The 115343-nt window shown below is 72.0% G+C and carries 89 protein-coding genes, 1 tRNA gene and 3 pseudogenes (2 of these 93 cut by a window edge); 40 read left to right on the top strand and 53 right to left on the bottom strand.

Annotated features, from left to right (window positions below):
• Together EDD30_RS35755 and EDD30_RS35750 are read left to right on the top strand one after the other, a co-directional pair.
• On the top strand, nt 1-587 hold the 3' portion of the coding sequence (locus tag EDD30_RS35755) for a helix-turn-helix domain-containing protein (RefSeq protein ID WP_170047702.1). It extends 376 nt beyond the left edge of the window; 587 of the gene's 963 nt are visible here — the last part of the coding sequence; its start codon lies beyond the left edge, outside the window; the stop codon is at nt 585-587.
• 64 nt (nt 588-651) lie between these two features.
• Complete coding sequence (locus EDD30_RS35750) at nt 652-3216, top strand: Tex family protein (protein WP_071809710.1); 2565 nt, start codon at nt 652-654, stop codon at nt 3214-3216.
• Nucleotides 3217-3683: 467 nt separating this feature from the next.
• Here EDD30_RS35750 and EDD30_RS35745 read toward each other — a convergent pair whose 3' ends face one another.
• Nucleotides 3684-5348, bottom strand: coding sequence for a phytoene desaturase family protein (locus tag EDD30_RS35745; RefSeq protein ID WP_071810225.1), 1665 nt, complete (start codon nt 5346-5348; stop codon nt 3684-3686).
• 66 nt (nt 5349-5414) lie between these two features.
• On the opposite strand from EDD30_RS35745, the gene EDD30_RS35740 reads away from it, so the two are divergent.
• On the top strand, nt 5415-6074 hold the full coding sequence (locus EDD30_RS35740) for a TetR/AcrR family transcriptional regulator (RefSeq protein ID WP_071810223.1): 660 nt from the start codon (nt 5415-5417) through the stop codon (nt 6072-6074).
• 42 nt (nt 6075-6116) lie between these two features.
• Here the strand turns inward: EDD30_RS35740 and EDD30_RS35735 are convergent, their stop codons facing one another.
• The 6 genes from EDD30_RS35735 to EDD30_RS35710 all read right to left on the bottom strand — a co-directional run bounded on the left by EDD30_RS35735 (nt 6117) and on the right by EDD30_RS35710 (nt 14708).
• Nucleotides 6117-7886: a serine/threonine-protein kinase gene (locus EDD30_RS35735; protein WP_071810222.1), complete on the bottom strand. Its 1770-nt coding sequence runs from the start codon at nt 7884-7886 to the stop codon at nt 6117-6119.
• Nucleotides 7887-8039: 153 nt separating this feature from the next.
• Nucleotides 8040-9818 (bottom strand): serine/threonine-protein kinase, encoded by a 1779-nt coding sequence (locus EDD30_RS35730; RefSeq protein ID WP_244945519.1) that lies wholly within the window; start codon nt 9816-9818, stop codon nt 8040-8042.
• A 6-nt stretch (nt 9819-9824) separates the two neighbouring features.
• On the bottom strand, nt 9825-10688 hold the full coding sequence (locus tag EDD30_RS35725) for a cytochrome c biogenesis CcdA family protein (RefSeq protein WP_084558024.1): 864 nt from the start codon (nt 10686-10688) through the stop codon (nt 9825-9827).
• Nucleotides 10689-10691: 3 nt separating this feature from the next.
• Nucleotides 10692-11294, bottom strand: coding sequence for a TlpA family protein disulfide reductase (locus EDD30_RS35720; RefSeq protein ID WP_071810220.1), 603 nt, complete (start codon nt 11292-11294; stop codon nt 10692-10694).
• Complete coding sequence (locus EDD30_RS35715) at nt 11291-12763, bottom strand: NADH-quinone oxidoreductase subunit NuoF family protein (protein WP_123678908.1); 1473 nt, start codon at nt 12761-12763, stop codon at nt 11291-11293. The genes EDD30_RS35720 and EDD30_RS35715 overlap by 4 nt, the downstream gene beginning before the upstream one ends.
• A gap of 61 nt (nt 12764-12824) precedes the next feature.
• Nucleotides 12825-14708, bottom strand: a complete 1884-nt coding sequence (locus EDD30_RS35710) for a ferric reductase-like transmembrane domain-containing protein (protein ID WP_244945518.1) — start codon at nt 14706-14708, stop codon at nt 12825-12827.
• Between the two features lie 458 nt (nt 14709-15166).
• On the opposite strand from EDD30_RS35710, the gene EDD30_RS35705 reads away from it, so the two are divergent.
• Nucleotides 15167-15931: a hypothetical protein gene (locus tag EDD30_RS35705; RefSeq protein WP_084556940.1), complete on the top strand. Its 765-nt coding sequence runs from the start codon at nt 15167-15169 to the stop codon at nt 15929-15931.
• Between the two features lie 71 nt (nt 15932-16002).
• Here the strand turns inward: EDD30_RS35705 and EDD30_RS35700 are convergent, their stop codons facing one another.
• Genes EDD30_RS35700 through EDD30_RS35690 form a run of 3 tightly spaced genes read right to left on the bottom strand, consistent with a single transcriptional unit; the run spans nt 16003 to nt 17957 of the window.
• Nucleotides 16003-16761, bottom strand: a complete 759-nt coding sequence (locus EDD30_RS35700; RefSeq protein WP_123678703.1) for an arginase family protein — start codon at nt 16759-16761, stop codon at nt 16003-16005.
• 16 nt (nt 16762-16777) lie between these two features.
• Complete coding sequence (locus EDD30_RS35695) at nt 16778-17266, bottom strand: GNAT family N-acetyltransferase (protein ID WP_071809417.1); 489 nt, start codon at nt 17264-17266, stop codon at nt 16778-16780.
• 55 nt (nt 17267-17321) lie between these two features.
• On the bottom strand, nt 17322-17957 hold the full coding sequence (locus tag EDD30_RS35690) for a hypothetical protein (RefSeq protein WP_071809419.1): 636 nt from the start codon (nt 17955-17957) through the stop codon (nt 17322-17324).
• A gap of 165 nt (nt 17958-18122) precedes the next feature.
• Here EDD30_RS35690 and EDD30_RS35685 point away from each other — a divergent pair, with 165 nt between their 5' ends.
• Both EDD30_RS35685 and EDD30_RS35680 read left to right on the top strand, forming a co-directional pair.
• Nucleotides 18123-19820, top strand: coding sequence for a glycoside hydrolase family 6 protein (locus EDD30_RS35685; RefSeq protein WP_071809418.1), 1698 nt, complete (start codon nt 18123-18125; stop codon nt 19818-19820).
• A gap of 76 nt (nt 19821-19896) precedes the next feature.
• On the top strand, nt 19897-20613 hold the full coding sequence (locus EDD30_RS35680; RefSeq protein WP_244945517.1) for a copper homeostasis protein CutC: 717 nt from the start codon (nt 19897-19899) through the stop codon (nt 20611-20613).
• A 76-nt stretch (nt 20614-20689) separates the two neighbouring features.
• Here the strand turns inward: EDD30_RS35680 and EDD30_RS35675 are convergent, their stop codons facing one another.
• Complete coding sequence (locus EDD30_RS35675; protein WP_071805863.1) at nt 20690-22057, bottom strand: UDP-glucose dehydrogenase family protein; 1368 nt, start codon at nt 22055-22057, stop codon at nt 20690-20692.
• A gap of 131 nt (nt 22058-22188) precedes the next feature.
• Here EDD30_RS35675 and EDD30_RS35670 point away from each other — a divergent pair, with 131 nt between their 5' ends.
• Entirely contained in the window at nt 22189-23706 is a 1518-nt protein-coding gene (locus EDD30_RS35670; RefSeq protein WP_071805865.1) for a sensor domain-containing diguanylate cyclase, read from the top strand.
• 131 nt (nt 23707-23837) lie between these two features.
• Here EDD30_RS35670 and EDD30_RS35665 read toward each other — a convergent pair whose 3' ends face one another.
• The gene (locus EDD30_RS35665; RefSeq protein WP_071805866.1) at nt 23838-24956 is read right to left on the bottom strand and encodes a glycerophosphodiester phosphodiesterase; all 1119 of its coding nucleotides are present in this window, start codon (nt 24954-24956) and stop codon (nt 23838-23840) included.
• Nucleotides 24957-25172: 216 nt separating this feature from the next.
• Here EDD30_RS35665 and EDD30_RS35660 point away from each other — a divergent pair, with 216 nt between their 5' ends.
• Complete coding sequence (locus tag EDD30_RS35660; RefSeq protein ID WP_123678701.1) at nt 25173-25787, top strand: hypothetical protein; 615 nt, start codon at nt 25173-25175, stop codon at nt 25785-25787.
• A gap of 96 nt (nt 25788-25883) precedes the next feature.
• On the top strand, nt 25884-27362 hold the full coding sequence (mptB, locus tag EDD30_RS35655; protein ID WP_123678700.1) for a polyprenol phosphomannose-dependent alpha 1,6 mannosyltransferase MptB: 1479 nt from the start codon (nt 25884-25886) through the stop codon (nt 27360-27362).
• A 209-nt stretch (nt 27363-27571) separates the two neighbouring features.
• Here mptB and EDD30_RS35650 read toward each other — a convergent pair whose 3' ends face one another.
• On the bottom strand, nt 27572-30517 hold the full coding sequence (locus EDD30_RS35650) for a glycine--tRNA ligase (protein ID WP_123678699.1): 2946 nt from the start codon (nt 30515-30517) through the stop codon (nt 27572-27574).
• Nucleotides 30518-30595: 78 nt separating this feature from the next.
• Between EDD30_RS35650 and EDD30_RS41225 the strand changes: the two are divergent.
• The 6 genes and pseudogenes from EDD30_RS41225 to EDD30_RS35615 form a co-directional block, all read left to right on the top strand.
• Nucleotides 30596-30805, top strand: a pseudogene (locus EDD30_RS41225) (GGDEF domain-containing protein); the annotation flags it as partial.
• Nucleotides 30806-30945: 140 nt separating this feature from the next.
• A complete protein-coding gene (locus EDD30_RS35640) occupies nt 30946-32316 on the top strand; it encodes a pyridoxal phosphate-dependent decarboxylase family protein (protein ID WP_123678698.1) in 1371 nt (456 codons plus the stop codon).
• Between the two features lie 201 nt (nt 32317-32517).
• Complete coding sequence (locus tag EDD30_RS35635) at nt 32518-32988, top strand: hypothetical protein (protein ID WP_071805522.1); 471 nt, start codon at nt 32518-32520, stop codon at nt 32986-32988.
• Nucleotides 32989-33455: 467 nt separating this feature from the next.
• Nucleotides 33456-35936: a tetratricopeptide repeat protein gene (locus EDD30_RS35630; protein WP_244945516.1), complete on the top strand. Its 2481-nt coding sequence runs from the start codon at nt 33456-33458 to the stop codon at nt 35934-35936.
• A gap of 325 nt (nt 35937-36261) precedes the next feature.
• Complete coding sequence (locus tag EDD30_RS35620; RefSeq protein ID WP_071805518.1) at nt 36262-37905, top strand: fatty acid--CoA ligase; 1644 nt, start codon at nt 36262-36264, stop codon at nt 37903-37905.
• Nucleotides 37906-37920: 15 nt separating this feature from the next.
• Nucleotides 37921-38322: a hypothetical protein gene (locus EDD30_RS35615; RefSeq protein ID WP_143162683.1), complete on the top strand. Its 402-nt coding sequence runs from the start codon at nt 37921-37923 to the stop codon at nt 38320-38322.
• Nucleotides 38323-38338: 16 nt separating this feature from the next.
• Here the strand turns inward: EDD30_RS35615 and EDD30_RS35610 are convergent, their stop codons facing one another.
• Nucleotides 38339-38527, bottom strand: coding sequence for a hypothetical protein (locus EDD30_RS35610; RefSeq protein ID WP_071805514.1), 189 nt, complete (start codon nt 38525-38527; stop codon nt 38339-38341).
• A 130-nt stretch (nt 38528-38657) separates the two neighbouring features.
• On the opposite strand from EDD30_RS35610, the gene EDD30_RS35605 reads away from it, so the two are divergent.
• A complete protein-coding gene (locus EDD30_RS35605) occupies nt 38658-40367 on the top strand; it encodes a DEAD/DEAH box helicase (RefSeq protein ID WP_071805512.1) in 1710 nt (569 codons plus the stop codon).
• Between the two features lie 57 nt (nt 40368-40424).
• A complete protein-coding gene (locus tag EDD30_RS35600; RefSeq protein WP_071805510.1) occupies nt 40425-41576 on the top strand; it encodes an acyl-CoA dehydrogenase family protein in 1152 nt (383 codons plus the stop codon).
• 12 nt (nt 41577-41588) lie between these two features.
• Here the strand turns inward: EDD30_RS35600 and EDD30_RS35595 are convergent.
• From EDD30_RS35595 to EDD30_RS35585, 3 genes are all read right to left on the bottom strand, one after another.
• Nucleotides 41589-41661 (bottom strand) — tRNA-Gly (locus tag EDD30_RS35595).
• Between the two features lie 32 nt (nt 41662-41693).
• Entirely contained in the window at nt 41694-43193 is a 1500-nt protein-coding gene (glpK, locus tag EDD30_RS35590) for a glycerol kinase GlpK (protein ID WP_071805508.1), read from the bottom strand.
• 19 nt (nt 43194-43212) lie between these two features.
• Nucleotides 43213-43968: an IclR family transcriptional regulator gene (locus tag EDD30_RS35585; RefSeq protein ID WP_071805528.1), complete on the bottom strand. Its 756-nt coding sequence runs from the start codon at nt 43966-43968 to the stop codon at nt 43213-43215.
• A 105-nt stretch (nt 43969-44073) separates the two neighbouring features.
• Between EDD30_RS35585 and EDD30_RS35580 the strand changes: the two genes are divergently transcribed.
• The 3 genes from EDD30_RS35580 to EDD30_RS35570 are packed head-to-tail and all read left to right on the top strand — an operon-like array spanning nt 44074 to nt 48119.
• Nucleotides 44074-44910 carry an MIP/aquaporin family protein gene (locus EDD30_RS35580; protein ID WP_071805506.1) on the top strand — a complete coding sequence of 279 codons (837 nt, stop codon included), beginning with the start codon at nt 44074-44076 and terminating at the stop codon, nt 44908-44910.
• Nucleotides 44903-46420, top strand: a complete 1518-nt coding sequence (gene glpK / locus EDD30_RS35575) for a glycerol kinase GlpK (protein WP_071805504.1) — start codon at nt 44903-44905, stop codon at nt 46418-46420. Before EDD30_RS35580 ends, glpK (EDD30_RS35575) begins: the two co-directional genes overlap by 8 nt.
• Nucleotides 46413-48119 carry a glycerol-3-phosphate dehydrogenase/oxidase gene (locus EDD30_RS35570; protein WP_394328250.1) on the top strand — a complete coding sequence of 569 codons (1707 nt, stop codon included), beginning with the start codon at nt 46413-46415 and terminating at the stop codon, nt 48117-48119. The genes glpK (EDD30_RS35575) and EDD30_RS35570 overlap by 8 nt, the downstream gene beginning before the upstream one ends.
• 48 nt (nt 48120-48167) lie before the next feature.
• On the opposite strand, the gene EDD30_RS35565 is transcribed toward EDD30_RS35570, so the two are convergent.
• Nucleotides 48168-48665 carry a DUF4429 domain-containing protein gene (locus tag EDD30_RS35565; RefSeq protein ID WP_342353768.1) on the bottom strand — a complete coding sequence of 166 codons (498 nt, stop codon included), beginning with the start codon at nt 48663-48665 and terminating at the stop codon, nt 48168-48170.
• Between the two features lie 159 nt (nt 48666-48824).
• Nucleotides 48825-49748, bottom strand: a complete 924-nt coding sequence (locus EDD30_RS35555; RefSeq protein ID WP_071805496.1) for a metallophosphoesterase family protein — start codon at nt 49746-49748, stop codon at nt 48825-48827.
• 168 nt (nt 49749-49916) lie between these two features.
• Between EDD30_RS35555 and EDD30_RS35550 the strand changes: the two are divergent.
• Nucleotides 49917-51278, top strand: a pseudogene (locus EDD30_RS35550) (NF041680 family putative transposase); the annotation flags it as partial.
• Nucleotides 51279-51396: 118 nt separating this feature from the next.
• A complete protein-coding gene (locus tag EDD30_RS35545; RefSeq protein WP_244945515.1) occupies nt 51397-52167 on the top strand; it encodes a hypothetical protein in 771 nt (256 codons plus the stop codon).
• Between the two features lie 11 nt (nt 52168-52178).
• On the opposite strand, the gene EDD30_RS35540 is transcribed toward EDD30_RS35545, so the two are convergent.
• The 4 genes from EDD30_RS35540 to EDD30_RS35525 are packed head-to-tail and all read right to left on the bottom strand — an operon-like array spanning nt 52179 to nt 56957.
• Nucleotides 52179-53174 carry a TIGR03842 family LLM class F420-dependent oxidoreductase gene (locus EDD30_RS35540; RefSeq protein WP_071805495.1) on the bottom strand — a complete coding sequence of 332 codons (996 nt, stop codon included), beginning with the start codon at nt 53172-53174 and terminating at the stop codon, nt 52179-52181.
• 5 nt (nt 53175-53179) lie between these two features.
• Nucleotides 53180-54664 carry a CoA-acylating methylmalonate-semialdehyde dehydrogenase gene (locus EDD30_RS35535; RefSeq protein WP_123678697.1) on the bottom strand — a complete coding sequence of 495 codons (1485 nt, stop codon included), beginning with the start codon at nt 54662-54664 and terminating at the stop codon, nt 53180-53182.
• A 53-nt stretch (nt 54665-54717) separates the two neighbouring features.
• The gene (hydA, locus tag EDD30_RS35530; protein ID WP_071804835.1) at nt 54718-56121 is read right to left on the bottom strand and encodes a dihydropyrimidinase; all 1404 of its coding nucleotides are present in this window, start codon (nt 56119-56121) and stop codon (nt 54718-54720) included.
• Nucleotides 56118-56957, bottom strand: a complete 840-nt coding sequence (locus tag EDD30_RS35525; RefSeq protein WP_071804834.1) for a nitrilase-related carbon-nitrogen hydrolase — start codon at nt 56955-56957, stop codon at nt 56118-56120. Before EDD30_RS35525 ends, hydA begins: the two co-directional genes overlap by 4 nt.
• Nucleotides 56958-57144: 187 nt before the next feature.
• Between EDD30_RS35525 and EDD30_RS35520 the strand changes: the two genes are divergently transcribed.
• The 3 genes from EDD30_RS35520 to EDD30_RS35510 all read left to right on the top strand — a co-directional run bounded on the left by EDD30_RS35520 (nt 57145) and on the right by EDD30_RS35510 (nt 60465).
• On the top strand, nt 57145-58518 hold the full coding sequence (locus tag EDD30_RS35520; RefSeq protein WP_071804833.1) for an aminotransferase-like domain-containing protein: 1374 nt from the start codon (nt 57145-57147) through the stop codon (nt 58516-58518).
• A 43-nt stretch (nt 58519-58561) separates the two neighbouring features.
• Entirely contained in the window at nt 58562-59863 is a 1302-nt protein-coding gene (locus EDD30_RS35515; RefSeq protein WP_071804832.1) for an aspartate aminotransferase family protein, read from the top strand.
• A gap of 182 nt (nt 59864-60045) precedes the next feature.
• Nucleotides 60046-60465 carry a DUF1801 domain-containing protein gene (locus EDD30_RS35510; protein WP_244945514.1) on the top strand — a complete coding sequence of 140 codons (420 nt, stop codon included), beginning with the start codon at nt 60046-60048 and terminating at the stop codon, nt 60463-60465.
• A gap of 454 nt (nt 60466-60919) precedes the next feature.
• Here the strand turns inward: EDD30_RS35510 and EDD30_RS35500 are convergent, their stop codons facing one another.
• Nucleotides 60920-61096 carry a hypothetical protein gene (locus EDD30_RS35500; protein WP_211353768.1) on the bottom strand — a complete coding sequence of 59 codons (177 nt, stop codon included), beginning with the start codon at nt 61094-61096 and terminating at the stop codon, nt 60920-60922.
• Nucleotides 61097-61305: 209 nt separating this feature from the next.
• Between EDD30_RS35500 and EDD30_RS35495 the strand changes: the two genes are divergently transcribed.
• Together EDD30_RS35495 and EDD30_RS35490 are read left to right on the top strand one after the other, a co-directional pair.
• A complete protein-coding gene (locus EDD30_RS35495; protein WP_071804828.1) occupies nt 61306-62097 on the top strand; it encodes a hypothetical protein in 792 nt (263 codons plus the stop codon).
• An 83-nt stretch (nt 62098-62180) separates the two neighbouring features.
• Nucleotides 62181-62921, top strand: a complete 741-nt coding sequence (locus EDD30_RS35490) for an SIR2 family NAD-dependent protein deacylase (protein ID WP_071804827.1) — start codon at nt 62181-62183, stop codon at nt 62919-62921.
• Between the two features lie 82 nt (nt 62922-63003).
• Here the strand turns inward: EDD30_RS35490 and EDD30_RS35485 are convergent, their stop codons facing one another.
• From EDD30_RS35485 to EDD30_RS35475, 3 genes are all read right to left on the bottom strand, one after another.
• Nucleotides 63004-65085 carry a PQQ-dependent sugar dehydrogenase gene (locus EDD30_RS35485; protein WP_071804826.1) on the bottom strand — a complete coding sequence of 694 codons (2082 nt, stop codon included), beginning with the start codon at nt 65083-65085 and terminating at the stop codon, nt 63004-63006.
• An 11-nt stretch (nt 65086-65096) separates the two neighbouring features.
• A complete protein-coding gene (locus EDD30_RS35480) occupies nt 65097-66017 on the bottom strand; it encodes a sugar phosphate isomerase/epimerase family protein (RefSeq protein ID WP_071804825.1) in 921 nt (306 codons plus the stop codon).
• A gap of 237 nt (nt 66018-66254) precedes the next feature.
• The gene (locus EDD30_RS35475; RefSeq protein WP_071804824.1) at nt 66255-68564 is read right to left on the bottom strand and encodes a putative bifunctional diguanylate cyclase/phosphodiesterase; all 2310 of its coding nucleotides are present in this window, start codon (nt 68562-68564) and stop codon (nt 66255-66257) included.
• Nucleotides 68565-68874: 310 nt separating this feature from the next.
• Here EDD30_RS35475 and EDD30_RS35470 point away from each other — a divergent pair, with 310 nt between their 5' ends.
• Nucleotides 68875-69510, top strand: a complete 636-nt coding sequence (locus EDD30_RS35470; protein ID WP_123678696.1) for an HAAS signaling domain-containing protein — start codon at nt 68875-68877, stop codon at nt 69508-69510.
• Here the strand turns inward: EDD30_RS35470 and EDD30_RS35465 are convergent.
• The 9 genes from EDD30_RS35465 to EDD30_RS35425 all read right to left on the bottom strand — a co-directional run bounded on the left by EDD30_RS35465 (nt 69504) and on the right by EDD30_RS35425 (nt 81283).
• Nucleotides 69504-70763 carry an ROK family protein gene (locus EDD30_RS35465; protein WP_394328295.1) on the bottom strand — a complete coding sequence of 420 codons (1260 nt, stop codon included), beginning with the start codon at nt 70761-70763 and terminating at the stop codon, nt 69504-69506. The two genes, EDD30_RS35470 and EDD30_RS35465, sit on opposite strands and share 7 nt — an antisense overlap.
• A gap of 104 nt (nt 70764-70867) precedes the next feature.
• Nucleotides 70868-71974, bottom strand: a complete 1107-nt coding sequence (locus EDD30_RS35460) for a substrate-binding domain-containing protein (RefSeq protein WP_071807910.1) — start codon at nt 71972-71974, stop codon at nt 70868-70870.
• 58 nt (nt 71975-72032) lie between these two features.
• Nucleotides 72033-73352: a multiple monosaccharide ABC transporter permease gene (gene mmsB / locus EDD30_RS35455; protein ID WP_071807911.1), complete on the bottom strand. Its 1320-nt coding sequence runs from the start codon at nt 73350-73352 to the stop codon at nt 72033-72035.
• On the bottom strand, nt 73349-74896 hold the full coding sequence (gene mmsA / locus EDD30_RS35450; protein ID WP_071807920.1) for a multiple monosaccharide ABC transporter ATP-binding protein: 1548 nt from the start codon (nt 74894-74896) through the stop codon (nt 73349-73351). The genes mmsB and mmsA overlap by 4 nt, the downstream gene beginning before the upstream one ends.
• Before the next feature lie 602 nt (nt 74897-75498).
• Complete coding sequence (locus EDD30_RS35445) at nt 75499-75900, bottom strand: hypothetical protein (protein ID WP_071807912.1); 402 nt, start codon at nt 75898-75900, stop codon at nt 75499-75501.
• A gap of 307 nt (nt 75901-76207) precedes the next feature.
• A complete protein-coding gene (locus EDD30_RS35440) occupies nt 76208-78382 on the bottom strand; it encodes an MMPL family transporter (RefSeq protein WP_071807913.1) in 2175 nt (724 codons plus the stop codon).
• Between the two features lies 1 nt (nt 78383).
• Entirely contained in the window at nt 78384-78929 is a 546-nt protein-coding gene (locus EDD30_RS35435; RefSeq protein ID WP_071807914.1) for a TetR/AcrR family transcriptional regulator, read from the bottom strand.
• A 62-nt stretch (nt 78930-78991) separates the two neighbouring features.
• The gene (locus tag EDD30_RS35430; protein WP_084556928.1) at nt 78992-79798 is read right to left on the bottom strand and encodes a phosphatase PAP2 family protein; all 807 of its coding nucleotides are present in this window, start codon (nt 79796-79798) and stop codon (nt 78992-78994) included.
• A 123-nt stretch (nt 79799-79921) separates the two neighbouring features.
• Entirely contained in the window at nt 79922-81283 is a 1362-nt protein-coding gene (locus tag EDD30_RS35425) for an NAD(P)/FAD-dependent oxidoreductase (protein ID WP_071807916.1), read from the bottom strand.
• Nucleotides 81284-81428: 145 nt separating this feature from the next.
• On the opposite strand from EDD30_RS35425, the gene EDD30_RS35420 reads away from it, so the two are divergent.
• Nucleotides 81429-82730 carry a ferredoxin reductase family protein gene (locus EDD30_RS35420; RefSeq protein WP_071807917.1) on the top strand — a complete coding sequence of 434 codons (1302 nt, stop codon included), beginning with the start codon at nt 81429-81431 and terminating at the stop codon, nt 82728-82730.
• Between the two features lie 10 nt (nt 82731-82740).
• Here the strand turns inward: EDD30_RS35420 and EDD30_RS35415 are convergent, their stop codons facing one another.
• Nucleotides 82741-83334, bottom strand: a complete 594-nt coding sequence (locus EDD30_RS35415; protein WP_148088181.1) for a hypothetical protein — start codon at nt 83332-83334, stop codon at nt 82741-82743.
• Between the two features lie 100 nt (nt 83335-83434).
• On the opposite strand from EDD30_RS35415, the gene EDD30_RS35410 reads away from it, so the two are divergent.
• On the top strand, nt 83435-84442 hold the full coding sequence (locus tag EDD30_RS35410; protein WP_123678694.1) for an LLM class flavin-dependent oxidoreductase: 1008 nt from the start codon (nt 83435-83437) through the stop codon (nt 84440-84442).
• 2 nt (nt 84443-84444) lie between these two features.
• Here EDD30_RS35410 and pulA read toward each other — a convergent pair whose 3' ends face one another.
• The 3 genes from pulA to EDD30_RS35395 all read right to left on the bottom strand — a co-directional run bounded on the left by pulA (nt 84445) and on the right by EDD30_RS35395 (nt 92073).
• Nucleotides 84445-89793, bottom strand: a complete 5349-nt coding sequence (pulA, locus tag EDD30_RS35405; RefSeq protein ID WP_425321285.1) for a pullulanase-type alpha-1,6-glucosidase — start codon at nt 89791-89793, stop codon at nt 84445-84447.
• Between the two features lie 140 nt (nt 89794-89933).
• Nucleotides 89934-90758, bottom strand: coding sequence for a siderophore-interacting protein (locus tag EDD30_RS35400; RefSeq protein ID WP_071807566.1), 825 nt, complete (start codon nt 90756-90758; stop codon nt 89934-89936).
• A 112-nt stretch (nt 90759-90870) separates the two neighbouring features.
• Entirely contained in the window at nt 90871-92073 is a 1203-nt protein-coding gene (locus EDD30_RS35395; protein WP_071807568.1) for a PucR family transcriptional regulator, read from the bottom strand.
• 109 nt (nt 92074-92182) lie between these two features.
• Here EDD30_RS35395 and EDD30_RS35390 point away from each other — a divergent pair, with 109 nt between their 5' ends.
• On the top strand, nt 92183-93253 hold the full coding sequence (locus EDD30_RS35390) for a ferredoxin reductase (RefSeq protein ID WP_071807565.1): 1071 nt from the start codon (nt 92183-92185) through the stop codon (nt 93251-93253).
• Between the two features lie 12 nt (nt 93254-93265).
• Nucleotides 93266-94450: a fatty acid desaturase family protein gene (locus tag EDD30_RS35385; protein WP_071807564.1), complete on the top strand. Its 1185-nt coding sequence runs from the start codon at nt 93266-93268 to the stop codon at nt 94448-94450.
• Between the two features lie 3 nt (nt 94451-94453).
• Here EDD30_RS35385 and EDD30_RS35380 read toward each other — a convergent pair whose 3' ends face one another.
• Both EDD30_RS35380 and EDD30_RS35375 read right to left on the bottom strand, forming a co-directional pair.
• Nucleotides 94454-95704, bottom strand: a complete 1251-nt coding sequence (locus EDD30_RS35380) for a D-arabinono-1,4-lactone oxidase (RefSeq protein ID WP_071807567.1) — start codon at nt 95702-95704, stop codon at nt 94454-94456.
• A gap of 13 nt (nt 95705-95717) precedes the next feature.
• Complete coding sequence (locus tag EDD30_RS35375; protein ID WP_071807563.1) at nt 95718-96971, bottom strand: YncE family protein; 1254 nt, start codon at nt 96969-96971, stop codon at nt 95718-95720.
• 121 nt (nt 96972-97092) lie between these two features.
• Here EDD30_RS35375 and EDD30_RS35370 point away from each other — a divergent pair, with 121 nt between their 5' ends.
• The 3 genes from EDD30_RS35370 (at nt 97093) to EDD30_RS35360 (ending at nt 99711) form a co-directional block, all read left to right on the top strand.
• Nucleotides 97093-98259 carry a PucR family transcriptional regulator gene (locus EDD30_RS35370; RefSeq protein WP_123678692.1) on the top strand — a complete coding sequence of 389 codons (1167 nt, stop codon included), beginning with the start codon at nt 97093-97095 and terminating at the stop codon, nt 98257-98259.
• An 81-nt stretch (nt 98260-98340) separates the two neighbouring features.
• Nucleotides 98341-98994 carry a DUF6230 family protein gene (locus EDD30_RS35365; protein ID WP_123678905.1) on the top strand — a complete coding sequence of 218 codons (654 nt, stop codon included), beginning with the start codon at nt 98341-98343 and terminating at the stop codon, nt 98992-98994.
• A 9-nt stretch (nt 98995-99003) separates the two neighbouring features.
• Nucleotides 99004-99711: a hypothetical protein gene (locus EDD30_RS35360; protein ID WP_123678691.1), complete on the top strand. Its 708-nt coding sequence runs from the start codon at nt 99004-99006 to the stop codon at nt 99709-99711.
• On the opposite strand, the gene EDD30_RS35355 is transcribed toward EDD30_RS35360, so the two are convergent.
• Nucleotides 99660-100409 (bottom strand): TetR/AcrR family transcriptional regulator, encoded by a 750-nt coding sequence (locus EDD30_RS35355; RefSeq protein ID WP_071807713.1) that lies wholly within the window; start codon nt 100407-100409, stop codon nt 99660-99662. The genes EDD30_RS35360 and EDD30_RS35355 overlap by 52 nt on opposite strands.
• A 41-nt stretch (nt 100410-100450) precedes the next feature.
• A complete protein-coding gene (locus EDD30_RS35350) occupies nt 100451-101419 on the bottom strand; it encodes a lamin tail domain-containing protein (RefSeq protein WP_071807711.1) in 969 nt (322 codons plus the stop codon).
• 298 nt (nt 101420-101717) lie between these two features.
• Here EDD30_RS35350 and EDD30_RS35345 point away from each other — a divergent pair, with 298 nt between their 5' ends.
• Nucleotides 101718-102590 (top strand): lipid II:glycine glycyltransferase FemX, encoded by an 873-nt coding sequence (locus tag EDD30_RS35345; RefSeq protein ID WP_071807709.1) that lies wholly within the window; start codon nt 101718-101720, stop codon nt 102588-102590.
• On the top strand, nt 102484-104250 hold the full coding sequence (locus EDD30_RS35340; RefSeq protein ID WP_280526194.1) for a UDP-N-acetylmuramoyl-L-alanyl-D-glutamate--2,6-diaminopimelate ligase: 1767 nt from the start codon (nt 102484-102486) through the stop codon (nt 104248-104250). The genes EDD30_RS35345 and EDD30_RS35340 overlap by 107 nt, the downstream gene beginning before the upstream one ends.
• On the opposite strand, the gene EDD30_RS35335 is transcribed toward EDD30_RS35340, so the two are convergent.
• The 3 genes from EDD30_RS35335 to EDD30_RS35325 form a co-directional block, all read right to left on the bottom strand.
• Nucleotides 104207-104977, bottom strand: coding sequence for a hypothetical protein (locus EDD30_RS35335; protein ID WP_071807705.1), 771 nt, complete (start codon nt 104975-104977; stop codon nt 104207-104209). The genes EDD30_RS35340 and EDD30_RS35335 overlap by 44 nt on opposite strands.
• A 197-nt stretch (nt 104978-105174) precedes the next feature.
• Nucleotides 105175-105768, bottom strand: coding sequence for an FHA domain-containing protein (locus EDD30_RS35330; RefSeq protein ID WP_211277903.1), 594 nt, complete (start codon nt 105766-105768; stop codon nt 105175-105177).
• A complete protein-coding gene (locus tag EDD30_RS35325; protein ID WP_170208304.1) occupies nt 105765-107501 on the bottom strand; it encodes a serine/threonine-protein kinase in 1737 nt (578 codons plus the stop codon). The genes EDD30_RS35330 and EDD30_RS35325 overlap by 4 nt, the downstream gene beginning before the upstream one ends.
• 166 nt (nt 107502-107667) lie before the next feature.
• On the opposite strand from EDD30_RS35325, the gene EDD30_RS39610 reads away from it, so the two are divergent.
• Nucleotides 107668-108096, top strand: a complete 429-nt coding sequence (locus EDD30_RS39610) for a hypothetical protein (protein ID WP_071806396.1) — start codon at nt 107668-107670, stop codon at nt 108094-108096.
• A 22-nt stretch (nt 108097-108118) separates the two neighbouring features.
• Nucleotides 108119-108532 (top strand): hypothetical protein, encoded by a 414-nt coding sequence (locus EDD30_RS35315; protein ID WP_071806395.1) that lies wholly within the window; start codon nt 108119-108121, stop codon nt 108530-108532.
• A 196-nt stretch (nt 108533-108728) separates the two neighbouring features.
• Here the strand turns inward: EDD30_RS35315 and EDD30_RS35310 are convergent, their stop codons facing one another.
• The 3 genes and pseudogenes from EDD30_RS35310 to EDD30_RS35300 all read right to left on the bottom strand — a co-directional run bounded on the left by EDD30_RS35310 (nt 108729) and on the right by EDD30_RS35300 (nt 110611).
• Nucleotides 108729-109256, bottom strand: coding sequence for a GNAT family N-acetyltransferase (locus tag EDD30_RS35310; RefSeq protein ID WP_071806394.1), 528 nt, complete (start codon nt 109254-109256; stop codon nt 108729-108731).
• 159 nt (nt 109257-109415) lie between these two features.
• A pseudogene (locus EDD30_RS35305) lies at nt 109416-109895 on the bottom strand (transposase); the annotation flags it as partial.
• An 86-nt stretch (nt 109896-109981) separates the two neighbouring features.
• Nucleotides 109982-110611, bottom strand: a complete 630-nt coding sequence (locus tag EDD30_RS35300) for a hypothetical protein (RefSeq protein WP_143162744.1) — start codon at nt 110609-110611, stop codon at nt 109982-109984.
• Nucleotides 110612-110938: 327 nt separating this feature from the next.
• Here EDD30_RS35300 and EDD30_RS35295 point away from each other — a divergent pair, with 327 nt between their 5' ends.
• Nucleotides 110939-112822, top strand: a complete 1884-nt coding sequence (locus tag EDD30_RS35295; RefSeq protein WP_170047356.1) for a WD40 repeat domain-containing protein — start codon at nt 110939-110941, stop codon at nt 112820-112822.
• 93 nt (nt 112823-112915) lie between these two features.
• Here the strand turns inward: EDD30_RS35295 and EDD30_RS35290 are convergent, their stop codons facing one another.
• The 3 genes from EDD30_RS35290 to EDD30_RS35280 all read right to left on the bottom strand — a co-directional run.
• Entirely contained in the window at nt 112916-113647 is a 732-nt protein-coding gene (locus tag EDD30_RS35290; RefSeq protein ID WP_143162743.1) for a hypothetical protein, read from the bottom strand.
• Nucleotides 113622-114083 carry a DUF4247 domain-containing protein gene (locus EDD30_RS35285; protein WP_170047354.1) on the bottom strand — a complete coding sequence of 154 codons (462 nt, stop codon included), beginning with the start codon at nt 114081-114083 and terminating at the stop codon, nt 113622-113624. Before EDD30_RS35285 ends, EDD30_RS35290 begins: the two co-directional genes overlap by 26 nt.
• Before the next feature lie 341 nt (nt 114084-114424).
• A protein-coding gene (locus EDD30_RS35280; RefSeq protein ID WP_143162742.1) for a hypothetical protein crosses the window boundary here: on the bottom strand, nt 114425-115343 show its 3' portion. Its footprint extends 68 nt past the window's final position; the window shows 919 of its 987 coding nt (coding positions 69-987); its start codon lies off the right edge, out of view; it ends in the stop codon at nt 114425-114427.

The following is a 115343-nucleotide window of genomic DNA, read 5'->3' as shown; positions in this document are numbered from 1 at the left end:
GCCGATCGGCCGTCCTGCTGGTCGAGGACCTCCACGCCCTGGACCCGGCGAGCCTGAGCCTGATCACGGAGCTGGCCGGCGCGGACCTGCCCGCCCTGCTCGTGGTGACCTCCCGGCCGCCGGACGCGGCGGCCGAACCGGCGCTGGCCGTCCGCGCCCTGGAGCGTCTGGCCGGCGCCCCGGGGGCCGTGCGCCGGCACCTCGGACCCCTCACCGCCGCTCACGTCGCCCAGATCCTCGGTCACGCGTACGGCGAAGGCCCGCCGTCGCGCGACCTCTGCGACGCGGTGTGGCGCCGCACGGGCGGAAACCCGTACCGGCTCACCGAGCTGCTGGCCGTGGCCGGCGGGCCGCAGCACCTCGCCGAGCAGCTCCGGGGGCCGGTGGAGTTGACCGCGCGCGAGCGGGAGGTGCTCGGCTGCCTGGCCGAGGGCATGAGCAACAAACAGATCGCCGGCGCGCTCGGCATCTCGATACGTACGGTCACCGTGCACGTCTCCAACCTGCTGCGCAAGACCGGCGCGGCGTCGCGGACGGAGGCGGCGCTCTGGGCCGTGCAGCGCGACGCGGGCGCCCGGACCGGGTGATCATCGACGCGGGTCTCGCGGGGCGCCGCGACAACTGTCGTACCCCTCGGTCACAATCGACCGCGTGACGACAGCCATCCATCAGCGCATCGCCCAGGAGCTCGGGGTCCGCGAGGGCCAGGTCGCCGCGGCCGTCGAGCTGCTCGACGGCGGCGCCACCGTGCCGTTCATCGCCCGGTACCGCAAAGAGGTCACCGGCACCCTCGACGACCAGCAGTTGCGCGTGCTGGAGGAGCGGCTCGGCTACCTGCGCGAGCTCGAGGAGCGCCGCACCGCCGTGCTCGAGTCGATCCGGTCGCAGGGCAAGCTCGACGACGCGCTCGAGGCGCAGATCATGGGCGCCGAGTCCAAGGCCCGGCTCGAGGACATCTACCTGCCTTTCAAGCCCAAGCGCCGCACCCGCGCCCAGATCGCCCGCGAGGCGGGCCTGGAGCCGCTGGCCGACCTGCTGCTCGGCGACCCCGCGCGCGACCCCCGCGCCGAGGCCGAGGCCTTCGCCGACCCGGAGAAGGGCGTCGCCGACGCGGCCGTCGCCCTCGACGGCGCCCGGGCGATCCTGGTCGAGCGCTTCGCCGAGGACGCCGATCTCATCGGCGCGCTGCGCGAGCGGATGTGGACCCGGGGCCGGCTGGTGGCGAAGGTTCGTGAGGGCAAGGAGACCGAGGGCGCGAAGTTCGCCGACTACTTCGACTTCGCCGAGCCGTACACGAAGCTGCCCTCGCACCGGATCCTCGCCATGTTCCGCGGCGAGAAGGAGGAGGTCCTCGACCTCACGATGGAGCCGTGCGCCGACGAGGCCGACCTGCCGTCGTTCGAGGCGGCCGTCGCCGGCCGCTTCGGCGTCGCCGATCAGGGCCGCCCCGGCGACCGGTGGCTGCTCGACACGGTCCGCTGGGCCTGGCGCACCCGCATCCTCATCCACCTCGGCGCCGACCTGCGGGTGCGGCTGTGGCAGGCGGCCGAGGACGAGGCCGTGCGGGTCTTCGCGGCCAACCTGCGCGACCTGCTCCTCGCCGCGCCCGCCGGCACGCGCACGACCATGGGCCTCGACCCCGGATTCCGTACGGGTGTGAAGGTGGCCGTCGTCGACTCCACGGGCAAGTGCGTCGCCACGTCGACGATCTACCCGCACGTCCCGCAGAACAAGTGGGACGCGTCGATCCACACGCTGGCCGAGCTGGCGCAGCGGCACGGGGTGGAGCTCGTCGCCATCGGCAACGGCACGGCGTCGCGCGAGACGGACAAGCTGGCGGCCGATCTCATCAAGCGGCACCCGGAGCTGACGCTCACCAAGGTGATGGTCTCCGAGGCCGGTGCGTCGGTGTACTCGGCGTCGGCGTACGCATCGCAGGAACTGCCCGGGATGGACGTCTCGCTGCGCGGTGCGGTCTCCATCGCGCGGCGCCTGCAGGATCCGCTCGCCGAGCTGGTCAAGATCGACCCTCGCTCCATCGGCGTCGGGCAGTACCAGCACGACCTGTCCGAGGTGAAGCTGTCGCGCTCGCTCGACGCGGTGGTCGAGGACTGCGTCAACGCGGTCGGCGTCGACGTGAACACCGCGTCCGCTCCCCTGCTGACCCGGGTCTCCGGCATCGGCGCGGGCCTGGCCGAGAACATCGTGCTGCACCGCGACGCCAACGGCCCGTTCCGCAGCCGCAAGGACATCAAGAAGGTCGCCCGACTCGGCCCGAAGGCGTTCGAGCAGTGCGCCGGCTTCCTGCGCATCCCGGACGGCGACGACCCGCTCGACGCCTCCAGCGTGCACCCGGAGTCCTATCCGGTGGTCCGCACGATCCTCGCCGAGGCGGGCACCGATCTGCGCAGCGCCATGGGCAACAGTCCCATCCTGCGCGCCCTGAAGCCGGAGCGGTTCGTCACCGACACCGTCGGCCTCCCCACGATCACCGACATCCTCCGCGAGTTGGAGAAGCCGGGCCGCGACCCCCGCCCGGCCTTCACCACCGCCACCTTCGCCGAGGGCGTCGAGAAGATCGCCGACCTGCAGCCGGGCATGGTCCTGGAGGGCGTGGTGACCAACGTGGCGGCGTTCGGCGCATTCGTCGACGTCGGCGTCCACCAGGACGGCCTGGTCCACGTGTCGGCGCTGTCGAACACCTTCGTGAAGGATCCGCGCGAGATCGTGAAGTCCGGCGACGTGGTCAAGGTCCGCGTGGTCGACGTGGACGAGGCCCGCAAGCGCATCTCGCTGACGATGCGCCTGACCGACGAGCCCCGCCAGGGTGGCGGCGACCGCCGCGGCCCCGGAGGCGGCCGCGACGGACGACCGGCCGGACCGCGCGAGGCCGGCGACGCCCGGTCCGGGGCCCGTGACACCCGGCAGGGCGGAGGCTCCCGGCAGGGCGGAGGCTCCCGGCAGAGCGGCGACGCCCGGCAGGGCGACCGGGACGGTCAGCAGGGCGGCCGGAATGGTCAGCAGGGCGGCCGTGACGGTCAGCGAGCCGGCGGCCGGGACGGGGGCCAGCCCCGCCAGGGCGGCGCCCAGCGCCAGGGCGCAGGCCAACAGCGCCGCGGCGGCCAGGCCTCGGGAGGCCAGGGCGCCGGCGGCACCAGCTTCAACGGCGGCGCGATGGCCGACGCCCTGCGCCGCGCCGGTCTCGCCAAGGACTGACCCGCGGCGAACCGGCACCGGCCCGCGAAAGGCGAGTATCGATCCGCGGGCAAGAACCCTGTCGGGCAGCGGGTGGGCACGTCACGTGTCCGCCCGCACCCGCGGCGCCCCGGCGCCCGGCACACCCAGCGGCCCGGCACCCCAGCGGCCCGGCACCCCAGCGGCCCGGCACCCCAGCGGCCCGGCACCCCAGCGGCCCGGCACCCCAGCGGCCCGGCACCCCAGCGGCCCGGCACCCCAGCGGCCCGGCACCCCAGCGGCCCGGCACCCCAGCGGCCCGGCGCGCCGACGGCGCGCCGACGGCGCGGCGGCCGGTCTGCCTCATCTGCTTCAGATATGCCCCGCGAGCAGTAGTCCGCGACCTCCCCACGACGGATGACCCGAGGGGTTGCGACGCGGCGGCCCTGCGGTGAACCCCGCCATCGGGCCCGCGAGATCATCGTGCGCCGTGGCAGGCGGCGCGGCGGCTACTCGGCCGGGACGCGGGGGCGGCGGCGGAGCGGGGAGCTGGGTTTGGAGACCGCGAGCGGGTCCCAGCCGGGGCCGATCGGGGTGAGCCTGGCCGGGTCGGCGATCACCGCGCCCGCCTTGACCTCGGCGCTGAGCGGGCGGCGCAGGATCGCGCCCGCCGTGCCGAGGCCGCTGCTGACGGCGCCGACGATGCCGTTGCCCCAGGTGGTGCTGGCGCCGGTGAGCCACAGGCCGGGGATCTCGGTGCGCGGGCCCGGCCGGCGGGGGCCGATCTGGTCGGCGGCCATCTCGATGCCGTAGCAGGAGCCGAGGCTGGACAGCGTGAACCGCTCGTGGGTGGGCGGGCTGGACGCCTCCTGCCAGACGATGTGCCGGCGCAGCTCGGGGATCACCGTGGCGGCGCGGTCGATCAGCCGCTCGGTGAGGGTGTCCTTGAGCGTCGCGTACGCCGGGTCCTGGCGGTAACCGTCGCCGCCGGGCCAGAACGTGCCCTGCGGGGCGAGGCACATCACCTCGAGTGTGCTGTGGCCGGGCGGTGCGGCGTGCGGGTTGCCCGGGTCCTTGGTGGTGGCCGAGGTGAGGAAGATGGGCATCTCGTCCGGGATGCGGCCTTCGTAGGCGTCGCGGTAGACCTTTTCCACGTCGGTGTGCGGGTAGCACCAGTACGTGCTGTTGGGCAGGTGCTCGGTGAGGTCGATGTCGAGTCCGAGATAGACGCTGAACAGGGGCAGCGCCATACGGTAGCGCGCGACGCGGGCGACGGTGGCCGGCGCGAGGTGGTCGCGGCCGACGAGGTCGAGGTACGTGCGTTTGAGGTCGGCGCCCGATACCACGATCGGGGCGTGGATCGTCTCGCCGCCGTCGAGCTCGACCCCGGCCGCGGCGCCGTTCTCGACCAGGATGCGGGTGACGCGCGCCTTGGTGCGTACCCGTCCGCCGTGGGTCTGGATGACGTCGATGAGGTGGGCCGGGACGACCTGGCCGCCGCCGCGGGGATACCAGGCACCGCCGGTGAGGTAGTGGTCGAGGAAGCCGCCGTGCAGGGCGACCGAGGCCCGCGAGGGGGGCGTCCCGTAGTCTCCGCACTCGCCGACGATCACCGCCCGGGCGAGCGGGCTGAGCCGGCAGACATTGAACAGCCAGGTCAGCGGCAGTTGCCCGACGGCGGCGACGGTCGGCGCCGTGCGCGCGAACCGCAGCAGGCTACGCACGGTACGCCGGGGCAACACGGCGGTGCGCAACTCGGCGCCGATGCGCCGCAGGATGCCGATGCAGACCCGCAGGCCACGCCGCTGGTCGGGGAACGCCTCGATCAGCCGGGCCAGGTAGGTGTCCCAGTCACTGGGCACCCGGAATGTCAGCCCGGGGAACACCAGGGTGGAGTGGGCGTCGGGGTCGAGCCGGCGGAACTGGACCCGGTCCTCGAGGCCGAGGCCGCGCAGTGCCGTCGTCATGCGCCCGCCAGGGTGACATTCGCCGATGTAGTGCATGCCGACGTCGAACTCGTACCGGTTGCCCTTGCGTCGGAAGACCTGGCTGCAGCCGCCGGCAACCTGGTTCTGCTCGAGCACCAGCGTGCGCTTCCCGGCCGCCGTGAGATAGGCGGCGCAGGTGAGCCCGCCGAGGCCCGAGCCGATGACGATCGCGTCCCACTCAGTCATGAAGGACACCTCCGCCCGACACGTTAGCACCCGCTATATCAATTGCTATAGCACTACGATCAGCGGGTGACCGAACGCCGTGCGAACCCCGCGGTGCGCGTACGCCTGCTCGAAGGCGCCGCCCGCCTGCTCGCCGAGGAGGGCCCCTCCGCGCTCACGCTGCGCCGGGTCGCCACCGAGGCCGACACCTCGACGATGGCGGTCTACACGCACTTCGGTTCCATGCCCGACCTCGCCGACGCCGTGGTCGCGGAGGGCTTCTCCCGGCTGGCCGCGCTGCTCGTCGAGGTCCCGGCCACGGACGACGCGATCACCGACCTGGCCAGCCTGGGCCGTGCCTACCTGGTCCACGCCCGGCAGAATCCCCATCTGTACGCCGTCATGTTCGGCACCGCCTCGCTGGGCACGTACCGCCCGCGGACCGCCGGCGAGCGCGAGCGCGGCCGGTACACGTTCGACGAGATCGTGGCGGCCGCCCGCCGCGCCGTGGAGCAGGGCCGGCTCCGTAGCGCCGATCCCCTGGCGATCGCCGGCCAGCTCTGGACGGCGATGCACGGGTACGTGATGCTCGACGTCGGCGGCTACTTCGGCGACGACGGCGTCGAGCGCGTCCTGGTGCCCATGTTCGTGAGCCTGCTCAGCGGCCTCGGCGCCGACCGCGACGCCGCCCTCGCCTCGATCGGAACCCTCGCCACGGCCGGCGCCGTCACCCGCCGCCCCACCTGACCCGCCGCCCCGCCTGAGCAGCCAGCCGACCGAGCGGCCGGCCTACCAGATCGTGATGTCCGAGAACGCCACCTCGTACGGGCCGTCCTCGCGGGCCCACTGCTCCGTGTAGATGCCCAGCACGACCCGCCCGCTCGTGAGGTCCCGGTCGGTGAGCCGTACGCTGCCGACCGGTTTGCCGTCGCGGAGAATCTCGAGCATGCCCCCGACCACGTTCAGCGTGATCTTCGTCGGTGCGCCGCCGACGCTCAGCGGGGCGTCGTCGAGCGGGAAGGTCCGGAGCACCTGGATGTCGGCCGACTTGTGCGTACCGATGTAGACGTTGCGTTCGCAGACGCGGACCTGGTATCCCTGAACGCCGCGGAAGCGCAGCCAGATGGTGGCACAGCTGTCCGGGGTCAGAATCCGGACGCCGACCTCGGCCCGCATGTCGTCCGGCACGGCGTCGAGCGGGCCCCGGCAACGGTAGACGCCGCTCTTCTCCCGGCGCACGACCAGGCCGTCGCGGAAGGAGCAGGTGGCCTTCTCCTTGCGGTCGTTGGAGGCCTGCCAGAGCCGCGGCCGCCGCAGCTCGTCCGTCAGCAGCGGCGGGTTTCCGGCTCCGCCGCGAACCACCTGCCCGCTTTCGGTCGCCGGGGTCGTGGTCGCCGCCACCCCGCCCGCCGCGCCGCCACCGCCCCGCGGCCAGAACTTCGCGGTGAGACCGCCCGCGGCCAGGAGCGCCACCAGCAGCAGGGCCACCGCCGCCGGCAGCACCCAGCGCCGCCGCGGATGCGGATCGTGACCGAACGGGGTCGGGGGAGCCACCGGCGAGGGCGGCACCGGCTGGGTGACGATCGCGTCCTCGGTGTATCCGACCAGCTCACTCTGCGGCGCGAGCGCGGTCAACTGGCGGGCGCTGTGATACCCGGTGGCCGCCTGGGCCTCCTCCGCCGCGACGCGCAGGCCCGGCTGGTGTGCCAGCGCCGCCGCGGCGGGTGCCGGCTGTCGCGGGCCCGCGACGAGCAGGTCGAGCAGTTCCCGGGCGGTGGGCCGGTTGGCCGGATCCTTCTCCAGGGCGTGCGCGACCAGGTCGCGCAACGGCCCGCTCAGGCCGGCCAGGTCCGGCGGGCGAGTCAGGATCCGGGCCGCGGTCGCGGCCGGCGAGTCGGCGCCGAAGGGCGTACGACCGGTGCCCGCGTACGCGACCACCCCGCCCCACGCGAAGACGTCGGCGGCCGGGGTGATCAGCGTCGTGTCGTCGCCGAAGCGCTCGGGCGCCATGTACGCGACGGTCCCGACGACCTCGCCCGTCTGGGTGTGCCCACTGGTGGCCTCCATCGGCCGGGCGATGCCGAAGTCGATGACCTTCGGGCTGCCCGGGGCGAGCAGGACGTTGCGCGGCTTGAGGTCGCGGTGGATGACGCCGGCGCCGTGGATCGCGGTGAGCGCCGTGGCCACCCCGATCGCGACGCCGTGCAGGTTGGCGGCGGTCAGCGGGCCGCGCTCCGCGACCACGTCGGCGAGGTTGGGCCCGTCGACGTACTCGACGACCAGGTAGGGCTGCTCGTAGTCCGGGTCGGCGTCGAGGATCTCGGCGGTGCAGAACGGCGGCACCTGGCGGATCCGGTTGACCTCGCTGCGGAAGCGGCGCCGGAACGCGTCGTCGGACGCGAGGTCGGCGCGGACCATCTTCACCGCCACCAGAGTGCCGTCGGCCCGCGCCAGATAGACGGTGCCCATGCCGCCCTCGCCGAGCCGGCCGATCAGCTCGTACCGCCCGAGCCGGCTCGGGTCTCCCGGGCGCAGCGGGGTCGTCCGCTCGTCCGTCATGATCGCTGCTCCTACGCCCCCGGCGGCTCGATCGCCACCCTCTCCGCGCCGCATGGACGCGGAGGATCACCCCCGTCAGGATGGCACCCTATCGGGCGCTGTCACTGCGCGCGAAGACCCGTGCTCCGGTTGCTGCGCAACCGACACTTGCGCTCAGCCTGCGGCCGGGAGGGAGCGGATGTCGACGTCGGCGAAGCTGACCGCGTACGGCGGACCGGCGCCCTCCTCCTCGGCGCTCAGACCCAGCCTGACCTGGCCCGTGTCCGGACCGCCGCCGGGCAGGGCGAGCTTGCCCACGAACTCGCCTGCCAGGAAGACCTGGGCCGCTCCCTCGCGCACGACGAGGTGGATCCGGGTCGGCTCCCGCAGCGGGACACGGTCCTCGAGCCGCACGCGGCCCAGGACGCTACGGCCGGACGGCGTGTCGGTGGCCACAGCGATCTCGTCCTGGCAGACGTCCAGGGCCTGACCGCCGGCCTCGTCGTCCCAGTGGAACCAGATGACGGCGCAGCTCCCGGCCGTCAGCAGGGTGGTGCTCACCTCGATCCCGGCGTCGTCCGGAACGTCGTCGGTGGGCCCGAGGCACTGGAAGGCGCCGCTGCCGGCCAGCTCGGCGCGCAGACCACCGCGGGTGACGCACCGGGCGTCCCCCGCGCGGGTCTGGCTGTCGAACCACTGCCCGGGCCGGTCCAGGGAGTCCTGGATGAGCGGCTCGCCGCCGGTGGGTTCCTCCGGCTCCCGCTCCTCGGAGGGGTCCGGGGACGTCTGCGCTCCGGCCCCCACGCCGCCGCCCGGGGAAGGCGACGTCGCGATCGGCGTACGGCTCCTCGCGCCTGCGTTCAGCACGAAGCCGACGGTGCCGATGCCGGCGAGGACGAGCAGCACGGCCAGGGTGGCCAGCAGGGTGTGGCCGCGGGCGCGCCCACCGCGGGCCGGCGCCGGTGCGCCACCGCCCGGCGCCGCGACCAGCGTCCGGCGGTCGAGAGCGACGAGCGTCCGGTGGTCGTGAGGTGCCGACCGAGGCGGTGCGGCGGCCGGGGGTTGCGGCCGCGGCGGTGCGGCGGCCGGGGCCTGCGGCCGTGCCGGCGGGCGTACGGCGGGACGGTCGCCCAGCAGCAGGTCCACCAGTTCCCGGGCGCTCGGGCGGTCCCGGGGGTCCTTGGCCAGGGCGAGCTCGACCAGGTCCCGCAGCGGCTGCGGCAGGCCGTCCAGATGCGGCGGCTGGGTGAGGATCCGGGCGGCGGTCGAGGTCGGCGAGTCGCCCTGGAACGGCGTCCGTCCGGTGCCGGCGTACGCCACCACGCAGCCCCACCCGAACACGTCCGCCGCCGCGGTCAGCGCCGTGCCCGGGTCGGACGAGAACCGCTCCGGCGCCATGTACGCCACCGTGCCCACCATCTGGTCGGTGCGCGTGAGCTGGCTGGTCGCCTCGAAGGCCCGGGCGATGCCGAAGTCGATCACCTTCGGGCTGCCCGGCGCGAGCAGCACGTTGTCCGGTTTGAGGTCGCGGTGGATGACGCCGGCGCCGTGGATGCCGGACAACGCGGTGGCCACCCCGACGGCCAGCGAGTGCAGCGCGGCGGACCGCAGCGGGCCCCGCTCCTCCACCACGTCGGCCAGGCTCGGCCCGTCCACGTACTCGACGACCAGGTACGGCGGATCGTGGTCGAGGTCGGCGTCGAGCACCTCGGCCGTGCAGAACGAGGGCACCTGACGGGCGCGCTCGACCTCACTGCGGAACCGGTGCCGGAACTCCGGGTCGTGCGACAGCGAGGAGTGGATCAGTTTGATCGCGACGAGCGCGTCGTCGCGGTCCTCGGCCAGGTAGACCACGCCCATGCCGCCCGAGCCGAGCCGGCCGAGCAGCCGGTACTCGCCCAGCCACCCGGGGTCGCCCCGGCGCAGCGGGTCCGCGCGGTCCGCGATGTCCACGATCGATCAGCCTCCCGCCGGGGTGCGGCGGCGCGACAGCAGGAGCGCGGCCAGCACGAGGACGGCCAGCGCGAGCACGAACCAGCCCGCGCCTACCCGAGCGACCAGGTCGCTCAGCTCCCGCTGGAGGTCCGAGGCGACGTTGACCACGGGATCGCGCCCGGAGGCGCGCCGGTCGCCGACGAGGCGCAGCTCGTACCAGCCGTAGTAGGCCACGTACGCGCCGGCGGCCACGAGCACGGCGCCGCCGGCCCGGGGGACGTACGCCGCGAGCCGTCGCAGCCGGGCCAGCGCCGAGACCCGGACCAGCGCGACCGCGACCGCGGTGACGCCGATGACCAGCCCCATGCCCGCCGCGTAGCTGACGAACAGTGCCAGGCCCGCGCCGACGGATCCCGCGCGCAGGCTCGAGGCGACGAGCGCGAGGAACGGCCCGATCGCGCAGCCGAGCGACGCCACCGCGTACGCCATGCCGAAGAGCACCATCGACGCCGCCGTGCCGGTCAACCGCGGCGCCCGCATCCCCCGGCCCGGCACGGGCAGCGACCGGCCCGCGAGCAGCCAGCCGCCGAGCAGCGCCAGGCCCACCCCGAGGACCACGGTCAGCCACGGCAGGCGCGGCTGCAGCCACCCCGCCAGCGGCGTGAGGACCAGGCCGAAGCCCGCGAAGACCGTGACGTAGCCCAGCGTCAGCGCGGCCGTGCAGCCCAGGGCCCGGCGCAGGGCGGCGAGACCCGCGCGCGGCCGGTTCGGCCCGCCGTCGTCCGAGGCCATCAGGACGGACAGGTACGCCGGCAGCAGCGCGAAGCCGCACGGGTTGACGGCACCGAGCATCCCGGCCGTGAGCGCGAGCAGCAGCGGCGCCTCCACAGCTCAGGCCACCAGAGCCTTGACCTTCGACGTCAGCTGCAGATCGTCGAGGTAGCCGGAGACGACGGTTCGGCCGGTTCGGTCGATGATCACGTACGTGCTCTGCTCGGTGATGCCGAACTTCTTCCAGAGTTCGCCGGGCTCGTCGTCGAGGTGGGGCACGGAGCCCACCTCGAGGTCGGAGACGAACTCGTGCATCTCTTTGTTGCCGCCCATGCCGGCGATGCCCAGGATGTTGAGGCGGTCGCCGTACTCCTCGCGGACGTCGGCGATGGACATGGCCTGGCTGGCGCAGGTCGCGCACCACGGCGCCCAGAACCACAGGATCGTGGGCTTGCCCGCCAGGGTGGCGGCGTCGAACGGCTTGCCGTCGAGGGTCCGGCCCGTGAACGTCAGTGACGCGGGCACCGTGACGGCCGCTGCCCCGCCCGCCGGCCCCGGAGCGGACGGCGCGGCGGCAGAGGGCGGAGCGGTAGACGGCACGGCGGTAGACGGCACGGCGGTAGACGGCACGGCCGCGGGCGGCGGGGCCGCGGGAGCCGCGGTGGTGCCGCAGCCGGCCGCCGCGAGCACGGCGGCCGTCGCGAGCAGGACCCTGACTCTCACTTCTTGCCCGCCTCCGTGAGCCGCAGCGCCAGGGCCGGGCAGACGTTGACGGCCTTGCGCGCGCCGTTCTCCAGCCACGGCGGCAGCGGGGTCTGCGGGAACGCGGGGAAGCCGTTCGCGTCCAGCCGGATGATCTCGGGCGCGACCGCCGAGCAGAGCCCGTGCCCGTCGCACCGCGACCAGTCCAGCGCCAGCTTCCGCGCGCCCTGCTGCTGGTGGTACGGCAGCGGCAGGATGCCCCGTACCTGCTTGCCGCAGCCCTCGCCGTTGGCGTGCAGTTCGACGTCGCGGGCGAAGACCTCGAGCGCGGAGAGGGCGAAGCGCGAGGTGCCGTCCGGGTGGCTGCACGCACCGCGGCCCTTGACCACGCCGGCGGCCTGGCGCACGTTCTCCAGGGCGCTGCCGCCGAGCGCCACCAGGGTCACCGCCCGGGCCAGGTCGGGCAGGCCGAGCCGGCACGGGCCGCACTGTCCGGCGGATTCGCCGGCGAGATACTGCACGACCTGGGCGACCTCGCCCAGCGGGCAGGTCTGCGAGCCGATCGGGATCAGCATGCCGGCGCCGAGCGTGCCGCCGACCTTGGCGAACCCCTTGCGCGAGATGGTGACCGTCTTGGCCGCCTCGGCGCTGATCCACTTGCCGTGGTAGCCGCCGACCAGCAGGCCGGGGCCGATGTCCGCGCCGCACATCTCCAGCACCTCCATGAGCGGGGTACCGGTGGGTGCCTCGACCACGGCGGGGGCGGTCGACGAGCCGCCGACGGTCAGCATGACCGTGCCCGGCTCCTCGGGGATGCCGACCGCGTTGTACTCCCACGGCCCCAGCCGGGCCGCGATGGCGAGCTGCGAGTAGGTCTCCGCGTTGGAGAGCAGCGTGGGCAGGCCCGCGACGCCGTTGTCGCTGGAGCGCACCTTGCGCCCGGGCGGGATGTGCGCTTCGCCGTTGATGCCGCGGACCAGGGCGCCGCCCTCACCGGAGATGAACCGGTGCGGCACGGTGACGATCCGGGTGGGCACCGGCATCCGGCGCTCGGCGAGGGCCGCGGCGAGCGAGTCCTGGCCGATGCCGTCGTCGGCGACGCCGATCACGATCTCCTCGGCGTCGAGCGCGGCCGCGGCCAGCGCGGCGCCGTCGAGGATCAGATGCGGCGCCCGGGTGAGGATCGCCTTGTCCTTCCACGAGGGCGGCTCGCCCTCGGTGGCGTTGACGACGATGATCGGCGGCAGGTCCTGGCGCCGGCACGAGTCGAGCACCGCGCGCACCTTGCGGGCGAACGGGAATCCCGCGCCGCCGCGCCCGCGCAGCTCGATCCGGTCGGCGAGGCCGATCAGTTCCCCGCTGGAGAGGGCGGCGAATCCGCCGTGCACCTCCTGGTGCGCCAGGAGGTCGAGCCGCCCGTACTCGTCGAACCCCGCCGTGAGCCGCGGCGTGCCGATCGAGGTGACGGGCGGAACCTTGCTGCCGCTCACGCCGACGCCCCGCTCCACGCGGCCAGGCCGCGGCGTCCCCTGATGAATCCCCTGCGCTGCATCACTGTGCTTCCCCTCGCAACTGCGCCCAGTACCGGTCGTCAGCCGCCTCATCGGTCGTACGTGACCGGGATCCCCGGCGGGCCCCCCGGCCCGACCCGGTACGCACGGGTTCCTGCTGTGTCGCCTTGCGGGCCCGCCGCTGCGCCATGTCCACGAGGGTCGGCGTCTCGTCGGGCTCCATGTAGTTCGGGTCGTCGTAGTCGCCGGCCGGCTCCCCACCGGCCAGGTCCACGAACTCGCTGCGGCTGTGCCGCCCCGAGTCGGCGCGATCGATGTCGGCGCCCCGGTCGCGCCGGGCCCGGGGCGCATCGTCGTCCTCCTCGGTGTAGCGGGGGGAACGCGTCTCGCGGACGGGACGCTCCTCGCTGTAGCGGGAGGAACGCGCCGGGCGGGGCGGCTCGTCCTCGGCGTACCGGGCGGCGCGGCGGCGCGGGGCGTCGGCGTGCCGGTCGTCGTCGGCGTACCGGTCGTCGTCGGCATACCGGCGGGGCCGCGCCGGCTCGTCGTCGGCGTACCGCGACCGCGGCATGTCGTCCGGCGCCCGGCGGCCCCGCGGGACCGTCGCGGCGTCGTCGTCGCCCGCGTGGCGGCGGCCCCGGGAGCGCGGGGCCGGCTCGTCGTCGAGCTCGGCGTCGGCGTGGCGGCGCGAGCGGGGACGGGGAGTCTCCTCGTAGGCGTCGCCGGCCCGGCGGCGGCCGGTCGGGGCCGGCATCTCGTCGTCGTCGGCGTAGCGGCGCGGACTCTCCTCGAGGGCGCGGCGCGAGATCGGCCGGGTCGGCTCGTCGAACCGCTCGGCCGCGGCGGCGCGGCGCTGGCGCGGGGCCGGGGCGTCGTCGGCGTAGCGGGAGCGCCTCGCCGGCATCTCGTCCTCGTCCTCGAACTCCCAGCGCTGCGTGGGCGCGTCGTCGAAGTCGCGGCGGCGCCGGGCGCGCTCGTCCTCGTCGACGCGGCGGCGCGGGCGGCGCTCGGCGGGCGGCGCGTCGACCGGGGCGGCGCTGACCGGGGCGGGCTCCGACGGTTTGGCCGGCCGGGCGGCGGGCTCGGCGGGACGGGCCGGGGCGGCGGGCACCCATGCCTCTACGGCGTTGCCACGGTCGGAGACCATCGGGTCCTCACGCCGCGTACGCGCACCGCGGCCCTTGGCGATGGGCGCGGTGGACGCCATCGCGCCGACCGGCTTCATACCGCCGGTGCCGCCGCCCGCCGTGCCCGCCTGCGACGCGAAGTCCTTGCGGCGGTTGAGGCTGACCGCGATGCGGACCGCGAGGCCGATGAGTACGCCGAGCACGCAGACGACGTAGCTGACGTTGACCCAGGCGGCGGCGGGCCGGCCCGCGTTGAGCCCGTGCAGCAGGGCGATCGGCCACATCAGGTAGGAGACGCTGTGCACGGCGCGCCACATCCACGGCTTGCCGCGACCGATGAACCGGGCCCGGGCGATGCCGGTCCACATCACCATCACCATGATCCAGCCGGAAACCGTGCCGAACCCGACGAAGACCCTGTTGAAGCCCTGGTACATGAACGGGATGAAGATGTCGATCAGCCCGATGTGTTCCTCGGCGAACTTGGTCCAGACGTGCACGCCGAGGGCGGCGATGGCCATGACGCCGGTGGTCCGGTGGGCGGACTGCAGCAGCAGGCGCTGGCGGATCGAGAGCACCAGGCGGTCGGTGGAGACCAGTCCGACCATGATCGTGATCGAGAGCGACACGAGCGACACGACGCCCATGTAGAACTCGAGGTAGTAGAAGATGTAGACCCATGCGACGCGGCCGGCCGGGATGAGCATCATCACGGACCACAGCGCCGCGAGGATCGACGTGCCGAACAGGGCGACGGTGAGCTTGGAGGGTGGTGTCCGGCCACCCGTGGATCCCATCTCGACGTCCACCCGACTGGTGGATCGTTCTTGCGTCTTCGTCCGGGCCATGGCTCCTCGTTCTCCGCAGCGGTCAAGGCGTCCGTCGTGGGCGTTCGCAGACGCCGGCATCCGTGGGGGATGCCCCGCGCTCGTTACTGTCGGGCGGTCCGGTAGGTGTCCTTCCTTTCCTCACGGTGCGTCGTCGCCGGTCCCTGCCCTCCCCCATCTACGTGTGGCGGGCCGGTTCGGATGAACGTTCCGGAACTTAATTACCGGCGAGTGTGCACGGGCCTGGTAACCCACCCACGCCAAACGGCTTTGACCAGGGAGGATGCCCACCAGAGCACCTTAAGAGCGGCGAAAGAGAATGTCTCGGCGGCAGTGATCCTGCGCTCGCGGTGAACCTTTCGCGCCGCTGCGCCGAACTACCTCGTGATGCGGGTCCATCGACGACGTTCCGTGAGGAGATGATTGCTGTGCGGCATCGCGCTGCGCTGGCGGCGACCGCCCTGGCCGTGGCCGTGGCGACCCTCGCCGTTCCCGGCCGGGCCACCGCGGTGGAACCCGGCTTCGAGGTACGCATCACCGAGCTGCCGCCGACCTTCGGGGCCGGAGCCGAGAGCCGGACCCTCACCGTCGTGGCGTCGAGCGACCGCCGCCGCTGCCAGAAGGTGCGGTGGTCGCTCGTACTGCAGGTCGAGGGCCCCGACCTCGACGAGGTCGAGGTGGAGCGGGTGGAGGACGACGACGACTTCCCCGTCCAGGTCGAGCGCGACGACGACATCGCGCGGATCACCGACCAGCAGCTCGACCCGGGCGAGCTGTGCCGTGGCCGTACGGTCACCGCCCGCTACCGGGTCAGCATCGACGACGACGCCGAGAGCGGCCGGGTCGTCTTCGCGTCCCAGGCGTTCACCGCGGGCGGCACCCTGCTACAGGAGACGTCGGGGCAGAGTCCCGTCGTCGGGCAGGAGCGCTCCACGACACCCACCGAGTCGCCGTCGCCGGAGCCGGAGGAGTCCGCCGCCGAGGACGAGGAGGCCACGCCGCAGCCCGATCGGACGGGCGACACCATCGCCGGGGTCCCGGCCTCGTCCAGCGGCGGCACGCCGTCGCTGCTGGGACCGGGCCTGATCGTCGGTGCGGTGCTCGTGTTCCTCGGCGTCGGCCTGCTGCTGCGCCTGCGCCTGCGCAACCGGACCGCCCGGCAGGCGGCCATGCCCGCCCGCTTCTATTCCTGAGCGGGCGCGCCAGAGACCTTCACGAGGGGTAGATGCCGGTGCTCCGCCGTCGCGGCGGGGCACCGGCGTCGTCATTGCCCGGCGGCCCGGTCCCGGGGGATCAGCGCGTCCAGCAGCGCGGTGCGACCGGACGGATCCGCGACGCGCTGCCACGGGCACGCGATGTCGAGGACCGCGACCCGGCCGGTGGCTCGCAACCGCCGCACCGCCGCGACCACCTCGGACGCCGGCGGGCCGCCCGGCGCCGGAAAGAGCAGGCCCGGCAGCTCCGCCGGGTCGACCACGTCCAGGTCGACGTGCACGATCAGCGGGCCCGGCGGGGCGTCGGCGGCGCAGAGGCCGGTGACGGTCGTCCGGCGGACCCGGCTGGCCGCGAGGAAGGACACCTCCGCCGGGTCCAGGTCGCGCGCGCCGACCAGCAGGACCCGCTCCTCGACCACCGGGCGCAGGCCGAGGCGGTCCGCCAGGAGCGCCGGATCGCCGCCCATGGCCAGCCGCAGGGAGAGCCCGCCGGGGTAGCCGGACGTGGAGGACGCCAGGGTGTGCACGTCGCCGTGCGCGTCGAACCACACGAGGGCCGGGTCCAGGCCGGCACGCTGGGCGCCGGCGAGCGCGGCGACCGCCATCAGGCAGTCGCCGGAGACGACCGTGACCGGGCCCGGCGCATCGGCCACCGCGGCGGCCACCGCCTCGTCGAGGGCCGCCAGGCGGGTCCACAGATCACCGGGCGGCAGCTCCGGGTCGACGACCAGCACCGGCTCCCGGCCGGGCAGCGGCAGCAGGTCGCCGGGGAGCCGCTCGTCCTGGTGGTAGGGGACGACGATCACCATCCGGCGATCCTAAGGCCTAATCCGCCTGAGGCCCGTCCAGGCGCAGTACGGTCTCCTCGATCTCCCGGCCGCGCGCCGTGGCGTACGCGACCTCCTTGCCGACCACCCGGAAGCCCGCCTTGCGCAGCACCGCGAGCGAGCCGGCGTTGTCGCTGGCGGCCCGGGCCGTGATGGGACGCACGGGAACGGTGTCCAGGAACATCCGGACCGCGGTGGTGGCGACGCCCCGGCCCCACCAGTCCCGGCCCAGCCAGTACGTGATCTCGGTGTCGCTGCCGACGGCGAAACTCGCGATCGTCCCGGCGAGCTCCCCGCCGACCGTGATCGCCCGCAGCTTGATCTCCGGCGAGGTCCGCAGCCGGACGAGATGCTCGTCGAAGGCGACCCGGTCGTCGGGGTCCTCGGCGGTGAACGCCGCCATCCGGACCGCCTCGGGGTCGCGCATCTGCTGATAGATGGCGTCGAGGTCGTCGTCGGCCACCACGCGCAGACCGATCTCCATCATGGTCGGCTCCCGTCGTCGCGTCCGCAGTGGCGGCAGCCTACCGAATGCCCGGTCCTCACGGGGCGGTGGATGGCAGCCGTTCCCGCGCCGCCGCGACCAGGGCCTCCGGGTCGTCGGCGTGCAGGCGGATCTGCGTGACCGGATCGGTGCCGGCCTTCTTCACGTCGACGGTCAGCGGCCGGGCCAGCAGCACGTCGACACTGGTCTGACTGGCCACGGCGAGCGAGAGGATCCGCTGGTCGCCGGCCTCCTCGACCTGGATGCTGCCGCCGGGCGGCATCGAGCGCCGGCGCACCTCGACCTGGGCGACGGCATCCCAGGGGATCTCCACCCGCAGCGTGAGGCTGTTGCGCACGACCAGCGCCGACGGCGTCAGCAGATGCGGATACACGCGCAACGTGGCCAGCAGCCCGATCATCCACACGAGGCCGTACGCCCCGATGATCAGCGAGATGGTCCGGGCGGTCTGCCAGGGCAGGATGAGGTGGAGAATCGGGATCTCGACGGCGGAGAGCCCGATGAAGACGCCGAAGAGCCCGGTGGCCGCGCCGGCGTACGGGAACACGGCGACGCCGGGACCACTGCCGTACGGGGGCTTGCGGGCGATCCACCGATAAAGTGCGCTCCAGAGCCGCATCTCGTAGCGGACGGCGAAGAGCAGTCCACGGCGGACGGCGGCAGCGCGGCTCATGATCTCCACTATGGCGTACCGGTTTCGTGCCCGTGACTCATTGCCGACATGGGAGCGCTCCCATACGCTGAAGCGGCCACCGGTCAGTGACGTTCGTCGATCGCCCCGGTGGCCTCCCCGGCAGCGCCTGCCCCGGGCGCCGCCCCGTCCCCAGGAGCGCTCGCCATGAGACCACGTCGCCCCGGCGCGGCCCGCGGCCTGACCGCCGCGGCCGCCGTCCTCGTACTCACCGGTGCCGGCGTCGCCGTCGCCTCCCCCCAGGCCGCCGCCGCGGCCGGCTGCCGGGTCGCCTACTCGGTCCAGCAGTGGGACACCGGGTTCACCGCCGCCCTGGCGGTGACCAACCTCGGTGACCCCATCACCGGCGGCTGGACCCTGGCCTGGGACTTCGCCGGCGACCAGCGGATCACCCAGGGCTGGAACGGCACCTTCACCCAGACCGGGCGGCACGTCGACGTCACCGCCCCGTCCTCCGCGTCCTCCCTGGCGACCGGCGCCACGGCCACGCTGGGCTTCAACGCGGGCCACTCCGGCACCAACGCCGCCCCGGCCTCGTTCACCCTCGACGGCACGCGCTGCACCGGCGCCGCGCCGCCGCCCTCCGATCCGCCGCCGCCCTCCGATCCGCCGCCCGGCGACCGGGTCGGCAATCCGTACGCGGACGCCCGCGGATACGTCGACCCCGAATGGAAGGCCCAGGCCGAGGCGGAGCCCGGCGGCCACCGCGTCTCCGGCAACCCGACCGCGGTGTGGCTGGACCGGATCGCCGCGATCGACGGCACCGCGACGAAGAGGGGCCTGCGGGCGCATCTGGACGCCGCCCTCGCCCAGGGCGCCGGCTACGCCCAGTTCGTCATCTACAACCTGCCCGGCCGCGACTGCTCGGCGCTGGCCTCCAACGGCGAACTCGGCGTCGACGACCTGCCGCGCTACCAGACCGAGTACATCGACCCGATCGCCGCGATCCAGGGCGACCCGAAGTACCGCGACCTGCGCATCGTCAACATCGTCGAGATCGACTCTCTGCCGAACCTGGTCACCAACACCAACGTCGCCACCTGCGCCACGATGAAGCAGAACGGCGGCTACGTGCAGGGCATCGGGTACGCCCTGCGCAAGCTCGGCGCCATCCCGAACGCCTACAACTACCTCGACGCCGCCCACCACGGCTGGATCGGCTGGGACTCGAACTTCGGCCCGTCCGCGGACGCCATGCTCGAGGCGGCGCGGGCGTCCGGCGACGTCCGTACCGTGCACGGCTTCATCACCAACACGGCGAACTACTCGGCGCTGACCGAGCCGTACTTCACCGTCACCACGACGGTGAACGGCACCTCGGTGCGCCAGTCCCGGTGGATCGACTGGAACAACTACGTCGACGAGCTGTCGTTCGCCCAGGCGTTCCGCCGCAAGCTGGTCTCCATCGGCTTCGACCCCGGTATCGGCATGCTGATCGACACGTCCCGCAACGGCTGGGGCGGACCCGCCCGGCCCACCGCGGCGAGCACCTCCACCGACGTCGGCACCTTCGTCGACCAGTCCCGCGTCGACCGCCGGATCCACGCCGGCAACTGGTGCAACCAGGACGGCGCGGGCCTCGGCGAGCGCCCGAGGGCGGCCCCGGCGCCGGACATCGACGCCTACGTCTGGGTCAAGCCGCCCGGCGAGTCGGACGGCTCCAGCACCCTGATCCCGAACGACGAGGGCAAGGGCTTCGACCGCATGTGCGACCCCACGTACCAGGGCAACGAACGCAACGGCCACAACCCGACGGGCGCGCTGAGCGGCGCGCCGATCTCGGGAGCCTGGTTCCCCGCCCAGTTCCGCCAGCTCATGGCGAACGCTTACCCGCCGCTCTCCTGACCCGCCCCTTGACGGCCCGGCCTCCACGGCCGGGCCGGCCGGCCGTCCGTTCACGTTGATGTGCGACGATGCCGCCGTGGCGGCACCGGTCCTGGAAGTCATCGCGTTGAACGCCGCCGACGCGGTGGCGGCCCGCGAGGGCGGCGCCGACCGGGTCGAACTGGTCGCGGACATGGGCCGGCAGGGCCTCAGCCCGGCGGTCCGCACCTTCGCCGAGGTCCGCGACGCCGCCGGCCTGCCGGTCCGGACCATGCTGCGCCTGCAGGACGGGTACGCGCCCGGCGACGCCGCCGGCCTCACCCGCGCCGCGGCCGAGCTGCGCGACGCCGGCGCCGACGAGTTCGTGCTGGGTTTCCTGGACGATGCCGGCGCGGTCGACCGGGACGCCGTCGAGGATGTGCTCACCGTGATCGAGGGCTGCCGGTGGACATTCCACCGGGCGCTCGACCACGCCGCCGACCGCGCCGCCGCGTGGCGGGCCCTCGACGGCCTGCCCGGTCTCGACTTCGTGCTGACGGCGGGCGGTCCGGCCGGGGTGGACGCCGGGCTCGACACCCTGCGCGCAGAGGCCGGCCGCACGCCGCGGGTCCTGGCCGGCGGCGGGCTGCGCCGACACCACCTGGCATGCCTGCTGGCCGCCGGCGTCGACGCGTTCCACACCGGCGGCGCGGTACGCCCGGGCGGCCGTTGGGACGCCCCGGTCGACCCCGCCCTGGTCCGCACCTGGCGCGAGCTCCTGGCGCCTCACCGCCCTGCCAACGCCTCAGCGCATCACCGCCCTGCCACCGACTAGCGCCTCAGCGCAACACCACCCGGCAGCCGGCCGGGGCCTCACCGCCGCCGACGAGCGCCCGGTGGCGACCAGCGCTTCATCGCCCGGTCGCCGAGAGGTAGCGGTAGCCGAGCTTGGTGAGCCGGGCCGGGTCCAGCACGTGCCGGCCGTCCAGCAGGACCGGCGTCCGCATCAGCGACGCCAGCTTGCCCCAGTCGAGATCCAGATACTGCGACCACTCGGTGATCAGGACCACCGCGTCGCTGTCGTCGAACACCTCCGCCACGTCGCCGGCCAGGTACGGGGCGAGGTCCGGCTGCTCCCGCCGGAACCGGTCCCCCGCGACCGGGTCGTGCACCCGGATGCGGGCACCCCGGTCGAGCAGCATGCGGGCGATGTCCAGGGCCGGGGCGTCGCGCATGTCGTCGGTGTTGGGCTTGAAGGCCAGGCCGAGCAGGCCGATGCGCCGGCCCTTGAGGATGCGCAGCTCGTCCAGGAGCCGGTCCACCACCAGGCGGCGCTGGTGCTGGTTGACCTCCCGGGCCGCCGACACGATCGGCATCTCGTGGTGGTACTCGGCGCCGGTCGCGATCAGCGCGGCGGTGTCCTTGCCGAAGCACGAGCCGCCCCAGCCGATGCCCGGCTGCAGGAACCGGGGCCCGATCCGGGTGTCGAGGCCGATGCCGCGGGTGACCTGGGTGATATCGGCGCCGACCCGGCCGGCGAGCTGCCCGATCTCGTTGGCGAAGCTGATCTTGAGGGCCAGGAAGGCGTTGGCCGCGTACTTGATCAGCTCGGCGGAGGCCAGGTCGGTGGAGACCATCGGCACGGCGCCGAGGTCGCCGGGGCGCGGCAGGTAGGTGGGCGGGGTGAACGTCTGATTCAGGATGGTGCGGTAGAGACGGTTGAGCACGTCGAGGCTGCGGGGGTTGTCGGAGCCGACAACCACCCGATCGGGGTACAAGGTGTCCTGGATCGCGGCACCCTGGCGCAGGAACTCCGGGTTCGAGGCCACCGAGAACTCCCCGTCGCTGCGCCGCTCCCGGGTGCGCTCGAACGACTCCCGCAGGATCGAGTCGACCCAGTTGCTGCTGCCGATCGGCACGGTCGACTTGTTCACCACCACGGTGAACTTCCCGCCGATGTGCTCGCCCACACTCTCCGCCGCCGACCGCAGATACCGCAGGTCAGGGTTGCCGTCCGGCAGCGAGGGGGTCTGCACGGCGATGAACACCACCTCGGCGTCCGGCACCGCCTCGCGGTAGTCGGTCGTGAACGTCAGCCGCTCGGCCGCGTCGGACAGCAGCGCGTCCATGTGCGGCTCGTAGATCGGGGAGCGGCCCCCTCTGAGCAGGTCGACCTTGACCTGGTCAAGATCGACGCAGGTGACGTCGTGGCCGAGAAACGCCAGGCTGACGCCGGTGGTGAGCCCGACGTAGCCGGTCCCGACGACGCACACCCTCATGTCCGTACTTCCTCTCGTCTCACGTCCGGCGCGCAATGAGCCCCGACGGTGAAAACGGTAATCCTTGGTGTCGCGTACCACGTCATCGCGGGATGCTCAGGCGCGTCCTCCCGCTGCCGATTCATGGGTCCGTGACCCTCAGCAGCGCGATGCGATCCTCCGGTGGCGGCCTCGCCACCGGAACGCTGCTGCCTGAGCTCGAAGGCCAGACCCAGCTCCTTGCCGACCTCGTGGAGGTCATGACCCGGGACATCCCGTCCCTGGACCACATTCTCGCGCTCGTCGACCGCCGGCTGAGCGGGCCGTGCGGGATGACCGCGGCGACCGTGTTCACCCTCGACCCCGACGACGGCAGCCTGCGGTCCGCCGCCACGATCGGCCCCGCCGCCGCCGACGACCTGCGGGTCGCCGGCCGGGTGTTCCGCGTGTCGGCCGGGGCACCACCGGTGCGCGTCGGCGACCGTACGGCGATCCGCCTGCGCATCGGCGGCCAGACCGTCGGCGTCCTCGTGCTGACCGGCACCGACCTGGACCAGCTCCGCCCGGACGTGGCCGCGGGGACCGCCCTGCAGGTCGCCGCCACGCTGCAGGTGCTCGCCGCCGAGGTGCACCGGCAGTACACCGAGCACGCCACCAGCACCATCCGCAAGCTCTTCGAGGAGGGCGCCACGGCGACCTCCGTCGAGGCGGCCGGGCAGTTGCTCGCCAAGGCCACCGGCGAGGCGTTCCGCACCGAACGGGCGGCCGTGCATCTCGTCGGCCCGGACGGCATGATCCGCTACGCCGTCGGCGTCGGCCTCACCCAGGAGATGAGCGACGACCTGCGCCGCAACCTGGTCGGCAAGCGCGCGGCCGACTCGCCGGTGTGGCACCTGATGCAGAAGATCAACGGCCCGGTTCTGGTCTCCGACACCGAGCGCACCGACATCAGCACGGGCGGCTTCGTGCACACCATGAAGCTGCGCTCCTTCCTCGCCATGCCGCTGATGTCGGCGTCCGGCCCGGTCGGCGTCGTGCTGTGCGGCGACACCACGGTCCGCGACTGGTCCGGGCGCGACCACAGCCTCGCCCGCCAGGTCGCCATGGAGGGCGCGCTCATCGTCGACGGCGCCCGGATGCGCCAGGCCGAGCAGCAGCACGTGGCCGAGCTCACCCGCCAGGCGTACCACGACGCGCTGACCGGCCTGCCGAACCGCTCGCACCTGATGGACCGCGCGGAACGCGAGGTCGAGCTGGCGACGGCGAACGGTGGGCGGCTCGCGCTGCTCCTGCTCGACCTCGACGGCTTCAAGCGGGTCAACGACACGGTCGGCCACCACGCCGGCGACGCGCTGCTGCAGGCGGTGGGCCAGCGCCTGCAGGCGGCGGTCCGCGACCACGACGTCGTCGCCCGCCTCGGCGGCGACGAGTTCGCGATCCTGTTGACCCGCAACCCCGACGCCGCCTCGGCCGCCGCGATCGCCGGCCGCATCCACGACCGGCTCAGCGAGCCGTTCGACATCGAGGGCAGGGATGTGACGGTCGGCGCCAGCATCGGCATCGCCCTGTTCCCCTCCGACGCCGGCGACATGACCACGCTGATGCGCGGCGCCGACGCCGCGATGTACCGCGCCAAGCGCAACGGCGGCGGCGTCCGCTCCGCGGCCTGACGGCCCGCTGTCCGGGTCAGCCCGGCCCACCCCTCGGCGGGTGCTCCGCACGCGGGAAAGCCGCGACCTCCCCGACGGCCCGTTCCCGGCGGCGTCCACCGGCCGCGTGACGGCGGGTTCGCCCGGCCGCGTCAGGCCGGGGCGAGGGCCAGGTCCCGGGCCAGGACGCCGATGTCCGGCTGGTCGGTGAAGAGCCCGTCGATTCCCGTACGCAAGAACGTGACCTGCTCGTCGAGCGCCCGTCCGTACGCGATCGGATCCGTGCCGGACCGCAGCTCCGCGGGCAGGAACTGGTTCTCCGCGCGGAACGTGTACGGCATGACCCGCAGCCCCGCGGCGTGCGCGTCGGCGACCAGCCGGGTCGGCGTGCCCAGGGTGCCGTCGGCCTCGCGCGGAATGATCTGGCTCTTCTCCGGGCCGATGCCGTCGGTGTAGCGGGCGAGCTCGCGCAGCCCGCCCGGGGTCAGGTACTCGGCGTAGCTCTTCGGGTCGCCGAACGGCCCGCCGGTCGCGCTGGTCAGGAAGACCAGCGGCGCGCGGAGCCGGTGGTCGTCGTGCAGGCTCCGGAGGTTCGCCGCCTCGAACGACTGCACGAAGACGGGGGCGTCACGCCGGTTCAGCCCGCGCCGCCGCAACGCCTGGACCAGCGGGGTCTCCAGGTCCAGCCCGAGCCCCCGGAAGTAGGTGGGGTGCTTGGTCTCGGGGTAGACGCCGATCTCGCGGCCGAGCTCCCGGCAGAGCCGCTCGCGCAGCTCCAGCACCTCCTCGAAGGTCGGCACCGGGAACAGCCCGTCGTACAGGGTGTTGTGCTGGCGTACCTGAGGGATCCGCTCGGTCGCACGCAGCGTCTTCAGCTCGGCGAGAGTGAAGTCGTGCGTGAACCAACCGGTGACGGAGACCCCGTCGAGCACGACCGTACGCCGGCGCGACGCGAACCCGGGCCGCGAGGCGACGTCGGTGGTGCCGCCGATCTCCGGCTCGTGCCGCGCCACCAGCACGTGATCCTTGGTCACGACGAGATCCGGCTCGATGAAGTCGGCACCCATCCGGGCGGCCAGCTCGTACGACGCGAGGGTGTGCTCGGGCCGGTAGCCGGACGCCCCTCGATGCCCGATGACCAGCGAGCGCCGCCGGCGTGGCGCCGGCGCGGCCGCCGGGGCCGCCTGGGCCGGTGAGCCAGCCACCGCGAGCAACGCAGGCGCCCCGGAAGCGAGCGCACCCAGACACAGCACCTGTCGGCGGTCTGCCATGACATCCTCCACGAACTCACCGCCGGCGACGTTCGCCGACGTCCGGGTCGCCAGCAGTTCAGGCGATCGGTACGACATTCCGGCGACATCGTCATGACCGGCAAGGGAACTCGGCCGGAAGCCCGCCAGCCGGCCATCCCGGCCGCCTGATTGAGGTAGGCGTGTAACGGGAATGAGACAATAGAGACGACATCGACGGTTCGTCGTGAGGTGCCCATGGGATTTCTCGAGCGTCGCACCAGGGCGGACGACCGGTACGGGACCAAACCCGGGCCCGCTTCGTCCGGCTCGAACGAACCCCTGTACGCGCCCCGCCTGCACCCCGACCCGCGTCCCTCCACGCCACCTCCGGTGCCGCCCGTCTCCGAGCCGCGCGAGGAGGTCCGCAGCGACCTCACCCTGGTGCTGGGCCACTCCGTCCTCGAGGACCGCGTCCAGCAGATCTGCCGGGAGTACGGCCTCGTCTCCCCCTCCGGAGTAACGATGGGCGCCGCCCTGTCCCGCTCCTACCTGGCCCGGGAGTCCGGGGTGGAGCTAGCCGCCGACGCGCACGGCATGGTGACGACGGTCTTCCTGCACTTCCACGGCGACGACGGGTTCATCGCCTACCGCGGCGAGATTCCCGGCGGCGCCGGCACCATCCCCCAGCGCACCGCCCTGTGGGAGCGGCTCGGCCGCCCGGACGAGATGGGCGAGCCGTATCACGACCGCTTCCTCGGCGACTACGGACCGTGGGACCGGTGGATGCTGCCGGGCTTCCACCTGCACGCCCAGTTCACCCCGGACGGCGAAACCCTGGCCCGCATCACCCTGACCCCGCCCGGCCGCTGACCCCAACAGCCTCGCCCAAAGTGACGGTCGTCACCACCACCCGAAAACCGCCGGCACCCGATGATCGTCTAGCCGGGTGTGAGACACAGTGCCGCTGTGCTGGACTTTCGTCCCGGCACCTCCCCCGAAGCCGTCCCGTCTCCGCCGCCCGCTCCCCCGCGGCGGTCACCGGTATCCCACGCCGTCATCACCGGCTGTATCGGCAGCATCGTCATGGTGGCCGCCGCCTCCGGCCGTGTCCTGCCCATGCCGGCGGCCGTGGCACTGAGCGTGACCGGCATGGCTCTGGTCGTCGCCGCCTGGCTGCTCCTGGGACGTCAGCACCGCCGGCTCCCGGCCCGGGTCCTGTTCGCCGTCGCGGCCGCCTGGGGCCTCCCCCTCCTGGCCGCCCCTCCCCTGTTCAGCGGCGACGTCTGGAGCTACCTCGCCCAGGGAGTGATCGCGGCGACCGGGCAGGACCCGTACACCCTGGGCCCGCTGCAGGCGCTCGGGCCCGCCTCCCCGGTGACGCAGCAGGTGAGCCCCTACTGGATCGAGACGCCGGCGCCGTACGGTCCGGCATGGATGGTCCTCTCCCGAACTGTCGCGATGCTGACCGGCGAGCATCTTGTGGCCGGCGTGTTGCTGTACCGCCTGATCGCCCTCATCGGCGTCGCCCTGATCGCCTGGGCCCTGCCACGCCTCGCCCGGCGCTCAGGCGCCGAGCCGTCGTCCGCCCTGTGGCTGGGCCTGCTCAACCCGCTGGTGCTCTGGCACCTCGTGGCGGGCGCGCACAACGACGGCATCATGCTCGGACTGCTGCTGTGCGGGACGGAGATCGCCCTCCAAGGAGCGGACCGCACCCGGACCGCCGCCACACTGCGGATCGCCGCCGGACTGACGATGCTCACGGTCGCCGCCAACATCAAGGTCGTCGGCTTCGCCGCGGTGTGCTGCCTGACCGCGGAACTGGCCCGGCGCCGAGGCAACCCTCTCGCGACGGCACTGACCACGCTGTCCGCCGCCGCCACCGTCACTGCGGCCATCTCCCTCGGCTCCGGCCTCGGCTTCGGCTGGATCGGCGCGATCCATTCCAGCACCGCCGTGCATAGCTGGCTGGCACCGACCAACATGGCCGGTTTCCTCGCCGGCGGCCTGGGCAAGCTGACCGGCGCGGAGATCACCGACACCGCCATCACGGTCGCCGTGACCATCGGCGCCGCCGTCTGCGCCGTCGTGGTCACCCGCCTGCTGTGGGCGACGTACCAAGGCCGCCTCGGCCCGGTCCGCGGCCTCGGCCTGGTCTTCGCCGCCGTCGTCCTGTGCGGACCGGTGGTCCAGCCGTGGTATCTCCTGTGGGCCCTGCTACCCCTCGCCGCCGCGGCCCGGAAACGTCACGACCGCACGATCGTCGCCAGGGCCGGCGCCCTGATCGCCGTAGCCCTGCCCCCGAACGGACACGGCGCGGCACTGCTCATCGGCGGCTACCTTGCCGCGGCCCTGCTGCTCGGCGCAACGGCCCTGCTGCTACGTCGATCCGGCGCCGACATGGACATCCGCCGCTGTGCGGAACACCGCCCCACCGGCCGGCCGTGACGCGCCTCTCCGTCAGCGCGGAAGGTCCTCGATCATCGGCAGTCGAACAGATAGGTGCCGAAAAAGCCCACTGTCGCCTCCTGCCGGGCTCTGCCGCGAACGCTGCTCGCCACCAAGCAGGATCATGCCAGCAGAGGATCACCTCACGCTTGTCGCGCCAGAGCCGAGTTCCGGACCCGCCTGTGCTGCGTCCGAACTGACCCGCCGCCCTACAGGCGCAACTGCTGCCAGTCCAGCAGGCTCTCGCCCAGGTCCCGGACCGCGGCCAGCAGACCCAGCCGGGCCGCGCGGACCTCCGCGTCGTCGGCCATCACGAACACCTCGGCGAAGAACCGTTCCACCGGCCCGGTGAGCGGCGCCGCCACCGCGGTGAAGCGACCCAGGTCCGTCGTGCCGTCCAGGGTGTCGCGCACCGCGGTCACCGTCGAGTGCAGAGCCTGCTCGACGGGTTCGGTGAGCCGGGCCGGGTCGTAGCCGGCCGGGGTGCCGTCCGGGACGATGCGGCGGGCTCGCTGGATCGCCTCGGCCAGCTTGCGGAAGTCCGGCTCCGCGGCGAGCCGGCCGAGCTGTGCGAGCAGCCGGTCCGCGACCGACGGGCGGCCGGCGTGCGGCAGCACGGCGCGGACCCGGTCGACCGGGTGGCCCTCCTCGGTGAGGACCTGCTCGAGGCGTCGGGTGAGGAATTCCCGGACGTCGGCGAGCACGGCCGGGCCGACGTCGACGGGCTGCCGCGCCCCCGCCCAGGCCAACGCGTCGACCAGGTCTAGTGCGGACAGGTCCGGGTGGGCGCGGTGCACCGCGATCAGGCCGAGCACGGCGCGGCGGACCGCGAATGGGTCACTGCTGCCGGTGGGCAGGCCCACCGTGGCGGCGAGGCCCGTGATCAGGTCCAGGCGGTCGGCCATGGACAACAGCGCTCCCGGTACGGAGCCAGGCAGGTCGTCGCCGGCGTGACGGGGCAGCTCGGCCTCGTACAGTGCTTGCGCCACCGCCGGGGACTCGCCCGCGTGGATTGCGTAGTCGCGGGCCATCACGCCGGCGAGGCTGGTCATCTCGGTGACGAGCTGGGCGCCGAGGTCGAACTTGACCAGTTCGCCCGCGCGGTCGGCGGTCGAGTCGTCGGCCTCGCTCACTCCGGCCGCCGAGGCGAGCACGGCGGTGAGCCCGTCGATGCGCGCCGCCCGGTCGGCCATCGAACCGAGCTTGTCGGTGAAGGTCAGGCGCCGCAGCCGCTCGCGCATCGCCGCGAGGGGTGTGGCCCGGTCGGCGCGGTAGAAGAACGCCGCGTCCTCGTAGCGGGCGCGCAGGACCGCCTCGTTGCCGGCCCGGACCAGGTCGGCGTCGACCGGGCCATTGGCCACGGTGACGAACATGGGCAACAGGGCGCCGCCGTCACCGCGTACGGGAAGGTAACGCTGGTGTTTGCGCATGACCGTGGTGAGCACGGCATCGGGCAGGTCGAGGTGGCGTTCGGAGAAACGGCCCAGCAGCGGGGTGGGCTGTTCCACCAGGTAGGTGATCTGGTCGATCAGCTCGCTCTCGGCGGCGACGTCCACGTTGCCCTCGTCGTACACGAGTTCCTGCGCGCCGGAGACGATCAGCTCGCGGCGGTCGTCGGGGTCGGCGACGATGCCGTGCACGGAGATGGTCTCCATGAAGGTCTCGGCCGACGCGATCCGCAGCACCGGCGTCACGGCCGTCCGCAGGATCCGGGTCTCGCGGCCCGAGCGCAGCGCGCCCACCGCGACCGGGACGACGTCGTCGCCCCAGAGGGCGACCAGCCAGCGGACCGGCCGGGTGAAGGTCAGCCTCGGGTCGTTCCAGCGCATGTTGCGCGCCGAGCGCAGTCCCGCGACGACCTTTGCGAGCACGCCGGCGAGGACGCCGGGTGCGGCGCCGCCGGGCACGTGCCGCCGCACGACCATCTGGCCGTCGACGGTCTCCAGCGATTCCACGGGTACGCCCTGAGCACGCGCGAAGCCCTCGCGGGCCTGCGCCGGTGCCGTGGTCCGCGGCCCCTTCACGGTGTGCGTGTGGTCGTCCTCGCGGGCCGCGACCCCGCCGACGACCGCGATGAGCCGGCGCGGGGTGGCGTACACCCTGACCTCGCCGTGGCCGAGCCGGGTCGCGGCGAGCTGACCGGTGAGCTCGCGCCGCACCTGTTCGCGCGCGGCGCGGGCCTCGGCGGGCGGCATCTCCTCGGTGCCGATCTCCAGCACCAGCATCCGCGGGCGCTGCGCACCGCCGGCGACGGCCACCGGTTCGGCCTGCTCGGGCAGCGGTCCGGCGACGCCCAGCGGGTGGCCGAGCTCCACCCGGCGCGCCACCCAGAGGCGGGCGACGTCGCCGGCGAGCCGGCGCATCCGGGCGAACTCGGCGGCCCGGTCGGCGGTGGACACCGCGCCGCGCGCGTCGAGCACGTTGAACGCCTGCGAGCACTTGAGAACGTACGTGTGCGCGGGCACCGGCAGGCCCGCGTCGATCATCCGTTGCGCCTCGGTCGCGGACAGCTCCAGGAGGTGCCGCTGGGCCGTCACGTCCGCGTCGTCGAGGTAGTAGCGCGACATCTCGTACTCGGACTGGCCGAAGAGCTCGCCGTAGCTGACACCGGGCCCGTACTCGATGTCCTTGACGTGGGTGGCGCCCTGCAGGGCCATGAGGATGCGCTCGACGCCGTACGTGATCTCGACCGAGACCGGCGCCAGATCGATCCCGCCGGCCTGCTGGAAGTAGGTGAACTGGGTGATCTCCAGCCCGTCGAGCCACACCTCCCAGCCCAGCCCCCACGCGCCCAGGGCGGGCGACGCCCAGTTGTCCTCGACGAACCGCACGTCGTGAGCGGCGACGTCGATGCCGAGCGCGGTGAGGCTGCCCAGGTAGAGCTCCTGCGGGTTGCCGGGATCCGGCTTGAGGACCACCTGGAGCTGGGTGTGGGTCTGCAACCGGTTCGGATTCTCGCCGTAGCGGGAGTCGTCCGGCCGCACGGACGGCTCGGGATACACGACACGCCACGGCTCCGGCCCCAGCACGCGCAGGAACGTCGCGGGGTTGAGCGTGCCTGCACCCACCTCGGTGTTCATCGGCGGGACGACCAGACACCCTTGATCACGCCAGTACGCCGTGAGCCGCGCGAGCGCATCCTGCATGGTGAGCATGGGGCCTCAGTCTAGTGCTGGGGCCGGCCCGGGATCCGAATCCGCCGGGATGTCGCGGGACCCGCGCCCCCCGGCGAGGTGCGGGCGATCCGTGCCAGCGCAGTGCAGGGAGCGGTGGGACCGGCCCTGGCGCTGACCGGTTGCCTCGACCGGCGTGGCTTCGACGAGCGCCTCCACGCGGAACCGGCCGCGAGCGAGCGCGGCGGCCGACCGCTGACCCTCGTCCTGATCGACCTGGACCGGTTCAAGGAGATCAACGACCGCTACGGTCACCAGGCCGGGGATGAGCTGCTGACCTGGACCGGCACGGCCACGACTTCGACCGCCTTCACGCCCACGCCGACGCGGCCCTCTACCGCCGGAAGGCACGGTCCAGGAGCCCGGAATTGGCCACGATCGGATTCCGGGCGGCCGCCTAGCGTAGGAGCATGCATCCTCGACTCGCCGACGACCTCGCGACGTTCCCCGCACTGCTGGAGTCCATCCGCCGATTGGCCGTCGACGTGCTCGACGGACTGGACGACCGTCCCGCGGCCCACTCGCCCGCACAGCAGCCGGCGATGCCGCTGCCGGCGGACGGGGCCGGGCTGGCCGGGGCCCTGGCGAGCTTCGCCGACCGGTGGGCGCCCGGGTTCTCCGGCAGCGCCGGACCCCGGTACCTGGGTTTCGTCACCGGCGGTGCCACCCCGGCCGGACTGGCCGGCGACTGGCTGACCGGCGTCTTCGACCAGAACGCGGGGCCGGAGATCGGCTCGTCGGCCGGCGATCTGGAGCGGGAGACACTCGGCTGGCTGCGCGAGCTGTTCGGCCTGCCGGACGGGCACGGCGGCGCCTTCGTCAGCGGCGCCACCATGTCCAACATGGTGGGTCTGGCGATCGGCCGGGAGTGGCTGGGCGAACGGCTCGGCGTGGACGTCGCCCAGCAGGGCGTCGCGGCACTCGGCGAGACGGCGGTGTTCTCCGGCGCACCGCACTCCAGCATCTTCAAGGCACTGTCCATGCTGGGTCTGGGCCGCGGTGCGCTGCGGCAGGTGCCGGTCCGGCCGGACCGCGAAGCGGTCGACGTGGCGGCGCTGCGCGCCGCGCTGGCGGCCCGCGCCGGCCGCCCGGCGATCGTGGTCGCCAACGCCGGCACCGTGAACACCGTCGACTACGACGATCTGCGGGCGATCGTCGAGCTGCGCCGGGAGTACCCGTTCTGGCTGCACGTCGACGCGGCGTTCGGCGCCTTCGCCGCGCTGAGCCCCGCGCACGCGCCGCTGCTCGACGGGCTGGCCGAGGCCGACTCGATCTGCGTCGACCTGCACAAGTGGCTGAACGTCCCGTACGACTCGGCGGTGCAGTTCACGCGCCGGACGGACCTGCAGCTGAAGGTGTTCAGCAACGCCGCCGCGTACCTCGGCCCGCTGACCGAGCGGCCCGACTTCCTGCACCACACCCCGGAGAACTCGCGCCGCCTGCGGGCGCTGGCCGCCTGGTTCTCGCTCGCGGCCTACGGCCGTGACGGGCACCGCGACATCGTGACCCGCAACATCGCGTCCGCCCAGCGGGTCGGTGCGCGCCTCGCGGAGCTGCCCGGGGTCCGGCTGCTGGCCCCGGTACGACTGAACGTCGTCTGCCTGGCCCTCCCGGGCGACCAGGCCGCGGCGGCCCGGACCATCGCGGAGACCGGCGAAGCGTTCGTGACACCCACGGTGTACGCCGGCACACCGGCGCTGCGGCTCGCCTTCTCCAACTGGCGTACCGGCGAGGCGGACGAGGACCGCATCGTCGCCGCGGTGCGCCGCGCGCTGCCGTGACCTCCGCCCTCGGCCGCGGTGGGAGGTGGGCGAGGACCGGTACCTCGCGCTGACCGGTGAGAAAAGGCTGGGGCCTGATCCAGGAGGGCGGGACCGGGTGGTTCGGCGTTTCTGTCCGTCGAGGCGGCAATCAGGCGACTCATCTCCGGTAGCCGAGACGAGGATCCCTCGCGCCCGCAGGCCGGGGCAGAATACTGCGCCATGGACTCGTCATTGACGGCTGTCGGGCTGCCGATCGCGCTCGGCATCATCATGCTCGGCCTCGGGCTGGGCCTGGCCGTGGCGGATTTCCGCCGCGTGGTGCGGTATCCCAGACCGGCGCTGATCGCGCTCGGCTGCCAGGCACTGCTGCTGCCCGCGCTCTGCTTCGGTCTGGTCCTCGCGCTGGACCTGCCGCCCGCACCGGCGGTCGGCATGATGCTGCTCGCCGCGTCGCCCGGCGGCGCGCCGAGGCTGGCCGGGGTCGGCAGACGCGAATCGATCGCCGCCGGCATGGAGATCGGCATCCACAACAGCACCCTGGCGATCACCATCGCGATCAGCCCCACCTTGCTGAACAGCACCGAGATGGCGATTCCCGCCGCGGTGTACGGCCTCGTCATGTTCTTCACCGCCACCGCCTTCGGATACCTCGTCACCGGGCGGCAGGACCGAGCGAGCCTCCCCGCGTGATCCTGCCGGCGCGAAGAGTGCGCGCACTGACCTGCCCAGGTGGCGACCGGCGGGAAACCGGTCGCCACCCGCATTCACATCAGTAGAGCCATTGCTGGTTGACGGCTCCGGAGCAGGTCCACATCAGCACCGGATCGGGTCGCCGAATTGTCGGGACGAAAGTCAGACGCCTTCTCGAATCCCTGTGTACGTCCTTCAGATGTGTGGGGTTCCTGCGTCGTCGCGCGTCAGCGCAGCGGTGACGGCCGCTCGAATCGATGCTTCACTTTTCTCTCCCGTCGATGGTCGTGTGCTCCCCTTTCTCGATCGGCCCGGTGAGGTGCCGACGTCGGAGGGGGTTCCGTCATGGGTCCGACGGCGTGAAGTGTCTTTGGAGGACTGTCGTCGGTGGTGCGGTCGCTAGCCTCGAACCCTGGAACATCGGATTCGGTCGATGGGGGTGGGTGATGCCGCGGTCAGGGGAGCCGGTGACCACCACGCCGGTGGACGCCTTCACCACGCTGCCTGATCCGGCGCAGGCGAGTAGCCTCGCCGATCTCGTCAAGCGGTTGCGGTTGTTGAAGGTCTGGGCCGGTAACCCCTCCTACGGGACGATCAAGGATCGGATCAACGCGGCCTGGACCGCGGCGGGCCGGCCGGCCGGTGAGCTGGTGTGCAAATCGACCGTCGCGTACTGCTTCCGGCCCGGTCGTCGCCGGTGGGACACCGACCTGGTGATCGCGGTGATCCAGGCGCTGCATCCCGACACCGGGTACGTGGCCCTGTGGCGCCAGGCGTTGCGGGTGATCGGCGGGGAGATCGAAGCGGTGTCTCGGGTCCGGGTTCAGGACAGCCTGCCGCAGGACCTCGACGGGTTCACCGGCCGCACCGGCGAACTCGACCGACTCCGCTGCGCGGTACAGGGCGGGAAGGCGGTGGTTGTCTCCGCGATCGAGGGGATGGCCGGGGTCGGCAAGACCCGGCTCGCCGTCCACGCCGGACACCTCCTTCACCGGGAGCAGCCGTTCGAGCGGGTGCTGTTCGTCGACCTGCGCGGGTTCGATCCCGACCCGGCCCAGCCGCCGGCCGACCCGGCCGCGGTCCTGGACGGGTTTCTGCGCCTGCTCGGGGTGCCCGGCCAGCAGATACCGCACGGTCTGGAAGCGCGCGCCGCCGCCTACCGCGGCCGCCTCGCCGGCACCCGCGCCCTGGTGGTGCTGGACAACGCCGCCACCACCGAGCAGGTCCGCCCGCTGCTGCCGGCCACACCGGGGTGTCTCACCCTGGTCACCAGCCGGCGCCGCCTGGCCGACCTGCACCCCGCGACCCACCTGTCCGTGGACGCCTTCAACCCCGACGAGGCACTGGCATTCCTGGCCCGGACGGTACCCGGGGTTCCCGCCGGCTCCGATCCGCGCGCCGCGGACCGCATCGCCCGGCGCTGCGGCTACCTGCCGCTGGCTCTGGGCCTGGTCGCCGGGCACATCCGCAACACGCCGGGCTGGACGCTGACCGATCACGCCGACCGGCTCGACGAACGCCACCACGACCGGCGTCTGGACACCGGCATCGAACTCGCCCTCACCCTGTCCTACCAGCACCTACCCGCCGACCAGCGGCGACTGCTGCGCCTGCTCGCCCTGCACCCCGGACAGGACCTGGACGCGTACGCCGCCGCAGCTTTGGCCGACACCGACCTGGACACCGCCCGGGCTCGCCTGCACCACCTGCGCGACGATCACCTGCTCGAGCAGGCCGCCCCCGGCCGGTACACCTTCCACGACCTCACCCGTGCCTACGCCACGATCCGCGCCACCGACGAAGAACCTCCGCCCGCCCGCCGCGCCGCGCTGACCCGCCTCTTCGACCACTACCTCGCCACATCTGCGGCCGCCATGAACACCCTGCACCCGGCCGAAGCACTCATTCGGCCCCGGATCCTCCCAGCCGGTACCCCCACCCCGGAGCTGCCCGACCCCGACAGCGCGCGAGAGTGGTTGGACACCGAACGGCCCGCCCTGGTAGCGGTCGCTGTCCACACCGCCACGCGCGGCTGGCCGGCCCACACCACCCTGCTCTCGCGCGTACTGCAACGCTATCTAGCCGCCGGCGGCCACAATGCCGACGCAGTGATGGTGCACGGTCACGGCCACCATGCCGCTCGTCAGAGCGGCGACCCGATCGGACAGGCCCATGGCCTGATCGACATCGGCTTCACTTACGGGCGGCTCGGCCGGTACGGGTGGGCCGCCGAGTCCCTGCAGGAGGCCGTGAATCTGTTCCGGCACGCCGACCACCTGGCCGGCCAGGGCCGCGCCTCCGACAACCTCGGCGACGGTGACGAGCCACCGGGCCGTCATCAGATGGCCATCGACCGCAGTGCGCAGGCCCTGACCGTGTTCCGGCAGGTGGACGACCGCGTCGGCGAAGCCTACGCGCTGGAAGGTCTCGGCCTGATACATCTGGAGTTGGGCCGGCCCGGGTCGGCCGCCGGCCATCTCCAGAGGGCCCTGGCCCTGTTTCTGCAGGTGGGCGATCATGCCGGCGAAACGTGGACGCATGAAGGCCTCGGCCTCCTCCACACCCGCCTCGGCCACCCGGTCGAAGCCGCCGAGCACTACCACCAGGCCCTGGCCATCTGCCGCGCCGCCGGCGACCGGTACGGCGAGGCCCGAGTGCTCAACAGCCTCGGTGAAGCCGCCCACACAGCCGGCCGTCCCTGCGACGCCCTGAACCACCACACCGCTGCCCACGCCGTCGTCGCCGACACCGGTGATCGTCCGCAACAGGCTCGCGCCCTCACCGGCATCGGCCACGCCCACCGCGCCCTCGGCAACCGGGTCCTCGCCCGCGAGCACTACCGGTACGCATTGGCCCTCTACACCGGCCTCGGCCGGCCCGAGGCCTACCAGACCCGCGCTCACCTGGCCGATGTGGACCCCACCGCAACCAGCTCCGAACGGCAATAGCGGTCCTCGGGCGTCGGCGTCCCGGGGCGTCGTCCGAACTCGTCCGAACTCCGCCTGCGCCGGGAATCGACGCCCGACACTCGACGACGATGCTTGGACAATCACGTAACGGCGGCCGGTCGACGATCGCGGCGCAGAGCCGCGGGGCGGTGACGGTCCCGGTCCCTCCGGAGAAGGCTTCGGGGGACGCGATGGCGACGCAGGCCTTCCCCCTCGCGGTCGGTCAGAACTCGGAAGGGAAGTTCGGCGCCGCGTCGATCAAATTCCATGTGGCCGAGCTCGTCAGTAGCGACGTAGACCCATTCCCGACGACCCGAGGTGACGCATGCGAAGCACGATGATGGACACCCCGTTGCAGGTATCCCGCCTGTTGGAGCACGGCAGTACGGTCCACGCCACCGCCGAGGTGGTCACCTGGACCGGCACGGACAGCGGTCCCTCGCGCATCACGTTCGCCGAGGTGGGCCGCCAGGCCGCCAGGCTGGCACATGCCCTTCGCGACGACCTCGGCATCACCGGCGACCAGCGGGTCGCCACGCTGATGTGGAACAACGCCGAGCACCTGGTGGCGTACCTGGCCGTGCCCAGCATGGGCGCGGTGCTGCACACCCTCAATATCCGGCTCTTCCCCGAGCAGCTCGTCTACATCGCCCACCACGCCATGGACCGCGTGGTGATCGTCGACTCCGCGTTGATCCCGCTGCTGGTCGGCATCCTGCCGCACCTGAGCACCGTCGAGCACGTCATCGTCTGCGGCGACGCAGACCTCTCGGCACTGCGCAAGGAGGACGTGGGGGTGCACCGCTGGAACGACCTGCTCGCCGGCAGACCCGACGGCTACGACTGGCCGGTCGTGGACGAGGACGACGCCGCCGCGCTGTGCTACACCTCCGGCACGACCGGCAACCCCAAGGGCATCGCGTACTCGCATCGCTCCGTCTACCTGCACTCGATGGAAGTGTGCATGGCCGAGACGTTCGGGCTGAGCCCGGCGACGCGCGCGCTGTGCATGGTGCCGATGTTCCACGCGATGGCCTGGGGCCTGCCCTACGCCGCGCTGATGAGCGGCAGTTCCCTGATCATGCCGGACCGGTTCCTGCAGGCCGCACCGCTGGCCGCGATGATCGCCGGCGAGCGGCCCACCCTCGCCGGCGCGGTGCCGACCATCTTCGCCGACCTGCTGGCCCACCTCGACGCCGCGCCGGTCGACACCTCCTCGCTGCGGGAGGTCATCGTCGGCGGCTCCGCCTGCCCGCCTGCGTTGATGCACGCGTTCTCCGAACGGCACGACATCGAGGTGATCCATGCCTGGGGCATGACCGAGACCTCACCCCTGGGCTCGGTAGCGCGCCCTCCCGCGGGCGTCAACAGAGCCGAGGCGTGGGCCTACCGCTACACGCAGGGACGGGTGCCGGCAGGCGTCCAGGCACGCATCGTGGACCCGGCCGGCGAGGTGATGCCCGTCGACGGCAGGGCCGTGGGCGAGTTGGAGGTCCGCGGCCCGTGGATCACCGCCGGCTACCTGGCCGAAGGCGAGTCCGACCCGGAGAAGTTCCGCGACGGCTGGCTGCGCACCGGCGACGTCGGCACGCTGTCCGCTGACGGGTACGTCACCCTGACCGATCGGGCCAAGGACGTCATCAAGTCCGGTGGGGAGTGGATCAGCTCGGTGGAGCTGGAGAACGCGATCATGGCGCATCCGGCGGTTCTCGAAGCGTGCGTGGTCGGCGTCCCGGATGACAAGTGGGGTGAACGTCCACTCGCCGCGGTCGTGATCAACGAGGATGCGCAGGTCGACGGCGACGCGCTGCGCGGCTTCCTCGCCGACAAGCTGGCCCGCTGGCAACTGCCGGAGCGGTGGGCATTCATCGAGGCGGTGCCCAAGACCAGCGTCGGCAAGTTCGACAAGCGGCGGATACGCGCCGACTACGCCGCCGGCGACCTCCCGGTGACACGGACCGACGGGTAAGGCACCACGGAGGTGGTGCCGGACGCTCCGGCGACAAGCGAACCGGCCGTCCAGGGCGCCCAGGCATCGCCCCCGCCGAACCAGCAATACCAGCACGGCCGGCTCATCCGCGACGTGCGCAGCGCGGCCGCGTGCGACCCGGCCGCGCTGCTGCGCACCGTGCAGATGGCCTACGGCCGGACCCGGTTCTCCACCGAGACGATGACCGTCCTGGCCCGCCGCTGCAGGCCCGGCACCGCCTGCTCGCCGACCTGGATGCGGACCTGCTGTCCCGGATCCGCGACGCGCTCGGCGCCCACTGCGTCGGCGACCACCGCCATCGAGGTCGGCTGCGGCGTACATCTGCAGGCGATCGTGGCCCGCGCCGGCGCCGAAGGGCGTGCCCGTCGGCCCGACGAGCCACCGCGTCCGCTCTGATCGTGCCCGGACGGGGTCAGCCGCTTCGGCGGTTGCCGTACTGGCGGGGGTTCTGCACGGTGCCGGTGCGGATCGGCCGCCGTCCCTCGTTGCTCACCGGGGCGCTCCCGGTCTTCTTGCCCTTGGCCCGGCGTGCGGCACGGTTGGCGAACGGCTCGGGCAGGTCCTCGGATCCGGGTTCTGCCTCGGGGGCGGTGTCGGACATCGGTGACTCCTCGGGTGTCGGGATCGGCAGGCTGCTGACACGCGGTGTCCGCGATGTGCTGAAGGTAGCGCAGGCCGTGCCTGCCGAGGCGGCCGGATGACGAAGACGGCCTCGGCATATCCTTGCCGGCATGGACGAGAACCCGATCGGTTCCGAGGCGGGTTTCGCCGGACTGGGGTTGCGGGCGGAGCTGCTCCGTGCCCTGACCAATCTGGGCTACGAGGAACCGACACCGATCCAGCAGGAGTCGATTCCCCCGCTGGTGGCAGGCAACGACCTGGTCGGGCAGGCGGCGACCGGCACCGGCAAGACGGCTGCCTTCGCCCTGCCCCTGCTGCAGCGGCTGGAGGAGGGCGCCCGGGATGCCGGGCCGGCGGCGCTCGTTCTCGTGCCCACCCGCGAACTGGCCGAGCAGGTGTCGCAGGCGGTCCACCGGTACGGCCGCGACCTGGGCGTGCGCGTCCTGCCCGTGTACGGCGGGCAGCCGATCGGCCGGCAGCTCCAGGCGCTGCGCCGCGGGGTGGACGTCGTCGTCGGGACGCCGGGGCGGGTGCTCGATCACATCGAACGGGCGACGCTGCGGCTCGGGGACGTGCGTACCGTCGTCCTCGACGAGGCGGATGAGATGCTCGACATGGGCTTCGCCGACGACATCGAGGCGATTCTCGACGAGACTCCCGAGGACCGACAGACGGTGCTCTTCTCCGCGACGATGCCGCCCCGCATCGACAGCATCGCGCGCCGCCATCTGCGTGATCCGGTCCGGATCACGATGGGTCGGGAGGTCGTCACACCGGGTGACATGCCTCTGGTGCGACAGAGCGCCTACATCGTGGCCCGCGCGCACAAGGCGGCCGCTCTGGGGCGGATCCTGGACGTGGAGGCGCCCTCGTCGGCGATCGTCTTCTGCCGCACCCGGCAGGAGGTGGACGAGGTCACCGAGACCTTGAACGGGCGCGGGTACCGCGCGGAGGCTTTGCACGGCGGGATGAGCCAGGATCAACGCGACCGTGTCATGGGGCGGCTGCGCTCCGGCAGCACCGAGCTGCTCGTCGCGACGGACGTGGCGGCCCGGGGCCTCGATGTCGAGCAGTTGACCCACGTCATCAACGTCAACGTGCCGGTGGCGCCCGAGGCGTACGTGCACCGCATCGGCCGGGTGGGCCGGGCCGGGCGCGAGGGTTCCGCGATCACTCTGGCGGAACCCCGGGAACAGCGGATGCTCAAGTCCATCGAACGGCTGACCGGACGGCGCATCACCCTGGAGCGGCTTCCCACCGTGACGGATCTGCGGGCCCGGCGTCTGGAACTGACCCGCGCGGCCCTGCAGGCCAGCCTGGAAGCCGACGATCTGGAACGGTTCCGCGTCGTGATCGACTCGCTCGCGGACGAGTTCGACGTCGAGAACATCGCGCTCGCCGCGGTCAAGCTCCTGCACGAGGCGGCCGGCGGTGACGCCGCCGAGGAGGAGATCCCGGAAGCGACGCCACCGCGGCGCAGCCACGATCGTGACGCCCGGGGAGAAAGGACGGACCGTGACAGCCGGGGAGGCGGGACGGATCGTGACACCCGAAGAGGCGGGAGCGGACGCGATTCCGGCGTGACCCGGCTGTTCTTCGGCATCGGCCGGCGGGCGGGGTTGCGCCCCCAGGATCTCGTCGGTGCGATAGCCGGCGAGTCCGGCCTCGGAGCCCGCGAGATCGGAGCCATCCAGATCACCGATCGCTTCGCACTGGTGGAGGTTCCCGAGTCGGAAGCCGACTCGGTCATCGCGGCCATGCAGAACGCCACCATCCGGGGCCGCCGGCCCACGGTTCGCCGGGAACGCTTCGTCCGGTAGCCCGGGCAGGCATCGGCCGATGTCTAACGGGTCGATCATCTGGGTATCAGGGCGCGCATGTTCGAGCTGCTGACCGGTGACCTCTACCGCTTCCAGGACCTGTTGACCCCCGAGGACGCCGAGGTGGTGACGCGCGTCCGGACCTTCCTCGAGGCCGAGGTGGTCCCGGTCGCCAACGACCACTGGGCGCGGGCCGAGTTTCCCTTCCCGCTCGTCAAGGGCTTCGCCGATCTGGGCATCGCCGGGGCGAGGCACTCGAATCTGCTCTCCGGGTGGATCGCGCTGGAGATGGCTCGCGCGGACGCCTCGATGGCCACGTTCTTCGGGGTGCACTCGGGGCTGGCGATGGGCAGCATCGAGACCTGCGGCTCGGCGGAACAGCAGGAACGCTGGCTCCCGCGGATGCGGACGTTCGAGAAGATCGGCGCGTTCGCCCTCACCGAGCCCACCGGCGGGTCCGATGTGGCCGCCGGCCTGCGCACGACCGCCCGCCGGGACGGCGACCGCTGGATCCTGAACGGCAAGAAGCGGTGGATCGGCAACGGGACCTTCGCCGACCTCATCGTGGTCTGGGCCCGTGACGTGGCGGACGACCAGGTCAAGGGATTCGTGGTGCACCAGGACAACCCGGGCTTCGCGGCGACGAAGATCGAGAACAAGATCGCGCTGCGGACCGTGCAGAATGCCGACATCACGCTGACCGAGTGCGAGGTGCCGGAGGCCGACCGGCTGCAGAACGCGCGTTCCTTCAAGGACACGGCCAAGGTGTTGCGCCAGACCCGCAGCGGCGTGGCGTGGGAGGCCGTCGGGGTGATGCTGGCGGCGTACGAGATCGCCCTGAAGTATGCGAAGGAGCGTGAGCAGTTCGGCCGTCCGATCGGCGGGTTCCAGCTCGTGCAGGATCTGCTGGTGCGCATGCTGGGCAACGTGACCGGCGCGATGGGCATGTGCGTACGCCTCGCGCAGTTGCAGGACGCGGGCGAGTTCCGCGACGAGCACTCGGCGCTGGCGAAGGCGTACACGACGACGCGGATGCGTGAGGTGGTGGGCTGGGCGCGGGAGCTGCTGGCCGGCAACGGCATCGTGCTCGACTACGACATCGGCCGGTTCGTGGCGGACGCGGAGGCGCTGTACTCCTACGAGGGCACTCGCGAGATCAACACGATGATCGTGGGGCGGGCGGTGACGGGGCTGAGCGCCTTCGTCTGAGGGAGTGAAGAGAGCGGACGACGGGATTCGAACCCGCGACCCTCACCTTGGCAAGGTGATGCGCTACCAGCTGCGCTACGTCCGCACGCCGCCCGGTTGCCCGGCGACGGGGAAACCTTAGCAGTCCGGCCGGATCCAGTCGAAGGTGCGCTCGACGGCGCGCCGCCAGTTCGCGTACTCGGTGTCGCGCCGTCGGGGGTCCATCGCCGGGAGCCACTGCGCCGCACGGTGCCAGTTGCGGCGCAGGTCCTCGAGGTCCGGCCAGTGGCCCACGGCCAGGCCCGCCGCGTACGCCGCGCCGAGCGACACCGTCTCCGCCGCGAGCGGGCGCACCACCGGCACGTCGAGGACGTCCGCGATGTACTGCATGAGCAGGTTGTCCGCGGTCATCCCGCCGTCGACCTTCAGCGTCTTCAGCGTCAGGCCCGAGTCGGCGTTCATCGCGTCCACCACCTCGCGGGTCTGCCAGGCCGTCGCCTCCAGCACGGCCCGGGCCAGGTGGCCCTTGGTGATGTACGACGTCAGCCCGACGATCACCCCCCGGGCCTCCGAGCGCCAGTGCGGGGCGTACAGGCCGGAGAACGCCGGGACGATGTAGCAGCCGCCGTTGTCGGCGACCGTCCGCGCCAGCGTCTCGATCTCCGGGGCGCTGGTGATCAGCTCGAGCTGGTCGCGGAACCACTGCACCAGCGAGCCGGTGATCGCGATCGAGCCCTCGAGCGCGAAGTGGGCCGGCTCGCCGCCGATCTGGTACGCGACCGTGCTGAGCAGCCCGTTGTCCGAGCGCACCAGCTCCGTGCCGGTGTTGAGCAGCAGGAAGCTGCCGGTGCCGTACGTGCACTTGGCCTCTCCGGGGGTGAAGCAGGTCTGGCCGAACAGCGCCGCCTGCTGGTCGCCGAGCGCGGCGCCGATCCGTACCCCCGGAAAGGCCGCCGTGGCCGTCCCGAAGACCTCCACCGACGGCCTGACCTCGGGCAGCATGGCCCGAGGGATGCCGAAGAAGTGCAGCGCCTCGGGCGACCAGTCGAGGGTGTGCACGTCGAGCAGGTTGGTGCGGCTGGCGTTGGTCACGTCGGTGGCGTGCACGGCGCCGCCGGTCAGCTTCCAGATCAGCCAGGTCTCCATCGTGCCGAACAGGACCTCGCCGAGCTCGGCCCGCTGCTGCAGGCCGGGAGTGTGGTCCAGCATCCAGCGCAGCCGCGGCCCGGAGAAGTACGTGGCCAGCGGCAGCGCCGACTGTTGCTGCACCTGCTCGGCGCCGGGCTCGGCGAGCAGGCGGTGCACCAGCGAGTCGGTGCGGGTGTCCTGCCAGACCAGCGCGCGGCCGATCGGGGCGCCCGTACGCCGGTCCCAGAGCACCGTGGTTTCCCGCTGGTTGGCGATGCCGACCGCGGCGACCTGGTCCACAGTGATCCCGGCGCGGCGCAGCGTCAGCGGGGCCAGGCGTTCCACGTTGCGCCAGATCTCCGCGGCGTCGTGCTCGACCCAGCCGGGCTTCGGGAAGAACTGCTTGTGCTCCTGTTGGGCGAGGGACACGAGCTGACCGCGCCGGTCGAACACGATGCACCGCGTCGACGTGGTTCCCTGGTCGATCGCGACCACGAAGCGCTCGGTCATGAGGCCCTCCCTCTGCTGCTCAGTGCCGGGCGGCTCCCAGGTCGCGGGAGATCGCCCGGGCCGCGTCCCGGACGTGTCCGACCAGTTTCGGCCGCGGTCGGTACCTGCTGTCGCAGATCCGCTCGACCAGGCCGGAGACGCCGATGGCGCCGACGACCAGGCCGCCGTATCCGCGGATCGGCGCGGCGACGGCCGCCTCGCCGACGGCGTACTCCTCGATGTCGGCGCCCCAGCCCGCCGCGCGAATCTTGTCCAGTTCCGCGGCGAGTTCCCGGGGTGCCACGACCGTGCGGTGCGTGAAGCGTTCGGGCGACTCCGGTGGGCGGGCCGCCCGGTACGCCAGCAGCACCTTGCCGAGCGCGGTCGCGTGCAGCGGCAGGAGCGAGCCGATGTCCAGGGTCTGGATGGTGTCGTCGGGACGGAACACGTGGTGCACGACCAGCACGCGTCCTTCCAGGACCGTACCGATCCGGACGGCCTCGCCGGAGCGCGCCGCCAGCGGGTCCGCCCAGTTGATGGAACGGGACCGCAGCTCGTTGATGTCCACAAAGCTCGTGCCCAGGTGCAGCAGCGCGGCACCGAGCTGGTAGTGGCCCGACGCCCGGTCCTGCTCCACGAAGCCGACGTGCTGCAACGTGCGCAGGATCCCGTGCACCGTGCCCTTCGCCAGGTCGAGCGAGCGCGCTATCTCGCTGAGCCCGAGCCGCCCCGAGCCGCCGGCGAGCATCCGCAGGATCGCGGCGGCTCGCTCGATCGACTGGACCGTTCCGGGCACGGTACGGACTTTATGCCAGACATAACCCGGGCTCACCGGTTCGCGTTCGACAATGCCGAACCAGGTCAATTGCCGAGCTGTGATGCCGTTCATAGCTTCTCTGGCATGGCAGCACGCTGGAAGACTCCGGGATTCGCCGGCGAACTCGCCGCGGAGTTCGCCGGAACGATGATCCTCATTCTCTTCGGGGTCGGTGTCGTCGCGCAGGTAGCGGGCGGCGGCATCGGCGATCATGACAGCATCGCCTGGGCCTGGGGCCTGGGCGTGATGCTCGGCGTCTATGTCGCCGGACGCATCAGCGGCGCCCACCTCAACCCCGCTGTCACCATCGCGCTCGCGGCCTTCAAGGGCTTCGAGTGGCGCAAGGTGGCTCCCTACTGCCTCGCCCAGACCCTCGGCGCGTTCGTCGCCGCGCTGCTGGTGCGGTGGAACTACACCGAGGTCCTGCACCAGGCGGACCCGGAACTGACCATCAAGACGCAGGGCGTCTTCTCCACCCTGCCGGGAAACGGGACACTTCCGGTCGGTGAGTGGGGCGCCTTCCGGGACCAGATCATCGGTACGGCCATCCTGCTGTTCCTGATCCTGGCGATCACCGACGCGGCCGGCACTCCCCCGGCCGCGAATCTCGCACCCTTCGTCATCGGCCTGGTCGTGGTCGCCATCGGCATGGCCTGGGGCACCAACGCCGGCTACGCCATCAACCCCGCCCGCGACTTCGGCCCGCGCCTGGCGAGCTTCTTCACCGGGTACGGCGGGGCGTTCCGCGACCAGACCGGCTACCTGTATTTCTGGATACCGATCGTGGCACCGATTCTGGGCGGTCTGCTCGGCGCCGGGCTCTACAAGGCGCTGATCGGACGGTTCCTGCCCAAGGAAGACGCCCCCGAACCGGGCCGCCTACCCGACACCCCCGAGACCGTGGAGGCACGACGTGGCTGACTTCGTCGGCGCAGTGGACCAGGGCACGACCAGCACCCGTTTCATGATCTTCGATCATGGCGGCAACGAGGTGACCCGCCACCAGCTCGAGCACGAGCAGATCCTGCCGCAGGCCGGGTGGGTCGAGCACAACCCGATCGAGATCTGGGACCGTACGGCCTCGGTGATCCGCACCGCGATGCAGAAGGCGAACCTGCAGGCGAGCGACCTCGCCGCGCTGGGCGTCACCAACCAGCGCGAGACCACGGTGGTGTGGGACCGGCGCACCGGGCGGCCGTACTACAACGCGATCGTCTGGCAGGACACCCGCACCGACCGGATCGCCTCGGCGCTGGACCGCGACGGCCGCGGCGACGTCATCCGGCGCAAGGCCGGCCTTCCCCCGGCGACGTACTTCTCCGGTGGCAAGATCCAGTGGATCCTGGAGAACGTCGACGGGGTCCGCGAGGCCGCCGAGCGCGGCGACGCCATCTTCGGCAACACCGACAGCTGGCTGCTCTGGCATCTCACCGGCGGCGTCGACGGCGGCAACCACGTCACCGACGTCACCAACGCCAGCCGCACCATGCTGATGAACCTCGAGACCCTCGACTGGGACGACGAGCTCCTCGGCTTCTTCAACATCCCGCGGCAGATGCTGCCCGAGATCCGGCCGTCGTCGGATCCGAACACCTACGGCGTCGCCCGCTTCCCGGGCGCGCTGGGCGGGGAGGTGCCGCTCACCGGCGACCTCGGCGACCAGCAGGCCGCCACGGTCGGGCAGGTCTGCTTCAACGTCGGCGAGGCCAAGAACACCTACGGTACGGGCAACTTCATGCTGCTCAACACCGGCACGGATCTCGTACGGTCGGAGCACGGCCTGCTGACGACGGTCTGCTACAAGTTCGGTGACGCCCCGGCGGTCTACGCCCTGGAGGGCTCGATCGCGGTCACCGGCTCGGCCGTGCAGTGGCTGCGCGACCAGCTCCACGTGATCAACAACGCGGCGGAGAGCGAGACGCTGGCGGCGCAGGTCCCGGACAGCGGGGGCGTCTACTTCGTCCCGGCGTTCTCCGGCCTGTTCGCGCCGTACTGGCGCTCCGACGCCCGCGGCGCGATCGTGGGTCTGTCGCGCTTCAACACCGACGCGCATCTGGCCCGGGCCACCCTCGAGTCGATCTGCTACCAGACCCGCGACGTGGTCGAGGCGATGGCACAGGACTCCGGCGTGACCCTGGACGTGCTCAGGGTCGACGGCGGCATCACCGTCAACAACCTGTGCATGCAGACCCAGGCCGACGTGCTCGGCGTCGCGGTGAGCCGCCCGGTGGTGGCGGAGACGACCGCGCTCGGCGCCGCGTACGCGGCCGGTCTCGCGGTCGGCTTCTGGAAGTCGACCGACGAGCTGCGTGAGAACTGGAACGAATCACAGCGCTGGCAGCCCGAGTGGTCCCCCGAGCAACGCGAAGACGGGTACGGCCGCTGGAAGAAGGCGGTCCAGCGCACTCTCGATTGGGTAGACATTGACTGAGACAGCTCTTTCCCCCGCCGGTCGTGAGGCGGCCCTGACCGCCATGGCCGAGGGCGAGCTGGACGTGCTTGTCGTGGGTGGCGGCGTGACGGGCGCGGGTTGCGCCCTCGACGCCGCCACCCGCGGCCTGTCCGTCGGGCTCGTCGAGGCGCGCGACTTCGCGTCGGGCACCTCCAGCCGCTCCAGCAAGCTGATCCACGGTGGCCTGCGCTACCTGGAGATGCTCGACTTCGCGCTGGTCCGCGAGGCGTTGCGGGAACGCGGCCTGATCCTGCAACGGCTCGCGCCGCATCTGGCCCGCCCGGTGCCGTTCCTCTACCCGCTGCAACACCGGGTCTGGGAGCGGCTGTACGCGGGCACCGGCGTGCAGCTCTACGACCTGATGGCCACCACCAGCGGCGGCCTGCCCCGGCACCGCAACCTGTCGCGCCGCGGCGCGCTGCGGGCCGCCCCGGCCCTGAAGAAGGACTCCCTGGTCGGGGCGCTGCAGTATTACGACGCCCAGATCGACGACGCCCGGCACACCATGTTCCTGGCCCGCACGGCGGCGTCGTACGGCGCCCACGTGGCCTCCCGCACGGAGGTGGTGGGCTTCCTGCGCGAGGGCGGACGGGTCACCGGCGTCCGGGTGCACGACCTCGAGCACGACCGCACCTTCGAGGTCCGCGCCCAGCAGGTCGTCAACGCGACCGGCGTGTGGACGGACGACACCCAGGCGCTGATCGGCGAGCGCGGCCAGTTCCACGTCCGCGCGAGCAAGGGCATCCACCTGGTGGTGCCGCGCGACCGGATCCAGTCGTCCACGGGCCTGATCACCCGCACGCCGAGCAGCGTGCTCTTCGTGATCCCGTGGGGCCGGCACTGGATCATCGGCACCACGGACACCGACTGGGCCCTGGACAAGTCCCATCCGGCGGCGTCCAGCACCGACATCGACTACCTGCTGGACCAGGTGAACCAGGTGCTGGCGACCCCGTTGACCCGCACCGACGTCCAGGGCGTCTACGCCGGCCTGCGCCCGCTGCTGTCCGGCGAGTCGGAGTCGACCTCGAAGCTGTCCCGCGAGCACACGGTCGCCAGCCCGGTCCCGGGTCTCGTGGTGGTGGCGGGCGGCAAGTACACCACGTACCGCGTGATGGCCAAGGACGCGATCGACGCGGCCGTCCACGGTCTGGGCCGCTCGGTGCCACGCTCGTGCACCGAACGCGTACCGCTGTTGGGTGCCGAGGGATACACGGCGCTGTGGAACCGCCGCCGGGTACTGGCCGAGGAGTCGGGCCTGCACGTGGCCCGCGTCGAGCATCTTCTGAAGAGGTACGGGTCCCTGGTGCACGAGTTGCTGGACCTGATCCGCGAGGACCCGTCGCTCGGCAAACCCCTGGAAGGCGCCGACGACCACCTGCGGGCCGAGATCACGTACGCGGCCGGCCACGAGGGCGCCCGTCATCTCGAGGACGTCCTCACCCGGCGTACCCGCATCTCCATCGAAACCTTCGACCGCGGCGTCGCCGCGGCCCCGATGGCCGCCGACCTGATGGGCGACGTCCTCGACTGGACGAAGGAGCAGCGGGAACGCGAGGTGGAGAACTACCGCCTGCGGGTCGAGGCGGAACTCGCGTCCCAGGAGCAACCCGACGACGAGACGGCCGACGCGGCCCGCCTCGGCGCTCCCGACGTCGTCCCGTTGCAGTTGCAGTGACCCGCCGCGCCGGCCGGGAGGTCCCGTCCCGGCCGGCCGGGAGGTCGCCTAGCGCCGCCCGCGGCGCACCCGCCGCAGGTCCAGAATCGCCAGGATGACCAGCACGGCGAGCGGCACGACGAAGCAGGACACCGCCGAGCTCGCGAACATCTCCGCCGCCGCATCGACGGCGGGCCGGATGCCCCGCCCCACGTCGATGGCCGCCTGCACCGCGGCGCCGAGGCGCTCCGCGTCCGCGTTGGCCTTGTGCGCGAACGAGATGGAGGCGAAGTCGTCCATCGGCGGCCGGCCGGCGTGCGCGCCGAAGCGCACGACGGGCGCGGGCTCGACTCCGTCGACGAGGACCTGGAGGAACCCGTAGGTGAACCGGGTCGCCGGACGGCTCGCGATGCCGACGAGCCGTCCGACGTGGAACCGGCGCTCACCCTTGCCGGCCTGGCCGAGGCCGTCCTTGCCGATCACCACCCACTGCCCGTCGAACGACGCATAGCCGTGTCCGCGAAAGCAAAGTGGAGCCGCCCTCGATCGTCCTGGATCCCGTGACAGGACAGATAGAGGATGTTGATGCCGTCGGTGGTTCTGGCCCGGGCCAGAAAGCCTTCGATCGCCCGCTGGGCCGTGCGGCTCGTGCAGTCCATTTCGGTGCTGACCATGTAGCCGCAGGGGTGGGAGTGCTTCAGCTTGTGATTTAACCTCTGGACTCGCTCAATGCGTGGAGGGGATCGGCCCAACTGACTGGCTATAAGCAGGCGGTCCCAGTTCGGCGATGATGGAGCCGAGTTCCACGGCATCGACCTCGTAGGCTGTTTGGCCGACGTGCGGGTCACGCGCGTGCAGCGTGTGGCACACCGGCGAGTGAGGGCCTCCAAGGTCGATCAGCGACGCCGAGGCTCCCTTGACCGCTCGTTCCGTCCCTGGAGAGGCGGTCAGATCGATGCGGGTGACGACGCCTGGTGTCACCCAGACCGGCACGCCCGCGAGCGTTCCGAAAATCTGCAGATGGAAGTGTCCGCAGAGCACGATCCGCACGTCCGTACCGCCGATCGCGTCGGCCAAGTCCTGCCCGTTGCGTAACCCGAGTGCGTCCTGAACCGCTACGCCGGGCACGACGACGGGCGGATGGTGAAAGGCCAGTACGGTGCCGTGTGGCGCCGGCTCAGCGAGAACGTCGCGCAGCCACGCCAGTTGCGCCGGGCTGATCTGGCCGTATCCCCTACCCGGCACGAGGGAGTCGAGCGTGACGATCCGGTATCCGGCAACCGTGGTCACCGCCGCCCGGGCGCCGTCGTTCGTATCAAGCCGGTTTTCCGGCCGGTCCTTTCCTTCGGCGTCGAGGTGGCCGGTGCCCAGCACGGCAGTGAACGCCGCTCGCCCGTCGTGGTTGCCGGTGCTGAAGATGGCCGGGATGTGGCGCTGCATGGCGAATGCGCCGATCAACTCCAGCGCGTCGGTATAGGCCTCGCGCGATCCGTCATCGGCGACGTCTCCGGTAACTACCACCGCATCCAGGGCGGGAAGCTCGGCGCAGTCGTGCAGGATGCGGCGCAACGACTCTCGGGTGTCGACGCCGTCACCGTCAAGGCCGGGAACTCGAGTGAGGTGGGTGTCCGACAGGTGCAAGATCCGCATTCGGCAACGCTATCGAAATCCTCCACTGTCGATGGCCTCAAACGGTGAGATGTTGCTCATGACAGAGGTCCCGGCGTGCTGCCTGCTTGGTGCCGAGGTTTGGCGCAAGCGACCCCTCCTCCGCAAGCCTGCGTGCAAGCGCCGGCTCTCCGCATCCGCTGCTCATCGATGCCCGTTGTGGCGGTTATGACAGGCCGAGCAGAAGCGATCGATGTGCTGGCGGGCTTCCGCGAGCAGCTCTACCGATGCATGACCCGGCGGGCGGACGCCTTGTTCGAGCTGTCCGATGCGCTGTTGTGCACTGACGGGCCGGTGAAGACGCTGGTCGGGTTGTCTCTTGCCCCGGAGCACCGGCGCGGCCACGGCGCCATGTATGACGCGCTCAATCACGGCCGCATAGACGTGGAGTCGCTGCGCCGGCGCCTGGCCGGGTTGCCGTTGCCGCGGGCGGCGGACGGCCGCCTAGTCCTCGCGGTGGACGTTTCGCCGTGGTTGCGCCCGGACGGTGCGTGCAGTCCGCAGCGCTCGTTCTGCCACACGTACGGGCGTGGCAAGGACGAGCACCGGATGATCCCGGGCTGGCCGTACTCGATCGTCGCCGCCCTGGAAACGGGTCGGACCTCCTGGACCGCCCTGCTCGACGCGGTCCGCCTGCCGCCGGCCGCGGACGTCACCGCGGTCACGTGCGCGCAGATCCGCCAGCTCGTCGACCGCCTCACCGCCGCCGGGCAGTGGAAGCCCGGAGACCGCGACATCCTCATCGTGCTCGACGCCGGCTACGAAGCACCGCGCATCGCCTGGCTGCTGCGCGACCTGCCGGTCGAGATCCTGGGCCGGATGCGCTCGGACCGGGTGCTGCGCCGCCCGACCCCGCCACGCGTCTACCAGCCACTGGGCGGCCGGCCGGCCAAGCATGGCGGCGAGTTCGTCTTCGGCGCCCCCGCCACCTGGGGCGCTGAGCACGCGATGACAGTCACCGACACCCGCCTCTACGGCCACGCCCGGGCACGAGCATGGGACCGGCTGCACCCACGGTTGACCCGCCGCGCGGCCTGGGCGGATCACGACGAGCCGCTGCCGATCATCGCTGGCACCGTCATCCGGCTCACCGTCGACCGGCTCCCCAGCCAGGGCGAGCCGAAGCCGCTGTGGCTGTGGTGGTCCAAGGTCGACGCCGCTGCCGCGGATGTCGACCGGTGCTGGCAGGCGTTCCTGCGCCGCTTCGATATTGAACACACCTTCCGCCTGCTCAAGCAGATGCTGGGCTGGACCGCCCCGCAGCTCCGCGAGCCGGCCGCGGCGGACCGGTGGACGTGGCTGGTGCTGGCCGCGCATACTCAGCTGCACCTTGCCCGGCCGCTCGCGCAAGATCTGCGCCGGCCGTGGGAACGCCCGCTGCCGCTGGAACGACTCACCCCGGCCCGGGTGCGGCGCGGGTTTCGGAACCTGCGTGCGACCAGCGCCTCGCCAGCGCGGGCACCTAAATCGAGCCGGCCCGGCCCCGGACGCCCGCCCGGCTCCCGCAACCGACCCTGACGACCGAACGGCGCGGGTGGCGTCACTTCCCCGGCGGATTCAGCCCCCTTCACAGGGACGAGTCCGGGCGTTTCGGTCCCGCACCGGCACCGTTTCCGCCACCCTGGTCGGTGTGGAGGTGCACCTGGCGTCGTGGTGGGCGCAGTTCCTGGAACACTCGGACCGATTCGACCGGGCCTATCTGGTCGAGGGCCTCGGCGACCTCGTCACTCCGCACATCTCGGCACCCCTGCTGCGCCGCGAGGTGCAGCTCGCCACGGATACGGTGGTGGGGTACCTCGAGCGTCCCGCCAACGAGGAACGGGCGGAGCGGGCCCGGGATGCCGTCGAGCGGCTCGGGGAGACGCTGCAGCGGATCGAGGAGCGCTCGGCCGGTGCCGCCATCGCTATCGATCAGGCGGCGATCATGCTGACGGCCCTGCGGGGGGACTACGGCGAGGCGGCGGCCAAGGCCGAGCGGCTGGTCGGCAGCGTCAAGCTGCGCCGGCTGTTCGTCACCGCGCTGCGCCTGGAACGCTTCGACATTCCGATGACGCTGCGGCTGCTCGAGGGCGGGCAGTCGCCGGGCGAGGCGGTCCGCTCGGGCCACCTGCTCGGCCGCTACAGCTGGTGGCCGTCGTGGCTGCTGCGCATCGTCACCGAGCGGGCCCTGGCCGGCAAGCTCGACGAGGAGACCGTGGAGGCGCTCGACACGTGCGCGTACGCGGAGCTGAGCCCGATCCAGGCCAACCTCGCCCGCAAGCTGCTCACCAGCGGCGACCAGCGCCTGATCAACACCGCGGCCGAGCGGCTCGCCAGCCTCGGCGAGGCGGACGCGGCGGCGCGGCTGCGCGAGGGCGACATCGCCGCGGTCGCCCTCGCCGCCCGCCTCACCTCGCTGTAGCAGGCCCGCCGTCAGGTCAGCGCCGGGATGACGTCCTTGCCGTACGCCTCGAGCGTGCCCTCCTTGTCGTCGTGCTGCAGGTAGAGGGCGAACTGGTCGACGCCGAGTTCCCGCAGCTCCGCCAGCCGGGCGAGGTGGTTCTCGACCGGGCCCAGCAGGCAGAAGCGGTCGACGACCTCGTCGGGCACGAACGCGGCGTGGGAGTTCCCGGCCCGGCCGTGCTCGGCGTAGTCGTAGCCCTGGCGGCCCTTGATGTAGTCCGTCAGCACCTGCGGCACGGCGCCGTCGGCGCCGTAGCGGGCGACGATGTCCGCGACGTGGTTGCCCACCATGCCGCCGAACCAGCGGGTCTGCTCCCGCTGGTGGGCGAGGTCGTCGCCGACGTACGCCGGTGCCGCCACGCAGAACTTGATCGCGGCCGGGTCGCGGCCCGCCCGTTCCGCCGCGGTCCGGACCGCCTTGATCATCCAGGCCGCGATGTCCGGGTCGGCGAGCTGCAGGATGAAGCCGTCGCCCACCTCGCCGGTCAGGGCCAGGGCCTTGGGACCGTACGCGGCCACCCACACGTTCAGCCTGCTGTGCGGGGCCCAGGCGAACCGGAGCTCCCGGTCGCGCAGTGTCACCGTCTCGCCGCTCGCCAGCCCGCGGATCACGCCGATGCTCTCCCGGAGCTGGCCGAGGGTGTTCGGCGTGAGGCCCAGGACCCGCAGCGCCGAGTCGCCGCGGCCGATCCCGCAGATCGTACGGTTGCCGTACATCTCGTTGAGGGTGGCGAACTGTGAGGCGATGACCGTCCAGTCCCGGGTGCCCGGGTTGGTGACCATCGGCCCGACGACGACCCGCGAGGTCTCCGCGAGGATCTTGCTGTAGATGACGAACGGCTCCTGCCACAGCACGTGCGAGTCGAACGTCCACACGTGGCTGAAGCCCAGGTCCTCGGCGCGCTTCGCCAGCGTCACGACCTCACTCGACGGCGGGTCGCACTGCAGGACGACACCGATGTCCATCGTTCTCACCGTACCTTCGGGAAGCCGAGGTCGACCTCGGACGTGGCGGGATCTGGCCAGCGGGAGGTGACGACCTTGGCGCGGGTGTAGAACTGCAGGCCCTCCGGGCCGTACATGTGCAGGTCGCCGAAGAGCGACGACTTCCAGCCGCCGAAGCTGTAGTAGGCGACCGGCACGGGCACCGGCACGTTGACGCCGACCATCCCGCACAGGACGTCGTACTGGAACTGCCGGGCGGCGCCGCCGTCGCGGGTGAAGATGGCGGTGCCGTTGCCGAACTCGTTGTCGTTGACCAGGGCGAGGGCCTCTTCGTAGGTGTCCACCCGCACCACCGCCAGCACCGGGCCGAAGATCTCGTCGGTGTAGAGCGGCGAGTCGGTCGGCACCCGGTCCACCAGCGAGGCGCCGAGGAAGAAGCCGGGGAGAGCGCAGACCGGCGCCGACCGTCCGTCGACGACGACCTCCGCCGCGCCGGGCTCGGCCAGGTAGCCGGCGACCCGGTCGCGGTGCTCGCGGCTGATCAGCGGTCCCATCTCGGCGGACGGGTCGGTGGCCGGGCCGACCGCGATCCGGCCGACCCGCTCCTTGATCGCCTCGACCAGCGGGTCCGCGCTCGCGCCGACGGCGACGACGACCGAGACCGCCATGCAGCGCTCGCCCGCGGAGCCGTACCCGGCGCTGACCGCCGCGTCGGCCGCCGCGCCGATGTCGGCGTCCGGCAGCACCACCATGTGGTTCTTCGCGCCGCCCAGCGCCTGCACCCGCTTGCCCGCCCGCGTGCCCCGCTCGTAGACGGCGCGCGCTACGGGGGTCGATCCGACGAACGACAGCGCCTGCACGTCCGGGTGGTCGATGAGCGTCTCGACGGCCTCGCGGTCGCCCTGCACGACGTTGAAGGCGCCGTCCGGCAGCCCGGCCTGGCGCAGCAGGTCGGCCAGCATCAGCGAGACCGACGGGTCCTTCTCGCTGGGCTTGAGCACGAACGTGTTGCCGCAGACCAGGGCGTTGCAGAGCATCCAGAGCGGCACCATGGCCGGGAAGTTGAACGGCGTGATGCCGGCGACCACGCCGAGCGGCTGGCGGATCGAGTAGACGTCCACGCCGCTGGAGGCCTGTTCGCTGAAGCCGCCCTTGAGCAGATGCGGTGCGCCCGCGGCGAACTCGATGTTCTCCAGGCCGCGGGCGAGCTCGCCGGCCGCGTCGGCCACGGTCTTGCCGTGCTCGGCGCTGATCAGGGAGGCGATCTCCTTGCGGTGGGCGTCGACCAGTTCGCGGAAGCGGAACATCACCTCGGCTCGGCGCGACAGCGACGCCGCCCGCCACAGCGGGTACGCCCGCTGGGCCGAGGCCACCGCGCGGACGGTCTCCTCGGCGGTCGCGGCGACCACGTACGCCTGCTGCTCGCCCGTCGCCGGGTCGTAGACGGGCAGCCGCCGGCCGCTCGTACCCTCGACGGCCGTACCGTCGAGCCAGTGTTTGATCTCGTGCACGTGCGATCTCCATCCCAGGGGTCTCCGCGCAGTGCGGCGAAGCCGCCTTGGCGTTACAGCAGGTAGTCGGACAGGCCGCGGGCGACGTAGCGACCGCGACCGGCGCGGCCCGTGTACTCGCCGCCGGAGCTGATCACCTCGCCGCGGGAGAGGACGGTGTCCACCTTGCCGTCGATCTCCCAGCCCTCCCAGGCGGAGTGGTCCATGTTCATGTGGTGCGTCTCGACGCTGATCCGGGTACGCCCGTTCGGGTCGTAGAGCACGATGTCGGCGTCCGAGCCGGGCGCGATGACGCCCTTCCTCGGATAGAGGCCGAACATCCGGGCCGGGGTGGTCGCGATCGTCTCGACCCAGCGGGCCAGCGACAGCTTGCCGTCCACCACGCCCTGGTAGAGCAGGTCGACCCGGTGTTCGACGCTGCCGATCCCGTTCGGGATCTTGGAGAAGTCGCCGAGGCCCAGCTCCTTCTGGTCCTTGAAGCAGAAGGGGCAGTGATCGGTCGACACCACGGACAGGTCGTTGGTCCGCAGGCCCTGCCAGAGGTCGGCCCGGTGGGTCTCGTGCTTGCTGCGCAGCGGCGTCGAGCAGACCCACTTGGCGCCTTCGAAGCCGGGCGCGCCGAGCTGGTCCTCCAGGGTGAGATACAGGTACTGCGGGCAGGTCTCGGCGAAGACGTTGCGGCCCAGGTCGCGCGCGTTCCGCACCTGTTCCAGGGCCTTGGAGGCGCTGAGATGCACGATGTAGAGCGGGCAGTCGGCGGCCACCGACGCCAGCCAGATGGCCCGGCTGGTCGCCTCGGCCTCGAGCTCCTGCGGCCGGGTCAGGCCGTGGTGGACCGGGGCGGTCTCGCCGCGCTCGAGGGCCTGCTTGACGAGGACGTCGATGGCGGGCCCGTTCTCGGCGTGCACCATGATCATGGCGCCGTTGTCCCGCGCCTTCTGCATGGCGCGCAGGATCTGGCCGTCGTCGGAGTAGAAGACTCCCGGATACGCCATGAACAGCTTGAAGCTGCTGATGCCCTCGTCGGCCACGAGGTGGTCCATGGCCTTGAGCGACTCGTCGTCGATCCCGCCCATGATCATGTGGAAGGCGTAGTCGATGTGGCAGTTGCCCTGGGCCTTGCCGTGCCACGCGGCCAGGCCGTCCTGGACCACCTCGCCGTAGCGCTGCACCGCGAAGTCGATGATCGTGGTGGTGCCGCCGATCGCTGCGGCCTTGGTGCCGGTGTCGAAGGTGTCGCTCGCGTGCGTGCCGCCGAACGGCAGCTCCATGTGCGTGTGCGCGTCCACCGCCCCGGGGATCACGTACTTCCCGGTGGCGTCGATGACCTCGACACCCTCCGCGGGGCCGCGCCCGGGCGCGTAGATCGCCGCGATGGTCTCGCCGTCCACCAGCACGTCCGCCGCGACCGGCCCGGTCGGCCCGACAACCGTCCCGCCCTTGATCAGAATGCTCACGGAGCCACCAGCCCGTCGTAGGCGTCCGGGCGGCGGTCGCGGTAGAACTGCCAGCGGTCGCGGACCGTGTGGAGCAGGCTCATGTCGAGGTCGCGGACGATCAGCTCCGGCTTGTGGGTGTCGCCGACCTCACCGACGAACTTGCCCTCCGGGTCCACGAAGTACGACTGGCCGTAGAAGTCGTTGTCGCCGAGCGACTCGACGCCGACCCGGTTGATCGCGCCGACGAAGTACTCGTTGGCCACCGCGCTGGCCGGCTGCTCGAGCTGCCACAGGTACGACGACAGGCCGCGGCTGGTGGCCGAGGGGTTGAAGACGATCTCCGCGCCGTTCAGGCCGAGCGCCCGCCAGCCCTCAGGGAAGTGCCGGTCGTAGCAGATGTAGACGCCCACCTTGCCGACCGCCGTGTCGAACACCGGGAAGCCCAGGTTGCCGGGGCGGAAGTAGAACTTCTCCCAGAAGCCGTTCACCTGCGGGATGTGGTGCTTGCGGTACTTGCCGAGGTACGAGCCGTCCGCGTCGACCACCGCGGCGGTGTTGTAGAGGACGCCGGGCTGCTCCTGCTCGTACATGGGCAGGACCATCACCATGCCGAGCTCGGCGGCGAGGGCCTGGAAGCGTTCGGTGGTGGGTCCGGGGACCGACTCCGCGTACTCGTAGTAGGCGGCGTCCTGGACCTGGCAGAAGTAGGGGCCGTAGAACAGCTCCTGGAAACAGATCACCTTCGCGCCTTGGGCGGCGGCTTGCCGAGCATAGTCCTCGTGCGCCTTGATCATCGATTCCTTGTCGCCCGTCCAGGTCGTCTGGACGAGGGCGGCGCGGACCACCCTGCTCATACTGGCTTCCCTCTCCGTAGGTCCTGTCGACGGCGGTGGTGTGGGTCACGCGTAGATGGTGATCTCCTTCACCCTCCGTCAGTGCCCCTGTGCGGTGCTTGACATCGGGGACTCATGTCGTAGGACACTAATGACACAGCGCAGGGCGGACAATGGTTCGCGTGTTACCAAATGTTCTGGAGACGGCATGCTCGGGCTCATCGCGGACGCGGTCGACGACCGCAGTGCCCGGGGCATCGCCGCCGCCGTCAGCCGTCTGGTCAGCGCCGGAGACCTGCCGACCGGGGCGCGGCTGCCGACGGTGCGCGACGTGGCCCGGGCGCTGGGCGTCAGCCCGACCACGGTGAGCGAGGCCTGGCAGAGCCTGGCCCAGGCCGGGGCGATCCAGACCCGCGGCCGGTCCGGCTCGTTCGTCGCCGCCCCGGTCCTGCCGCGCGGACGGATGCGCTACGCCCGCCTCGCGAGCGGCCTCGGCAACGTCACCCGCGACTTCTCCACCGGGGTGCCCGACCACGACCTGCTGCCGAGCCTCGCCGGCTCCCTCGCGCGCGTCGGCGACGCCCGGCTCACCACGAGCTACCTCGACGCGGCCGTGCTGCCCCCGCTGGAGACGGCGCTGCGGCAGCGCTGGCCGTACCCGCCGGACCGGCTGACCGTCGTCGACGGCGCGCTCGACGCCCTGGACCGGGTGATCGCGGCCGTGGTGCGCTTCGGCGACCACGTGCTCGTCGAGAATCCCACCTTCCCGCCGGTGCTGGACCTGCTCGAGGCGGCCGGTGCCACGGTGGTCGGCGTGCCGATGGACGAGCACGGCATGCGTCCGGACGCGCTGGGCGCCGCGCTGACGGCGTACGATCCGGTCGCGGTCTTCCTGCAACCGCGGGCGCACAACCCGACCGGGACCGGACTCTCCGCCCGGCGCGTCGCCGAGCTCGCCGCCGAGCTGGCCGCCTACCCGCAGGTGACGATCGTCGAGGACGACCACGCCGGCGCCATCGCCTCCGCCCCGCCGGTGAGCCTCGGCACCCAGCTTCCGGACCGGACCGTGCACATCGCCGGCTTCTCCAAGAGCCACGGCCCCGACCTGCGGCTCGCGGCGCTCGGCGGGCCCGCCGAGGTGATCACCGCGGTCGCCGACCGACGCCTGCTCGGCCCCGGCTGGTCCAGCCGCCTCCTGCAGGCCGTGCTCCTGGACCTGCTGACCTCGCCGGAGGCCGCCGCGCAGATCGAGGCCGCGCGCGACACGTACACCCGGCGGCGCACGACGCTGCTCCGCGAGCTGGCGGAGCGCGGCGTGAGCGCCACCGCGGCCGACGGGATCAACCTCTGGATGACCGTCGAGGACGAACAGGCCGCGATGCTCTCGCTCGCCGCGCACGGCATCGCCGTGGCACCCGGCGCGCCCTTCTGCGTCACGCCGCTCGGCGCCGACCATGTCCGGATCACGGTCGGCCTGATCCACGACGACCACGCCGAGCTGGCCGGCATCTTCGCCGCCGCCGCCCGCGCCGGATCCGGTGGCGGTACGCGTGCCCGGCCGTACCCGCGCGGCTGGCGATAGCCGCACCCCTTTCACGATCCACCCCGACCGCTTGGAGACCCCCATGACCGACGATCTGCTCGCCCGGCACCGGGCCGTAATGCCCTCCTGGGTCGCGACCTACTACGGCGACGAGGCGATCGAGCTGGTCGCAGGCTCCGGGCGCCGCGTCACCGACAGCGCCGGACGGTCCTACCTGGACTTCTTCGGCGGCGTGCTGACCACCATGCTCGGCCACGACATCGCGGAGGTGCGCGAGGCGGTCGAGCGCCAGCTCGCCACCGGCATGGTGCACAGCTCCACGCTGTACCTGATCCGCCAGCAGGTCGAGCTGGCCGAGAAGATCGCCGGGCTCTCCGGCATCCCGGACGCGCGGGTCTTCTTCACCACCTCCGGCACCGAGGCCAACGAGGCGGCACTGCTGTTCGCCACCAACCACCGCCGCAGCAACCAGATCCTGGCGATCCGCAACAGCTACCACGGCCGTTCCTTCGGCGCGATGGCGATCACCGGGCACCGGAGCTGGTCGGCGAGCGGCCTGAGCCCGCTGTCGGTGAGCTGGCTGCACTCCGGCGACCGGCTGCGCGGACGACTGGCGGGGCTCTCCGACGCCGATCACATCGACGCCGCCGTCGAGGACCTGCGCGAGGTGCTCGCCACCACCACCGCCGGCGACGTGGCCGCACTCATCGCCGAGCCGATCCAGGGCGTCGGCGGCTTCGTGCACGCCCCGGACGGCCTGTTCGGCGCGCTGAAGAAGGAGCTCGACGGCCACGGCATCCTGTTCATCGCCGACGAGGTGCAGACCGGCTGGGGCCGCACCGGCGACCACTTCTGGGGCTATCAGGCCCACGACGTGCAGCCCGACCTCGTCACGTTCGCCAAGGGCATCGGCAACGGCTTCGCGCTCGCCGGAGTGGTGGGCCGGGCGGAGCTGGTCAACGCGGTCCCGGCGACCAGCTTCTCCACCTTCGGCGGCAACCCGATCTCCACCGCGGCCGGCAACGCGGTCCTCGACTACGTGCTGGAGCACGACCTGCAGCACCAGGCCAAGACCGTCGGCAAGATCCTGCTCGACGGCCTGCGCGCCGGCGCGGGCGACGCGGGCATCGTCGGCGAGATCCGCGGCCGCGGCCTGATGCTCGCCGTCGAGTTCGTCCGCCCGGGCACCACCGAGCCGGACCCGGCCGCGACCGTACGCGTCGTCGACGAGTGCCGCCGGGGCGGGCTGCTGGTCGGCAAGGGCGGCCTCCACGGCAACGTGCTGCGGATGGGCCCGGCGCTTACCCTGACCGAGGACGAGGCCCGGGAAGGCCTGGCCATCCTGGTCGACGCCATCCGCCGTACCGACGCCGCGGGAAGCTGAGCGGGTCTCGCGAGCCTGTGGCGGCGATCACAGCCGTCGGGTTACAGTCGCGTGGTCATGGCGGCACTGGCGGTCACCGTACGCGCGGAGGCCCCGCCGCGGCGGCGTGCCGCCGGTGCCCCGGTCGCGACCACATGCGTACCGTCGCCGCGACGGTGCGGTTCCGAGATGGCGGGTCGAACGTGGCAGGACTGAAGACCGCGCGGACCGGTGCGAGCGTCGGGGACTTCCTCGCCGCCGTACCGGATCCGAAGCGGCGGGCCGAGGCACGGACGCTCTGCGCCCTCATGGCGGAGGCGACCGGCGCCGCCCCCGAGATGTGGGGCGACAGCATCGTCGGCTTCGGCTGCTACCGCTATCGGTACGCCTCCGGCCAGCAGGGCGACTGGCCGCCGGTCGGCCTGTCCCCGCGCAAGACGGCGCTCACCATCTATCTCTCGGCCGGCTTCGACGAGGACCTGCTCGCGAAGCTGGGCCCGCACCGCACCGGCAAGTCCTGCCTGTATGTCAAGCGCCTGGCGGACATCGACCCGGACGTGCTGCGGGCGCTGGTCGCCGATGGTTTCCGCAAGCTCGACGGCAAGACCCTCGCCCCGGATTGATCCGCCGCTCTCCGCCGCCTCGGTGAAGGCGCGGCCCCGCCGGGTCAGCTCTCGCCTGGTCAGGCGCTGGATTTCGGCGCGCAGCGTCTCCGCCATGTCGGACAGACCCTGCTGGTCGGCGTTCGAGCCGCCGCTGGCGGCCGCGGCGACGCCGATGACCTGCTGGTCCATCTCGGCGATCACACCGGCGACGTCGTGGATGGCCACGAGCGCGTCCGCGGCGGAGCGCTGCGCGATGACGTCGTTGAAGGCGTCGCGAAGCCGCTGCAGCTCGGCGGGACCGTCCTGGTGCGGCACCCGGGCCTCGAGGTCGCCCTCCTGCAGGCGCGCCAGCGTGGCGAGCACGGCCCGGACGGTGGCGCGGTAGGCGGCCAGTTCCGCATCGGTCTCCGCCGGGGCGGTGCGCGAGGTCAGCAGCTTCATCGGTCGGCTCCCACGGTGGTCGCGCCGGCGGTCAGCGACCAGAGACCACCCGCGGCATGCCGGGATGCCGGATCACGTGGTGCGGCTGGCCGACCTGCGACTCCGGATAGGCCGAGAGCTCCAGGAACAGCGCATTGGCGTACTGGATGATCCCCTTGCGGTCCGTCTTGGTGACGATCAGCCGCCCCTCGTCGGAGGTGCGCTCCACCCCGGCGGGGTGGACGGCAAGCGATCGCATCTGAGGTGGGCCGCAGACTGCTACCGGCTTCCACCGCCGAAGGTTGCCGTACGGGTGGGGCGCTCCCTCGAGGCCCGCTCAGATTAAGTCTTTCTTAGAACCGGGCGGGGCTTGATCCGCCTCTGGGAGCGCTCCCGTACTGCTCGTCGAGGTCCTCTGACAGGAAGGCTCAGGCGAAGATGCACCTTTCCCGTAGTTCGGCCCGCCGCTGGCAGGTCACCGGCGTCGTCGCGGTCGCCGTAGCGCTGACCGGCGTCGGGCTCGGCGTGGCCTCGGCCGGTGACCGAGCCGCCGTACGCGCCGCCGCGCCCACCGTGTCGTGCCCCGCGGTCGCCGGCGAGCTGGGCGCCGTTCCCGCCACCGCCCGGGCCGAGATCGAGCGCAACCTGGCGCAGCTCAACACCCAGATCGCCGAGGCGAACAAGCGCCTGGCGACCAGCGCCGGCGAGGGCGGCCCCGACTTCGTTCAGAACGCGATCCTCGGCCCGCTGAAGGACAAGCGCGTCGCCGCCATCAACCGCATGGCCACCGCGATCGGCCGCAGCGCCCCCAAGCCGGATCTCGACGTGCAGAAGCTCGCGACCTGCACGCTGACCGGCGCAGGCGCGGCCGCTCCCGCACCGGAGTCCACCGCCGTCAAGACCGCTCCTCCCGAGACGGGCACGGGCGGCTCCGGCGCCGCAGCCACTGTCGACTGCCCGGCGGTCAGCGGGTTGCCCTCCATCCCGGCACAGGCCCGCGACGAGGTGACCCGCAACCTGGCGCTGCTCGACACCCAGATCGCCGAGGCGAACAAGCGTCTGGCGTCCAGCGTCGGTCAGGGCGGCCCCAACTTCATCCGCAACGCGATCCTCGGCCCGTTGGAGGACAAGCGCGTGGCGACCCTGAACCGCATCGAGACGGCGATCGGCCGCAACGCGGCCAAGCCGGAAGGACTGGAGCGCTTCGCACCCTGCGGCCTCCGCGGCTGAGGACCGGCGGGAAGCGGTGCCGGCCCGGCACCGCTTCCCGCGCGATATCCGATCGCCCGCGCCGGCGCCGACCCTCGACGACCATGGATACGACCTGGACGGACGGCGTGACCCGGGTAGCAGTGCTGACCGGGGCGGGGATCTCCACGGACTCCGGCATCCCCGACTACCGTGGACCGTCCGGCGTATGGACGCTCGATCCCGCCCTCGTCGACGCCTTCACCTACCGGTCCTTCATGGCCGATCCCGAGGTGCGTGCCACCTTCTGGCGGACGTACGCGGGCCACCCTGCCTGGAACGCCCGGCCGAACGACGCCCACCGCGCGCTCGCCGGCCTCGAACGGGGCGGATCCGCGGTACGCATCCTCACCCAGAACGTCGACGGGCTGCACCAGAAGGCCGGCTCCAGCCCCCGCAGGGTCCTCGAGCTCCACGGCTCGATCCGCGAGACGGTCTGCACCGGATGCGCCGCCCGGACCCCGACCCGGATCGACGGGAACGACGGGGATCGCCGCTGTCCGGCCTGCGGCGCGATCCTCAAGCTCGGCGTCGTGATGTTCGGCGAGCATCTCGACCCCGAGACCGTGAGTCTGGCCGAGCGGATCGCCTCGCACAGCGAACTCATGCTGGTCGTCGGCAGCTCCCTGCTGGTGGAACCGGTCGCCTCGCTGTGCGCGGTGGCGGTCAACGCCGGCAGCCGTCTGGTCATCGTCAACCGCGACCCGACCCCGTACGACGACCTGGCCACCGCCGTGATCCGCGAACCGATCGGCACGGCGGTACCCCGGATCTGCGCAGCACTGGCCGGGTCCGTGCGGGTCTGACGATCTGGGGGGCGAACGGGAACGGCGCGGACCCGCCGGGCGCTGGCTGCGCCGGACGGGTCCTCCTCGGTCGCCGGCCGGGTCAGTCGTCGGGTGGGAGCAGGACCACCATCGCGGAGCCGCTCTGGGGTGGGGTGCCGGAGTCGGTGTACTCCGCGACGAAGACGGCGCTCAGGTTGCCGGAGCCGGCGTGGCCGCCGTCGATGAAGGTGGTGATCGAGCCGGTGCAGCCGGAGGCCGTCGAGAGCGGGTGGCCGTGCTGGTCGTGCCCCAGGATGTAGGTCACCGTGACTCGTGAGCAGTCGACCGGCTGGTCGTCGACCACCGCCACCTGGAAGGGGACCGTGTCGCCGAACTCGAACGGCTGGCCCTCCGTCGGCGTCACGAAGGTGACCTTCGGCGCCAGCGTGCCGACCGGCAGGATCACCTCGGCCGATGCCCAGCGGCCGGTCGGGTCGGTCACCTTGAGCGTGGGCCGGTAGTTGCCGTTCGCGGTGAAGGTGTGCACCGCGTGAGGCCGGCGGGAGTCGACGATGCCGTCGGCGTCGAAGTCCCAGGCGTAGCGCAGGCTGTCGCCGTCCGGGTCGGCGGTGCCGGCGCTGGAGAAGGTGACCGTGAGCGGCGCCTCGCCGGTGGCCGGAGTCGCCGTGATCCGCGGGACGGGGGTGCGGTTGCCGCGCACGTAGTCGATGCGGGCGAGCTGCGCTTCCGGGTTCTCCGAGAAGTAGCCGTCGCCGTACTCGAGGACGTAGAGCGAGCCGTCCGGACCGAACTCCAGGTCCATCGGGTTGTCGAAGACGATGGACGGCAGGACCGGGGCGATCGCGGTGACCTCGTTGCCGGCGCCGAGGGTGAACTCCTTGACGTAGTCGCGGGTCCACTCGTAGAACAGCGGCTTGCCGTCGTAGTGCTCCGGCCACTTGGTCGCCGAGGTGTTCCCCTCCGCATAGCGGTACGCGGGGCCGCCCATCGGGCCGATGCCGCCGACGCCCAGCTCGGGGAACTCGGCACTGAGCCCGTACCCGTAGATGACCTCGGCCTTCTCCACCGGGGGCAGCAGGCGCCTGCCGGTGTTGTGCGGCGAGTCGTTGACCGGGGCCGCGCAGTCGAACGGTGCGCCGGAGGTGTGAGTGGCGAAGTCGTAGTCGACGTAGGGCAGGTCCGGTGCCGCACAGTAGGGCCAGCCGTAGTTGGCGGGCTTGTCGACGGCCATCCAGCGGCCCTGTCCGGACGGTCCCCGCGCCGGGTTCGGCACCTGGGCGTCCGGCGAGTAGTCGCCCACGTAGATCACGCCGGTGGCCTTGTCGACGGCGAAGCGGAACGGGTTGCGCAGACCCATCGCGTAGATCTCCGGGCGGGTGTACGCCGTACCCGGCTTGAAGAGGTTGCCCTTCGGGATGCGGTAGCCGCCGCTTGCGGTCACCGTGATCCGCAGGATCTTGCCCCGCAGGTCGTTGGTGTTGCCCGCGGAACGCTGCGCGTCGAAGGCCGGGTTGCGGTTCGCCCGCTCGTCCAGGGGCGCGTAGCCGTCGGAGGCGAACGGGTTCGTGTCGTCGCCCGTGGACAGGTAGAGGTTGCCGGCCGCGTCGAAGTCGATCTTCCCGCCGACGTGGCAGCAGATGCCGCGGTCGGCGGGGACGTCGAGGATCTTCTGCTCGGCGCCCAGCGCCAGCGTGGTGCCGTCCAGCTTGAAGCGCGACAGCCGCATCACGCCCTTGAACGGCGCGAAGTCCGCGGCGGTGCCCTCCTCCGGCGCATCGCCCTCGTTGACCGTCGGGGTCGCCGGGTTGTCGGTGGGGGTGTTCAGCCGCGGCGAGTAGTAGACGTAGACCCACTTGTTCACCGCGAAGTCCGGGTCGATCGCGATGCCCTGCACGCCCTCCTCGTCGTGCTGGTAGACCGGGATCGTGGCGGCGAGGACGTTGCGGCCGCTCTTCGGGTCGTTGATGCGGACCTCGCCCTTGCGGGCGGTGTGCAGGACGCGCTTGTCCGGCAGCACGGCGAGGGCGATGGGTTCGCCCGGGAAGTCGTTGAGCGTGACCTTCTGGAACTGCGATTCGGGCGGCGGGGCGGCCGCGGGCGCGGCCGAGACCGCGGTCGTGGGTACGGTCAGCGCGGTCAGGACGAGCGCGAGCGCGGGTACGGCGGCGAACGGACGCTTCATCGACGCTCCTCCTAGAACCGCAGGGTGGCGAGGTAGTCGTAGCCGACTTCCGCGGTGACCAAGGCGTCCGCGGGCGTGCGCGGCGGGCTGCCGGCGTCGTCGCGTTCCACGATGTACTCGGCCAGGCCGGCTTCCCGGGAGTGCTCGAAGATCCGGGCGAAGTCGATGAGCCCGGCGCCCGGGTCGGCGAAGCCGCCCGTGTGCGCCAGGTCCTTGACGTGCACCTGGCGGATCCGGCCCCGGTTCTCGGCGATCAGGTCGACCGGGTCGTGGGCGCCCCGGAAGGCCCAGAAGAGATCCACCTCGAGATGGACCAGCTCCGGGTCCGTCTCCCGGGTCAGGATGTCGAACCCGGTGGTGGTGCCGCCGTCCTGGCGGGCGAACTCGTTCTGGTGGTTGTGGTAGCCGAAGCTGAGGCCGTACTCGCGGGCGAGCGCGCCGGCCTCGTCGAGGTCGCGGGCGAAGGCCCGGTAGACGGCGCCGTCGCGGATCGGCGAGCCGTCGGGACGCGCACCGAAGTACGGATGGACGATGTACCTGTTGCCGATGACGAGCGCGTCCTCCAGCGTCTTCTTCCAGGCGGCCGGGTCGAACGGCTGGGGTATGCCGGCGTGCCCGGAGGTCGCGCGCAGGCCGGCGCGGTCCAGGGCGGCCCGGAACTCGGCCGCCGTGCGCCCCACGAAGCCGGCGTGCTCGACCCGGGTGTAGCCGATCGCGGCGAGGGCGGCGAGCGTGCCGTCCAGGTCGATGGCGAGCAGGTTGCGCAGCGTGTAGAGCTGGATGCTGATCCGCTCGAGCGGGATCCGGGACGGACGCGGGCCGGCGCCGGCCTCGGCGGGCGTGGCGACGAACGCACTGGTGCCGAGGGCGGCCGCGCCCGCGGCGGCGGCGCACAGTATCCGGCGGCGACTGACGGTGGACTCGTTCTGCATCGCTTGCACTGCCTCCCGGTCGATGGTGCTCCGACGGTCGTGGGCATGCGGAAACGGCCGATCCGGCGGTGGCGGCGGACCGTGTGCCACGACGGAACAGAGGGTGTTGCATCGAGATTCTTCGAAGACTGATGTAACCACAGGTTTCGACGCTGCGACGGAAAGAATCTTCGGAATATGCAAAAGTTTTGATGGAAGGACGCGTAAGTCCGCGCCAACCGGGGCATTCCGGCGGGGTCAGCCCGCGGCCGTGACCGCCCGGCGCTGCTCGGTGAGCAGGTCCGTCATCTTCCCGGCCGACATCGGCATCGCCAGGTGGTATCCCTGGCCGTAGACGTACCCCAGGGCGCGCAACTGCTCCGCCTGGGCCTCGTTCTCGATACCCTCGGCGACCGCCTCCAGGCCCAGGGCCCCGGCGAGCTGGATCACCGCGCGGGCGACCGCCTGACGCGCGTCCCGGCGAGCCGGGTCCACCTCGTCGAACTCGAGGCCGTCCACGAACGACTTGTCGAGCTTCACGATCGCCGCCGGAAACGCCCGCAGCAGGCTCAGCGACGACTCACCCGTGCCGAAGTCGTCGAGCGCCAGCCGTACGCCGGCGCCGTCCAGGTCGTGCAGCGCCCGGGACACCTGGTTGCCGCGCAGCACGGCCGACTCGGTGAGCTCCAGCACCAGGTGGTCCGGGGTCAGGCCGGTGTCGCCCAGCGCGTCGCGGACGTCCCCGACGAAGCCCGGGTCGTGGAGCTGGCGGGCCGACACGTTGACGGCCACGTGCCGCGGCGCGTCCGGGCCGAACTCGGCTAGCCACGCCGCCGTCTGGCGGCAGGCCTCGCGCAGCACGTAGCGGCCCAGCTCCATGATCAGCCCGGTCCGCTCGGCGGCCGGCACGAACTCGCCCGGCGACACGAGGCCGCGCTCCGGGTGGTTCCAGCGCACCAGCGCCTCGGTGCCCACGAGCTTGTTCGTGCCCAGGTCCATGATCGGCTGGTAGAACACCTCGAACTCGCGGTTCTCCAGCGCCCGGCGCAGCTCGCCGCCGAGCCGCATGTGCGCCGTGACGGGCTGCGCCATGCCGGACACGAAGCGCACGTACGCCGCCTTGCCGCGCTGCTTGGCGGCGTACATGGCGACGTCCGCCTCGCGCAGCAGGCTGTCCACGGAGGCGCCGGGCTCGGCCGTGGCGATGCCGACGCTGGCCTGCACGAGCAGCCGGTGCTCGCTGATCGGCTCGGTCAGCGCATCCAGGACCCGCTGGGCCACCGTCTCGCCCAGCGTCGTACCGCCGACCAGCAGCACGGCGAACTCATCGCCGCCGATGCGCACCGGCAGTCCGTCCGCGCCGGCCTGCTCGCGCAGCATCGCGGCCAGCGACACCAGCAGGTGGTCGCCGACATCGTGGCCGAGCGAGTCATTGACGGTCTTGAAGTCGTCGAGGTCGACCAGGAGCACGGTGACGCTCTCCCCGCGGGCGAGCGCGTCCTGCATCCGGCCCCGGAACATGGCGCGGTTGGCCAGGCCGGTCAGCCCGTCGTGGCTGACCTCGTGCTGCAGCCGCTCCTCGTGGGCGCGGATGTTGCGCAGCAGCACGGCGTTGTCGCGAAACGCCAGGAACTGGCGGACGATCACGAGCACGCTGACCACGACCGCCGCGCCGAGGGCGATCCGCCCGGGCCAGCGCAGCTCACCCACCGCGATCGCGACCACCGGCAGGTCCACCGCGGCGACCGCCAGGTACGGCAGCAACTGCGAGGAGCGCCGCGAGGTGCGGCGGTGACCGATCGTGGCGTTCCACTGCGCGCGTACCGCCAGCACCAACAGCATCGGCCCCAGCGGCAGCACGAGGGCCTGCGAGGGCGGACCGCCGTCGCCGCCGTACGTGGTGGCGAGCACGGCCACCCCGGCCGCGGTGAGACCGATGGCCGCGACCAGGCGCAGCGCCGCACGGTCGACCGGCCCGTCGCTGAGGTACGCCACCTTCGTCATGCCGGCGACCGACAGCAGGAACGCGAGCCCGATGAGGCCCAGCGTGTGGGTGCTCCACCGCTCGGTCGCGGTGATCATCGGCGCGAGGCCGAACTGCCAGAGCGGGGTCGCGCAGCCGAGGAAGGCGATCGTCCGGTCGAGGTTCATCCGCCGCCGCTCGGCCCGGCCCGCGGTGTCCACCGGCACCCGGCCGACGGCCCACATCGCCGAGGCGAACCCGAGCGCCACACACGCCGCGGAGAGCAGCGACATGTCCGGCGGATTGTCGCCCTCCGAGTACAGAAACGCGTTGACGGCCATGAGCAGGTAGCCGACGGTCATGAAGCTGGCGCCGATCAGCAGCATCCGGCAGAACCGGCGGGCGTGCACATCTCCCCGCACCACCCGCCACAGCCGGCACAGCGCGACGATCGAGACCGCCCCGCCGAGCGGCACCCCGAGATAGCCGATGGCGACCGACCCGGCCCCGGAGGTGCGCCAGACCGCGAACCAGACCCAGCAAGAGAGCACGAGACCGGCGACGATCCACACATAGCGCAGGGGTGCGCGCCCGTCCTCGGCCATGCCGGGTTCGATCGGCTACCCGGCCCGACGCGTTAGGAAAACGCCGCCCACGCTAGCCCCGACCGGCCAGCGCCCCGGTATCCGGCGTGAAAGCGAAGGGAGCGCCGGACACCAGCGCCCTGCAGGGCGATGCTCACGGCTACCTCCTCTCGCATGAGTCTCCACGACTTACCGGTGACGGGCCCCCGGGTCTGGGTCGGCCGAAAGGCAGAGGGCGGTCGCGCAAGGCCCGTCCCCGGCCAGATGTGCCACCGGTACGGCTTTCGCGATGCTGTCCGGGCCGTGCCGGCCGAGCTCTCAGGGGGAAACGATGACGTCCGGGCCGTACTCTGACGACACCGCGCCGCTGGCGCACAGCGACGTGCTGGTCCTCGACTACCTGGCGGCGCTCTGGGCCGCCGGGGACGATCTCGATCCCGATCTGCGCGACGAGCTGATGACGACCGTGGCCGACTACATCGCGATGCGCCGGGCCGCCGGGGGCGAGCCCGCCGACGACCCCTCATTGATCCTGCGGCGGCTCGGGGCGCCGGAGGCGCTGGCCGCCGCGGCCCGGCGCGGGCGGATGCCGGCCCATCTGCGGCGGCCCGCCCCCCTGCCGGCCGTGTCCGTGCCGGCGCCGGCGGCCTCGTCCGGCGGCGAGTACGCGGGACTGGCCCTGCTGGCGGCCGGGAGCGTGGTGATGCCGGTGGTCGCGCCGCTGGCCGGGATGCTGCTGATCTCCGGTTCGCCGCGCTGGAGCGCCGCGCAGAAGACGGCGGCGTGGGTGCTGGCCACCGGGCCGGCGCTGCTGGGGTTCGCCCTGGTCGTGATGGCGGCGATGTTCGGCGGCGGCCCGGAGGCGCTGATCATCGCCTACCTGATGACCATCGGCGGGGCGTTCGTGGCCGTCCTGTCCCTGCTGCCCGGTCTCACCGCCCGCCGCACGTACCCCCGCGGTCACTGAGGCGAGGGGGCGCTGAGGGGGTCGGCCAGGAGCGCGTCGAAGGCCAGTTCCGCCGCGCCGATCAGGGGTGCGTCCGCCCCGAGCGAGCTCGCGCGCAACTGGAGGTGCTCGCGGGAGGCCGGTAGTGCCATCGAGTCGAGGCGGCTGCGGACGGTGCCGGCGCCCGCGGCGTAGATCTCGCGCAGGGTGCCGCCGAAGACCACGAGGTCGGGGTTGAAGACGTTGACCAGGTTGGCGACGCCGAAGCCCAGCCAGTCCGCGACCCCGTGCAGGGCGTCGCGGGCGACGGCGTCGCCGAGGGCGGCGGCGCGGAGGACGGCGAGGGGGCTGGCGCCCGGTGCCGCCCCGGCGCGCCGCAGCAGAGCGTCCGTGCCGGCCTCGGTCTCCCAGCAGCCGCGGGATCCGCAGCCGCAGCGCCGGCCGGCCGGGTCGACCACCATGTGACCGACCTTGCCGCTGCGGCCTCCGTGCCCGACGACCAGGCTGCCGCCGGTGACCATGCCGGCGCTCAGGCCCCGGTCGCCGTGCAGGTAGAGGAGGTCATCGACGCCGGTCGCGACGCCGCGGGTGTGTTCGGCCAGCGCGGCGATGTCGGCGAGGTCGCCCGCCACAAGGCCCGGACGCCCGGGTCCGGCGCCGAGGGCGGCGTCGAGGGCGGCCACGAGGGTGTCGTCCGCGCCGGCCACGCGGACCGTCCCGTCGGCGTCGCGGACGGTGTCGGCGACCGCGACGGCACCGCCGGCATAGCGGGCATCGTCTCCCCGCTCCATCCCCCGGACCAGCTCGGCGAGCGGGGCGACGGCGTCGAGCGGGGACGAGCCACACGGGCGCGGCGTCTCGCGCAGGTCGAGGATGCGGCCGCCGAGGCCGATGCGGGCGGCGCGCAGGCGCTTCGGCTCGATGCTCAGCGCGGTGGCGTAGACCCGTTCCGAGCAGGGGCTCACCACGAGCGAGGGCCGGCCCGCGCGCCGTGCGGTGGCCGGCACGTCCTCGGTGGCCGGGACGTCCTCGGTGACCAGGCCGGCGGCGGCGAGGTCCGCGGCCAGCGCCCCGATGGTGCTGCGATTGAGCCCGAGCCGGCCGGTCAGCTCGGCGCGGGAGGTGGGCCCGTGCAGGTGGACGTAGCGCAGGACGGCGCCGAGGTTCTGGCGGCGGATCTCCTCCTGCCCGGCGGCGGGCGCCGGCGGCTGTGGCTCGGGGGCGGGGGTGTCGGGGCCGGCTCGGCGCAGCGCACGCCGCAGCGGTATGGCCACGAGGAGCTCCTCAGGAAGCGGACGAGGTGGGAGGGACACGGCAAAGGGTCCCCGGAGACGGACTCCGGGGACCCCAAGGGCCGTCACGTGGTGCCTGGGCGAACCTACGGCTTGGTGAGCGGCGCGAGCTTCGGGTCGTTCGCGTACGCCTCGGCCGCGTTGTCCTTCGTCACGGCGACCGGCGGAAGCAGGTACGTCGGGACGATCTTGGTGCCGTTGTTGTACGACTTGGTGTCGTTGATCTGCGGCTCGCTGCCGGCCTGGAGGGCCTTGACCATGTTGATGGTCTCCTTCACCAGGTTCCGGGTGTCCTTGTTGATCGTCATGTACTGCTCGCCCTTCATGATCGACTTGATCGACTCCACCTCGGAGTCCTGACCAGTGACCACGGGGACGGTCTTGCCGGCGCTCTTGATCGACTGAATGATCGCGCGGGCCAAGGTGTCGTTGGGCGACAGGACGCCGTCGAGCTCCTTGCTGCCGTAGGTCGAGGTCAGCAGCTGGTCCATGCGGGCCTGCGCACCCTCGGGCTTCCAGCCCTGGATGGCGGTCTGCTTGATGTCGGTCTGCTTCGAGCCGACCACGACGTTGCCCTTGTCGATCTCCGGCTTGAGCACGTCCATGGCGCCGTTGAAGAACACGCCGGCGTTGTTGTCGTCCGGCGAGCCCGAGAACAGCTCGATGGTGTACGGGCCCTTCGGCTTCTTCTTCTTCATACCGTCCAGCAGGGCCTGGCCCTGGAGCTGGCCCACCTTGAAGTTGTCGAACGCGACGTAGTAGTCGAGGTCCGGCGTGTTCAGGATCAGGCGGTCGTAGGCGATGACCTTCACGCCCGCCTTCTTCGCGGCGGCGACCTGGGTCGACAGCTGCGCGCCGTCGGTCGCGCCGATGACGATGACCTTGGCGCCCTTGGTGGCCATGGCGGTGATCTGGGCCTGCTGGTCGGCGACCGTGGTGGAGGCGCCGGCGTACTGCACGTCGGGGTTGAAGCCGGCCTCCTTCAGGCCGTTGGTGAACAGATCACCGGCGAGGACCCAGTTCTCCGAGGTCCTCGCGGGCAGCGCGACACCGATCACGGAGTTCGCCGCGAAGCCCTTCGCCGTGGTGCCGCTGCCGTTGCCGCCGTCACCTTCGCGGCCGGAGCCGCAGGCCGTGAGGGCCAGCATCGCGACGGCGCCGACGGCCACCGACTTGCCGAGGAAATTGCGCATGGGAGGTGTTGCCCTTCTTCTCATGGGTGCTGCGGAGTGAGAGGGGGTCGGTGGGCCGTCAGCCGGCCACCGTCGTCTTGGCGGGACTGCCCGCTTCCGACGATGAAGCCGGTGCGGCGGGTGCCTCCCGGCGGAACGGGCGAGTGATGCTGCCGATGATCGAGAAGCGGCCCTGGCTCTTGTTGTAGACGTCCAGGGCGACGGCGAGCAGCAGGACCAGGCCCTTGATGATCTGGACCCGGTCGGTGCCGACGCCGAGCAGTTGCAGGCCGTTGTTGAGCACGGCCATGACCAGACCTCCGACGATGGAGCCGGAGATCGTACCGATGCCGCCGGAAACCGCCGCGCCGCCGATGAAGACGGCCGCGATGGCGTCGAGCTCCCAGTTGAGACCGTCCTGCGGACCCGAGGCGGCGGAGCGGGCCACGAAGATCATGCCGGCCAGCGCGGCCAGGATGGACATGTTCATCATGACGAAGAAGTTGACCCGCTTGAGCTTCACGCCGGAGAGCTCGGCGGCGCGGGCGTTGCCGCCGACCGCGTAGATGTGCCGGCCGCCCGCGGTGTTGCGGGTGTAAAAACTGTACGCGATCACCAGCACCACGAGGATCAGGCCGGAGATCGGGAAGCTGGTGCCGACCCGGCCACCCGCGAAGCGCAGCGTCACGAAGATCAGGACGCCGACCATGATGGCCATCCGGATGCCCGAGACCCACAGCGGCGTCGGCTCCGCGTTCATCTCCTTGCGCGTACGCCGGCCCTGCATCTCCCGCCAGACCACGGCGACGCAGGCGGCGAGCCCGAGCAGCAACGTGAGGTTGTTGTAGCCGGTGTTCGGGCCGATCTCCGGCAGGAAGCCGCCGCCCATGACCTGGAAACCCTCGGGCACCGGCACCGCCGCGCTGCCGACGTACTGGTTGGCGCCACGGAAGAGCAGCATGCCGGCCAGCGTGACGATGAACGCCGGGACACCGAAGTACGCCACCCAGAAGCCGTGCCACGCGCCGATGAGCACGCCGATCCCGAGGCCGAACAGGATCGCCACCGGCCAGGGCAGCGACCAGTCCGTCATGGACTTCGCGACCAGGATGCCGACGAAGGCGGCGACCGAGCCGACCGACAGGTCGATGTGCCCGGCCACGATCACCATCAGCATGCCGACGGCCAGGATCAGGATGTAGGAGTTCTGCTGGAACAGCGCGATCAGGTTGTCCGACCGCAGGGTCAGCCCGTCACCGAAGCCGACTCCAAGGTTACGCGCGGTGAGGAACTGGAACAGCAGGATGATCGCCAGCAGCGTGAAGATCATCCCGAACTGGCGGGCGTTGGAGGTCGTGCCTCCGAACAGGTTCTTCTGAAGGTCCTTGAATCGGCTCATCGGGTCTGCATCTTCTTCGTCGAGGTCATCTGCTTCATGAGGGTCTCCGGATCCGCATCCGCACGGGCGATCTCGCCCGTGATCTGGCCTTCGAACACGGTGTAGATGCGGTCGCAGAGCCCGATCAGCTCGGGCAGCTCCGAGGAGATGACGATGACGCCCTTACCCTGGTCGGCGAGCCGCTGGATGATGCCGTAGATCTCGTACTTCGCACCCACGTCGATGCCCCGGGTGGGCTCGTCGAGGATCAGCAGGTCCGGGTCGGTGAACATCCACTTCGCCAGGACGACCTTCTGCTGGTTGCCGCCGGAGAGCTTGGAGACGCCCTCGTCGACGGTGGGTGCCTTGGTGCGCAGGTCCTTGCGGTACGCCTCCGCGGCCCGGTACTCGGCCACCTCGTCGAGCACGCCCCGCTTACTGATCTTGGAGAGCTTGGCGGAGACCGTCGACGTCTTGATGTCGTCGAGCAGGTTGAGGCCGATCGCCTTGCGGTCCTCGCTCACGTACGCCAGTCCGTGGTGGATCGCGTCCGCCACCGACTTGAGGTGGATCTCCTTGCCGTCCTTGACGATCCGGCCGCCGAGGTAAACCCCGTAGGAGCGGCCGAAGATGCTCATCGCCAGCTCGGTGCGCCCGGCGCCCATGAGACCGGCGAAGCCGACGATCTCGCCGCGGCGCACGTGGAAGCTCGAGCCCTTGCAGACGAGCCGCTCAGCGGAGATCGGGTGCCGCACGGTCCAGTCGCTGACCTCGAAGAATGTCTCCCCGATCGACGGCGTGTGGTCCGGGAAGCGGCTGCCGAGCTCGCGACCGACCATGCCGCGCACGATCCGGTCCTCGTCGACTCCGTCCCGCTTGATGTTGAGCGTCTCGACCGTCCGGCCGTCGCGCAGGATGGTGATCTCGTCGGCGATCGCCTCGATCTCGTTGAGCTTGTGCGAGATCATGATCGAGGTGACGCCGCGCTCGCGGAACCCGCGCAGCAGGTCCAGCAGGTGCTGCGAGTCGTGCTCGTTGAGCGCCGCCGTGGGCTCGTCGAGGATGAGCAGCTTGACGTCCTTGGCGAACGCCTTGGCGATCTCCACGAGCTGCTGCTTGCCGACGCCGATGTCCTTGATCAGGGTGTCCGGGTCCTCGTCGAGGCCGACCCGGGCCATCAGCTCGAGCGCCCGCCGCTGGGCGCCCTTCCAGTCGATCGCCCCGCGCTTGCGCGGCTCGTTGCCGAGGAAGATGTTCTCGGTGATCGACATGTCCGGGATGAGCGCGAGCTCCTGATGGATGATCACGATGCCGGCGCGCTCGCTCTGCCGGATGTCCGAGAACCGTGCCTCGGCACCGTGGTAAACGATGTCACCCGAGTACGCGCCGTACGGGTAGACGCCGCTGAGCACCTTCATGAGCGTCGACTTGCCGGCGCCGTTCTCGCCGCAGATGGCGTGGATCTCGCCGGCCCGGACCACCAGGTTGACGTCGGAGAGCGCCTTGACGCCGGGGAACTCCTTGGTGATGGAACGCATCTCCAGGAGGATGGGGGCGGTAGTCATCGCACGCACCACCTCACGATCGTCATGGATGCCTCCGAAGGGGAGTCGGGGTCGTTCCGATGTTTTGTTGCCGACGGCAACCTATTCCCCGGTGTGACGGCTCCGCAAGCGGCGAGATCCACGCTCAGGTAACAATCCGGCAATGAAAAGGGCGGGTTGCCGCCGTGGCAACCCGCTCTCGTTCGGTACAAACCGCCATCCAACGGCAACGGGCGCCCGGTCGGATGCCTGGTCAAGGGTCTTTCGGAGCTTTTCTCCCGCGATGTCGACGTTCGACAGCAACCGGTTCAGCCAACCCGCCAGCCACCACGCAGAGCGACCAAGCAGGGGATGACCGCGGCACGATCGTCAACCCGTCGACGAACGCGTCGACCGCCAGCGCGAAGCCCCGCCCGCGCGCCAGGACGGACATGTTCATCAGACGAAGAAGTCGGGCGGTCGCCCGCCGTGGGGACCTGTGGCCGCCCGGCCGGACGACCGCCCGACTTCGGAAGAATGAATCATCTACAGCGAAACCCGTGGAACGGTGCCTTAACGCAATGGCGAGACCTAGCCACTCGCTACGTCAAGCGCGGACCTGTTCGGGTGGCTCGGGATGGCCGTCAGGCGAGACATTTCGGGAGTCCGTAGACGGAGCCCCCGAGGCTAACCCACGCGAACTTGTCCGTCCCCCTCGACTTCACAAGCAAGAAGGTGGACCTCCCGGTACCCCAGATGGAGATCAGGCATCCGATGAAGTCCTTCTTCACCTTCATGGCATGTTTGCCATCGCCAGCGAGGCGAGTATTGTCGACCTGACGCCCATTGATGTACTTCTTCAGGTACGACCCTTTGCAGTTGCTCAGCTTTTCGCCGCTCTTCATGACGTAGTCGGAACCATTCTGCAAAACGCAGATGTAGTAGTACTTCCCGGCAGGCTCGGCATGTGCCGCTACGGGAGCTGCCAGCGTCATTGTGCAGGCTGCGATCAGCGCCGCGGCGAATCTCATCAGAGTGGTCTTCAAGAGAGAGCTCCTTCTAGGCTGTCGGCCCCGCATTGTGGAAGCACCACTGATGCAGCGCAGGTTTCCGCGGCGGCCGGCCGGTACGTTAACCGACGTACCGGCCAGTAATCAAACTTGCCCATTTAGAAAATCGGCAAGATCACCTATAGCTCAGCGAAAATGCACGCAGGGTCAGTAGCGCTGAGGACATCGATTACAAATATGTTTCTCATCGCTACAGACGGTAGAGCGATGGAACGCATATCGGGGAGGCAATGAAAAGAGCGGGCTGCCGGTCCGGCAACCCGCTCTCCTACGGTGATTCACGTCACCCGACGGTGACCGGCACCCGGTCGGATGCCTGGTCAAGCTCCTTTCGGAGTTTTTCTCCCTCGATGTCGACATTCGGCAGCAGCCGGTTCAGCCAACCCGGCAACCACCACGCTGAGCGACCGAGTAGTGAGATGACCGCGGGCACGATCGTCATCCGCACGACGAACGCGTCGATCGCGACACCCACCGCCAACGCGAAGCCCATGGACTTGATGACCGGGTCGTCCAGCAGCACGAAGCCGGCGAAGACCGAGATCATGATGAGCGCGGCGGCGGTCACCACCCGGGCGCCGTGGCCCATGCCGCTGATCGTCGCCTCCTGCGGGGTCTCGCCGTGCACGAAGTCCTCGCGCATCCGAGACACCAGGAAGACCTCGTAGTCCATCGCCAGGCCGAAGAGGATGCCGATGAGCAGGATCGGCAGGAAGCTGATCAGCGGGCCGGGCACCGAGAGACCGACCAGGTCCGCGAGGTGGCCCTCCTGGAACACCCAGACGGTGATGCCGAAGGTCGCACCCACGGTGAGCAGGAAGCCGAGCGCGGCCTTGAGCGGCACGAGGATCGAGCGGAACACCAGCATCAGCAGCAGGACCGACAGGCCGACGACGAGCAGGAGGTAGACCGGCAGGGCGTCGGAAAGCTTCTCCGACACGTCGATGCCGACCGCGGTCTGCCCGGTGAGCGAGACGTCCGCCCCGCCGAGCCCGCGGGTGCGGTCGCGGACCTCGTGCACCAGCGTCTCGGTGGCCTCCTCGGTCGGCCCGGTGGTCGGGATGATCGCCAGCAGGGCGGTGCGCTGGTCCCGGCTGAGATTGGGCGGGGTGACGGCCAGCAGGTTCGGCGTACCCTGCAGCGCCTGGTTGACAGCGCCGACCGCGGCCTTCGTCTGCTCCGGGGAGTCGCTCGAGACCACGAGCGCGAGCCGGCCGTTGAAGCCCTTGCCGAAGCCCTCGGTGATCAGGTCGGAGGCCTCGCGAGGGGCCGTGCCCTCGGGGCTCGCGCTCGCGTCCGGCAGTGCGACCCGCATGTCGGCGGCGGGCAGCGCCAGCGCGCCCAGGCCGAGGATGCCGACCACGATCACGGGTACGCGCAGCTTCGTCACCAGGCGCGCCCAGCGGAAGCCGAAGCCCTCCTTGGCGGCACCGGCGTCGGAAGCACCGCGCAGCCGCCGGGGTAGCACCCGGGCACCGGCGAAGCCGAGCAGCGCGGGCAGCAGCGTGATGGCCACGAGAACCGCCACCGCGACCGTGCCGGCGGCGGCCAGGCCCATGACGGTCAGGAACGGGATGTTGACCACGGCGAGGCCGGCCAGCGCGATGATCACGGTGATGCCGGCGAAGACCACGGCGGAGCCGGCGGTGCCCACCGCCCGGCCCACGGCCTCCTCCGGCTCCATGCCCTCGGTCAGGTGCTGGCGGTGCCGGGAGGTGATGAAGAGCGAGTAGTCGATCCCGACGGCCAGGCCCAGCATGAGCGCGAGGACCGGCGCGGTGCTGGTCAGCGAGACGACGTCGCTCAGTGCGTACAGTCCGGCCATGCCGGCGCCGACGCCGATGAGCGCGTTGAGCATGGTCATTCCCGCCGCGACCAGCGAGCCGAACGTGACCACCAGGACGATCAGAGCGATGACCACGCCGATGGCCTCGGTGCCGCCGACCTCCGGCTCGGTGTTCATCACCTCCCCGCCGTGTTCCACCCGCAGGCCCGCGGCCTCGGCGGCGGCGCCGCTGTGCTCGTACGCGTCGCGCTGCTCGGCGGTGACGCCGTCGGCCCGCTCGGCGAACTGGACCTGGACGAGCGCGTGGCGGCCGTCCTGCGACAGCGCCTTCACCTGGTACGGGTCCATGGCCCCGAGCACGCCCGGCAGCGTGGACGCCTCCTTGACCAGGCCCTGCACCGCCTGCTGGAGCTGCGGTTCCGTCAGTGCGCGGCCCTGCGGAGCGGCCACCACGATGGTCCCGGTGGCGCCGCTGGCCTCCGGGAACTCCTCCCGCAGGGCGTCGATCGCGCGCTGGGACTCGGTGCCCGGCATGGTGAAGTCGCTCGCGGTCGGGCCCTTGAAGGCCAGCGCCGCGCCGCCGAGGGCGGCCAGCAGCACGAGCCAGACGACGACCACCAGTCCGCGGCGGCGGAACGAGAACCGGCCGAGCCGGTACAGCAGGGTTGCCATGTCAGTCCTTCTCGTGAGGGTGGATCAGGGCACGCCGGGCCACGCCCAGGAGGGCGGCCCGCAGCTCGGTGGGGTCCTTGTCCTCGTCGATGACGACGGTGACGATTCCGGAAAGGACCACTTTCGCGGCGACGCAGGCGCTCGCGTCATCGGACCGCCCGGCGAGCGCGGCGCAGAGCGCGTCGGTGAGCGGGAGCAGGTCGGCGAACGCCGGTTCCTGCAGGAACTGCGGAATGCCGCCGTAGATGAGCGCGGCCTCGCGCCGGTAGCGCAGGACGAGGTCGACGAAGCCGTCGATGGCGGCGGCCTGGGCGGCGGCGGCGTCGAGCGGCTCCAGCCGCGCGACCAGCTCGCCGAGCTCGCGCGCGGCGGCCTCGACAAGCTGGGCGAGGATCGCGTCCTTGCTGGCGAAGTGGTAGAGCAGCGTCGCCTTGGAGCATCCCACCCCGGCGGCGATGTCCTGCAGGGAGGTGCCCTTGTACCCGAAATGGGCGAACCGCTCGGCGGCGACGCGGAGAATCTCATCGCGGGTACTGACGCGAACCATGATCCCAGCATGCCTGACCGATCGGTCAGAGACTGGCCGATCGGTCAGGAAAGTGGGGCAGGTTACACCGCGGCACCCACGGGCTCCGCGGGGCGCACCTCGCCGGCCGGGCCGTCGGGGCAGGTCATGGCCTGTTTCGGCACCCGGGCGACCACGGCGTCCCCCTCGGCACGGCCAGGCACCGGCCGGCGCCGCAGCCGTCCGGATATCAGCATGCCGGCCGCGATCACCGCTACGCCGGCGATCGCGTCAAGTACCCAGTGATTGGCGGTGCCGACCACCACCACCGCGGTGATCGCGGCGTAGAGTCCGCCGAGCATCCGGGGCAGCAGGCCGGGCACCGCCCACGCGACCCAGAACGCCCAGCCCACGTGCAGCGACGGCATGGCGGCGAGCTCGTTGGTGAAGTGGCCGAGGCCGGCGGGCGCCGACGCGTGGCTCGACCACCAGCCCAGGTCGGCCGTGCTCGCGAGGGTGTCGACGAAGCCCGTGGGCATGAGCCGGGGCGGCGCGGTCGGCAGCAGCACGTAGCAGACCAGGCCGAGCGCGGAACCGATGATCAGGCCGTTGCGGGCCACCGGGTAGCGCTCCGGGCACCGCCGGTAGAGCCAGACCAGCACCAGCGGGGTCACGAGGTAGTGCAGGGCGGCATACCAGAACGACATCGCGGCGGCCAGCCACGGCGTGCCGGTCACGGCCCGGTTGAGGGCGGCCTCGACGTCAAGCTGCAGCAGACGCTCCGCGTCGAGCAGGGCCGCGGCGGTGGCGCGGGCCGAGGCGAGATCCGGATCCGCCAGCATCCGCGCCCCGCTGTACGCGGCGAACGCCCCCAACAACAGGACGATCTCGCGCCATCCTCGTCGTGACATCCCGTACCTCCCCCGTCGGTTGATCGAGGGAAGCCTGGCGTAACGACAGTCTGGACGGCATCCGGCGCCCGGCTGAATAGGATCTTGCTCACCTCCTCCTTTCGGCCGGTGCCGGCGAGGCGGCTACTTTCCGGCGTCCGGTCCGGCGGTCACCCTGCGGCGCTCGAACGGATCGCCGTACTCGCGGACCGCGGCCCGGGCGTACGCCTGCTGGAAGGTCGCCACGCGCTCGGCGCGACCCCGGCCGAGGAAGCTGACGAACCAGTGCAGCACGGCCGTCACCCGGTTCTTGAAGCCGACGAGATACAGCAGGTGGACGGCGAGCCACATCAGCCAGCCGATGAAGCCGGAGACGTGCACCTTGCCGATGCTGGCGACCGCGTGGAAGCGCGAGATGGTCGCCATGCTGCCCTTGTCGAAGTACGTGAACTTCCGGCCGGTCTCCCGGCCCGCGAGGCGGCGCTTGATCTGGTCGGCCGCGTGCCGTCCGCTCTGGATGGCCACCTGGGCGACACCGGGCAGGTTGTCGAGGGCCATCATGTCGCCGACCGCGAAGATCTCCGGGTGGCCGGGCAGCGTGCAGTCCGGCTCGACCAGGATCCGGCCGGCCCGGTCGGTCTTCACCCCGGTGGCCGCGGCGAGCTTGCGGGACAGCGGCGGGGCGGCGACACCGGCCGCCCACATCTTCGTCATCGAGGCGATGCGCTCGCGTCCGCGCGGGGTGTCGACGTCGATGCCGGTCGCGTCCACGCCGACGACCTTGGTCTCCAGCTCGACCTCGACGCCGAGCAGGTGCAACTGGCGCAGCGCCCGGGTGGAGAGACGGTCGCCGAAGGTCTTCAGCACCGCGTCCACGGCGTCGATGAGGATCACCCTGGCCTGGCGCGGGTCGATGTGTTTGTACTGGCCGGGCAGGTTGCGGTGGGCCAGCTCGGCGATCTGCCCGGCCATCTCGACGCCGGTCGGCCCCGCGCCGACGACGACGAAGGTCATCCACCGCTCCCGCTCGGCCGGGTCCTCGTGCAGGTCGGCCAGCTCGAAGGCGCCGAAGATCCGGGCCCGCAGCTCGAGCGCGTCGTCGATGCTCTTCATGCCCGGCGCATGGTCGGCGAACTGGTCGTTGCCGAAGTAGGACTGGCTGGCGCCCGCGCCGACGATGAGCGTGTCGTACTCGACCGAGTAGTCGATGCCGGGCGCCGAGACGAGGACCTTCTTCGCCGCGACGTCGACGTCGGTGACCCAGCCCAGCTTGACGTCCACGTTCTCCTGGCGCTTGAGGATCTCGCGGATCGGCGGGGCGATCTCGCCCTCGGAGAGGATCCCGGTCGCGACCTGGTAGAGCAACGGCTGGAAGAGGTGGTACGCGGTGCCGTTGATCAGCGTGATGTCGACGTCGGCCCGGCGCAGCGCCTTCGCGGCGAAGAGGCCGCCGAACCCGGCTCCGACGATCACCACACGATGCCGTGGGGCAGTGCGTTGCGCCATGTGAGCCTCCGGTGTTCGTGGTTGTACCCCGCGTACGGTATCAACGCGGGGACGGGCGATCGGCTCGTCAGTTCCACCTGTACCCCGGCCCGCCTCACCGGCACGGCTTCGTGAGGACGGTCACCGTCAACCGTGGGAGGCCGGCATGCGGACCGTTCAGCTCTTCTGGGGTCTCGTGCTCCTCAACGTCGCCGTGGTGTGGACGTTGTTCTTCACCATCGCGCCCGAGCCGAAGCACGCGCTGGTCGGCGTCGGGCAGTTCCTCGGGCTGCACGCCGCCCTGCTGATGATCCTGCAGCTCACCCTCGTCGCGCGGCTGCCGTGGCTGGACCGGCGGGTGGGCATGGACCGGCTCACCTCGTGGCACCGGTGGACGGGGTTCACGCTGTTCTGGGTGGTGCTGCTGCATCCGCTGTTCGTCATGGCGGGCTACGCGGCCGTCTCGCACTCCTCGACCTGGCAGCAGTTCCGGAACCTGGCAGGCATGCTGGGGTCGCTGGTCGGCATGATCGCGCTGGTCGTCGTCGTGGTCGCGGCCGCGGCGTCGCTCCGATCGGTCCGCCGCCGCCTGCAGTACGAGACCTGGCACGCGGTACACGTGCTCCTCTACGCGGCGGTCGCGCTGGTCCTGGTCCACCAGTTGTTCGAGGTCTCGGCGTTCACGGCCGCACCGGTCGCGACCGCGTACTGGTGGGCGTTGTGGGTCTTCGCGCTCGGGGCGCTGCTCGTGGGCCGAATTGCGATGCCGCTGTGGCGCAACGCGCGGCACCGGCTGCGGGTCGCCGCGGTGGTGCCCGAGTCCGACGACGTGGTCTCCGTCCACATCTCCGGCCGGGACCTCGACCGGCTGCCCGCCCGGGCCGGGCAGTTCTTCATCTGGCGGTTCCCCGGGTACGCCCGCTGGTGGCAGGCGAACCCCTTCTCGCTGTCGGCGGCGCCGGACGGGCGCACGCTGCGGCTGACCGCGAAGGCCGTCGGCGGGGCGAGCGCGGCGCTGCGGCACGTCCCGGTCGGCTCGCGGGTGTTCGCGGAGGGGCCGTACGGCGCCTTCACCTCCCTGCGCCGCACGCGCGACAAGACGCTGCTGGTCGCCGGCGGAGTGGGGGTCACGCCGATCCGGGCGTTGCTCGAGGAGCTGTCCGGTGACGTCGTGGTGCTCTACCGCGTGCACAGCCGGGCCGACGCCGTCCTGCTCGCCGAGCTGGAGTCCCTGGCGCACGAGCGCGGGGCGCGGGTGCACCTGCTGGCCGGCCGTACGGGAGCCGGAAGCCCGCCGTTCGCCCCGTTCGCGCCGGACAACCTGGCCACCACGGTGCCGGACGTCGCCGAGCGCGACATCTTCGTCTGCGGCCCGCCCCCGATGACCGAGGCCGTGATCCGCGCCCTGCGGGCCCTGAAGGTCCCCCGTAGCCAGATCCACGCAGAACGGTTCAGGCTCGCGGCATGAGGTCGAAGCGTCAGGAGCAGCCGTGTTCCCAGTGCCAGCCGATGAAGGCGTGGCGCAGCACCACGCTCTGGCGGCAGGTCGCCGTGCCGTCCGCCGCGACCGTGACGAACGTCTCGTGGGTGTTGTGATACCAGCGGCCGGTCGGGTCGAAGATGCCGCGATAGCCGAACTCCGCACGAGTGCCGACCGTGGCGCCGGCGGTCCGGGCGACGTCCTGCACGGTCCACCCGGCGTTCCACGGCTCCCGGTTGACGTGCGTGTCGTATGTGGAGGACGCCGCGTCGGTCTTCGTGGTCAGTGAGGTCATCAGGATGTTGCAACAGTCGTACATGTCGGAGAAGGTGCGGTAGGCCCGCGGCTCGGCCATGATCCCGGCCACCTTGGCGATCTCGACGCGCCCGTAGGTGACCTGGCAGTTGCCGTCCACGACGACGCTGCGCCGCGCGTGATGGCCCGCGGACGGCATCGGCAGCGAGTCGTCGATCCGCAGCTGCCCGCACCCCTGCCCGGTCGGCCCGGACGCGGACGCCGGGGAGGCGGGAGCGGCCAGGAGCCCCGCCAGGGCAAGGGCCGCCGCGCCGAGAGCCGGGGCCGATCTTTGCATCTCCATCTCCTCACGCGAGCGTTGCGAGGATTCGATCACATTCTCGGCCGTGCCGCTGTCGGCCGGGATCGCGGCCGCCGCGCTGGGCTAGAGTTCCGGCATGAATCTGCCGCCACTGTCCATCCTGGAGGTCGCGCCGGCGGAGCAGGGCCGCACCGCGTCGGAGGCGCTGGCCGCCACGGCCGCGACCGTCCGGGCGGCCGACCAGCTCGGCCTGCGCCGCGCCTGGTTCGCCGAGCACCACGGCGCCCCGCTGATCGGCAGCGTGGCCCCTGCGGTGCTGATCGCGCACGCCGCGGCGACCACCCCCCGGCTCCGGGTCGGTTCCGGCGGGGTGCTCCTGCCGAACCACGCGCCGCGCGCGGTCGCCGAGCAGTTCGCGACGCTGGACGCGCTGCACCCCGGGCGGATCGACCTCGGTATCGGCCGCGGCCCCGGCACTTTCGACGCCTCGGTCGTCGCCGCGCTGCAACGCGGTGCAGCACCGACCACCGACCACAGCTACCGCGCGGGGATCGTCGAGCTGCTCGGCTACCTGTCCGGGGAGGCCGGGCCGCCGCTGCTGCCGGGCTACCGTGCCGCCGTGCAGCCGTGGCTGCTGTCGTCGAGCACGGCGGGGGCGACGCTCGCCGGCGAGCTGGGCCTGCCGGTCGCGTTCGCGCACCACATCCGCCCGCAGAACACCGCCGAGGCGCTGGACCGCTACCGGCAGGCGTTCCGGCCGTCGCGCTGGCGGGAACGGCCGTACGTGATGATCGCCGTGGAGACGGTCTGCGCGGACACCGACGCGGAAGCGGACCTGCTCGGCCGCCCGCTGGACCTCGTCAAGGCAGACCTGTTCGCCGGGCGGGCCGACCGGCCGCTGCTGCCGCCCGCGGAGGCGGCGGAGGTGACCCTGCCCGACGAGGTGCAGGAACGGCTGCGGGCCTACCGCGCCGAGCAGGCACACGGGTCGCCGGCGACCGTGGCCGGGCGGCTGGCGGCCCTCGCCGAGGCGACCGGCGCCGACGAGATCATGCTGTCGACCACGATCTACGACGCGGCGGCCCGCCGGCGCACCCTCGAACTGGTGTCCTCCCTGAAACTGGTGGCGCAGAGCGCCGGCTGAGCTCAGCGCTGCACGAACACCGCCACGGATCTCGCCGGGACGGTGAACGCGCCGGTCGCGGCGGCGAAGGATGCGGTGCGCAGGGCGGGGTCGGCCGCGGCCCGCTGCACCGGATGCAGTTCGACGTGCGCCCCGCGCAGCGCGGTGACCGTCTGGGTGGCGGTCGCCGGTGTCGCGTTGAAGATCACCGTCAGGGAGGTCCAGTGCGGGTCGAGGCCGCGCCCGTCGAGGGTCATGGTGATGACTCCGGGTGTCTCGGCGGCGCCGGACAGCGGGAACGACAGGCGCTTCTGCACCCCGGCGGCGTCCGGCAGCGCGAACACCGGTGACGAGCGGCGGATGGTGAGCAGCTCGCGGTAGGCGGCGTCGGCCAGGCCGATCGCCGCGCAGTCCGGCGTCAGCGCCGGGTCGGCCAGCAGCGGCTTCGCGTACGGCCACTTCGCCTCGTTGTCCGCGGCCGGGGGCAGGCCGCGGCCGAAGCCGTTGCCGCGCGCGCAGTCCCATTCGATCCGGTTGAACCAGTCCCCCGAGTTGTACGAGTTGCGGTCCAGCGACTTCGACCGCAGCCGCTCGCTGCCGGTGGCGGCGAAACCGGTCCCCTGCCCCAGGACGGTGGTGGCCAGCGCCAGGGACTGCATGCGCGCCCGGTCGGTCGCCGACGTGCCCTGCGGCAGCTTGTACGCGAGCGCGTCGTACAGGATCTCGTTGTCGTGCGCGTCCACATAGGTGACCGTTTCGGTGGGCACGGACGTGTACCCCGCCGGAGAGCCGTTGTAGTCGATCTGCGCGCCGGTCTTCACCGTGCCGTCGGCGGCGGTGAACGAGTACGTCGCGAGGTTGCCGCTCAGCCCCACCTTGATCAGGTCCTGGTAGTGCCGCAGGCGGGCCCGCTGCTCCTCGGCCGTCCCGTTGACCGGATCGCCGTTGGGGTCGGTGAACAGGCCGGAGCCGAAGCCCTGCACCCGCGGGTTCTCGTCGAACGGGCCGCCGCCGCGAACGGCGTCGCGCAGCCGGTCGTTGAAGGTGCCGACGCCCGTACCGGCCATGTTCGCCTGGGTCGCCTGCTCGAAGCGCGCGTCACCGGCCACCTCGCCGAAGTCCCAGCCCTCGCCGTACAGGAGGATGTTCTTGCCGTCCACGCCGTCGCGGGCGAGGGTCAGCCGGTCGAGGGCGGCCCGCACGGCCAGGATGTTCGCCTTGGGGTGGTGGCCCATCAGGTCGAACCGGAAGCCGTCCACCTTGTACGCCTGCGCCCAGGTGACGACGGAGTCGACGACGAGCTTGCCCATCATCGCGTGCTCGGGGGCGGTGTTGGCGCAGCAGGTGGAGTTCGCGACCGTTCCGTCGGCGAGCAGCCGCTGGTAGTAGCCGGGCACGATCTGGTCCAGCACCGAATGCGGATCGGTGCCGGCGGCCGAGGTGTGGTTGTAGACCACGTCCATGACCACGCGCAGGCCGGTGCCGTTGAGCGCGGCCACCATCTGCCGGAATTCCCTGGTCCGCGACGCGCCCTCGGGATCGGTGGCGTACCCGCCCTCCGGCGTCGTGTAGTGCAGCGGGTCGTACCCCCAGTTGTAGCCGTCGGCGCCGGCCACCGCCGCGATGCACTTCTGCTGCTCGGCGGAGTCCGGCGGCAGCGCGGCGAGGTCGCAGGGAGGCTGCTTCTGGTCGGCGCGCTTCTCGGGGATGGTGGCGAAGTCGAACACCGGCAGCAGGTGTACGTGGGTCGTGCCCGCCTGTGCGAGCCGCCCGAGGTGCTTCATCCCGGCGGCACCGGGGTCGGTGAAGGCCGCGTACGTGCCCTGCTCGGAGAAGTCGCGCACGGACAGCTCGGTGATCTGGACCGCTCCGGGTGCGGGCTTGCGGAGCCGGTTCCAGCCCGCCGGGGCCAGGGCCGGGTCGGTGAGGTCAGCGATCTGGCTGTGCGTCGAGTTCGCCGACAGCGCCAGCGAGTACGGGTCCGTGACGCTCGCAGTGACGACCTTCCGGGCGGCAGGCTGCCAGGCGGTCACCCGATAGCGGTAGTACCTGCCCTTCCAACCCCGGGCGCCGGTGACCGACCAGACGCCGGTCCGCGCGTCCCGGGCCATCGGCACGATCCGGGCGGCCGAGGCCGGGGTGTCGGAGAGCTCGAGCTGCACCGACCGCGCGGTCGGCGCCCAGACGGCGAGCCGGGGGCGGCCACCGTCGAAGGCCGGGCCGAGCCGGGCGCCCGTGGCGGCGGCGTAGACGTCGTCGAGCACGTCGGCGATCTGCACGCCGGTCGCGGAGAGCAGCTTGCCGTGCGCGTCGCGCTCGGTGACCGCGACCTGGCTTTTGAGGATCTCGCGGACGTCGGCGCCGCGCGGGAGCGTGAAGGCCCCGTACTGCCACAGGTGCGGGGACTTGCGCCGTTGCGCCTCGGTGAGGCCGTTGCGCTGGGCCTTCAGGCGGAGGCTGTGCTCGGGTTCCGCCGGGTCCAGATCGCCCTCGGGCGCCCAGATCAGGTCGTAGATGCGGCCGTCGGTGCCCGCGCCGACCGGTTCCAGGCTGCTGCCGGTGCCGGTCTTCCACGCGATGGTCGCACGGTCCAGCCAGACCGCGGCGGACTTGGTGAGGTCCACCTCTCCCCCGCCCCCGGCCTTGCGGACCACAGGGAGCAGCCGATCGGGGACGCCGGCGAGCAGCCACACCTCCCGCCCGGCCGAGGCGAAGTCGAGCCGCTGGTCGTCGGGCAGGTCCTTGACGTCTCCCTTGTGGATGATGTAGTTCAGCCCGGTGGCGCCCGCGGCGAGCGGCACCTTGAACGTCACCCCGAAGGAGTCGGACCCGGCGGGCGGCAGCGGCGACGACCATTCGGTCGGGTTCGCGGCGCCGTCCCACACGTGCAGGCCCCAGCCGCCGTAGTCGCCGTCGGCGCGGCGGTAGTGGATGACCGCCGTGTTCTCGTCCTGCGCCACCGGCGGAGGCTCGGTGCCGATCGCCGGATCACCCTGTTTCAGCCAGATCTCCGGATTGACGGCCGGGTCGAGGAAGCGGTCCACCGCGACGTCCTTCGTGCCGTTGGAGTCCACGACGATGAATCCGACGTTGCGGGCGCCGGGCTTGAGTTTGACCCAGGCGAAGCGACCGTACGCGTCGACGCCGGCGAACGGCTGTCCCTGCGGCCACGGGGTCTGGGCGGACTCGTCGACGTCGCCGTAGGCGTACAGCCTCCAGTCGTCGTAGTCGCCGTCCGGGCGCTGGTAGTGCACGACCGCGTGGTCCGGACCGACCTGGACGACGGGGGTGCCGACCTTGATCCCACTGGTCGTGGTGGCCGTACGCCCCCTGCTGTCGCGGACCGTGGCCCGATAGGTGACCGGTGTGGCGCCGGCGAGCCCGGTCAGGTCGTGGAAGACGCGGTACGGCGCGGTGTCGGCGGTTCCCAGCGTCCGCCAGCGGCCGTCGCCGACCTTCGCCTCGAAGCGGACGGTGGCGAGCGGGTCGCCGCTGACCGCGGCCGTCAGCTCCGTGCGCGTGGGCACGTACGCCCCGGGTTCGGGCGCGGTGATCCGCACGGTGGGGGCGGCGGTGGGGGCGGCGACCGTCCTGCCGGCGCGGTACGCGATCGCCGACAGCGCCGGGACGGTGAGGGTGAGCTTGCCGTCGGCACCGGTGGCCGCGCCGCCCGCACCGCCGTAGACGCCCTGGAACGACGCGGCGGGAGTCCACGTGTCGACGGTGACCGTCTGCGCGGTGGTGGCGTTGTTGACGGCGATCACGTACTCGCGCCGCTCGGCCCGGTCGATGCGGGACGCGGCGAAGACGCCGGGACCGGCGGCGGCGTGCCGGGTCACCTGCATGCCGTCGCGCAGGGCCGGGTGGGCCTTGCGCAGCGCGCCGAGCGCGGCGACGGTCCGGTAGACCGGGTGCGAGGTCTCGTAGTTGGCCTGGGCGTGCGTGCGGTCCGTGCCGAGCAGGTCGTCGTCGAGGTAGTCGGGCGTCCGGCTGGCGAACATGTCCTGGCGGGCGTCCTTGTCCCCGCCCGGGCCGGTGAAGCCCTGCTCGTCGCCCGAGTAGATCACCGGCTGGCCGCGGGTGAGGAACATCAGCTCGTGCGCGAGCTCGTCGCGGCGCAGGTGGGTGGCCGGGTCGGTGCCGCCCGCCGCGACGAACGAGCCGATCCGGCCCATGTCGTGGTTGCCGAGGAAGGTCGGCAGCCGGTCCGCGGTGGTGTCGTCGGTGGTGTAGAGGTCGTCCTTGGCGTACAGGGCGGCCAGGGCCTCGGCGGAGCCGCCGTCGGCGGTGAAGGTCCGGGCCGCGGCCTGGAAGGAGAAGTCGAGGGTGGCGGGCAGGCCGCCGCGGCGCACGTACGTCGACTCGATCTCCTGGTCGGCGCTGTAGACCTCGCCGAACATGAAGAACCCGGGCTTGCCGGCCTGCCGGGCGGCGGCTTCGATACCCGCCGAGAACTGCGGCCAGAAGTCCAGACCGGAGTGTTTGACGGTGTCGAGCCGGTAGCCGTCGATGCCGGTGTTCCTGATCCAGTCGGCGTAGATCTTCGTCATGCCGCGGACCACCTCGGGGCGCTCCGTCCACAGGTCGTCGAGGCCGAAGAAGTCGCCGTACTCGCTGTTCTCGCCGACGAACGTGGTGTCGCCGCGGTTGTGGTACATCCGCGGATCGTTGAGCCACGCCGGAACCTTGACGCCGCGGTCCTCGGGGGCGATCACCGGCGTGTACGGGAACGACGCCGCGTTCACCGCCGGGAACGCGCGGGTGCCGTCGGCGTAGTTGCGGTCCTCGAAGGTACGCCCCTGCGCGTCCCGGTACGGCTTCGCGGCCTTGTCCACATAGCCGTACTCGTTCTCGGCGTACTTGATGACGTCGGCGGTGTGGTTGACGATGATGTCCAGATAGATCTTCATGCCGCGACGGTGCGCGAGATCGACCAGCCGCGTCAGGTCGGCGTTGCTGCCGAAGTGCGGGTCGACCTGGGTGAAGTCGGTGATCCAGTAGCCGTGGTATCCGGCCGAGACGTCCGCGCCGCTGCCCTGCACGGGCCGGTTCTTGAAGACCGGCGCCAGCCAGATCGCGGTCGTGCCGAGCCCCTGGATGTAGTCCAGGCGGTCGATGACGCCCTGGAGATCGCCGCCGTGGTAGAAGCCCTTGTCCTCAGGGTCGTACCCGGTGGCGAGCCGGTCGCCGGGGAGGCCGCCGCGGTCGTTGCCGGTGTCGCCGTTGGCGAATCGGTCCGGTAGGACGAAGTAGAACTGCTCGTTGGCGGCGGTGCCGGCGGCCTTCGCTTGTGCGGCCGGGGCCTGGGCCTGCGCCGGGGCGGACGGGGGAACCTGCACGCCGAGCACGAGGAGCACGGCGAGCAGCAATATGCTCGCCCGCGAGGTCTTCACATCGAGGCCTTCCTATCCAGCGGGACGACGCACGCTAACTCCCGCCGAAACCCCCGTGCAAGGACTTGCAAGGCCTGACTTGTAGTTACATCGCATCGTGCAAGAACGCACGGACGGTCCTATGCGGCCTGTTCCGCCTCCACCTGCCGGTTCCACTCGCGCTTGCTCGACTGCCAGCCGTCCTCGTTCAGGCCGTGTCGCCAGTAGCCGGAGATCGACAGGCGATCCATCGGGATCTGCTTCTCGACGCGCAGCAGCCGTCGCAGGTCTCTGACGAAGCCGGCCTCGCCGTGCACGAAGGCCTGCACGCTCCCGGCCGGCCAGGCGAGACCCCGCACTGCCGCCACCAGCGCCTCACCGATCGGGCGCCCGCCGCGATACAGCCAGGTGATCTCGGCGTCGGCGGCCGTGGCCAGAGGCTGTTCGTCGGCCGGACCGGCGACCTCCACGAAGGCGTGCACCCGCGCCCCCGCGGGCATGGCCTCCAGCGCGGCGGCGATCGCCGGCAGCGCGCTCTCGTCGCCGGCGAGCAGATGCCAGCCGGCGGCCGGGTCCGGGGCGTACCCGCCGCCCGGCCCCAGGAACCGCACCGGGTCGCCGACCCGGGCGGCGGCCGCCCACGGCCCGGCGATGCCCTCGTCGCCGTGCACCACGAAGTCCAGCCACAGCTCGGGAATCTCCGGAAGCCAGCGCCGGATCGTGTACGTCCGCACGACCGGCCAGCTCTCGCGGGGCATCGTCTCGCGGATCACCCCGAGGTCGAACGGCTCGGGATAGACCACGCCCGGCCGCGGGAACTGGAGCTTGACGTAGTGGTCGCTGCATTCACCCGCGGTGATCTCCCGCAGGCCGGGGCCGCCCACCGCGAGGCGCACCATGTGCGGGCTGAGCCACTCGACGCGGGTCACGACACCGGTCCGGGCCGAGATGGGACTGATCGGCATGGGCACACTTCTTCCGGCTCGACGAGATCAAGGTAAGGCTACCCTTAGCCCTCGCTCCCGTCCCGGCCGACCGCATGTGAGCTAAATCCGGGTCACGGTCCCGTCCGGGGCTTCAGCTCGGGGCCGCCTGGGCGGCGGCCAGGGCCACGGTGAGCATGAGCAGCCATTGCGGGTCGCGGAGGCGGTCGCCATAGAGCTCGCGGAGGCGGGACATGCGGTAGCGGACCGTCTGAGGATGGACGAACAGCTCCGCCGCGACGTCCTCGCGGCGGCCCTGGTGGAGCAGCCAGCTCCGCAGGGTCTCCACCAGCTTGGCCGCCGTCGCGGCCCGCTCGGACGACAGCGGGGCCAGCACCCGGTCGCGCAGGTCGGCGAGGGCCTGCGGGTCCGCCGTCACGACCAGGGCGAGCAGATGGTCCTCCGTGTCGACGGCGCCGCCCGCGGGAGCGCGGACGTCGAGGCGGGAGACGCGGATCGCCCGGGTGAGCGAGTCGCGGGCGCGCAGCCAGGGGCGGGCGGGGCCGACGATGGCGCCGCGGCAGGAGAGCAGGCGGATCAGGTGGCCGCGGGACGGACCCTGCGCGTCCGGGATCAGGAGCACCGTGGTCTCCGGCAGCTCCGGCCCCCCCTCGGCCACGTGGAGCGTACGGGCGTCGAAGAGGTCGGCCATCGAGCGGGCGGCGCGCTCGGGCACCAGGACGGCGGTCAGGGTCTGCGGCGGCGCCCACTCGGCGCGCTCCGCCGCCGCGATCACGACCTCCGGCGGGTCGCCCGCGACCAGGGCCTGGGCGAGCAGCTCGAGCCGCCGGCGGCGGGCCCGGCCGGAGGAGGCCAGCTCGTCGGCGTGCCCGGCGACGCTCGCCGCGGACAGCTCGTCGATGTAGGCGAACACCAGCTCGGCGAAGCGGGCGATGGTGGGCGCGGGCTGGCCGGTGCTGACGCTGATGGCGGCGAACTGACGCCAGGCGACGCGGGCGCCGATGCGGTACGCCCCCAGCAGCGCGTCGAGGCTGCGGCCGGAGCGGGCCTCGCCGCGGCCCAGGGCGTACGCGGCCTCGATCGCCGGGGCCAGGGGCGAGCCGGGGTCGGGGCCGGCCCCGCGGGAGACGAGGTTGAGGAACGTGCCGAGGGCCGCCCGTACCGCCTTCTCGATCTTGGCGCCGAGCTCTCCCGCGAAGGCCTCCGCGTACGCCGGGACGGTCGCGGTGATGGCGCCGATCGTCTGGACCGCAACCTCGGGCAGCCGCTCCCGCAACGGGACGACGATGTCCTCGGCGAGGCGGAAGTCGCGTACGTCGGGCAGCGTCTCATCCATGGTCACTCCGGGTTTCACCGCGCATTGTTGTGCTGGACGAACAATAACTGCCGCACGATTCACTTCGTCAGGTCATGCATTCGTTCCCCGGTCACAGCAGGCTTAGGTGATGGCTCTTACGCGCACCCTGCGGTCCGGGGCCTGGCGGGTCGTGGAACTGATCACGACACCGCTCGTCCCGGCCGACTACCTCGATGCGGTCGTCCCGCTGCGCAATCCCGACGTGCTGCGCGCGAAGATCGTTGGCGTCCACGCCGAGACGGCGCACAGCGTGACGCTGACGCTACGCCCCGGCCGCGGCTGGCGTCCGTACACGCCCGGTCAGTATGTCCGGCTCGGCGTGGACGTCGACGGCGTACGGCTCTGGCGCTCGTACTCGGTCACCAGCGCGCCCCGGCGCGACGACCGGTTCACGGTCACCGTCAACGAGATCCCGGGTGGCGCGGTGAGCACCCACCTCGTCCGGCGGGCGCGCACCGGCATGATCCTGCACCTCGACGTGCCCGCCGGCGAGTTCACGCTGCCGGCCGTCGCCCCGGAGAAGACGCTGTTCGTCACGGCCGGTAGCGGTATCACCCCGGTCATGGGCATGCTGCGCAGCCGCGGGCACGAGTTGGCCGACGTGGTGGTGGTGCACTCCGCGCGTACCCGTGCCGACGTGGTGTTCGGCGACGACCTGCGGGCGCTGGCCGCCCAGGGCCGCATCCGCCTGGTGGAGCGGCACACCGGGACCGACGGCCGGATCAAGCCGGCCGACCTCGACGAGCTGGTGCCCGACCTGTTCGAGCGCGACGTCTGGGCGTGCGGGCCCAACGAGCTGCTCGACGACCTGGAGGAGCACTGGGCGCAGTCCGGCGCCCGGTCGCGGCTGCGCACCGAGCGGTTCCGTCCCACGGTGATGGCCGACGGCGCCGGTGGTGGCGACCTGACGTTCACGCTCGCCGGCAAGACGGTCCCGGCCGGCGGCGGTGAGCCGCTGCTGGTGGCCGGCGAGGCCGCCGGGGTGCTGATGCCGTCCGGCTGCCGCATGGGCATCTGCTTCAAGTGCGTGCTGCCGCTGCGCGAGGGCGCCGTGCGCGACCTGCGCGACGGCACCCTCACCGTCGCCGAGCCCGGCGACGCCATTCCCATTCAGACCTGCATCAACGCGGCCGCCGGCCCGTGCCGCATCGAGCTGTAGAAGAGGATCACCGTGACCACATTGCAGCGCAAGAACGTCAATCCGATCGCACATCTGACGCCCGAGGACATCGAGCAGATCGGCATCGAGCTCGACGCGATCCGCGACGAGGTGGTGGAGAGCCGTGGCGAGCGCGACGCGAAGTACATCCGGCGGGTGATCTCCGTGCAGCGCCGTCTCGAGCTGGGCAGCCGCGCGGTGCTGCTGTTCTCGCTCTTCCCGCCGGCCTGGCTGCTGGGCACCGCCGGGCTGTCGATCGCCAAGATCCTCGAGAACATGGAGGTCGGTCACAACATCCTGCACGGCCAGTGGGACTGGATGCGGGATCCGAAGATCCACTCCTCGACCTGGGAGTGGGACAGCGCGACGCCGGCCGAGCAGTGGAAGCACTCGCACAACGAGCTGCACCACACGTACACGAACGTGGTCGGCAAGGACAACGACCTCGGGTACGGCATCATGCGCGTCGACGAGGACCAGCCCTGGACGCCGGCCTACCTCGGCCAGCCGCTGTACAACGTCGTCAACGCGATCTTCTTCGAGTACGGCATCGCCGCGTACGACCTGGAGCTGGGGCGCAACCTCAAGACCAAGAAGCGCCGCCGCTCGCCGGAGTTCAAGGCCCGGCTCAAGCAGGTCCGCCGGAAGATCGGCAAGCAGATGCTGAAGGACTACGTCGTGCACCCGGCGCTGTCCGGGCCGTCGTTCCTGCACACGATCGCCGCCAACTTCACCGCCAACATCATCCGCAACCTGTGGACGCACTCGGTCATCATGTGCGGCCACTTCCCGAGGGGCGTCGAGACCTTCGAGCGCACCTCGATCGAGGGCGAGACCCGCGGCGAGTGGTACCTGCGCCAGATGCTCGGCTCGGCCAACATCAGCGGCGGCAAGCTGATTCACATCATGACCGGCAACCTGTCGCACCAGATCGAGCACCACCTCTTCCCCGACCTGCCCAGCAACCGGTACCAGGAGATCGCGCCGAAGGTCCGGGCCCTGTTCGAGAAGTACGACCTGAACTACGTGACCGGCCCCATGCCGGTGCAGGTGGCCTCGGCGTGGGCGAAGATCATCCGGCTGTCGCTGCCCAACCGCGGCCCGGCCTCGGTCCGCCCGCCGCGCAAGAAGCTGGACCCGGAGAACATGCCGGCGCCCCGCTGGCAGCGTGCCCAGCCCAAGCCGGCGAGCTCCTGAGGCTCAGCCGAGCAGGTCGTCCAGCCACGGATTGCGCAAGACGCCCTCCGGGTCGTACTCGCGGGCCAGCGCCACGAAGTCGGCGAAGCGGTCGTACCGGGCGCGTACGGTGGCCGGGGTGATCGTGAAGATCTTGCCCCAGTGCGGGCGCGCGTCGAGCGGGGCCAGCGCCTCCTCGACGTCCGCCACCACCGGCAGGACCGCCCCGGCGTCGGCGATCCAGGTGAAGTGCAGGGCGAACGTGTCGCGGCGGTAGTTGGGGCTCAGCCACAGCTCGTCGGCCGCGATCGTGCGCAGCTCGCAGACCTGCAGCACCGGCGCGACCCGGGCGCCGATCGCCTGCAGCGCGTCGATGGCCTCGAGGGCGCGGTCGCGGGGCACGTGGTATTCCGACTGGAGCTCCTCGCCGCTGCTCGGGGTGAACTCCATCCGGAAGTGCGGCAGCCGGGTGTGCCACGGCCCGGGTTCGCCGGACTGGTCGGTGCTGCTGCGCGCCGGCATGCCCGGCACCGGGTGGCGGGGCGCGGTCGCCCGCCGGGCGCCGTGGAAGTCGCCGGCGGGCATGGGATCGCGCCGTTTGAGCCAGACCGCGGCCATGTCCGGGGTGGACCAGGTGGTGAAGAGGCTGACGCTGTAGCCGTCGGCCAGGATCTCCGGCAGGTGCGACTGCAGGGCGGCGCGGGGCAGGTCGTCGTAGACGTACTGGCGCAGCTCGTACGCCGGCACGACGTCCAGGGTCAGCGCGGTGATCACGCCCAGCGCGCCGAGGTGCACGACCGCCCCGGCGAAGGCGTCCCCGTCGGCGCCGCGGCGCAGGGTGACCGCCGTCCCGTCGCCGCGGACCAGCTCGATCGCCGAGACCGCGGTGGCGAGGTTGGCGTGCCGCCAGCCGGAGCCGTGCGTCGCCGTCGCGACGGCACCGGCGACCGAGATGTGCGGCAGCGACGCCATGGTGTGCAGGGCCAGGCCCTCCGCGTGCAGCCGGGCGGCGAGCTCGCCGTAGCGGATGCCGCCGTCGACCCGGACCGACGTGCGGTCCGCTCCGACCTCGACGATGCGCGGCAGTCCGGCCAGCGACACCAAGTCACCCCTCGTGTCCGCCATGCGGTTGAAGGAGTGCCCGCTGCCGAGCACCTTGACCGAGCCACCGGCCGCCACCAGCTCCTGCACCTGCGCGACAGTGGACGGGCGATGGAACCGGCGCGCGCCGAAGACGATGGAGCCCGCCCAGTTGGTGAACCGCTCGTCGCTCATGCCCCGCAGCACATCACCTCGCGCCGGGCGGTGTCCAGGTCGTGGGGATGTGCCCGACTCGGACCCGCTGCGGGTGGTCGCCGACCGCGACGGAGGCGATCCGGCGGCCGGTCGCGAAGCTGATCGCCGACACCCGGTCGGCGTCGGATTCCGAGATGACGCAGCTCTGCCCGTCGCCGCTGACCGTCGCCCAGTACGGCTTGCTCGCGCCGACCAGTTCGCCCGGCGTGAGGGTGGCCCGGTCGACGATCGTGGCGTAGTCGTCGACGGTGCCGGCCACGCAGAGCTTGGTGCCGTCCGGGCTCATCGACAGCCCGTGGTGGCGCGAGTCGTTCACCCAGGTGGTGCGGTCCTCGTTCGTGGCCGGGTTCTTGGGCAGCTCGCGCACCCGGGTGATGCGGTCGCCCGCCACGTCGTACTCCACCAGGCCGCCGGAGAAGGACACCTGGAAGTACAGGGTGGACTCGTCGGGGGTGAAGACGGCCGGGCGTACGGCGTCGGACAGGTCGGAGCGGCCGATCGCGTCGAGACGCGGGCGCATGTCGATCGTGCGTACGGTGCGGAAGGTCTGCGTGTCGGCGATCGTGATGTGCCGGTCGCCCTTGGTCCAGTCCTGGGAGGGGTCGTCCAGAGACGTCATGACCGCGCCGATCGACGAGTTCCACAGATACCGCCCACCGTCGGTGTAGAGGTTCTCGTGCGGCTGGTCGCCGGTGGCGAACGAGCCGAGCTCCCGGCCGGTGACGATGTCCAGCACGTGCAGGGTGTTGGAGGTCGAGGCGGAGACGGCGACGGACCGGCCGTCGGGAGACACCGCCATGTGGTCGCTGCGGAACCCGGATACCGGGAACCGCCACTTCACCGCCCCGGTGGCGAGGTCGATCGAGACCACGTCGGCGAAGCTCGGGCGCGAGACCACCAGCGCGTCGCCGGCGGGGGTGGTGTACATGTCGTCGACGAGCTGGTCGTGGCCCTCGCCGGGGCCGAGCCGCACGCCGAGGTAGAAGACGAGCTTGATCGGATCCGAGTAGATCTCCCGGAGCCGCTCCAGGCGGTCGGGCACGACGCCGATGCGGCCGAGGGAGGCGAAGGCGCCGCGGGACTCGATGACGTCGACCGTCCCGTCCCAATTGTTGCCGACGAACATGACCTCGCGCAGCGGGGGCGCCGCGGCCGCGCTCGCCGCCGCGGGCACGGCGCCGACGGACGCCGCCAGCAGGAAGGCGGCCAGGGCCCGGGACTTCTCGGGTACGGACGCAGCGCTCACGGACGCCTCCGGCGGACGGGCGGGGCGCCGTGGGTGTTCCGCCGGGCGCCCCGCGATGTTACTTTGCGGTAACGCATAGGGAACAATGAATGTCACCCGTGCCGGTAGAGGACGGGAACCAATGCCGCAGCCGCCCGTTGTGCACCGACCACAACCGCGCGAGGACGCCCTCACGGCGCTCGTGCAGGAACTGGCGGCGGACACCCACCTCGTCGACGAAGTGGTGCGCGCGGTCGGGGCGGCGTTCCCCGAGGCGCCCCGGCGACCGTCGCCGGAGATCCGGCACGCGGTGGCCGCCCTGCTGGCCGCCGGGTTCGCCGCCTTCACCCGCGAGGGCGAGCCGGAGTTCACCGAGGCCTGCCGCTTCGGCGCCGGGCGGGCGGCGCTCGGCGTGCCGGTCGCGGCGCTGCTGTCCGGCGTGCACGCCGGCCGTGGCCGGATCCTGGAGATCGCGATCGAGCGGGGACGGGCGGCCGGCATCCCGGCCGAGGTCATGATGCAGGCCCTGCTGCGGCTCGACCGGTACGGGATCCTGCTGGAGCGGCAGGTCGTCGAGGCGTACCGGGCGGCGCGGCGGGACCTGCGGCGCAACCACCGCGACGCCCGGATCGCCGTGTTGCGGATGCTGCTGCTCGGCGGGCGCGGCGGCGGCGGGCCGGACCCGGCCCGCTTCGGCCTGCACGCCGGCGGCCGCTACCACTGCCTGGCCGCCGACGCCGCCGACCCGGCGCAGATCCGGAGCCTGGAGGGAGCCCTCGCCCGCCGCGGCGGGGTCGTCGCCCCGGTCGCCGGGCGGCTGGCCGGGCTCGTCCCGCGGCTGCCCTCGCCGGCTCCCGCCACGGCGGCGCTGGTGGTGACCACCCCGGCGGTCGGCCTCGATCGGGCGCCGGCCGCGTACGCCCTGTGCCTCACCGCCCTGCGTGCGGCCGGCGGCGACGCCCCGGCCGGGATTCGCCGGACCGGGATGCACGGCGTGGCCGGCCTGGCCGGCGAGACGGCGCTCGCGGCGCAGCCGATGCTGGCCGGCTTCCTCAGCGAAAGCCTGCTCGGCGGCCTGGACCCCGGCGACGAGTTCCACCACGAGCTCGCCTCGACGGCGCTGGCCTATCTGGACCACGGGCAGCGGCTGGACCGGACCGCGGAGGCGCTGCACCTGCACCCGAACACGGTCCGCTACCGGCTGCGCCGGCTGCAGGAGCTGACCGGGCTCGCCGAGCGGCTGACGGTGCTGGAGACGGTGCGGTGGTGGTGGGCGCTGCGCTCCTGGCCGCCTTCTTCCGTTCATTGACAGTTGTTAATGTCTTGACTACCGTCCGAGCCACTGAGAAAACCCACCTTTTCTCGACGATCTCCGGACGGAGTGACGACGGTGACGGATCACCCCTCGACATCCCCGGGACGCACGAACTGGCGCCGTTTCGGCGTGGTGATGGCGCTCAGCGCCGTCGCCACCGCCGGCATGGTGTCGCTCATCTCGAACGGCGCGCTGGCGGCGACCTTCGTGGTCTCCGGCCAGCAGTTCAAGGTCAGCGCCGACGAGCTCGTGGCGACCGGCTTCATCCAGTACGGCACGGTCGATGCCCGCCTCGACCCCGGCAGCAACCCCCCGTCCCAGAAGCCCGAACCGGTCGCGGTCTCGGCCATGAAGACGGCGACGCTCAAGAACCTGTGCCAGTCGGTGGTCACCGACCTCGGCGACTTCGGCTCGGTGAGCCTGGTCATCCGTGCGGGCACCGGCACCCAGCCGGTCACCGCCCGCAACATGGTCGTCGACATGTCCCAGCTCGACGGCAACGCCAAGTTCGAGACCATCGAGATCGGCCGCGACGCGTCCACCCTCGACAAGGGGCCGGAGAACGACCCCGGCGAGAAGGCACAGCGCCGCGAGGGCTTCTTCAGCCAGCAGGCCGAGAAGGTCACCATCACCAACCTCAAGCAGGTCGCCTGGTCCACCAACGCGGCCGAGTTCAACCTGCGCGACCTCAAGCTGGCCCTGCACTGGGGCAAGGACGAGTGCTTCTAAGGAGAAACGATGCGACACCTCGTTCGTACGGGCGTCGTCGCCGCCCTCGGCCTCGGCCTCGGCGCGCTGCCCGCCGCACCCGCGCTGGGGCTCGCCCCCGGCACCACCGTCGGGCCGGCCGGGCACGACTACGCCGCCGCCCTGGTGAGCGGCACGACCGCGGCCTTCGTGGTCGGCAACACCACCGTGAACTGCAGCCAGTCCGCCACCACCGGCCAGGTGCCGGCCGAGCCTGCCAACACCAGCCCCGACGGCCCGGTCGTCTCCCCGGTCAGCCCGGCGACGTTCGGCAACAACGGCGCCAACTGCCCGACCAACGTGCCGTTCACGACGGCCCGCACGGTCTCCAACGACACCAACGGCCCATGGACGATCGCCCTGCAGTACGACCCCGCGGGCTCCACCGGCACGATGACCATCCCCGCCGCCGGCGTGGTCACCACCATCACCGGCCTCGCCTCGTGCACGGTCACGGTGGCACCCGACGGACCGGCGTCGGTGAGCGGGCCGTGGCGCTCAGGCGGCGAGGCCGGACCGCCGGTCCTCGACTTCTCCGCCGGCGTCACGCTGCCGATCCGGGTGACCGGCGGCTTCGCCTGTCCCACCGGCGCCACGACGGCGACCTTCCGGGCGACGTACGTGATCACCGACGTCACGGATCCCGCTCAGCAGATCACCGTTTCCGACGGCACTCCCCCACCGCCCCAGGAGGGCTGAGGGTGGCTCAGGGGGGCGTTCGCCAACCGGGCCGCGATGGTCGGGCCCAGGAAGGGCGCCAGGACGAAATAGGTCAGGTCGGGCAGGCGGTCCGGAAGCTCCGCCGCCCGGCCCGTCGAGACCAGATCGAAGATGATCCCGTACACGCCGGCGATGACGGCCTCCACGACCCCGTCGGGCACCGCAGGCCCGCCGGGGCGCCGGGGCACCTCGGCGAAGAAGCGGGCGTAGCTTTCCAGCAGCATGCGCCGCCGCTCCCGAGCCCGCGGCCCGGCGGCGAGCGCCTCCACGACGGCGAGCGCCGCGAACGCGGGCTCGGCGGCGAGGATCCGCAGCAGCGTGTCAAGCCCGCGGTGGATGCGCTGGGGCCAGAGAGCGGGCTGGGCGAACGCCTCGGCGACCGTCTTCTGCATCAGACCGACCCCGAGATCGAAGGCCGCGATCAGGCACGTCTCCTTGTCGGCGAAGTGCTCGTAGAAGGCGCGCGTCGAGACGCCCGCGGTGGTGCAGACCTCGGTCAGGGAGGCGTTCGCATACCCCTTCTGCGCCACCACCCGGGCCATCGCGTCGATGAGCCGGTCCCGCTGGGTGCGCGAGACGAACTCCCGGGGCAGGTCGTGGCGGCCCCGGGGCAGCCGCGCCGCATCCGCCGGGCGCGACCCGGGCAGGCGCTCACGCTCGCCGGCGACCTCGACCATGATGCCCCCTCGCTGTCCGTCGCCGGACAGCTTAGGGCCTGTCAGGCCGGGGCGCGGGTGGCCACCGGGGCGCCGACCGGGTACTGCATCCAGGCGCGCATGTCGCCCCGGGGATCGAACAGGTACGCGCCGTCGCCCAGCGCCTGCGCGTCGTCGGTCGGGTTGTCGAAGACCGGCCTGGTCAGGCCCCAGTACTTGTGGGTGGCGGTGTCCCTGCCCTTGCCGACGTGCACGTAGACCGAGCCGTGGGCGGGGATCACGCTGCCCGCTCGGAACGTGTAGCGCCGCAGGCCCGAGTCGCGGACCCACCAGCCGGCGATCGGCACGGCGGAGGCGGAGGCGTTGTCGAGACGGACGTACTCTCCGTTGAGGTTCTTGTCGTCCTGGCCCTCGGCGTCGTAGTTGACGAAGGCCGAGATGGCCGCGTTCTGCGACGGCCCGCTCCCGCAGGCGTCGGTGTCGTAGAGGTTGAGGCGGTCCCGGGCGGCCCGGGCCTGCGCCGTCCGGTACGACGCGTTCCACGCGTACTCGCCCTTGAACGGCTGCCACAACGTCAGGCCGCGCCGCAGCAGGTCGAGTCCGACGTCGCGCCATTGCCCGTCGATACGGACCTGGACGGCGCGCAGCGGCCGGTTCTTGCTGGAGCTCGAGGCGTGCTGCGCGGTCATCCGGACGACCCCGCCGCCGGCCCGAAGAAGCTGCTCGAGCCGCGCCGCGGCGGCCACCGCGTGGCAGTGCCCGCGCCGGCGCGACGGCGTCGTGGAGTAGACGGTCAGCTCCATGGCCTGCACGTTGATGAGCCGGATCCAGCGCGGGTTGTTGCGGCCGTCGCCGGTGATGTCGACCAGGATGGTGTCGCCGTCGCCGACGCGCACCGCCTTGCCGGTCCAGACCTGGCACCGCGGACCGCCACCGGTGGGCAGGCAGGATCCGGACGCGGCGGCCGCCGGGGTGGCGAGGACGCCTGCCCCGAGGACGACAGCGAGCACGAGAGCGAGTCGGCGCAACATGCCCCTGGTATCGACCGTCACACCGCCGGCCTGAGCGAACACCCGGGAGCGACCAGACGGCCGGTACGGTGTCGCCCGATGCGTCACAAATTGCGCTCAGAAGCGGCCCGCCCCCGATCGGGCGCCCATTCCGCTTTAAGGTTGTCGACGTCCTAATGCCTCGTGGAGGATTCCGATGTCACTCGATGTATCTTGGCCGTGGCACTCCGTATTGCCCGGCGCTTCGTGGGACCAGCAATTATCCGACCGCGACGGCCATTTCCTGCAAAGCACCCATTGGGCGGCATTCCAGCAGTCCATGGGACGAGAGGTCTTCTTCGGCGAGGGACCGGGCTGGCAGTGCATGGCGATCCTGGAGCGCGCCGGGGAGAACGCCCGGCTGTACGCCCCGTACGGCCCGGTCGCGGAGGGCCCCGAGGCCTTCACCGCCGCCGTGAGCGCCCTGCGCGCGCTCGGCGAGAAGCACAGCGTGCTGTTCATCCGGTCGGAGCCGTGGGCCCCGGTCGGGCGTGACGACGTCGCGGCGCTCGGCTTCTTTCCCGCCCGCAACCTCCAGCCGGGCCTGACCTGGGTGCAGGACCTCCGCAAGACCCGCGACGAGCTCTTCAGCGAGTTCTCGGCGAACAACCGCAACCGGTTCCGCAACGCCCACAAGAAGGGGCTGAGCATCACGTCCAGCACCGACGTGGCCGACGTGGAGATCCTGCTGGACATGATCCACGACGTCTCCAACAACACGGGCATGCAGCCGCACGAGGACGACTACTACCGACGCCAGGCCAAGGCACTGCTCGACCGGGACGCGGCCACCCTGTATGTCGCCCGGCACCACGACAAGCCGGTCGCCGCCGCCATCGTGTACGACAGCGCCACCACGCGCTACTACGCACACTCCGGCAGCCTGCTCGAGGCCCGCAACCTGCACCCGGGCGGGCCGATGCTCGCCACCATGGTCCTCGACGCGCAGGCGCGTGGCCAGGCGGTGTTCGACTTCATGGGAGCCGCCCCGGCCGACCAGCCCGATCACCCGTGGGCGGGTTTCACCCAGTTCAAGCAGTCATTCGGTGGACGCTATCGGGCATACTTGGGCACCTGGGAAATGCCCATCACTGACAAGAATCGCTTCGCTGCTCAGAGTAATTCCGCTACCTCCGGAAAGGCCGTTGGCTGACGTGGTGGATTTGTCCAGAAACGGCGAAAATGCGGTAAACCCGACCCTCCGGAGCCTTCTCGCTGCCGTGCCCGCCGCCAGCCTGGTGCAGGGTGAGGCGGACGCCGCGGTCTCCGGCGTCACGCACGACTCGCGCCGCGTGGCCGCGGGTGACCTGTTCGTCGCCATCCCCGGGGAGAACCACGACGCCCGCCGGTTCGTCGCCGACGCGCTCGCCCGCGGCGCCGCCGGCGTCGTGACGGAGGGGCCGGTCGACGTGCCGGACGGCACCGTGGTCATCCGGGTCCCCTCCACCCGCGCCGCGCTCGCCGACTTCGCGGCCGCCGTGTACGGCCCCTCCCCCGAGCGGCTGCGCCTGATCGGCGTGACCGGCACGGACGGCAAGACCACCACGACGCACATGATCCACGCGGTGCTCGAGGCACACGGCGAGCGATCCGGGCGGCTGAGCACGGTGGGGATGACCGCCGGAGACGGGGCCCCGCCGGCCGGCTTCGGCTTCACCACCCCCGAGGCGGGCGACCTGCACCGCATGCTGGCCGGGATGGCGGACGCCGGGTGCACCACGGCGGTGACCGAGGTGAGCTCGCACGCCCTGGCCCTGCAGCGGGTACGCGGCTGCGCCTTCCAGGTCGCCGTCTTCACCAACCTCACGCCGGAGCACCTGGACTTCCACGGCAGCATGCCGGAGTACGCCGCCGCCAAGGCAAAGCTGTTCGCGATGGTGGCGCAGAAGTCGCCGGACGGCTTCGGCGTCGTCAACGCCGACGATCCGGCCTCGGCCGTCATGCGCCAGCACGGCCCGCGCCGGATCCTGAGCTACGGCATCGAGAACGACGCCGACGTGCGGGCCGTCGACATCCGGTGCGAGCCCGACCGGACCACCTTCACCCTGACCACCCCGTGGGGCGACCAGGAGATCGTCTCCGTGATCCCCGGCCGGGTGAACGTCTACAACTGGCTGGCCGCCGCGGCGACCACGCTGGGCCTGGGCGTGCCGCTGGAGGCGATCCGCGCCGCGGCCGAGGTCACCACCGTGGACGGCCGGCTGGAGAGCATCGACTGCGGGCAGCCCTTCAAGGTTTTCGTGGACTTCGCCCACACGCCGCACGCGCTGGCGACCGTCCTGCGCACGGTCCGGCCCCAGACCAAGAACCGACTGATGGTGCTCTTCGGGCACGCGGGCGGACGCGACGCGGCCAACCGCGCGCCCATGGGAGCGGTCGCCGCCGGCCTGGCCGACGTGGTGATGGTGACCGCGGACAATCCGCTGCACGAGGATCCGGCGGCGATCGCGGAGGAGATCCTCGTGGGGGCCCGGGAGCGCGAGGGCGCGACCGGTGACGTCAGCGTGAACGTCGACCGCCGGGAGGCGCTCCGCGCGCTCGTCGCCCGGGCGGAGCCCGGCGACACCATCGTCCTCGCGGGCAAGGGACACGAGCGGTACCAGGCCCTCGCGGAGGGCAAGGTCGAGTGGAACGACGCCGATGAGGCCCGCCTGGCGCTGGCCGCCCGTGGATGGACCACGCCCCGGTCCGAGTCCGCCGAGGCGGGACGGCGCGGCGCCGTGCCGCAGCAGCGGGCCGCCAGCGACGGTCCCGCGGAGGCGTCGCGGGTCACGGCAACGCCGGGTCGGAAGCCGGGTGGTGGCGCCTCGTAGCGCCGGGACCCCGGGCGATCCAGCCGCAGTCGGGGCACAGGTCGAAGGTGGCGTAGCGGCGGATGCGCCCGCACCCGCACAGCGGGCAGCGAGCCGGACGCTCCCCCGGCGGCCGGGGGCCGTCGAGGGCGAGCACCGTGAAGTCCAGGACCGGCCGCAGCAACCCGTCGCCCGGATCGACGGAGAGCGTACCCGTCGCCTCCGGCACGGCGACCCGCACCACGAGCCAGGGCCGGACCGGCGATGCCGCCGGCTCGGCTGCGGCGCCCGCGGACGGTGCACCGCCCAGCAGGGCCGCCACGTCGGCGGCCGTCACCTGCTCGATGCCGGTGACGGCCGTAGCGCCCGCGCGCACCCCCGGGGCACCGAGCTCCTGACGCCACGGGCGGTGCGGACCGGGACCGGGCTCCGGCACGCCCGGACCGGCCCGCAGCACCAGACACGCGCCCGCGCCGCCGTCGGCGCTGAGCATGGCGATCTTCACCGCCGCGCCGCGGCCGTCGTTGAGGCCGGACAACCGCGGCCTGCCCGCCGGCGCCGTGGCGCCGGGGTGGGTCACCGGCACCGTCTCGCGCACGAAGTCCCACAACGCCGTCCGTACGGCGGGTGAGATCACCTCGTCGCAGCGCCGGTCGAGCCAGTCGTCCGGGTGCCGGCGGCGGGACGGGACGAAGATCGCCGGGTGGGGCCGGGACGGCCCGTGCGGCTCCGGTGACGCCGAACGCATGCGGAGATCGTGTCACCCTCGCGGCCGTCGATCGGTGCCGGGTATCGGACATTCCGGGCGCGATCGGGCGACGGGTCGGCCGGCCGGCCCCGGGGCGCAGACACCACGCCGGACGGCCTCCGCGGCCGGGCGGCGGTCAGCCGTCCGGCCCCGGGGCGCAGACACCACGCCGGACGGCCTCCGCGGCCGGGCGGCGGTCAGCCGTCCGGCCCCGGGGCGCAGACACCACGCCGGACGGCCTCCGCGGCCAGCCGGGAACGCCGCCGATCGGCGTTGCTCAGCAGGGCAAACTTGTCGAACAGATGCGTCAGGTGCTTCTTCACCGCGCTCTCCGACAGCCCCAGCGCGGACGCCAGCGCGCGCACCGACGGCGGCTCCGGAAACGCCGAGCCGCCCGCCGTGTACGGCGCGCACAGCTCCGCCAGCACGTCGCGTTCCCGGCGGGTCAGCGCCGGTGGGGCCGGCGGCGGGTCGGTGCTCACCGTCTCCGTGGCCGGGTGATCCGCCGGCGCCCGGAACAGCAGCCGGGCCGGGCCGATCTCGATGCGGTCGCCGTCGCGCAACTGCCGGGCCTGGCGCAGCCGCGCGCCGTTGACCACGGTGCCGTTGGTGCTGCCCAGGTCGCGGATCGACCAGCCGGACGGGAAGCGCTCCACCACCGCGTGCAGCCGCGAGACGCTGCGGCTGTCGATGGTCAGCTCGTTGGCCGGCGCCCGGCCGATCGCCAGCGGGCCGGTGGTCAGCGGGACCAGCCGCACGGCCCCGTCCTGGTGCATCTCGAGATAGCTCACGGGCAGTGCGCGGCGGTCGTGACGGCCAGCGGTTCCGCCAGGCCCGTGCCGGTCATGGTGGCGGTGGCGCGGGTGCATCCGGTGGTGGCCGCGACCGGGTCCGTCCACAGCTCCAGCGGCTGGCCGGACGCCCGCTCCCCGTCGCCGCGCCCCGCGATGCCGAGCCGGACCGACCAGGTGCCGCGCGGCCCGGCGTTGTCGCGGTACTGCTTCCAGACCCACGCGTACGCCATCACCCTGCGGCAGCCGGGCGACCAATATTGCTTCACCGAGATCGCCTTCTGGCCGCCGACGTAGCCGTACGCCGACTGCCCGACCTGGTAAGCGTCGGCGTAACAGGGCCCCGGGGGCGGATCGTCGTCGGCCGCGTACGAGAGCAGGCCCGAGCCGGTGACGGCGACCGTACGCCCGGGCAGTCGCAGCGTGCCCCGCCGCGGCCCGGTGCCCGTGGGCGCGAACGCGATCCGAACCTCGCAGCCGGCGCCGGGCACGATCGGCTGAGCGGCACACCCGTCGGCGACGATCCGGAAGTCGGGGCCGTCGAGCGCCATCGGGCGGACCAGCACCGGCCGGCCGCCGTCGTTGCGCACCGCCACCGGGAGCTCGGCGGCGGACCCGCTGATCTCCTGACCGCCGAAGTCGACGACGGTGGGCGCGGCGACCGCCGGGTTACGCACGACGCCCGAGCCGCCGGCGAGCACGAGCGTCACCGCCGCCACGAACGCCGCCCCGGCGGCCCGGGCCGGGACCGCCCGCCGGGCGGATCCGGTCACGACGGTCGCCGACATGCCGCCCGCCCGCGGCGCCCCGACGGGTGCGGAGACCAGCCCGCCGGACGCCGTGCCGGAGCCGTCACCCTCCTCGTCACCGGCGAGCAGCGGCGTGACGGCGTGGCCGGTCGCCCGCTGCGCCTCCTGCAGCTCCTCGGCGAAACGGGCGGCCGAGGCGGGCCGGGCGGCGGGATCCTTGGCCATCGCCCGTTCCAGCACCGCGCAGACGGCGTCGGGCACGCCGTGCGGCCGCAGGTCGGGCACGGGGGTGGCGACGACGCGCGCGACGAGATCGCCGACGGGCTCCCGCGGCGCCGCGCCGAAGGCGGTGTCGCCGCGCAGCCACCAGAAGAGCGTCGAGGCCAGCGAGTAGACGTCGGAGGCCACCGTGGACGGATGGCCCCGCAGCACCTCCGGGGCGGCGTGCAGCACGGTCGCGGTGACCGTGCTCGGCGGCGGGGCGGTCCGGCGCACCGGGCGGGCCAGGCCGAAGTCGGCCAGCTTCGGGTCGCCGTACCGGGAGATCAGGATGTTCTCGGGTTTGACGTCACGGTGCAGAACGCCGGCGCGGTGGGCGCTCTCCAGGGCACCCGCGATCGCGATGCCGCCCGCCACGGCCTCCGGCCAGGGTGCCGGCCCCCGGCCCGCGAGCGAACCGCCCTCCTCATAGGCCATGAGAAGGTACGGGTTGCCGGCGGCGGTGAACCCGGCCTGGTGCACGGTGACGATGTGCGGGTGGCCGGAGAGCCGCCCCATCGCCTGCACCTCGCGCTCGAAGCGGCGGCGGGCGTCGGCGTCGAGGCCGTCGGCGGCGAGCACCTTGACGGCGACCGTCCGCGAGAAGGCCGGCTGCCGGACCCGGTAGACGACGCCGAATCCGCCGCGGCCGATCTCGGCGGCGTCGCGGCATCCGGGTACGCCGATGTCCAGGCCGGTCCCGGCAGCGGTTTCCTGGCGGCGCACAGTCGCCTCCCCGTCTTCGCCGGCCTCGTGGATTCGATTGGCGAGGCGATGATACCGAGCCTCTCCGGACGCCCGAGGGGAGGGAAGGGTGGCCGTTTCGACACCTGTCCGCCGCCCGGTGCCGGCTGCTTTTCTGGCACGGCCAACGAAACGGAAGGGAACACTCATGTCGATCCTCCGCCGGTCCCTCGCCGGAGCCGCCGCCGTCGCCGCCGCCGGTGTCGTGACCGTGCTCAACCCGACGCCCGCGCTCGCCAGCACCCCGCCGAGCTGCTCCGACGTGCGCCAGATCGGCACGACGCGGGTGCTGAAAGTGGGCGGCATGGAGGCCGCGTCGGTCAAGCAGTACTACGGCTGCGGCTACAACTACGCCTACATCTACGTGTGGGAGCAGTACCGCAACACGCACAGCAAGTGGGACCTGCACGTGCACGTCGTCAACCACTCGGACAGCGGCTCCGACTACGGCATGGGCACGGCGAACAACACGACCCGCAAGGAGTTGTGGGGTGCCCCGGCGAACACCGCCGCGCACTGCACGCACGTCACCGGCTACCTGAACTCGGTCGGCGGGTCCACGAGCAAGGTCTGCTGACCCACCGAAGGAGAGAACCATCGTGAAGCTCGTACGCAAGCTGGCGGGCACAGGCGCGGCCCTCGCGCTCGCCGCCACCGGGCTGGCGGTCACCGCCGCCCCGGCCCAGGCCGCCTCCTACAACGGCGCCTGCGGCGCCGGCTACCGCGTGATCGACCAACTGCGGGTCGGCGGCACCGGCACGGGCACCGCCTACCTCACCTACAACAACGGCTGGAACTGCGTCGTCACGGTCTCCGACACCCCCGGCAAGCGGGACTGGATGGTGGCCAGCATCGCACTGTCCAAGAACGGGGACTGGATCGACGACGAGGGCTATTACACGAAGTACGCCGGGCCGGTCTACGTCTACGCGCCGAACGCGTGCATCGACTGGGGCGGCACCGTCGGCTACAAGGGCATGACGTGGCTGGAGTGGAACGACCACTGCGGCTGAGCCGTTCCGTACGGGGGAGGAAGGGGCGCGCCGCCGAGGTGCGCTCCTTCCTCTGCGCTCAGTGCACCGGTAGAACCGCTCTCGAAACTGCACCAACACATCGGTCGCTTCCGCCCGGTCGGTCATGACCACGACAACGAGCATCGATAGAGCGCAGACGCGGCGGCGCAAGTCGCCTCCGGTGTGCGTATCGGTGCTAGAGCGCAATCCAGTAGCGACGCTTGCGTCCGACAGGGGTGTTGCGCACGTCCTCCAGCACTCCGCCATGCTTCTCGATCACCCGCGCCGACGCGACATTGTCCTCGTCGCATGTGATGAGCACGGAGTCGAGGCGTCGTCGCCTGGCCACATCCAATACCTCAGCGAGCGCCCAGCTCGCCACGCCGCAACCCCGCGCCGACGGACGGACGCTGTAGCCGACGTGACCGGCCGCCTGCAGCAGAAAGTCGGTGAGCGCGTACCGCAGCGAGATGGCACCCAGGACCGTGTCGTCCGGGCTGACGATCCACCAGTACGCGGCATGCACCAAGCCTGCGGCGGGCGGCAGGCTCTCGTCGCCTTCACCTTGCAATCGCGCCACCCAGTCGGCGAAACCGGCCGAGGATTCGATGTCATCACCGGACCGCAGTCCGCCGCCGGGCTGGTGAACACCGATGCCCCACTCGTCGCGTGACGCCAGCCACGCTGCATGCAACTCCGTCGTTGGCTTGATCAGTCTGAGCACGGCTGAGGATCATGACATCACGAAGGTCCATGCAACCCGAGCCGGGTATGGGACGAGACACGACCGTGCCTCGTTAGCGGCGCCTTGACGACTCAACGGGCCAGTCGCAGCGCCTGGATGGAGCTCGAGGTTGAACGGCTAGCTCAGCTTGTTCTCTAACCCCCGGCTGGGCAGGTGATCGACGGTGAGCCGGATGGCGGTCCCGGCGATGAGCGGTAACGGCTCGTCGTGGCTGACCCACGCCGCGCGGCGGGTCAGCCGTGGGTGCAGCCGGTCCCAGGCTTGTGCCTGGACCTGGCCGTAGCGTCGGGTGACCGTGACCATGTGCTCGGCGCCCCAGGTGGCGGGATCGCCGAAGACGAACTCGCCGCCGTGCTTGGCAGGCCGTCCACCCTGCGCTTGGTAGACGCGCAGCGGGGTCGCACGCCGCAGCACCCGGTCGGATCGCAGCCGGCCCATGATCTCTACCGGCAGATCCCGCAGCAGCCGGGCGATCCGGGGAGCCTCGTAGCCGGCGTCCAGCACGATGAGGATATTGCGGTCTCCGCTCTGCCACTGCCCGGCGTCGACCAGCCGGTCGACGAGCTGCCGGATCTGCGCGCAGGTCAGCGTGGTGACGTCCGTTCCGGTCGACCTCCTCGGCGGGCGGTCGCCGCCACCGCGACGGCGGGGCTGCCGGTTCCGTACTGGCGGGGAACCGGCGGCCCGGTCGCCGACAGCCGGACTCAGCTGCGGGCGAGGCGCCGGGTGCAGCTGATGGGCTCGTCGCGGTCGTCCACGACGCAGACGTCCGCACCGGAACCGCCGTCGGCCCGGTCGCGCAGCCGGTTGCCGCTGGCGAGCAGGGTGTCAGCGCCGGAACCGCCGTTGAGGACGTTCCCGTCGAGGGACGCCGAGACGTCCAGGGCGTCGTCGCCGTCGCCGCCGTTGAGAGTGTTCCGCACACCGATGCCGGCGAAGATGGTGTCCTTGCCGGCGCCGCCGTTGAGCTGGTCGGCGGTGCCCGCTCCGGATCCGGCCGGGCGGCCGTCGGCGCCGGCCCCGACGATCCGGTCGTCGCCCTCGTTACCGTTGATGACCGCGGATCCCGTGCCGCGCATACAGATGCGGTCGTTGCCCCTGCCTGCGTTGACCGACGGTCGCAGCCCGGTCACCACGATGACGTCGTCCCGATCGGTGCCGTTCACCACGGCGCCGCTACTCACGATGGTGGCCGCCCGGCCCTCGCAGGTGGGACGGGGTTCGGCCGCGGCCGCCGGCCCGGCCGGCGCCAGCAGCACGGTCGTCGCCACGCCCGCGACGGTCAGCACCAGGGAGAGGCGGATCTTCCGTCGGGTCCGGTCTGTCGTCTGCACAGTCGGTTCCTCCATGCGATTCCCGGGGGGCGGTAGCGCCCTCGTCGGCCGGTGAGCTCCACACGTGCTCCCGTGATGACCGGTTCGACGCCGAGAGATGCCACACAGTCTCCGCCCGGGCTGACGCGAACGGCGACGGGCGCGGCCAAGGAGCCGGCAGGGCGCGATCCCAGGATTCAGAGCCGCGGCGGCCACCGATGCCGGCAACGGCGTCGCGGAAGGTCGATGCACGGCTCCGGTACGCTGCCGGTCCGGCGGACGCGACGGCGCGGATCCCGGCGCGGCCACGCGTTCAGAGGCCCGCACCAGCGATGGAGGAGCTCTGTGGTGAGCGACGATGACGGCCTGTGGCCGCAGATGCGGCCCTCGGACGCCGGGAGCACGTCCACGCTCGGCATCAGCTCCGACGGTCGCCTGTTGTTCAGCGGGCACTCCGGTGATCGGCTGCGGGTATGGGACCTGACGACGCGGACTCCGCTGGCGGAGTGGAACGAGTACGGCGACGCCGTCTTCGGCGTCGAGCCGGACACGCTGCTCGTCCACCACTACCAGGCCCTGCTCACCCTGGACATTCGTACGGGTCGCACCAGGTCGCGGCCGTGGCCGTACCGGGCCGGACATCTGCTGCCCGGTGTGGGTGGGTCGCCGTGGTATCTGGTCATTCGCTCGGAGGACGACAAACAACTCGTCGATGTCGCCACCGGCGCGCTGCGCTGCACGCTCGCCGCGCCTCCCGGCCCCCTCGGATGGGGTGTCTCGTCGCCCGACGGGCGGTGGCTGGCCACCAACCCGGCGTATGGGAAGGACCGATCGGTCCGGATCTGGAGTACCGCGGACGGCAGCCTCTACCGGGAGCTGCCGCATCCCGACTCCGTGTCCTCGGTGGCTTTCCTGCCTGATGGCGCGCGCTGCGTCACCGCGGGCCGCGACGCGATCCGCGTGTGGGACCTGGCCGGCGGCGATCTCGTGACCGAGCTGCCCGGCAGCAGGCTCGCGCTGGCCGCGGACGGGTCCCTCCTCGCCGTCGCCGACGACGAGCAGGTGCGGGTGTACGCCACGGCGGGCTGGGAGGTGGTCGGCGTGCTTCCTCCGCACGGCAAGGTCTGGGCCATCGCCTTCACTCCGGACGGCGCCTTGCTCGCCACCGGCTCCCTCGCGGACTCGACCGTCCGGGGCTGGGACGCCGCGACAGGTCAGCTCGCGTACGAGCTGGGCGGCGTGACGCGCGAGATGCACGCGGTCGCGTTCAGCCCGGACGGGCAGCGGCTCGCGACGGCCGCCGACGACACCGCGGTCCGGGTCTGGGCGACCGGCGACGGCGCGCTGATGCACCGGGTGACCGGCCACGTCGGCGCGGTCAACGCCGTGGCGTATAGCCCCGGTGGTGGCCTGCTCGCCGTGGCCGACGACGAGACGGTGCGGTTCTGGGACGCGGCGAGCGGAGCCTCGGTCGGGGCCCTGCCCGGTCTCGGGGCGCCGGTCTATGCCCTGGCGTACTCGCCGGACGGCGCCCGGCTCGCCACCGGGGACCACGACGGCGCCATCCGGATCTGGGACGCCGGCACGTGGCGCGAGCTGCGGGAATGGACCGAACACCGCAACCCGATCTGGTACATGGCCTTCAGCCCGGACGGTCGGTACCTCGTGGTCGCCGACGACGAGATGGTGTGCGCATGGGACAGCTCCACCGGCTCGTTCGCCGGTCGTCTCGCGGAGCCGGTGCGCCGGCTCGACGAGGTCGCGGTCGCCCCCGACGGCCGTGGCTTCGCGCTCGGCGTCACCGCCCGCTACGACGGCCGAGCGTTGTCGATCTACCAGGCGCCCGCCACGACCCCGGCGCAGCCGCGCACGGGCACGGTGCGCGCGCTCGCGTATTCGCCCGACGGGGCGCTTGCCGTGGGCACCGACGACGCGACGGTGCAGATCTACCCCGATCCCGCCTCCGGCAAGTGTGACGGCTGGCTCGACGGCCACACCGGGCTGGTCCGGTCCCTGGCGTACTCGCCGGACGGCCGGATGCTCGCCGTCGGGTGCGCCAACGCCGCGGTGCATCTGTGGGACGTCGCCGCCGAGCGCCGGATCGCCGTTCTGGTCGCCCTGGACGACGGCGGCTCCGCGACGCTGCGCAGCGGCGGCGAACACCGGGTCGTCGACGGCGTGCCGAACGGCGAGTTCTGGTATCTGCCGCTCGGCACCGCGGCACAGCCGTAGCCCGGCCGGCCTGCAGGAAGCCGACACGGACCGCGGGGTGTGCCCGGGCCGAGCGGGACGGCCACCACCCGTCCACCGGAAGTCCGGTGCCGGTCAGCGCCGTCGTCGCCGGAAGTCCCGTACCGCTACCACGGCGCTCACGGTCGCCAGGCCGAACAGCAGGAGCGCCGGCACCAGAACCTGGCGGTGGGAGCGCCACACGTCGTTCCCGACCGGCGGCAGCGGCCGCAGCGCGGCCGGCGGCACTGACTCAGCGGAAATTGGCTCGGCGATTCCCTTCTCGGCCGCGATCAGGGGCAGGGCCCGGACGGCGCGCAGGATGCCCGCGCCGGTGTCGTCGAGGAAGATCTCGTCGGTCAGCCCCACCGCACCGATCCGCAGACCGTCCGGCGGCGGTCCGCCGCGCACCCGGTGTTCGTCGGTACGCCAGTCGACCAGCCTCAACAGCACCTTGTGGTGCCGCGCCCCCGTGTTGAGCTCGGCGATGAGTTCCAGCCATCGGGAGCAGCCGGGGGCGGTCCGCACCGACACACCGGCCCCGGCGCTCGAGCCGACGCTGATTGCCTCCGACTGCTTGCGGGGCTCGCGGTGCGGCAGCAGCCGCCAGCCGTAGCAGACGCCCTGCGCCCGCGCCGCCCGCTCCAGCGCCGCCGCCGTCGCCGCGGCGTCGGCCGCGGCGGGCGGCCCGGCCTGGGGGATCAACGTCACGACACCACCGAAGGCGGCCAGGCAGAGCACCGGCACGGCGACCATACAGAGGATGAAGAGCGGGAACGCCCACGCCGGCCGTTTGGCGGGCTCATCGGTCCCAGTAGCCTGCGACATGCTTCACATACCTCGGGTAGGCGGTGGCGGACTTCTCGACCAGGATCAGCGATCCTTGCCGTCCGCGCCGGATCACCACGGTGTCCTCCGCGTAACGCAGGTAGACGCCCTCCGCGTCGGCGCAGCCGCGGCCCGGAAGCCAGAACTTGGTGATGGTTGCGGCCACATCGGTCGGCGGCAACGGCGAGGTGTACGCGACGGCGTCACCTCCGATGTCGTCCGCCGGCGACCGCGGGTAGCTCTTCGCCACATAGTCGCCGGGGGAAAGGTCGTTGACCGGAAGGGGCAGGACGGCCAGCACGAGGCCGACGACGAGGAAGAGCACCGCCCCGCCGGCCAACCCGCGACCACGCAGCGTGCGCCGGGCCGCTCTGCCGCCGCTGTCGGTCGGGCCCTCCGGCCCGTCCGCGCCCGCACCGTCGGATCGCTCGGGCACCGCGCGCCAGCGTTTCCTCACCAAGGGCCCGCTCCTCCCGACCTGCAGCACCGGCCGCCGATGCTAGCAACGGCGTCAACGGTCGGCGGAAGACCAGAACGGCGGCGCTCGGCGCGCCAGTCGATGCCGAGCAGCGTCTAAGCTTCGCGTTAACGTCGGTTTCGTCGTTTCGCCGGTCTTGACGTGGGCCTTCGTGATGGCGGGATGGCGTGGTGCGGACGTGGAGCGGAGCCCGTTAGCTCATGCCGAGTTCGCACCTCGCTCTGCCGAGGAGAAGCGGTGCGCCAGCCGCCGCTGAGCCGCCGGAAATCCTTCTCCCAGGAGATCGATTCTCGGCCGCCTCAGTCCGCCAGCAAATCGACCGCGTCGCGGATGCCGTCGACTACCCTCGCGATCTGCCTTACCCGGTCCAGTTGTGTAACCAGCCTGACAAGTTCCGCGTGTAGTTCCTGCAGCCGTTCCACTGGGGGCAAGGGCAACGGCAGGTCGGGCTCTGGGAGGTCGGCCCGGATCGCATCCGATTCAGGCAGCAGCGCTGCGAGTTGCGACGCCGGCATGGCGTCGAGCAGTTGCTTGATGGTGGCCCGCTGCCGGACGCCGATGCGAGGGAGGTCGGCGGGGAAGCTGTCGTCGACGCGTTCCAGGGCTCGGGCATGCGGTTGCGCGAGCCACCGGCCGTCGAGCCGGAGAACCATCGGCCGTACGTGGTCGTAGAGGAACGTGGCCTCGGACCGAATCCGCTCGAGTGCCGACACCGAAGCCTCGGCTGCCATGCCGGTCGTTGCGTACACGTTCAACGCTTGCTGCACCGTGTGGTGCAGCGTCAACACCTGACGCAGGTAGTTGCGCTGGTACATGCTCCCCCGCAGCCGCCGTGGCCTGGCCTTGGCGGTGAGCGCCTGGTCCGCCCACTCCCGCGCCTCGGCGATTGCTGTATCGCACCGCGCGACGAGCCGGGCGAGTTCGGCAGCGGCGCTGTCGAGGTCCGCGCCGGACAGTGTCACGGCCGCGATGCGCATGCTGTGCACCGATCGGATGGCAAGACGCCAAGCGGCAGCCCGGTCGTTCGCTTCAGTCTGTGCCTGCAGCAACCGTTGCACGACCACGAGTGCGACCGGGAGCCCGAACAGCGCTCCGGTCAGTGACGAGGCGAGGTTGGTCAGGAAGGGAAAGCGCGACCAGACCTCGGCTGCGTCTCCCGCTGCGCCCAGGACGGCGAGCACGGTGCCCGCCGTCAGCAGCGCTACGACTGTAGGACGC

The organism is Couchioplanes caeruleus (genome assembly GCF_003751945.1).
In the GTDB taxonomy this organism is placed as follows: Bacteria; Actinomycetota; Actinomycetes; order Mycobacteriales; family Micromonosporaceae; genus Actinoplanes; species Actinoplanes caeruleus.
The sequence above is the reverse complement of the archived record's forward strand: the minus strand, read 5'-3'. Positions and strand labels throughout refer to the sequence as shown.

What these genes read in the sequence shown, in the direction of transcription:
- EDD30_RS35745 (WP_071810225.1), bottom strand. Translation starts at nt 5,348, where the DNA reads ATGACTGAGTGGGACGCGATCGTCATCGGCTCGGGCCTCGGCGGGCTC.
- EDD30_RS35735 (WP_071810222.1), bottom strand. Translation starts at nt 7,886, where the DNA reads ATGACGGACGAGCGGACGACCCCGCTGCGCCCGGGAGACCCGAGCCGG.
- EDD30_RS35710 (WP_244945518.1), bottom strand. Translation starts at nt 14,708, where the DNA reads ATGGGATCCACGGGTGGCCGGACACCACCCTCCAAGCTCACCGTCGCC.
- EDD30_RS35700 (WP_123678703.1), bottom strand. Translation starts at nt 16,761, where the DNA reads ATGGTGATCGTCGTCCCCTACCACCAGGACGAGCGGCTCCCCGGCGAC.
- EDD30_RS35695 (WP_071809417.1), bottom strand. Translation starts at nt 17,266, where the DNA reads ATGATGGAGATCGGTCTGCGCGTGGTGGCCGACGACGACCTCGACGCC.
- EDD30_RS35690 (WP_071809419.1), bottom strand. Translation starts at nt 17,957, where the DNA reads ATGAGCCGCGCTGCCGCCGTCCGCCGTGGACTGCTCTTCGCCGTCCGC.
- EDD30_RS35685 (WP_071809418.1), top strand. Translation starts at nt 18,123, where the DNA reads ATGAGACCACGTCGCCCCGGCGCGGCCCGCGGCCTGACCGCCGCGGCC.
- EDD30_RS35675 (WP_071805863.1), bottom strand. Translation starts at nt 22,057, where the DNA reads ATGAGGGTGTGCGTCGTCGGGACCGGCTACGTCGGGCTCACCACCGGC.
- EDD30_RS35665 (WP_071805866.1), bottom strand. Translation starts at nt 24,956, where the DNA reads ATGGCAGACCGCCGACAGGTGCTGTGTCTGGGTGCGCTCGCTTCCGGG.
- EDD30_RS35660 (WP_123678701.1), top strand. Translation starts at nt 25,173, where the DNA reads ATGGGATTTCTCGAGCGTCGCACCAGGGCGGACGACCGGTACGGGACC.
- EDD30_RS35650 (WP_123678699.1), bottom strand. Translation starts at nt 30,517, where the DNA reads ATGCTCACCATGCAGGATGCGCTCGCGCGGCTCACGGCGTACTGGCGT.
- EDD30_RS35640 (WP_123678698.1), top strand. Translation starts at nt 30,946, where the DNA reads ATGCATCCTCGACTCGCCGACGACCTCGCGACGTTCCCCGCACTGCTG.
- EDD30_RS35635 (WP_071805522.1), top strand. Translation starts at nt 32,518, where the DNA reads ATGGACTCGTCATTGACGGCTGTCGGGCTGCCGATCGCGCTCGGCATC.
- EDD30_RS35620 (WP_071805518.1), top strand. Translation starts at nt 36,262, where the DNA reads ATGCGAAGCACGATGATGGACACCCCGTTGCAGGTATCCCGCCTGTTG.
- EDD30_RS35610 (WP_071805514.1), bottom strand. Translation starts at nt 38,527, where the DNA reads ATGTCCGACACCGCCCCCGAGGCAGAACCCGGATCCGAGGACCTGCCC.
- EDD30_RS35605 (WP_071805512.1), top strand. Translation starts at nt 38,658, where the DNA reads ATGGACGAGAACCCGATCGGTTCCGAGGCGGGTTTCGCCGGACTGGGG.
- EDD30_RS35600 (WP_071805510.1), top strand. Translation starts at nt 40,425, where the DNA reads ATGTTCGAGCTGCTGACCGGTGACCTCTACCGCTTCCAGGACCTGTTG.
- glpK (WP_071805508.1), bottom strand. Translation starts at nt 43,193, where the DNA reads ATGACCGAGCGCTTCGTGGTCGCGATCGACCAGGGAACCACGTCGACG.
- EDD30_RS35580 (WP_071805506.1), top strand. Translation starts at nt 44,074, where the DNA reads ATGGCAGCACGCTGGAAGACTCCGGGATTCGCCGGCGAACTCGCCGCG.
- EDD30_RS35555 (WP_071805496.1), bottom strand. Translation starts at nt 49,748, where the DNA reads ATGCGGATCTTGCACCTGTCGGACACCCACCTCACTCGAGTTCCCGGC.
- EDD30_RS35540 (WP_071805495.1), bottom strand. Translation starts at nt 53,174, where the DNA reads ATGGACATCGGTGTCGTCCTGCAGTGCGACCCGCCGTCGAGTGAGGTC.
- EDD30_RS35525 (WP_071804834.1), bottom strand. Translation starts at nt 56,957, where the DNA reads ATGAGCAGGGTGGTCCGCGCCGCCCTCGTCCAGACGACCTGGACGGGC.
- EDD30_RS35520 (WP_071804833.1), top strand. Translation starts at nt 57,145, where the DNA reads ATGCTCGGGCTCATCGCGGACGCGGTCGACGACCGCAGTGCCCGGGGC.
- EDD30_RS35515 (WP_071804832.1), top strand. Translation starts at nt 58,562, where the DNA reads ATGACCGACGATCTGCTCGCCCGGCACCGGGCCGTAATGCCCTCCTGG.
- EDD30_RS35495 (WP_071804828.1), top strand. Translation starts at nt 61,306, where the DNA reads ATGCACCTTTCCCGTAGTTCGGCCCGCCGCTGGCAGGTCACCGGCGTC.
- EDD30_RS35490 (WP_071804827.1), top strand. Translation starts at nt 62,181, where the DNA reads ATGGATACGACCTGGACGGACGGCGTGACCCGGGTAGCAGTGCTGACC.
- EDD30_RS35485 (WP_071804826.1), bottom strand. Translation starts at nt 65,085, where the DNA reads ATGAAGCGTCCGTTCGCCGCCGTACCCGCGCTCGCGCTCGTCCTGACC.
- EDD30_RS35480 (WP_071804825.1), bottom strand. Translation starts at nt 66,017, where the DNA reads ATGCAGAACGAGTCCACCGTCAGTCGCCGCCGGATACTGTGCGCCGCC.
- EDD30_RS35475 (WP_071804824.1), bottom strand. Translation starts at nt 68,564, where the DNA reads ATGGCCGAGGACGGGCGCGCACCCCTGCGCTATGTGTGGATCGTCGCC.
- EDD30_RS35470 (WP_123678696.1), top strand. Translation starts at nt 68,875, where the DNA reads ATGACGTCCGGGCCGTACTCTGACGACACCGCGCCGCTGGCGCACAGC.
- EDD30_RS35460 (WP_071807910.1), bottom strand. Translation starts at nt 71,974, where the DNA reads ATGCGCAATTTCCTCGGCAAGTCGGTGGCCGTCGGCGCCGTCGCGATG.
- mmsB (WP_071807911.1), bottom strand. Translation starts at nt 73,352, where the DNA reads ATGAGCCGATTCAAGGACCTTCAGAAGAACCTGTTCGGAGGCACGACC.
- mmsA (WP_071807920.1), bottom strand. Translation starts at nt 74,896, where the DNA reads ATGACTACCGCCCCCATCCTCCTGGAGATGCGTTCCATCACCAAGGAG.
- EDD30_RS35440 (WP_071807913.1), bottom strand. Translation starts at nt 78,382, where the DNA reads ATGGCAACCCTGCTGTACCGGCTCGGCCGGTTCTCGTTCCGCCGCCGC.
- EDD30_RS35435 (WP_071807914.1), bottom strand. Translation starts at nt 78,929, where the DNA reads ATGGTTCGCGTCAGTACCCGCGATGAGATTCTCCGCGTCGCCGCCGAG.
- EDD30_RS35430 (WP_084556928.1), bottom strand. Translation starts at nt 79,798, where the DNA reads ATGTCACGACGAGGATGGCGCGAGATCGTCCTGTTGTTGGGGGCGTTC.
- EDD30_RS35425 (WP_071807916.1), bottom strand. Translation starts at nt 81,283, where the DNA reads ATGGCGCAACGCACTGCCCCACGGCATCGTGTGGTGATCGTCGGAGCC.
- EDD30_RS35420 (WP_071807917.1), top strand. Translation starts at nt 81,429, where the DNA reads ATGCGGACCGTTCAGCTCTTCTGGGGTCTCGTGCTCCTCAACGTCGCC.
- EDD30_RS35415 (WP_148088181.1), bottom strand. Translation starts at nt 83,334, where the DNA reads ATGCAAAGATCGGCCCCGGCTCTCGGCGCGGCGGCCCTTGCCCTGGCG.
- EDD30_RS35410 (WP_123678694.1), top strand. Translation starts at nt 83,435, where the DNA reads ATGAATCTGCCGCCACTGTCCATCCTGGAGGTCGCGCCGGCGGAGCAG.
- EDD30_RS35400 (WP_071807566.1), bottom strand. Translation starts at nt 90,758, where the DNA reads ATGCCGATCAGTCCCATCTCGGCCCGGACCGGTGTCGTGACCCGCGTC.
- EDD30_RS35395 (WP_071807568.1), bottom strand. Translation starts at nt 92,073, where the DNA reads ATGGATGAGACGCTGCCCGACGTACGCGACTTCCGCCTCGCCGAGGAC.
- EDD30_RS35390 (WP_071807565.1), top strand. Translation starts at nt 92,183, where the DNA reads ATGGCTCTTACGCGCACCCTGCGGTCCGGGGCCTGGCGGGTCGTGGAA.
- EDD30_RS35380 (WP_071807567.1), bottom strand. Translation starts at nt 95,704, where the DNA reads ATGAGCGACGAGCGGTTCACCAACTGGGCGGGCTCCATCGTCTTCGGC.
- EDD30_RS35370 (WP_123678692.1), top strand. Translation starts at nt 97,093, where the DNA reads ATGCCGCAGCCGCCCGTTGTGCACCGACCACAACCGCGCGAGGACGCC.
- EDD30_RS35360 (WP_123678691.1), top strand. Translation starts at nt 99,004, where the DNA reads ATGCGACACCTCGTTCGTACGGGCGTCGTCGCCGCCCTCGGCCTCGGC.
- EDD30_RS35355 (WP_071807713.1), bottom strand. Translation starts at nt 100,409, where the DNA reads ATGGTCGAGGTCGCCGGCGAGCGTGAGCGCCTGCCCGGGTCGCGCCCG.
- EDD30_RS35350 (WP_071807711.1), bottom strand. Translation starts at nt 101,419, where the DNA reads ATGTTGCGCCGACTCGCTCTCGTGCTCGCTGTCGTCCTCGGGGCAGGC.
- EDD30_RS35345 (WP_071807709.1), top strand. Translation starts at nt 101,718, where the DNA reads ATGGGACGAGAGGTCTTCTTCGGCGAGGGACCGGGCTGGCAGTGCATG.
- EDD30_RS35335 (WP_071807705.1), bottom strand. Translation starts at nt 104,977, where the DNA reads ATGCGTTCGGCGTCACCGGAGCCGCACGGGCCGTCCCGGCCCCACCCG.
- EDD30_RS39610 (WP_071806396.1), top strand. Translation starts at nt 107,668, where the DNA reads ATGTCGATCCTCCGCCGGTCCCTCGCCGGAGCCGCCGCCGTCGCCGCC.
- EDD30_RS35290 (WP_143162743.1), bottom strand. Translation starts at nt 113,647, where the DNA reads ATGTCGCAGGCTACTGGGACCGATGAGCCCGCCAAACGGCCGGCGTGG.